This is a genomic window from Paenibacillus phyllosphaerae, from assembly GCF_014192105.1.
Classification (GTDB): domain Bacteria; phylum Bacillota; class Bacilli; order Paenibacillales; family Paenibacillaceae; genus Paenibacillus_Z; species Paenibacillus_Z phyllosphaerae.
Map to the genome: position 1 here is coordinate 115,344 of NZ_JACHXK010000009.1, position 115,343 is coordinate 230,686.

Genomic DNA, 115,343 nt, shown 5'->3' on the forward strand with positions numbered 1-115,343 from the left:
TCATTCGATGAAAAAGCGGCTTTTTATGCGGAAAAGCGAAAACATTACCTTGATAAAATTGTTGTTTTTTTACATTCCATTAACGTTTGGAAAACACCGCAGTAATCTTTGCCTACTACAATGAAGTTGTTCAAAAAAATAGTAGGGAATCAGGAAGGGGAACTTGAAGTTGAAAAAAAGTATGATCGTATTGATGACGCTGATTGTCGCTTTCACTCTCGCAGCTTGTGGTAGTAAGAATAATGAAGGTAACAACGCCACGACGAATAATTCGACTACAACTAATAATACAGCAACCGAGGATAACACGACCGGTGGCAGCGCAGATCTGACCGGCACGCTTCTGGCAACAGGCTCGACAGCGCTTCAACCGCTGGTAGACCAAGTTTCGAAGAAGTTCATGGAGCAAAACCCAGGCGTATCCATCCAAGTACAAGGCGGCGGCAGCGGCACAGGCCTGACGCAAGTATCCGAAGGCGTAGCGCAAATCGGTAACTCCGACGTGTTCGCGGAAGAGAAACTCGATGCCGACAAAGCGAAAGAGCTTGTTGACCATCAAGTAGCGGTTGTCGCTATGGCAACTGTCGTGAATCCGGCGGTTACGGTAGAAGACCTGACGCAGCAGCAGCTGGTTGATATCTTCACAGGCAAAGTAACGAACTGGAAAGACCTTGGCGGCGAAGACCAAGCGATCCAAATCGTTAACCGTCCAGCAAGCTCCGGTACGCGCGCAACATTCGAGAAGTATGCGCTTGGCACGAAAACGGAAGACCTCCAAGGCTCGATCCAAGAGGATTCCTCCGGTACGGTTAAGAAACTCGTTGCTGAAACTCCGGGCGCTATCGGCTACCTTGCCCTGTCCTACCTGGACGACACCGTTAAGACCGTTAAATATGCAGGCGTAGAAGCAAAAGAAGAAAACATCGTAACTGGCGACTATCCGGTATGGGCTTACGAGCACATGTACACGAAGGGCGAGCCTGACGCGGCTGGCAAAGCATTCCTCGAGTTCATGATGAGCGACGAAGTTCAAAACGGCGACGTAGTTGAACTTGGCTACATCCCGGCGAACAAAATGCAAGTCAAACGCGATGTTGACGGCAACATCACGAAATAATAGCAAAACGAAAAGAGAGGCGGCGATCGCCTCTCTTTTTTATTGGTGGAGGCAGTCGGATAACCGGCTGCCTTATTCGCGCACATCCCGCAACTAACTCACGATTACGCCCGTCGGTAACTATAATAAGGAAAAAGGAGGGATATCATGCGAAATTTGGTGATGCTGCTCGTGACGGCGTTCATTGGCGTAAGCACGCTTCTGTTCGGCCTCGACACCGCGCATGCCGATTGGGCCCACCGGTTTGTCGTGAACGAGGGCAAGAAGTATATCGTGACCGATGAGCCGGTCGCCGCGGGCCTCGTCGGGGACCAAGTTGGCAAGGTGACGAAATATTCCGATCGGGAAGGGACGTATTCGGGGAACTTCTCGAACCATTTTCCAAAAGGGACGTCGTATTACGCGATTCGGGATCTAGGGCAGAAGGAAGCGATCGCCGTGAAAGCCGCTGACGGGACGTTCGTGAAAGCGACCTATGACGGCTATTACGCAGGCGCCGGCATCTGGTACGACTGGGTGAAGCTGCTGCTGTATGTCTTCGGCGCCATACTGCTTGCGACCGCCATCGTCGCTCACGTGAAGCGAAGGTAGGCAGTCGGCCATGATATCCGGGTTGTTAGAATGAGGAAGCGCACGCCAGCCAATGCGTAATTGAGCGATGATTTTTCTGCTAATCGTATGGGTTTTAATCTCGCCTGTTTCCGGTACAATTTTGAATAACGCCAATAAGCGAGATTGGATAGGAGAGGTGTATACGCGCAATGAAATATAACAACCCGGTTATTAAGGGCTTTTACCCGGACCCTAGCGTCTGCAAAGTAGGCGATACCTATTATCTCGTCTGCAGTTCGATGCAATACTTCCCCGGCGTGCCGATCTTCGAGAGCAAGGATCTGATCAACTGGACGCCGATCGGCCACTGCTTGACCCGGAAGAGCCAGATCCAGCTGGAGCGGGTGAACAGTTCGGGCGGCGTATTCGCTCCGACCATCCGGCATCACAACGGACGGTTCTACATGACGACGACCAACGATACGACGCGGCAAAATTTCTTCGTATGGACGGACGATATTTACGGAGAATGGTCCGAGCCGGTCTATGTGGACCAGGGCGGCATTGATCCCGATCTGTATTTTGAAGGCGATGACGCGTACTTCATGAGCAACGGGACGGACGACGAGGGCGTCGGCGGCATCGTGCAGTGCCGCATCGATATCGAGACCGGGCGCAAGCTCACCGCAAGCCGCTCGATCTGGCAAGGGACGGGCGGACGTTACCTCGAAGCTCCGCATCTGTATCTCATCAACGGCTGGTACTATCTGCTCGCTGCCGAGGGCGGCACCGAGTTCGGCCATATGGCTACGTATGCCCGGAGCCAGTCGCCGTCCGGCCCGTTCGAAGCGTATCCGCTCAACCCCGTATTGACCAATCGGAATCTGGGCGGCTATGAAGTCCAGGCGGTCGGTCATGGCGATCTCATTCAGGACGAAGCCGGGCATTGGTGGATGCTGCACTTAGGATTCCGCCAGATCGGCCAATGGGTGGCCTACCATCACCTCGGCCGCGAAGTATTCTTGACGCCGGTGACGTTCGGCGAGGACGGCTGGTTCACGGCGGGGCATGAGGGCACCACGCTGACCAGCTTCGAGACCGATCGAATTCCGGGCGATGTGACGCAGAACGAGAAGAAGAGCTATACGTTCGCGAACACGGAGCTGGAGAAGGAATGGTGCTATCTTCGTCATCCGCACGAGGAGAACTATACGTTCGAGGACAACAAGTTCACGCTGCGAGGAACGGCCGTTTCGCTGGACCAAGCGGATTCGCCGACCTTCATCGGCCTTCGCCAGCAGGATTTTAACGCGGTCATTGGTTGCGATGTACGCCTTACCGAAGCCGAAGCGGGCATCACGTTCTATATGGACGAGCATCATCATTACGACTTCGCGATCCGTCAAGCCGGCGATGGGTATGAGGTCATCAAGCGATTGAATGTCGGCGACGTAAAGTCGGTCGTGCAGGCGGTGGAAGTAGGGGACAACCAAGCTTCCCTCGTGATTGAAGCGAGCAACGCGGCATACCGGTTCGTTCTTCGCGCAGACGGCAAGGACATCGATCTGGGCACCGCGCAGACCAAGTATCTCTCCTCCGAGGTTGCGGGAGGGTTCACCGGCGTCATCATCGGCCTGTATGCGTACGGCGAAGGTGCCGTCGCCGAATTCACGAATTTCAATTGCGAATATCGCTAAATCTAGCATGTAAGGGAGGCAACCGGCCGCGAGGCATTCGGTTGCCTTTTCGTTAGCGGTGCGTATGCAGGCGGCCATAATCGGGGATAGCTGTTGCTAAAAAAGGGGCGTGAGAGCATGTTCAATACGACTGCAGCCCGGCTAGCGTCCTTGTTCGGACTAGCGGCATTTGTACTCACATTCGTGGGGTACATCTTATTCCAGCGTGAGATGCGAAGCATGGGGGAAGAGTTCGATGATTTGACGCCTTTTCTGTTCCCGGCGGCCATCCTTTCCCTCAGTTTTGCGGCAAGCCGGATTCTCCTGCTCGGCGTCCTGGCTTTGCTCTTCAGTCTGCCCAGCTTGATCTTTCTCGCCGGCGGCTTTCCTATTGCGGGGCTAGTGCCGCTATGTAACCTCTTCGCGATCCTGATGGCAATCGCTCAGACTGATGACCATCAACCATCACACTAAAATGCATTGCATCCCGGCACGCCGCGAGTTACGATTCTAGTAAATACATGATTGTGCTAGGAGAGTCGCTCATGACGAATATCGTTGCTGCGCCGTGGAGAGAAGTTCTCGCTGGCGACACGAACCATACCATTACCGGCGATGTCCGGATTATCGAAGCATTCCCGATTCCGCAGCTGCAGATCGAGCGCAGGGTGTGGATTTATTTGCCGAGGAGCTATAACGAAGGGGATCGCCGCTACCCGGTTCTCTATATGCACGATGGACAAAATGTGTTCAATCAAGCGACGTCGTGGGGGAGCGAGTGGGGCGTCGATGAGACACTTGAGCAGTTGGCGCTGGAGGATCCCGCGCTCGAGACGATCGTGGTCGCCATTGATCATGGCGGCAAGGAGCGCAACAACGAATATAACTTTACGATAAACGCGGAATATGGCTTCGGGGGCAAAGGCGAAGGATATGTCGGGTTCCTCGCGGATACGCTCAAGCCTTTTATCGACAGCCACTATCGGACGCTCCCAGAGCCGGAGCTTACGATGATCGGCGGAAGCTCGTTCGGGGCCTACATCTCGCTGTACGCGGCCATTCGCTATCCGGAACATTTTGGCCGGGTGAGCGGGATTTCGTTCGTCATGTGGCACGATGGCGGAGCGATCATCGAATTGATCCGGCAGTCGTCGCTATCCCCAGCGCTGCGCTTTTACCTGAGTATCGGAGGACTGGAGACCGACAACCCCGACTTCAACCGGACCGCGCGCGAGCATGTCGAGCTGGCCCGCCAGACGCTGATCGCAGCTGGGGTGCCGGAGAGTCGTATTCAATTCAAAGTCGTTCCGGAAGGTACGCATCAGGAATCCACGTGGAGCGTGTTATTCCCCGAATCGCATCGTTGGCTGCTGCAGCCTTAGATTCCGTCACGCTGACAAGCAGGACGTAAGCGCACGCAACCTAGCCGTTGCCAGACCACGATACCGCCATACGCCAAAAGCCGCACATCCACTGGATCTGCGGCTTTTGTCTTTTTCCTTTATCGCCAAGCTGCCTATTAACGCAACCGATACACCCTCGCCTCATAGGGACGCAGCGACAGCTCCATGATCTCCCATTCCGGCTGTACCTCATAGTTGCTCACCATCACGTCCCGATGCTCATGGGCGAGATGCTCCGGCAGCGCCAGCCACGAATCGATCGCCGTCATATTCAGCAGAATGAGCCATCGCTCGCCGCTCGCCGCTTCTCTCGTATAGGCATAGATATGCTCGTGCCAGTCGGCAAACGCTTCGTATTTGCCATATACGAGCACCTCCGGGTGCTGCTTGCGGAGCGTGATGAGCCGCCGGTAATAGTGGTAGATCGAGTCCGAATCCCGAACCGCCTGCTCCGCATTAATGTCGACGTAGTTCGGATTGACGCCGATCCAAGGCTGACCGGTCGTGAAGCCCGCGTTCTCTTCCCGGTTCCATTGCATCGGCGTTCTTGCGTTATCCCGGCTTTTGCGCTGAATGGCTTCCAACATCCGCCCGGCATCGCCGCCGCCTCCATCGACGAATGCCCGGTAGGCGTTCAGCGACGCCACATCGCGGTAATCCGTAATCGCGGGGAACGCCACGTTCGTCATGCCGATTTCTTCCCCCTGGTAAATATAAGGGGTTCCCTTAAGCGTATGCAGCATCGTGGCGAGCATCGTCGCCGAAGCCCGGCGGTGCACCTGATCGTCGCCGAAGCGGGAGACGGCGCGCGGCTGGTCGTGATTGTTCAAGTAGAGGCTGTTCCAACCTTGATCGGCAAGCCCGAGCTGCCAACGGTGGAAGATCGCCTTCAACGCCTTTGGCGACCAGTCGGTGCGGAACCAGTCCGTGCCCCCGCCGTCGATATCGACATGCTCGAATTGGAACACCATGTTCATGCCGTAGCGCGGATCTCCCGTGTAGAGCCGGGCTTGCTCGACGGTTACGCCGGGCATCTCGCCTACGGTCAAGAGAGGCCCGCCATTGCCGCGCGCGAGCACCTCCGCATTCATTTCTTCCAGAAATTCAAGGAACCGCGGCCCGCTGACAAAATGCTGTCCGCCCCACACATAACGCGCTCCATCATATACCTCGCCATCCGGCATCGCCGCCGCCTTGGAGATATAGTTGATGACGTCCATCCGGAACCCGTCGATGCCCAGGGCAATCCACCACCGCATCATCTCGTAGAGCGATTGGCGGACCTTCCCGTTGCTCCAATTGAGGTCCGGCTGCTTGCGCGAGAACAGGTGCAGATAGTATTGCTGCGTCCCTTCGTCGTACTCCCAAGCCGAGCCGCCGAACACGGATACCCAGTTGTTCGGTTCCGATCCGTCCGGCTTGCCGTCCCGCCAGTAATAGAAGTCGCGGTACGGATTATCGCGCGAGGAACGGGATGCTTCGAACCAGGGATGCTCATCCGACGTGTGATTGATGACCAGATCCATCACCAGCTTCATTCCGCGGGCATGGAGGCCGTCGCGCAGCAAGCACCAATCCTCCATCGTGCCGAATTCGGCGGCGATCTCTTGATAATGGCTGATATCGTAACCGTTATCGTCGAAGGGAGAGCGGTAGATCGGGCTGAGCCAGATCACGTCTACGCCCAGCTGCTTGAGATAGTCCAGCTTACTGATGATGCCTTGCAGATCGCCGATTCCGTCGCCGTTCGAATCTTTGAAACTGCGGGGATAGATTTGATAGACGATGGCTTCTTGCCAAGAACTGGATCCCTCATTCATGTGCTCCATCTCACCTTCCGGGTACAATTAATGTTAGTTTACAGCGATTGTGGAGGAATTAACCTTCCTGGAATAAAAGAAAGCGGTAACGCTTGTCTTACCCGCTGTCAGTGTGGTTTTACGAAGACGGGGAAATTTTTGATAATCTCTTGATACATAATTACGCAATCGTCCGTCTTTCTTATAGCTGCAGCCGAAAGGAGGCTTTATGTGAATGGAATTTCCGGAATCCGAAGCATTTCGAACCGCATTTTTTGAGCATTATCCGATCGTTAGACGCAAGCTGGTTGCCCTCGTTCGCGACGAAGCCGCCGCCGATGACTTGGCCCAGGATGTATTCATAAAGCTGTACCGCAATCCGCCGGACGACCCGGCCGCGCTCGGCGCTTGGCTGCACCGCGTGCTGACGCGAGTAGGTTACGACTATTTGGACGCGATCGCCCGGCAAAGGAAGCTGCAGAGCAAGCAAGAGCAGCTGCATGAAGGCGCGTCCGCGCACGCTTCGGGCGAAGAAGAGCTGATGCGCCGCCTGGAGCAGGAGGAGGTGCGGGAGTGGCTGGACCAGCTCCCTGAGCGAGACCGGCAGGTACTGCTGCTGCGTTATTCAGGCTACAGCTATGCCGAGATCGCCGAGGAGTTGAATGTCCGTCCGCCGGTTGTCGGCACGCTGCTCAGCCGGGCTACCGAGCGGCTTCGGCAACGGGCCGCGCAGACCGTCACTCACGAGCCGGCAAGAAGCTAAGGATGAACCATAACCAGACAATCAGATAGAGACGAGAGCTTAACAGCTTACAGGAGTTATGAAGGAGGTTATTCGCCGATGTCGAGCAATCCCATCGATAACAAGGAAGAACAAGCACGGACAGCCGAAGCGTGGAAGAAGCTGCAGGCGAAACTGACGGCCGAGCCGATGAGCCCGAAGTGGGCGGACTGGCCGGCTGCGAAACAAGAGGAGGCTATTCCTATGCATGTGCAAAATAGAGAACATCGTCAGGCAACGCCTGAGACGAATATGAACGAGCGGTCTGAACCGGTTGCGAGCGCAGACGCGCCGCAGCGGCGTGCTCCACGCCGCAAGTGGAGCGGACGCCGCCGCTTCGGCGCCGTGGCTGCCGCCTGCGTCATCTTCGGCGTCGTGGCGTCGACGCCGCTTGGCGACAAGGCGCTTGCCGCGATTCTCGACCAGTTCCGGATGCAGGACGTAACGGTTGTGCAGGAGGAGGATCTGCGCAGCATGTACCAGGTGTTCACCGATGACCAAAGCTTGAGAGAAAGCATGAATAAATACGGAGAGTTCACCGTTGAGCGGGGCAAGACGGAGGGAGAGTATACGCCGGCTGAGGCAGCCAAGCAGCTGGGCTACGATCTGATTCATAAGGAGCTGCTGCCCGCGAATGCGAAGGTGTACGTCTCGCCTTCGGAGACGATGACCTTCAAGCTGAACGTGAGCGAGGTCAATCAGACGCTGAAGCGTCTAGGCGCGACTGCCCTGCTGCCGGAATCCGTCGACGGCAAGCCGATTACGCTCACCGTGCCGGAGCAGGTGCAATTCAATTTGAACGGGGCGGATTCGAACGAGTGGGCGTATCTGTCGCAGCTGAAGGTGCCTTTCGTCAAGGTCGATCCGTCCATTGACGTCGAAGAGGCTATCGAAGCGGTCATGAACTTCCCGCTGCTGCCGGATTATTTGAAGGAGAACCTGAAACGCAGCCGCATTCTCGCGGGCACGATCCCGATGCCTGTCATTACGGGAGATGCGAAATCGGAGAAGCTTACCGTCGGTGAGCATACGGTTGTCGTGGAAGAGTTTAATTATGGCGATAATAACACGCGCTACCGTGCCACATGGATTCAAGACGACCAGCTGATTTCCTTCGAGGGCGGCGAACGTTACATGGAGAAAGACGCGTTCCTGAGCAAGCTGAAGGAGCTGGCGGCATGACGGTAGCGGCTATCGAAGCCCGCGGGCTGACCAAGCAATACGATAATGGCCGGGGCTGCCGCGACGTTACGATTCAAGTCGGGAAAGGGGAAGCCTTCGGCTTCCTCGGCCCTAACGGCGCGGGCAAGAGCACGTTCGTCAAAATGCTCGTGGGCCTCATCACCCCGACAAGCGGCACCGCCAATCTGCTCGGAGAACCGATCGGCACGCTCGCCTCGAAGCGGTTAATCGGCTATCTGCCGGAGCTGTACCGGTATCAGGAATGGCTGAGCGGCGAAGAGGTCGTGCGGCTGCATGCGAAGCTGTGCGGCGTCGACCGCAGCGTGGCCCGTCATCGCATCCCGCAGCTGTTGGAGGAGGTCGGCATCGGACGGCGCGGCAGCGACCGCGTCAAGCATTATTCCAAAGGGATGCAGCAGCGGCTCGGCTTGGCATGCGCGCTCGTAGGCGACCCGCCGATCGTGTTCCTCGACGAGCCGTCCTCTGCGCTCGATCCGATCGGCAGACGCGAGGTACGCCGTATTCTGGAGCGGCTGAAGGCGCAAGGCAAAACGATATTTCTCAACTCCCATCTGCTCGAGGACGTCGAGGCGCTGTGCGACCGGATGGCCCTGCTCAATAACGGACAGATTCTCCGCCATGGCCAAGTGTCGGAGGTACTGCAGACGCGAACCCGCTGGCGTTTTAAAGTCGGCGGCTTCACGCCTTTTTTGCTTTCCTGGCTGAACGATACGACGGGGCTGGCCATTACGCTAGCGGAGGGCGCTGCCGCTTCAGCTGGCGCAGCCTCAGGTCTATCGGCTTGCTGGCTGGAGGCGGAATTGGAGGATGAGGAGCAGGTCGGCTGGATTAATTCGCTGATCGTGCAGCAGGGCATGACGCTCTATGAGGTGACGAGCGTGAGGGAGCGCCTCGAGGAATGGTTCATGAATGCGGTCTCGGGCCTCGAGCATAGGGGGGAACGCGGATGACGACGATTTTGGTGATGACCTGGAAGGAGCTGCTCCGCAAGCGGGTCATGCTGCTTACTTTGATGATGACCGCATTGTTCCTGCTCGCATTCTGGTTCGTGGCGGATACGCTAAGCCTGGATATTCCGGAGGACCCGATGAGCGGCGATTACTTGATCGAGCAATTCTCCAGAGGATCGTTCATCCTGATGCTCGGCTTCTTCTTCGGCTCTTTCGTCGTGGCGTTCTTGTCCATCTTCAGCAGTTTCTCCGTGATTGCCGGCGAAGCCGAGCAAGGCGTCATGCAGGCGCTGATGCCGCGTCCGATCCCGCGCTCCCAGTGGTATCTGGGCCGCTGGCTCGGCTATGTCTCGCTAGGCGTGCTCTATGCGCTGCTGTTGTTCAGCGCCATCCTGCTGGTGACCGACGTGCATTCCAACGTGCCGCGGGACTTCGGGGCGCTGATGAAGTCCTATCTGCTGTTCGCCTCGACGGTGCCGATGCTGATCTCGGTGGCGATGCTCGGCTCGGGCATATTCTCCGCGCTCGGCAACGGCGTCTTCATGACGATGCTGTACGGCGCAGGCTGGCTGGGCGGCATGATCGACAAAGTCAGCGGATCGCTCGGTCTGGATGAACTCGTCCTGAAGCCGCTTAATAATATTACCGGCATCATCTCGCTCATCATGCCGTCGGATTCCATCCAACGGCGCATGCTCTCGGAGCTGTTCAGCTACGACGAGATGGATGGCCTGGTCAACTTCTCTTCGTCCTTCAATCTGTTCTCGCTGGACCGAATTCCGTCCAACTCGTTCCTCGTCTATGCCGCGATCTACACGGTCGCCGCGTTCGTGCTGGGCATGCTGCGCTTCAGGCGCAAGGACTTGTAAAATGTATAGGAATATAGAATATCTGGCCATCCCCCTGTCATCGCAGATGATAGGGGGACGGTTTTTGTTTTGTTTGCGCAAAAAAACGTAAAGCGTGTCCACAAAGTGGACGTCAAGCGAGAGCCAGCATGCAGCCAACATAGGTGCTCCCACGTATCAGGTCTGCTCCCGAGGCAGCAAAGTCGCGAACGAAGCTCGAAAAAGAGCTTTGTCCATCCAACGGAATGGAGCATGTCCAAAGGACATGCTCCGGCAATCCGCAAAGGACAACGCGAGCCCCGCATGAAAGGACAGATCGAAGACGGCCGCGTATCTGTCACGCCAATTACGGGTGTCCAGAGGGCCGTGGCCCTTGGTTCCCCTCGGCGGAGGGGGAAGGGGCGAGGGGTAAAAGGTCTTAAAAAAAAATTAGCGGGTTACTGAGGGCGGACAGCCCTTACTCGCCCATGCGAATATTTTTCCTAGGACAAGGGTAAAAAGGAGGGAGTACAATATCGTCAGGAATTCCCTGACCGAAGGAGCGAACGGCCTGATATGGAATTATTTTTAACCGTGTTAGCCATGCTGGTGCTGATCGGCGTGTCGGACATCGTTCATCGTTTCTTGCCATTCATCCCGGTGCCGCTCATCCAGATCGTCATGGGGGCGCTCGGCTCCCTGCTTCCGGGAGGCATCCACATTGAACTGGAACCGGAAGTATTCTTCCTGCTGTTCATTGCGCCGCTCTTGTTCTACGACGGCAAAAGGACGCCCCGCGAGGACTTGTGGAACCTGCGCGCGCCGATATTGCTGCTCGCGTTGGGACTCGTATTCGTAACGGTGCTAGTGGCCGGCTATACGATCCACTGGCTGATCCCCGCTTTGTCGCTGCCGGCGTCATTCGCCCTGGCGGCAATCTTGTCGCCGACGGATGCGGTGGCCGTCAGCTCGATGGCCAAGAAGACGCCGTTGCCGAAGCGAATTCTGCGCTTGCTCGAAGGCGAGGCGCTGATGAATGACGCCTCGGGCCTCGTCGCCTTCAAATTCGCGATCGCGGCGGCGATCACCGGCCAATTCTCGCTGCCGCGCGCAGCGGGCAGCTTCCTGCTCATCGCGGCGGGAGGGCTGCTGATCGGCGCTATCGTGGGCTATCTGCTCATTCAGATCGGCGTCTTCATTCGCAAGCTCGGGATGGAAGACGTCACGACGCATATGCTGCTGCAGTTGTTAACGCCGTTTATTATTTTCCTCATTGCCGAACATTGGGGCCTCTCCGGCATTCTGGCGGTGGTGGCCGGCGGCGTCATTCATGCGATCGAACGCGACCGGACCGCCTCGCCGGATTTCAAACTGAAGGTCGTGTCGACGAGCACGTGGTCGGTCGTGATTTTCGTTTTGAACGGACTGGTATTCGTTATTCTGGGAGCGTTGATTCCCGAGGTCATGCACAAGATCTTCGAAAGCGAGGCATTCGATAACAAGGTTGTGCTTGGCTATGTGGCCATCATTACGGTCGTACTGATTACGATTCGTTTCTTGTGGCTGTACCTGATCTCGCGACGCCAATCGCCGGTCAAAGACTTGTTCGTCACGGCCATCTCCGGCGTGCGCGGCGCGGTTACGCTGGTCGGCGCCTTGTCGATTCCGCTTGTGATGTCCAGCGGGGAACCCTTTCCGCAGCGGGATTTGATGATTTTCCTCGCAGCCGGCGTCATCCTGTTCTCCTTGATCATCGCGAGCATCCTCCTGCCGATCCTTATGCGAGGAAGCGAGAAGGAGACGGCTGAGAGTCGGGAGACGACGCTTAAGGAAGCCATGATTCACGCCGCGCTCAAACGGTTGCGGATGATGAATGGCCCGGATGCGGACAAGTCCGAGGTGATCGGAAGCTTCCTCAATTGCGTGAAGGAGGTTAACAAGCAGAAGCAGTGGGCGGATAACGGGCTGCGCAAGCAGGAGGCCGAGATTCGCATGCTGGGCATGCGCGCGGAGCGGGAGGAATTGGAACGTCTCATGGAGAATGGAGAGATCAGCGAAGAGTTGGCGGCCAAGCTGACCGGGCTGCTCGACCGGATGGAGTCGCTGCTGGCCGGCAGGCTCGCGGCGCCGCTGCAGCAATCCTGGACGGAAGTAAGAAGGCTGCTCTCCCGCCTGTTCTCGGAATCCGGGATGACGGCCGAAGGCAAGAGCAGATCCGAGGTGCTGACGATGATGGATGCCCGGCTGCGTATGGCGGAGGCGGCGATCCAAGCCATCACGCCGCGTATCAACGACCGGAACGAACGGGCTGCCCAGGTCGTCATTGCCCACTATGAGCTGCTGATCGCAAGGCTTCGCCAAGCGAAACCGGGATCTCCAATGCTGGAGGAGGACGACCGACGCATCGACCAGCAGATGGAAGCCGTGGAAGAGCAGCGCAACTACGTCGAGGGTCTGGTCAGCCGCGGCGAGATCAACCGCAAGCTGGCCGTTCAGCTGCGCAGGTTCGTTAACGAGCTGGAGACCGCTATTTTAGAGGATTAACGGTTCATGCCGTTACAGAGAGGATAGGAGACAGAAGATGGGCAAAGAGATCGAACGCAAATATTTGCTTGACGCCTTCCCTGCGGAAGAGCTGCAGGGGGAAGGGATAACCGTACAGTCGACACAGACGATCTATCAGACGTATCTGGCCTATGCCGGCAAGGAAGAAATTCGCGTGCGGATGATCGAGAACGAGCAAGGGGAGCGCACGTATACCCACACGTTCAAGTCCGGGCATGGCATGGTGCGGGAGGAGATCGAATACGCGATTTCCGGCGAAATTTACGAGCAGTTGCTGCGCAATGCGAATTTGACGCCGCTGATGAAGGTGCGCACGACCGTCGATTACCAAGGCACGATCCTCGAGATCGACGATTACAAGCAGGTCGAGCTTACCGTGGTCGAAGTAGAGTTCCCGGACCTGGCAGCAGCCGATTACTTCATGGCGCCGGCTTGGTTCGGACGCGAGCTGGGCGCGGAGGACGAGTACCGCAACAAGACGTTGTGGCTGAAGATGCAGCACGGCAATAATTGATTGTGACCTAGTATCAAGACCGTACAGGGCCTAAGCCCGCGTACGGTCTTTTGTATTTAATTAATGACGTTAAGCCGGGTCCGCATAAGCGGACGCAAGCGAGGATCGGCACGTTGTTGCGCTTATGCTCTACGTAGAGGTCACCTCCCAAGGCACCAAAGCCGCGAACGAAGCTCGAACAAAAGCTTTGTCCTGCCAAGCGGCATACAGCATGTCCCACTGACATACTCAGGCAAGCCGCATGGACAACGCGAGCCCATCTCGAAAGGACAGATCAACACCGGCCGCATCACATATCCAGCCGCTTACGGGTGTTAAGAGGGCGGTTGCCCTCTTGTTCTCCTCCAATGGAGGGGGAAGGGGGAGGTGAAATTTAAGGTGTTCAGAGGGCTGAGGCCTCTCAGAGGAGAAGCGGGTTCCAAAGGGCGGAGCCCTTTTACAAAAATTAGCATTGACAATCGTTTGTCCGCCATGATAACTTACGAAGTGTCGATTTCAAAATTTGGAAGGAAAGGAGTGATCTTAGATGTTGAACATGATGAACCACTTTACTGCCGATACTGTCGTACGTACGCATGGCACGGGCTTCATCCAACTTCATACGGATCGTGACCTCCTTGGTGATTCCTTCTGCACGGATCGCAATATTCCGGCATAAGCTGAATTTACATATCTACCAAGGCGTATGTCACGAATTCTCGTGGCGTGCGCCTTTTCTATTTGCGGGCAAAAACACATCGCTGACGAGCGGTGTGTTTTTCTTTTTATATACATTCACTAGGGGCATTAACAAGGGAGAGTGGATTCAAGCATGTTTGCCGTTATTTATAAACTGGGCTGGTTTTTCAAGCTCGAACGAAAACGCTACATCATCTCGCTGATCTTGCTGTTCATCTGCGGCGTCATCGAAGTGCTGCCGCCGATGATGGTCGGCAATGCGATCGACAGCATTCAGCTGGGGACGATGTCCTGGAGCAGCCTGTTCACGACGCTCATTCAGCTGGGTATTCTCACGATCGTCACGTACACAATCAGTTATATATGGATCTCCCGGCTGTTCGGCGGCGCGAACGTCGTGGAGCGGATGATGCGCACGAAGCTGATGCGCCACTTCCTCAAGATGACGCCGAGCTTCTACGAGAAGAACCGCACAGGCGACCTGATGGCCCGGGCGACGAACGATCTGCAGGCGATCGGCGCTACCGCGGGCTTCGGCATACTGACCGTGATGGACTCCACGCTGTGGATGATCACGCTCTTGGTGACGATGACGGTGTTCGTCTCCTGGAAGCTGACGCTCATCTCGATTCTGCCGCTGCCGATCATGGCCATTCTCGTCGGTCTGTACGGCAAATGGATTCACAAGCGGTTCACGGACGCGCAGGATGCATTCGGCGACATGAACGACGGCGTTTTGGAAACGATTTCGGGAACCCGCGTCATCCGGGCGTATGTGCAGGAGCGGGCGGCGGAGAAAAGATTCGATGCGGTAACCGCAGATGTGCTGGAGAAAAATCTCGCCGTCGTCCGCATCGACGCGTTGTTCGAACCGACGGTCAAAATCTTCGTCGGCGCCAGTTACTTGATCGGTCTCGGCTACGGCGCTTACCTCGTGTACCATAATGAGCTGACGATCGGCGGCCTCGTATCGTTCAACGTCTACCTCGGCATGCTGATCTGGCCGATGTTCGCGATCGGCGAGATGATCAACGTCATGCAGCGCGGGAATGCGTCGCTGGACCGCGTCAACGAGACACTTGGCGTCCAGCCCGACGTACCGGACCCGGTCGACACGGTCAAGCTGGCTCAGCCGGGCGAGATCGAATTCAATAAGGTCACCTTCCGTTATCCGTCCTCAACGGTCGACAACTTGAGCAGCGTTTCCTTCAAGCTGCGCCAGGGCCAGACGCTCGGCATCGTCGGCAGAACGGGCAGCGGCAAGACGACGCTCATCAAGCAGCTGCTGCGGGAATATCCGATTGGCGGCGGGACGCTGACGATGAGCGGGGTATCGCTCGACCGGATCGATATGGATCAGCTGAAGTCGTGGTACGGCTATGTGCCGCAAGAGCAGTTCCTGTTCTCGCGGACGGTGCGCGAGAATATTCTGTTCGGCTCCGACGGTGCGGATCAGGAGAAGCTGGATCGAGCGATCGAAGCATCGGCGTTCAAGAAGGACCTTGCGTTCCTGCCGAGCGGGCTGAACACGCTCGTCGGCGAGAAGGGCGTGGCGCTCTCGGGCGGCCAGAAGCAGCGGGTATCGATTGCGCGCGCGCTGATCGCCGATCCGGAGATTCTGATGCTCGACGATGCGATGTCGGCGGTCGACGCACGGACGGAAGCCGAGATTATCGGCAACATTCGCCGCGAGCGCGCAGGCAAAACAACCCTGATCGCCACCCATCGCTTGTCCGGCGTGCAGCATTCCGACTGGATCGTCGTGCTCGATGACGGGCATGTCGTCGAGGAAGGCACGCATGAGCAGCTGATGGCCAAGGGCGGCTGGTATAAAGAGCAATACGAAACGCAACAATTGGAAAAAGCGAGCGAATAAGGCGGGTGAAACGCATATGAGCATGGAAACCAACGAGCATTACGATCTGGACATGGACCGGATGGCCGGCAGCAAAGGCGCCACCATCAAGCGTCTCGTGAAATACGCGATGAAAGGCCGCGTCCAGCTGATCATCGCGCTGCTCATGCTGGCGGTATCCGTCGGCACGGAGCTGGCGGGACCGCTCGTCGCCAAGCAGCTGATCGACGTGCATATTTCGGGCATCGAGAAGCCTTGGTACGAGACGCAAGACAGCGACAAATACACGGTGGCCTACGACGGCAAGACATTTAAGCGGGAAGACCACTTCGAAGTCGGAGAGGCGCGCGGCGCGGAAGTGCGCATCCTGCAGGCGGGCCGCAACTATTACTTCGTGCCGGGCGCGATAGCTTTCGACGGTACGCGGACAGCAAGTACGGACAATCAGATTACGATAGCTAAAGGCGAGCAAACGGCGTCCTACGCGGCGCAGGAGCTGACGACCAGCGAGCTATACACGTTCTTCAAGCCGGAGCTTAGCGGGCTCATCCGTCTGTGCTGGTATTATTTTGCCTTAATCCTGCTGTCGGCGGTGTTCGCTTACGGGCAGCGCTACTATCTGCAGGCATCCTCGAACCGGATCATCCGCACGATGCGCAAGGACGTCTTCGAGCACATCAACCGGCTGCCGGTGCGGTACTTCGATAATCTGCCAGCGGGCAAAATCGTCTCGCGGGTAACGAACGACACCGAATCGATCCGCGAGCTGTACGTCACGGTGTTGGCGAACTTCTTCACCGGTACGATCTACATGATCGGCATCTTCGGCGCGCTGTTCCTTCTGAACGCGCAGCTGGCGGCGATCTGTCTGTTCATCGTGCCGATCCTCGTCTTGTGGGTTATGTTCTACGGACGGATCGCACAGCGTTACAATCGGGTCATTCGTTCGACCTTGAGCGAGATTAACGGGCGAATCAATGAATCGATCCAAGGGATGGCCGTCATTCGCGCCTTCCGCAAAGAGAAGAAGATGGAGCAAGAATTCGAGACGTACAATGAGGAGAATTTGCTGTACAAAACCAAGCTGCTGAGCTTGAACTCCTGGACCGGTCACAACCTGGTCAACGTCATCCGGAACATCGCGTACGTCGCCCTCATCTGGTACTTCGGCGGCGGCTCGCTGACGACGCCGGGCGGCTTCGTCACTCTCGGCGTGCTGTATGCGTTCGTCGATTACTTGAACCGGCTATTCCAGCCGATCGTCAATATCGTCAACCAGCTGCCGAACCTCGAGACGGCGCTCGTATCCGCCGAGCGGGTATTCGTGCTCCTCGATGAGAAGGGCGTCGACGTGGCGGACGAAGAGATGCCGCGCTACAAGGGCAATGTCGCGTTCGACAACGTTACCTTCGCTTACAAGGAAGGCGAGAACGTGCTGAAGAACATCTCGTTCGAGGCTCAGCAGGGCCAGACGGTAGCATTGATCGGGCATACCGGCTCCGGCAAAAGCTCGATCATTAACCTGCTCTTCCGCTTCTACGATATCGAGCACGGTCGCATAACGATTGACGGCGTCGATACGTACACGATGCCAAAGCAGACGATGCGCCGCCATATGGGGATCGTGCTGCAGGATCCGTTCCTGTTCACCGGCACGATCGCCTCGAACGTCTCGATGGACGATCCGAAGGTGACGCGGGAGATGGTCGAGAAGGCGATCCGCGACGTCGGCGGGGATCAGGTGCTCAAGAATTTGCCGCAGGGCATCGACGAGCCGGTTATCGAGAAAGGCACGACGCTCTCGGCCGGCCAGCGCCAGATCATCTCGTTCGCCCGGGCGCTCGCGTTCGATCCGGCGATCCTCATCCTCGATGAGGCGACCTCGAACATCGATACGGAGACGGAAGCGCTCATTCAGAGCGCGCTGGAAGTCGTGAAGCAGGGCCGGACGACATTCGTTATCGCGCACCGGCTGTCGACGATCAAGAATGCCGACCAAATCCTCGTGCTGGACCGCGGCGAGATCGTCGAGCGGGGCAACCACGAGACGCTCATGCAGCGCGAGGGCAAATATTATCAGATGTACCAGATACAGCAGGGCGAGCAAGCAAGTTCCGCCAAGCCTGCGGCAACCGAAGGTGTCTACACGGCGTAACAGCCGCTTGCATGCAAGCGAATGAAACAACAAAGCCGGGCGACTGCTCAAATTAGCTTGAGCGATCGTCCGGCATTGTTCATGCCTGAGAAGCTTTGCGCGCGCGTTTGGTCACGTACATATTCTCGTCGGCAATCCGCAGCAGCTGGTCGAGATCCGCGCCGTCTGTCGGGAAGACGGCCGATCCGATGGAGACGCTGATCGGGAGCTTCATCCTGCCCGACAGCTCGGCAAGCTGGCCTTCGAGCCGATGAAGCATCGCCTCGAGACCTTTGCCGCCATCCTTGTAATGGCCGACGATGACGAACTCATCGCCGCCCCAGCGGGCAACCAGATCGCTATCCCGCGTCGACTTGATCAGCGTCTTGCCGATCGCGCTCAGCACCTGATCTCCTTTGGCATGGCCGTAGTGGTCATTAATGTACTTGAAATTGTCGCAATCGATGACGAGCAGGAACAGGTTGCCGTCCATCCGATTCGCGAACGCCTTAATCTTGTCGAACGCTTTGATCATGAAGCGGCGGTTGTAGAGGTCGGTCAGGGTGTCCATGTCCGAGTAGTAGACGGCTTTGTCATATTGAAGCCCTGCCCAATAAGAAAGAAAAGCTAAGAGCGGATAGGCAGCAAGATCCGCGATATCGACATGGCCGTCACGGAAGTAGTAGTACACCATATAGGCGGTGTGAATCGGTAGAATGATGCTTGAGGCAATAAGTCTTCCTCTGTATTTCATGGTAGGCACCTCATTAATGATAGCGCTGGTCGTTCCTAATAGAGATAGAATCGGTTCACTTTATCCGCCTCGCCGCTTTGGCAGCGTAAGCCTTTTCATATATACCCTTCATTATACTATAGTGAACGGAAATTCAGAGAGTAAAGGTTACGGCTTGTTCCGCTGTAAATATTTCCAGAGGCAAATTTAATACGAAATCTCAGCCTGAAGGATGATGCTACGATTAGGCGCGCACCTTATAATGGACACCGTGTGTATTTTTTGGCTTGAGTTAATGTATCACTGACAGCAAGAAAGAGAAAAAAGGAGAGAGTCGTACGATGAGTGAAAAAAGTGGCGCTATAGAGCAAGAAGTCACGCTTCGTCAACTGATCGGTCCCTTAGCAGCAGTTATTATCGGAATGATCATGGTTATTCTGGACAGTACGGTCGTCAATGTGGCCCTTCCGAAATTGGTGGAGGACTTTAATTCTTCCGTAACGACGCTGCAATGGTCGATCACCGGCTATACATTAGCCTTGTCCGCCGTTATCCCGTTGGCGGGATGGATGACCGACCGGTACGGGGCCAAACGGATCTTCCTTATTACCATTGTGTTATTCACGTTAGGTTCGGTGCTCTGTGCGCTTGCGCGGACGCCGGAGCAGTTAGTCATCTACCGCATCATTCAAGGACTTGGCGGCGGTATGGTCTCGCCGATCGGCTTCGCGATGGTATTCCGACTGGCACCCCCGGGCAAAATGGGTTCGATCATGGGCGTGCTCGGTGTGCCGATGCTGCTCGCGCCGGCTTTGGGACCGATTCTGGCCGGCTATCTCGTCGAGTATGTGAGCTGGCATTGGATCTTCCTGATCAATCTGCCGATCGGTATCATTGCCGTACTCGTCGGGATCAAATTCCTGCCGAATCTGGAACGCAAAACGGTACCGTCGCTCGATATCATGGGCATGATCCTCGCACCGATCGCGTTCGCGATGCTGGCCTTCGGCGTGAGCGAAGGCGGCACGGATTGGGGTTCGGCACGTACGCTGACAGGGCTGATCGTCGGCGGAGTCGCGCTTGTGCTCTTCATCTTCGTCGAGCTGCGCAAGAAGCAGCCGCTTCTGGAGCTGCGAGTGTTCGGCTCGTCCGATTTTACGCGGGGGATTATTATTGCCTGGGTGGCGCAAATTTCGTTGTTCGGCTCCATCCTGCTCATCCCGCTCTATCTGCAGCAGATCGAGCAGTACAGCGCGCTGAAGACAGGCGTAATTCTGCTGCCTCAAGCGCTGGCTTCCGCCGTGTTCATGCCGATCGGCGGCAAGCTGTACGATAAGATCGGCGCCCGCCCGCTTGTTATGACGGGACTCACCGTTATTACGGCGGCGCTCTTCATGCTCTCGCGTCTGTCTGCCGATACGAGCTTGACGTATATCATGACGGCGCTCGGCATGATCGGGGCAGGCATGGGGATGACGATGATGTCGATCAACACTCATGTGCTCGCCGCGGCGCCGCGACACCTCGTCAGCCGGGTAACGCCGCTTACGACAGCGGCGCAGCAGGTGATGGTCTCGTTCGCCGTCGCTGGATTGACCGGTTATCTGACGTCGGGCATTACGGACAATATGGCGAAGGGCCAGGATCAGATCACTGCCTCGATCGGCTCGTACGACGATACGTTCTTCCTCTCGGCCTGTATCGCGATCGTCGGCGCGCTGCTGGCGATCATTCTGCGCAAGCCGAAGGCGCAGCCGGACGATTCGGCCGGCAGCAAGGCCGAAGATCCGAATGCAGCCGCGATGATGGGGCATTAATAGAAGAAACAAATATGAAATGGCTCTGCTTTCCGATAAGGGAAGGCGGAGCTTTTTCTAATTCCCCGGCAGCCGTTACAATTTATTTGCCAAACGGACGGGAGCGTGCTATTCTAGCGAAGTGACTAAATGACCAAAAATGAAATTTGGTCAGTTTGTAAAAGGAAACGGACAACAAGGAGGGACATCATGGCTGCAATCGACCGCAGATCGTTGATCTTGAAGGCTGCCACGCAAGCCTTTGCCCAGTTCGGCTACAAGGCGACGACCATGGATCTCGTATCGAAGATCGCGAATGTTGGCAAAGGAACCATCTATACGTTTTTCAAAACAAAAGAAGAGCTGTTCGATGAAATCGTGCGCAAGGCGCTTCATGAGCTCCAGGTCGTGCTCGATGAAGGCATGCATGAAGGGGAACCTTTCTTCGACAATCTGTTCCGGGTCCTCTCGGCGCTGCTCGAATTCCGCTCGGATCATGAATTGTTCATCAAGCTGCAGCAAGAGGTTCAGCACATCGGCACGTCGCAGGCGCTCGAAGGGACGCATCGGTTGGAGGGCGTGGTGCTCGACTACTTGCGCGGCCATATCGTGAATGGTATCGAGAAGGGCGAGATCAAGCCGTGCGATCCGGATATCGTGGCTTATACCATTCTGAAGCTGTATATCGCGCTGACGAGCGACTGGAACAAGTTCCATAAGGAGCCGCTGACGAAGGAGCAGATTCAGCAGCATTTTATTTTGTTTTTCGCGGAAGGGCTGCGGTATTCCGGCTAGGCATCCGTTATGAAAGTTCAAAATCCTCATTGGTATGCGCCAAGATTCATCTTGCCATGGGCAAGCAGGTCATGCGGGGCTACTCCGGACTGATCGGGTCGGGAGAATTTTTTTATTATAAAATGACCGGAATTCGAATTTGGTCATTCGTTCATTAAGCGTAGGTAAAGGTGAGTGATCGATTGTGAAAGCATTAAGCGTGTTCGGGAAAGACATCATGGCGGTCGTCAAAAAGCCGCTCGTGCTGATCTCGTTCGTCGGCGTCGCGGTAATCCCGATGCTCTACAGCAGCTTCCTGATTAAAGGGTCCTGGGATCCGTACGGCAGCCTGGAGAAACTGCCAGTGGCCGTCGTCAATCTGGACCAGGGCGCGGTCTACGAGGAAGAGAAGATGGATGTCGGCTCCGAATTCGTCGAAGAGCTGAAGAAGAATAAGGAGTTCGACTGGCAGTTCGTGTCGGCTGATGAAGCGCAGGAAGGGATGGCCGACAACGAATATTATATTACGATCACCATTCCGGAAGATTTCTCGCAGAAGGCGACGACCGTGATGGACGATGACCCTCAGCAGGCGGAGATCATTTTCGAGCCGAACAGCCAGTACAACTATATCGCCGGCCAGATCGGCAACAGCGCCGTGAAGGAGCTTCGCGCGAAGCTGGGCGTGCAGATTACCGAAGCGTATACCCGCAGCATGCTCGAGCAGGTAGGCACCGTATCGGAAGGCCTGAACGAAGCGGGCGACGGCGCGCATAAGCTGGAAGACGGCGCGCAGAAGCTCGAGGACGGCCTGGCGAAGCTCAAGGACGGCGCGGTCAAATTGGCGGACGGAACGGCTGAGCTGAACAAGGGCATTAAGCCGCTCTATAACGGCGCAGTGAAGCTGCATAACGGCGCGACGGAACTCGCGGCAGGGACGAAGGATCTGTCGAGCGGACTTGGCCAGCTAGCGGATGCGCAAGGTCAGCTTGAAGCAGGCGCGGTCTCTGCGCAGGCCGGCGCAAGTCAGCTGGCGGATGGGCTTGCGGCTTCCTCCGAGGGAGCAAGCAAGCTGACGGCGGGGTTGACTACCTCGCTGGACGGCACGAATGAACTGTCGAGCGGCTTGACCTCTGCGGTGGATGCAAGCAAGCAGGTAGCCGGCGGCGCGCAGCAGGTGGCCGAAGGGCTCGCCAAGCTCATGGAATCGAGCCCGCAGCTAGCCGAGAACCCGCAGCTGCAGCAGCTGCTCGCTGCGAGTCAAGCCGTTGCTTCCGGCAGCGTAAGCTTAAGCACCGGCGAGGAACAGCTTGCCGCTGGCGCGCAAAAGCTGGCCGTAGGCACCGAACAGCTAGTTGCCGGCGCTCAGCAGCTCGAGAGCGGCCAGCAGCAATTGCTCGCTGGGGCGCAAAAGCTGGAGCAAGGACAAACGCAGCTGGCGAGCGGTCTTGCGACGTTCGGCGATAAGCTTGGCGAAGCGGCTGCGGGCAGCGGTAAACTGGCCAGCGGCGCAAGCGAGCTGAACAACGGCCTTGGTACGTTGCAGGACGGCCTTAGCAAGGTAGCCGGCGGCGTCGTGACGCTCGCGGACGGTACGAAGCAGCTCGGCAGCGGCACGGATGAATTGAAAGACGGCTCCGTACAGTTGAAGGATGGCTCCGGCGAGCTGGCCGATAAGCTGACGGAAGCGGCAGAGAAGACCGCTGAAGTGAAGAGTGGCGACGAGACGGTCTCGATGTTCTCCGACCCGGTGAAGATTACGGAGAATGCCGACCGGAAAGTCGAGAAGTACGGCATCGGCATCGCGCCTTACTTCCTGTCATTGGCATTGTTCATGGGCGGGCTCGTCTTCACGACCATTTTCTCCGTCCGCCAATCGGTGGTACCTAACGCCTCGCGCTTCGGCCTATTCACGAGCAAGACGTTAACCTTCGTCGGCATGAGCCTGGCGCAGTCGGCGATCGTCGCGACGGTCGTACTGACCGTGCTCGATATTCAGGTCCAGAGCGTGCCGCTGTTCTATCTGTTCGCCTTCGTAGCCAGCTTGGCGTTCTCGATGATCATCCAGTCGTTTGTGACGTGGCTCGACAACCCGGGCCGCTTCCTGGTCATCATCCTGATGATCTTCCAGCTCACCTCGAGCGCCGGTACGTTCCCGCTCGAGCTGCTGCCGGACTGGATGCAGTCGATTAACCCATGGCTGCCGATGACGCACAGCATTATCGGCCTGAAGGCGGTCATCGCAAGCGGCGACCTTAGCGTCATGTGGGAACAAATGGCGAACCTGGCGGTATATGCGGTTACGTTCATGCTGCTGACGCTGTTGTACTTCATGAAACAGAAACCGAAAGACGTTAAAAGCGAAACCGCATTAACGGCATAAATCATTAACGAGGCTGTCCCAGTGGGACAGCTTCGTTTGTTTTAGACACGCAGTGTCGAATTCGCTTCGCTCTGACCTTCCTGTCTTGTAAAAAGGTAAGCGTGTCCACAAAGTGGACGTCAAGCGAGGGTCAGCGCCTAGCCATCATTGGAGCGCTAACGCAGCAGGTCCCCTCCCCAAGGCAACAAAGTAACGAACGAAGCTCGAACAAGAGCTTTGTCCTAACGGCATGCCGTACGTTCAGTCAGCATGCTCAGGACAACGCGAGCCCCCATCGAAAGGACCCATCAACGACGGCCGCGTTCCGAGTCACGCCGATTACGGGTGTCCTCAGAGTTTTCCGGATGGAAAACTCACTTCGGAAGCATAAGCTGGGCGGTTGCCCTCTGGTTCCCCTCCGATGGAGGGGGAAGGGGGAGGCGAGCAAAAAGGAGGGGGAAGGGGCGAGGATAAACAAGGGGGTTCCAAAGGGCGCAGCCCTTCTCTATCTAGCGGGTTCGCAAAGGGCGGCAGCCCTAGCCCAGTATCCAGCAGGGGATCGCAAAGGGCGGCAGCCCTTAGCCTCACCGACGTGGGATGGGGGGGCTACCCGCATAGCTCCAGCTGGTCCCACACATACTAATGTGGCAAAAGCAGGAGAGGATGGGTGGCATGAACAGATCGTGGCTGGGCACGGAATGGGGAACCCTGATTCGCACGCCGAAGACGTTAATCTCATTAATCGGCATCATCTGTATTCCCGTGCTGTACAGCGGCATTTATTTGTGGGCGTTCTGGGATCCGTACGGCAATCTGGAACGATTGTCGGTGGCCGTCGTGAACGAGGATCAGCCGGCCGTCTATGAAGGGGAGACATTCAAGATCGGCGAGGATCTGGTGGCGGAATTTCAGAAGGACCGGTCGTTCGACTGGCAGTTCCTAACGCGGGAGGAAGCGGACCAGGGGCTGGCCGATCAGAAATACTACTTCAGCATTCTCATCCCCTCGGATTTCTCGAAACGGGCCACGACGCTCATGGAGCAGCAGCCGACACCGCTCGAAATAACGATCAAGTCCAATGAGGGACTTAACTACATCGTGGCGAAGATCGGACAGTCCGGCGTGGAGAAAATCCGCCAGCAGCTGTCGGAGAAGCTGACGCTGAACTACACGGAATCGATCTTTAAGAGTTTGGAAGAACTGAAAGACGGCATGCAGGAAGCGAGCACCGGCGCTGGCGATCTGCATACCGGAATCGGCACCTTGTTGAACGGCACGAAGAAGCTGGCCTCATCGGTGACGGGCAATCAATCTTCCATCGCGCAGCTGGACCAAGGAGCAGCTGACCTGAAGGCCGCCGCGGCGAAACTGGCTTCAGGGGCGGCTCAGCTGAATACCGGCTTCGGCAAGCTGGCCACGGGCACGAAGCAGATCGATGAAGGCATCGCCTCCGCAGTATCGGGCAGCAAGCAGCTCGCCGCGGGACTGACGCCGCTCGCGGAAGGAGCCGCGCAGGTCGATAAGCTGGTATCGGCTTATGCCGCGGGTCATCCGGATGCTTCGGCCGACGCGACCTTCCAGACGTTAACGGCAGCGAGCAAGCAAGTGTCCGCCGGACTTGCGCAGGTGAACACGTCCATGGGTACGTTCAACACCGGCTTGGGTCAGCTGACGACGAAGCATGCGGAGCTGCTGAAGGGCGTGAATACGTTCACGCCATCGCTCAAGCAGTTGGCTTCCGGCGCGGATCAGCTCTCGAGCGGCGCCGCCTCGCTCTACACCGGCGTGCACAAGCTGAGCACGGCTTGGACGGCGCTCGTGAACGGAATCGACGAGCTATCTACGGGCGAGCAGAAGCTGTATACCGGCAGCCGGGAGCTTGAGACAGCGCTGACCGACGGGGCGGAGAAGCTAGCGAACATTCATTCCTCCCAATCGCTGTTCGAGATGATGGCGAACCCGGTACGGGTGAAAGAAGACAAAATCAATACGCTGCCGAACTACGGAACCGGCATGGCGCCGTTCTTCGTCTCGATTAGCTTGTATGTCGGCGCACTGCTGCTGACGACCGTATTCCCGCTGCGAGAGACGTTAACGCCGGCGCCGTCAGGCTTCCTCTGGTTTTTATCCAAATACGCGGTGATGGCGACCGTGTCCCTCGGACAAGCATTGCTAGTCGCCTTCATCTTGACCGGTGTGGTCGGGCTCGAACCGATGGATCCCGTCTACTTCGGGCTCTATGCCTTCTATGTGAGCCTGATCTTCATGGCGATCATCCAGTTTCTCGTCACGCTGGGCGATAACGTCGGTCGGTTTATCGCGATCATCCTGCTCGTGCTGCAGCTGGCGGCAACCTCCGGCACCTTCCCGGTCGAGCTGGGACCGGAAGGCTTGCAGACGATCCATCGTTTCCTGCCGATTACGTATACGGTGGACGGCTTCCGCTCGATTCTCTCGACTGGCGACTATGCCCTGCTCCGGCAGGATGTCTGGCTGCTGCTCATCTACTGGGCGGTGGCGGTTGCGCTGACGATCGTGCTGCTGGCAACCGTCGTCCGCCGCAAAAAACGGAGAAACCAGCGTGAGCAAGCGCCGGCATAAAGCACACAAACTTGAAGAGACAGCAGATCCGTAGCGCCGGATTGCTGTCTTTTTGTCATGGGTTCGAGCCGGGGGGCGCAAAAGGACGGATTAAATGCGCACAAGAAAGCCCCGTCTTCGAAGGGTCTCGAAACGACGGGGCGTGAGCTGTGATAACTGGTGCGATGAGAGCTACAATTCGTATTAATTCGATCCTGCGTTGAGCGCATGCTCCCAGCTTGGGAAGTAAAACAACGCATTTTGCATGAGCTCGGGGTGCGTGGTCTTCAACTTCTTCTTGTTCAAGTTATGGCCGGCTGTTCTTAGCTGTTGAATTTGGGACAGGACATCCTGAGCACTCATCGAAGCGTCCATTTGACATACCTCCTAGTGGGAATGTCAATATTCTTTCCATCAGTCCCAAATTTAATCAAGTAAAGCGCTAAAAAGTTACGCCAGACGAACCGTTAACTGGCCCACAATCGACTCGCTGCCGCCGGATACGCCAAGCGTTAACGCGAGACGGTCGCCATCCGCTACCGGGCCGACGCCGGCGGGGGTTCCCGTATAGATGAGGTCGCCTTGGCCGAGGCCGAAGCGGTCCCCGATATAGTGAACAAGCTGTTCGAGCGGGAAAATCATGTCCGCCGGCGAACCGTGCTGAATCGTCTCGCCATTCTTAACGAAGCTAAAGGTTAATGCGCGAAATGCTTCGGCGCCTTCGAACGGCTGGAATTCGGTCAGCGTAGCCGAGCCCTTGAATCCTTTGGCCAGCAGCCACGGATGGCGCTTCTCTTTGAGCTGCGACTGAACGTCGCGGGCCGTCCAATCAATGCCGAGCGCAATGCCGTCGATCAGTTCGTCGAGCGGCTTGCCGGGCGCATATTCGGTGCCGATCCGCACGACAAGCTCGAGCTCGTGATGGATTTCGCCGATTGTCCCCGGCAGCGTCAGCTCGCCTTCGGCGGGCGCAAGCGCATGCGTCGGTTTGCCGAAGATCATCGGCTCCTCCGGGACGTCGTTGCCAAGCTCCTTGGCATGCAGCGCGTAGTTACGGCCTACGCAATAAATGTTGCGGATAGAAGAGAAATCTGACATCTCAGTAACACCTCTCGTTCATGGGAATGTGGGCAGCATATACCGCCGTTATGTAATCCGGGATGTAGCGCGCTTCGCCGCCGCGGACGCCGGCGGCCTTTCACCTTGCCTAGCCCTCATTATATACCGCATCGACCATCGTGCCAAAGCATGGGGATCGCCTGGATCCGGTTTCATATTGACAGCTTAGACATCGCATGATAGCTTAGCATAAGCTAATAATTGCTATAGCAATTATTTATCATTAACCGATTCAAGAAAGGACCATCATAATGGACTCCACATCAACGAAAGCAGCCACCGGCAAAAGCGTCAGCGGCACCAAACGGCTGTGGATGGCGATCATTCTCGGCAGCCTGAGCGCCTTCGGCCCTTTATCGCTCGATATGTATTTGCCTGCGCTGCCCGCCCTTGCCGATGACCTGGATACGAGCACGTCGCTGGCGCAGCTCAGCTTGACGGCTTGCATGCTCGGCCTGTCGCTGGGGCAACTGCTCGCCGGTCCGCTCAGCGATGTGCGCGGGCGCCGCATGCCGCTCCTGGTCGGACTCCTCGTCTATGCGGTGTCATCGGTATTGTGCGTCTGGACGACGAATATTTGGGCGTTCCTGGCGCTTCGCTTCATCCAAGGGCTTGCCGGCGCGGCGGGCATCGTCATCTCGCGGGCTATGGTTCGTGACGTGTATTCCGGCACGGAGCTGACGAAATTCTTCTCGCTGCTCATGCTCGTCAACGGCGCGGCGCCGATCCTGGCGCCGATCATCGGGGCGCAGATTCTGCGCTTCGGCGAATGGCCGACCGTCTTCATCGTATTGGCCGCGTATGGCTTGCTCATGCTGGTCGCCGTCGGCGGCGGGCTTGGCGAGACGCTGCCGCCGGAACGTCGGATGGCGGGGGGAGTCGGTGAGACGCTGCGTACCTTCAAGCGTCTGATTGCGGACCGTACGTTCATGGGTTACGCGCTGACGCAGGGCTTCATTATGGCCGGTATGTTCGCGTATATCTCCGGCTCGCCGTTCGTGCTGCAGGATATCTACGGCGTATCGCCGCAAACCTTCAGTCTGGTATTCGCGCTCAACGGACTTGGCATCATCCTGGCTACCCAGATTACCGGGCGCGTGGCCGGCAAGTTCGGCGAAGCGAAGCTGCTCGTCATCGGGATGGGGCTTGCCTTTATTGGAGGCTTCGTGCTGCTCGCAATGCTGGCCATCGAAGCGCCGCTGGCCGCCGTGCTGCCGCCGCTCTTCTTCGTGGTTGCGAGCGTCGGGGTCGTATCGACTTCGGGTTTCTCGCTCGCTTTGCAGAATCATGGGCAGAATGCAGGCAGCGCCTCGGCGCTGCTCGGTCTGCTGTCCTTCATTATCGGCGGTATCGCCGCGCCGTTCGTCGGCATTGCCGGCGAAGATACGGCGCTGCCGCTCGGCATCGTCATCGCGATCGCCGAGCTGAGCGCGGTCATCTGCTACCTGCTGCTCGTCAGAGGCGGACGCAAGCAGGTCTAATGCAACCCAAAGAGCTATCCGAATCCAAGCAGCCAGCAAGCTGCAACGTTCGGATAGCTCTTTTTGTTCAAGCTATGCTCTGTACTCCGCTTAACTGCGAAGTTTCTTAAAGTCTTCGATGATCACCTCAATGACTTGGCGGCCCCAATTCGCGGCTTCCGTGCCGGGGTCGTTCCAAGCGAAGGTAATGAGCGCCTTCCATAAGGCCCATCCGCGAGCGCGATGAACCGTGTCCTCATCGAAATTCATGCCAGCAAGGAAGCGTCGCCGGCTGTCGTCGTCGAAGAAGTTCCATGCCATCACGAGGTCGCTGGAAGGATCGCCCACGCCCATCGTTCCGAAATCGATCACCCCGCACAATCGTCCTTCCTTCACGAGCAGATTGCCTACCGCAACATCGCCGTGCAGCCATAACGGAGCGGATTGATATCGCGTTGCAAGGGACAGCTCCCAGATCTCCGTTAACAAGGCTTGGTCATAGACGCCCGAGAGCGTCTCTATAATGGATCGCGTATCTGGATCGTATACGGCGAGGTTGCCGCCGCGATGGAAGTTCTGGACACCGGCCGGAACGCCGCCCCTCGCATCGATCGATTCGAGCTCCTTCAGGAATGCCGCAAGGTCTTCGGCGAACTCGTTCGCATCGCGAATATTGGCACGCGTGACGGTATCGCCATCGATCCATCGGTTGATCGACCAGGGGAGGGGATAATCGTCCGTAGCTTCTCCTTTGGCGACGGGCACGGGAATCGGCAAGGATAGCTGCGGTCCCAATACCGGCAGCCAAGCCGATTCTTTCTCCACCGCGGCAGCATAACGTTCATGGCTTGGCAGCCGGACGGTCAGCTCGCTCCCGAGCCGATAGGTGCGATTATCGTGTCCGCTTTTGGGCACGGGCGTTAGGGTGAAATGGCTCCATTGGGGAAATTGGCGATCGATTAGCCGGCGTACGAGTTCGGTAGTCATTTCTACCATGTTCTCACCGCTTCCTGTCATTGTAGAGGATGGACTTGCTCAAATCCCTGCGTATTTGTCACCACTATAAGCGTTGGTAGAAGGGGATTTCAAGGCAGAGAACCGTTATAAGGATCGTTCTTCCGGTTCCGTGACCGGGGCAATCAGCCGCTTGCCGTAGCTGCATGCTAGTCATCAGAATGATGAGCCAGTCCGATGCGCTCGGGCAGTTCGGCGGCGGTCCGGCGGTCGGCTGGATCGGCTCGACGTATTCGATACGCGCCTCGCTGATGGCCGCAGCGATATTGATGGCACCGATCCTCTTGCTGGTTCGTGAGAATAGGCGCTAATAATCGAACGTTTCGTCCACGTCAAATAAAGCCGGCTAGAGCGGATATTATCCGCTTAGCCGGCTTTTTTAATGCGGTGGGTGAGAGGGAGGAGGCTGGCTGCCATCTCCTAATCGATTTTTGTGACCAGAAAAATATAAGCCTTCCGGCTATAAGCTTTGCCTTCTACATAAAAGTAGTGCTCGTTCCAATCCATAATCGCACCGTAGTTGAGCGGTTCGCCGCCTTGATCGTAAACGGAATAGACATATACCGGTAATCCAATCGACTGGAAACTCTGGATGAATTCATCGGTGACAAGCGGGAGCGCTTCGATCTTCGAGGTTAGCTGGGCCAATGTTTTCTGGCCGGCATCAATGTCGTGATGGAGCGCTCTAACCTTCTGTGCCGCCTTGTTGGCCCGCGCTTCCGCCTCTTGAATCTGCTTCTCGTACTCCAGTCTTCGGCGCAAAGGCAGCAGGATGCAGTCGATAAGCACCTCGCCGTCCTGCTCGTACAAGGCGGCATTGAGCAGGACGGGAAGCTTATCCTCCCCCTTCGTTTTCAAGAGGAGATACATCTCTTCGACCCGATGGTTGAGGCTAATGAGGGGCGGAAAATAAATTTGAAAGAACACTCTGCTCTGCGCAGTCAACAACCGATCCAATTTCTGCCCAAGCATGTCTTCGCGATCATGACCGGTTAAGCTTAGCAGCGTCTGGTTCATGGAGGTAATGATGTAGTCCGGGTTCAACGACATGTAACCGCACGGTAAATGGTTCAGCCGTTCGTCCATAAGCATCACGACTTCTTTCTATTCATCGTTAGGATAGAGGGGTCGACAAATACTTCTTTAGGCGGATAACCGTTTCTTCCGCATGGCTCAGGTGAGGGCAATGACCGGTTGCTCTCATATGAACAAGGGTGCTGTTAGCCAACTGCTCATGCATGTAATCGCCGACCTGAACAGGGGCGATCGCGTCCTCCGTGCATTGCAGGATCAGCGAAGGCACCGTTACTTTGGGAAGATCCTTCCGGTTGTCGGCAAGGAACGTAGCCCTGGCGAAGTTCCGGGCAATCGCGGGATCCATGGCGCAGAAGCTCTCGGCAAGTTCACCTGCCAGCTCCGGCCGATCCGGGTTCCCCATAATAACGGGTGCCAGCGTATTGGCCCACCCGAAGAAATTCTCTTCCATTAACGCCAGCAAGCCATCGATCCCTTCGCTGTCGAAACCGCCGAAGTAGGGAGGATCATTCAGGTAGCAGGGGGAAGGACCGATCATCATGATGCGGTCGAACAGCTCGGGTCTGGCGATGGATGCAAGGAGGCCAATCATGCCGGATACGGAATGGCCTACGAATAGGACGTTCTTGAGTTGAAGCGCGTCACAAACGTCTATAATATCCTGCGCATAACCGTCCAGGCTGGCATATTTCGTAGGGGAATACGCATTGAGATCCGAACGGCCCGCACCGACATAGTCGAACAAAATAACGCGGTAACGGTTCTCGAAAGCGGGTGCGACCTTTCTCCACATATGCTGGTCGCAGCCATAACCATGGGCGAATAGAATCGGCTGGGTTCCGTGGCCCTGAATATTGACATGGTTTCGCTTGATGATATCGTCGTTCAACATGAGTCCACTCCTTAATCGATACCTGCACTTTATACAGCATAAGCGATCAGGCTGAAACAACAAAGACGATGCATTGCTATGCTTCCTTGCATTCTAGCGCATAACCCAAATGTTGGCTAGGAAGTCATTCCCATATTATGCGGGACATTCAGAGGGGGCGGAGGGGAATCTCACCGAGCACCAAATAGCCGGCTAGAACGGGAATCGCGTTCGGGCCGGCTTGTAGACGTAGCTATTTTCGTTTATTGGAGGGAATCTTCATTAGTCCGAATACGCGACCGCATTCATGCTTTCGGGGCCAATTCGCGTACATTCTACCGAGGAATACACGATGAGGGAATACACAAGTTCGTCATTCGCTACCGGATAGGGGACTTCGTAATCGGTCACGGTGATGTTGAGCACTCTTACATTCGTATCGAACGATGAGACTGGGAAAAGCGCGTAACCGACGACCGGATCGGTGGTCGGCGAAGTTCCCCGCAGAACGCCAAGAGCAATTACCGTATCTGGCGGGACCTCCGCCGGGAGCGCAAGCGTAGCGATGCCGTTGAAGATGACGCGCAGGATACCGGAGGCGCCAGTTATATTCAGGCCGACCTGGCCGATGGCCGTTGGCGTATCCGCAAGCAGCGTGATGCTGATGGACTGTCCGTAGCTGGCGTTCTGCGAGGTGCGGGCATCTAGCGTTTTTACCAAATCTATCAGCTCCTTTACTATTTTTGATAGCATATGCATGCTGAAGTTGATAGGGAAGGGCGGCAGAACGCGGATGCGCTGGCGGGCCGACTGTTGCGCGCCGTCGAATGACGGGTAAGGATCAAGGACGTGCATAAGAAAGGATCGATACGGGCATCCAAATCATGACAATCCAAAAGGGGGTTATGATTTGTTTAGATTGAATCGAATGCTGCTGCTGTTCGTCGCTTTGTTACCGATAACGGGGCTAGGGCTTACTGGGGCTCATGCCGCGCAAGCCGAAGCCGTCTCGATCGGAGGGAAGCCAAAGCTCGTCGTGACGCAAACGGATCTCACGATCATGAAGGCGGAGAAGGTGTTGCGCTATGACTTTACCATCAAGAATATCGGACGGAAGACGCTTCAGCCCCAGTTCGATTATCCGGGACACCATTACTATCCGATTGAGGTAGCGGTACGGCCGGGCAAACAACTGAAGCGTTATATGGTGATGGACGAACATACGAAGTATCGCAAAATGGCGTTCAAGGGAAGCGGCTCGGGAGGATTGTTGGATCCGGGCAGAGAAGTTCATTTCTACGTGGAGTACCGAATCCAGGAAGACGCGGATCTTAGCAAGGTGCTGGAGAACGCGCGGGATGGGGTTCTCCTCGTGCTGGACGGGCCGAAGGTCGTGGCGGAATTCCCCCTGCAGGATGCCGAAGGGAAGAAGCAATGAGATAGTGCATGCCTGACGAGGTCGCCCGCAAGCTCGTGCCGTCCGTAACCCGCTTGCGGGTGATTCTTTGTGCGGCCTCTTCATAGACTGAGAGGGAGAGGTCGATGGGGCACACCAACTTCCATGCTGAAGGAGGCGAGGGCGATGATTCGCATCAACAACGGTTCGGATACGGCAGTTATCCTCATTCATGAAATCTATGGCGTCAATGCGCATATGCAGCAGGTGAGCGAAGCGTTTGCGCAGCAGCAATACGATGTGTACGGCCCGAATTTGCTCGCGGCCGAAGAGCCTTGCACGTACGACCAGGAAGCGGAAGCGTACGCGAACTATATGGCGCATGTCGGCTTCACGCGGGCGAGCGACCGGATTAAGGAACTCATCGCGGAATTGCGCGGAACTTACGCTCATCTTTATTTGGTCGGATTTAGCGTCGGGGCGACCGTCGCATGGCTGTGCAGCCAGGAGGAGGGGGTTACTGGCGTGGTCGGCTATTACGGCTCCCGCATTCGCAATTATCTCGACGTATTGCCGTCGTGCCGGACATTGCTCTTTTTCGCGGAGGAAGAGAAGTCGTTCGATGTGCCGGATGTGAGCGCCGTCCTCGATCAGAAGCCGAAGGTCGCAGCGGTCGTCTACCGCGGGCGGCACGGTTTCGCCGATCCGTATTCCCCGAATTACAACGAGGAATCGGCGAGGCTGGCGTTCCGGCAACTGCTCGCATTCATGAAGAGTTAGCGTTTGGGCATGTGACAAATACGATCTACACAAATAAGGACGCGGGTACGAACCGAATTCACGGCTTCGCACTTCGCGTCCTTGTGTTCTCCGGAATGAATCTAGCGCGGCCATTCAAGACGGCATCGGCCGTTTCACTTTCACTCTGCGGTCGATAGCGCGTCTTCGAGCAGCTTGCTGACCGTCACGAGCTGATAACCCGCTGCCGTCAACTCATGCGCCAGCGTGCGTACGGCTTCGATCGTCTGGGAGCGGTCGCCGTATCCGTCATGGAAGATCAGGATGCTGCCGTTCTTGGCATGCAGGCGGCTGACCTCTACGATATGCGAGGCGCCCGGCTGCTCCCAGTCCCGCGCGTCCCCGTTCAATGCGCCGATTGACCGATGGCCGTACGAGGCGACCAACTGCTCGAGCGTCGAATCCGTATTGAAGTACGGCGGACGGAACGTGGCCGGCGCGCGCCCGGTCAGCTGTTCGATGAGCGCGTTCGTGCGCTCGATCTCAAGCCGCTGCTCGCTTGTCGACCGTTCGGTCATTGGCGGGTGCGTGTAGGTGTGATTGCCGATCTCGTGCCCTTCGGCGAAGGCCGCCTTGACGATATCGGGGTGCTTCTCCATTTGTTCGCCGATCATATAGAAGGTGGCTTGGCCCGACACTTCGCGGAAAATCTCCAGCACCTGCGGCGTATAGACCGGATTCGGCCCATCATCGAACGTAAACGCGATTCTACGGTGAGGCGTCTCGACCTGGTGAACGACTTCTGCAGACATTATGGCAACAGTCCTTTCGGCTAGGGATGCAACTGATTTGATCATACACCTGAGCGGCCGAAGAATGCGATAACCTATTTGCTGGCGGCACATATTTTACCCGTAATTTATCCCGAATCGCTTACAGGGTATGGTAGAATTAGGGATTATAAGGTAAAGAAGCGTGTGCTTGTGAAAAAATGGATCATCAGAATCGCTTTGACGCTCCTGCTCGCCGCCTTGGGCACCTATGGCTTGCTGTGCATAGCCGAATTGCTCTTTGTTTCGTTGCTGTGGCTGGATGAGCTGACGTCCTGAGACAGGAATGAAAATAGGAAACTTTTAGAAGAATAGCTTCTCTTTATTTGAGTCCTCGGCTCCCGTTAAGATGGGCTTAACTCACATGCATGTCATTCATCAGTCAGTGGCCGGCCTTTTAATGCGATTTAAAGTTTCATGGGTCAATGCTTGCAGCTGTTAACAAAGAGCAGAAAGGTGGATTCCATTGGGCTCTCGAATCATGCATTACGCGATAACGACTTTGCTGGCGCAGCCGCTTGGCTTGACGGGCAGCCGCGAGTTTATGCTGGGCGGCATTGCGCCGGACATTCATCCTTTTATGCCGGGCGTGAAGCCCAAGGATCGGACCCATTTCGTCGACCGGAATGCCGCAGGCATAGGTCGGATCAATGTGGAACGTTACATCGCCAAGTACCGAGGGCGGCTGCAGGAGCCTTTCTACTTGGGCTATCTGTGCCATCTGCTCTCCGACGTCGTCTGGACGGAAATGTGGTATTCGGCGGTCGAGCATCTCCCTGAAGAGACGCGCAAGACTTGGCTTGCCGCGTGCTATCAGGACTTCTGGCGGCTGAACGCTCGTCTTGCGCGGCATTACGCCCTCGAACGGATGGAGCTGGGCCCCGCGATTCCTGCGATCGGGCTGGAGGAAGCGGACTATCCGCTGCGCCATGTGCCGCAGCTGCTGGAAGGGCTGGAACGCGATTTTACGCAGTCGCAGGATGCGGCAGGGGAAGCGCTCGAGCTGTTCGCGGACGATAACAGCCAAATCGTCGCCTATATCGAACGATGCGCGGATCGGTGCCTGACCGTGATTCATGAACGGGCTTTGGCATAAAAGCATTCGCCGGCCTCCATACGGCAAGGAACGGCAGCCCGTTGGTCATCTGACCTTCTGGCTGCTTTCGCTGCGGTACTGGCGGGCGCTCATGCGCGTGATGGACTTGAACATTTTGCCAAAATGCGAGAAGTTGCCGAAGCCCACCTGCCCCGCAATGTCGGTGACGGACAAGGAAGTCTCCCTGAGCAGCCGCTGCGCCTCCTTGATGCGGATCAGATTGACGTAATCGATGATCGTGAAGCCCGTCACCTCTTTGAAGACTCGGCTGAGATAGTACGGGCTCACGTAGAAGCGGGCGGCTAGCTCATGCAGGTGGACGGGCTGCTCGAAGCTGTCGTTCAAATAACGCGCGACCTCGGAAGCTTTGCGGTGGATGGGCGAGGTGAGGGACATGCTTGCCTCCGCCTCGGTTCTGCCACCGCTCTGGGCATGGCGCGCGCAGAGCAGCGCCAGATCGAGCACCGTCTGCCGGAGCACCAGCATGAACCCGGCGGGCTGCGAATGCAGCTCCTCCATCAACCGCCCGATATGCCCCTCGACATACCCTCTGGCCGCCAGCGGCAGCCGAATGACGGGCTGGCAATGCGCTAGCGCGTCGGTCATCCACTCATATTCGGGCTTGGGCAGCGATTGCAGCAGCTGTTCGTCGAAGTGCGCGATGACCCGCGTATGAGCGCCCTCTCCCGTCTGCATCGTCTTGTGCAGCTCATGCCTGCGAATGAGGACCAGATCGCCCGCCTCCACCGAATACGCCGTATCCCGGATGAAATACGTCCGCCTGCCCTCGATTAAATAGTAGATTTCGTAAAAAGGGTGCCAATGGTTGCTGTCCATGCTGTAAGGCCCGTCACGGCGCATATACTCGACGTAGACGGATTCGCCCGCAGGCACGCCGTATTCCATATGATGCGGATAGGTCATGGTGGCCTCCTCCAATCCAACACGCTAAGCACATTGTGATTGCACAATGTTGTACTCGCGACCGCGAGTCCAAAACAATGTGACTGCACAAATCTATGTTCAGAATACCGAACATAGATTTGTGCAAGATACGCGGCATTTACCTCAATCTTAGCACGAAACGAGGAGAAAACGGTTCGATTCTGCATTATGCTTGAAGAAAATACTTCATGCGAAGAGGATGGTAACCCATGAGCGCGAAAAAGAAATATGTACTCGTCGGCTCCGGCGGACGAGCGGAATTCTTCTACTCTGCGATTGCAACCACGTACAAGGAAACGAGCGAGCTGCTTGCTTTCTGTGACACGAACCAGACCCGCATGGATTATGCGAATGAGCTGCTCGTTCAGCGGTATGGGTACGAGCCGGTCCGCACGTACAAGTCGGATCAGTTCGATACGATGATCGAAGCCGAGAAACCGGATGCCGTCATCGTTACGAGCGTCGACCGCACGCATCACACGTATATTATCCGCGCGATGGAGCTGGGCTGCGACGTTATTACCGAGAAGCCGATGACCGTGGACGCGGACAAATGCCAGGAGATCCTCGACGCCGTCGAGCGTACCGGCCGCAACGTGCGCGTCACGTTCAACTACCGCTATGCGCCGCATCATACGAAGGCGCGGGAGCTCATCGAAGACGGCACGATCGGCCAAGTGACGAGCGTGCATTTCGAATGGCTGCTCAACACGCAGCACGGGGCGGACTACTTCCGCAGATGGCACCGGGACAAGCGCAACAGCGGCGGCCTGCTCGTGCACAAGTCGACGCACCATTTCGACCTGGTCAACTTCTGGATCGGCTCGGAGCCGGAGACGGTGTTCGCGTTCGGCGATCTGCTGTTCTACGGCAAAGAGAACGCCGAGCAGCGCGGCGTGACGCAGTTCTACGACCGTGCGACGGGCAATCCGAATGCGGAAGGCGACCCATTCGCGCTGCGTCTGGACAACAATGAGCACTTGAAGCGCTTGTATCTGGATGCTGAACCGGAAGACGGTTACCGCCGCGACCAGAGCGTATTCGGCGACGGCATCAACATCGAGGACACGATGGGCGTCATGGTCCGCTACAAGAACAAGGCGATTCTGACCTACTCGCTGAATGCCTACCTGCCATGGGAAGGCTACCGGATCGCGTTCAACGGCACCAAAGGCCGGATCGAGATGACGATCGTGGAAGCTTCCTACGTGAACTCGGGCGGCGACAAGGCGCAAGAAGGCGCGCTGAAAGGCAAGACGATTACCGTCTACCCGATGTTCGGAGCGCCATACGAAGCGGAAGTCGAAGAAGGCGAAGGCGGCCACGGCGGCGGCGATCCGGTCCTGCTGAACGATATTTTCGGCACGCCGGTCGAAGACCGATTCAAGCGCGCGGCCAACCATATCGACGGCGCCAAATCCATCCTTACGGGCATCGCGGCGAATCAAGCGATCCGCACAGGTCTGCCGGTTGCGGTGGGCTCGCTCGTCAAGTTTCATGAAACAAGGTAACGATTCTTCGACATGAAGGGGGCGCACCACCATTGAAACCGTTTCTTGATGATCAATTCCTGCTAACGAATCCCGTTGCGGAGCGGCTGTACCATGAACATGCCGCGCTGCAGCCGATTATCGACTATCACTGCCATCTCAGCCCGCAAGAGATTTACGAGAACAAACGCTTCGCGAATCTGACCGAGATCTGGCTGTACGGCGACCATTACAAATGGCGCGCGCTCCGCGCGAACGGCGTGCCGGAGGAGCTGATCACCGGCGGCGAAGGCGTCTCCGATTACGATCGTTTCCTCGTCTGGGCGAAAACGGTGCCGATGACGCTCGGTAATCCACTCTACCATTGGTCGCATCTGGAGCTGCAGCGGTACTTCGGTATCTCGGAATTGATCAACGAGCAGAATGCGCCGCTCATCTGGGAGAAGGCGAACGAGAAGCTGCAGTCGGAAGGTTTCGCGGTTCGCGACCTCATCACGGCCAATCAGGTGAAGGTGATCTGTACGACGGACGATCCGGCCGATTCGCTCGAGTATCATATCGGCATCGCGCAACTGGAGAGCTTCGATTGCAAGGTGCTGCCTTCCTTCCGTCCGGATAAGGCGCTCGAGCTGCGCCGCGAGACGTTCCTGCCTTGGATCGCCCGACTGGAAGCGGCGAGCGGCAGCAAGATCGCAACGTATGACGAGCTGCTGGATGCCTTGAAAGCGCGTGCACAGTTCTTCGACGACAACGGCTGCTGCGTCTCCGACCATGCGCTCGATTACGTGCCGTATGCGGAGACGACGCGCGAGGAAGCGGCGGCAATCTTCGCCCGCGCCTTGGCGGGAGAGATCGTCAGCCTCGAGGACGAGAAGAAGTACAAGACGTACACGATGCTGTTCCTCGGCAGGCTGTACGAAGAGCTCGGCTGGGCGATGCAGCTTCACATCCACGCCGCGCGCAACAGCAACAGCGCGATGTACCGCAAGCTCGGTCCGGATACCGGCTTCGATTACGTCGGCGAAGGCGAGCTTGCTTATCCGCTCGGCCGCTTGCTCGACCGTCTGGAATCGGAAGGCGGACTGCCGCGCACGATTCTGTACTCGCTGAACCCGAACGACTACGACGTGCTCGGCACGCTCATGGGCTCGTTCCAAGGCGGCGTTCCCGGCAAAATCCAGCTTGGGGCGGCATGGTGGTTCAACGACACGAAGGATGGCATGCTCGAGCAGATGAACAAGCTGGCGAATTACGGCCTGCTCAGCCGCTTCGTCGGCATGCTGACCGACTCCCGCAGCTTCCTGTCGTATACGCGGCACGAATATTTCCGCCGTATTCTGTGCAATATGCTCGGCGAGTGGGTCGTGCGCGGCGAAGCGCCTTACGACATGGAACTGCTCGGCGGCTTGGTGGAGCGTATCTCCTACGGCAATGCGCAATCGTACTTCGGCTTTGAGCAAGTGGGTGCAGAGGGCGGCAGCCCGGTAGCCTCGCATTAATCGATCAAAGTGAGCAGACCTTGTCTTGGGCAAGGTCTGCTTTGCGTTGTTTCGCCGCTGCGCCATTCAAGAGGGTATCAGCTGTTTTTCAACCGTACAGGGATGGCTTACAATGGGAGAAGAACAAGAACATGTGCGTAATCGGGAGGGAGAGCGATGGGCACAAGCGCGAATATATCGATTCGCTTGGCAACGGCACAGGAGTGTGAACTGGTGTTGCAATTGGTACTGAACGCTTTTCGCGAGTACGAAGGGATCCTCATTCCGCCGTCCGGCGCGCTTCGGGAGACGGCAGACAGTATCCGGGCCAAGATGGAGCAACAGGGAGGAGCGGTCATTGCCGAGGCGAAGGACAGCGGACTGCCGCTGGGGGCGGCGCTCTATCGCTTCGTCGACCAGCATCTGTATATCGGCCGCGTCTCCGTCATCCCGCAGGGGAGAGGACAGGGCGCAGGGGTGGCGATGATGCGGGCGCTCGAGCAGCTCGCCATTGATCACGGTATTGAGGAGACGAGAGTGTCCGTACGCTGCTCGCTGCCTGGTAACGTCGCCTTTTACGAAAGGCTGTCTTACGAAGTCTTCGAGCATCTGTTCTATCCCGAACGGACCGACAGCTGGTTCGAGATGAAGAAACGGCTTACTGCCAGAATGGAATCCGGAATAACGCCAAGAGAGCAATAACGGTAGCGAGAGAGAAGAGCAGCGCTTTGCCGGTATGGGTATGATGAATGCGGATGACGAAGAACATCAGGAAGTAGAACGTGACCGACCAGAGCAAATTCCATCCATGATCATATTGAATATTGCCGATTCCGTACCAGACGGTTTCAAGCGCGGTGAAAAATGCGATCCAAGCGAGATAATAGATAGCCTGGTTCTTCTTGCCGGACGGATAGTATTGCAAATAGAGCAGCACCGTGCAGGGCAGTAGCAACAACGTATTGGCCAGATCGCCGCCGCGATGCGTCAAGAGAATATCCGGTTTGAATGCCCAGGGCAGCTTCTTCAAGCAAAGGAAATTATACAGCAGGTTCACGCCGGAGACGAAGAGAATCGTGGCGTAGAATTGACGCCAGCTTCGATACGAGCGGGTCCAGACGGTTGCAATCAGCAAGATGAGATTCGAGGCAAGAATCATAGAGCAGCATGTACCCCCCCAGGTGCGAGATGGATACAGTTTTTCCCACATGCGATGGAATTATGTTGCAGACATGCCTTAATTCAAGGCATGCACGAATGCGATGATCAACCAGATCGTAAGCACAAGGAGCCCGAATACCGAGGCGCTGCGGATATAGATGATACCGGCCTCCGACGGTTCGGGCCGCTCCTTATACATCCAAGCTTTTCCCCACGACATGCTGCCTTCCGGATTGAAGAACGACCAGATGAGCAATCCGTAGAGGGGCAGCAGAACAATAAACATGACAATGAAAAATGCCAACTTTCATCCCCTCCTACGTTAGGTAAGTTAAGATTCGGCTTACTCCTTCCCGCAAATCCCATAGAAGAACACATGCGCGAGCTCCTCCGCAAAATGCGCCTCATTGCCCTGCAAGCGGGCGAGCTCCAACAGTTGGGCCGTCTGGGACATAAACATGCGGAAATACGCCAGGACGAGCGGGGCCGTTACCTTCTCGGACACCTCGCCGGCTGCTTTGCCGCGTTCGATCCATTCCGCCATGAGCGGAATGACGACCTCATTGTACCGCCGATCCACGTATTCCGCGATTTCCCGGTCTTCCACGAGCAGCTCGCGCAGCAAGTCGAGCGTGAAGAAGCGATTCGACTTTTTCTCATTGAACATGATGTAGTGAATCGTCTCCTTAAAAGTATGCCGCTCCTCCATATGTACTTGAAACTCGGTCAGCGAGCTGTCGATGAACGCCTTGAACGTCTCGCGCAGGAGCATCTCTTTGCTGCCGAAATAGTTATAGATGGTCACCTGCGACACATTCGCCTCCTTGGCGATATCGGCGATTCGGATACGCTTGGGCTCCCAGGTCTTCAGCATCGTCAATGTCGTGTCCATAATTTTGTCTTTGATCATGGACGCTCTTTTCTCGAATCCGTTCATGTTCCCTCCTGGTTTAGGCTAGATAATGAAATTATAGCATATCAATATTTCATAACTCCATTGACGCCGTTTTCACCGAGCAGTAATATAATTTATGTAATATTATAGTTCATATATTTCATAATTAAGGCGCTGCGGAGGTGCGGCTATGTTAACGGTTGAGCGGTTGACGAAACGTTTTGCGGGCGGTAAGGGAATCGAGGACGTCTCCTTCCAGGTGGAGAAAGGGGAGGTCTTCGGATTTTTGGGGCCGAACGGAGCAGGTAAATCGACGACCATCCGCCATATCTTAGGGTTCATGAAGCCGGATGCCGGGCGGGTAACCGTTCAAGGCATGGACAGTTGGCAGCATCAAGGGCAGTTACAGCGGGTTCTCGGTTATTTGCCGGGGGAGATCGCGTTCCCGGAAGGGATGAACGGAAAGGCGTTCCTTGACTTTATGGCTGAGCTGCAAGGATGCGGCAATATGGCTAGACGCGGGGAGCTGATTGACCGGTTGCAGTTCGATGCCCGTACGCCTATACGCAAAATGTCCAAAGGCATGAAGCAGAAGGTCGGCATCGTGGCCGCCTTCATGCACGCGCCGCCGCTCATCATTCTCGACGAGCCCACCTCGGGACTGGATCCGCTCATGCAGAAGGTGTTCATCGACCTCGTGCTGGAGGAGAAGGCGCGGGGGACGACCTTCCTGATGTCCTCGCACAGCTTCGCGGAGATCGAACGGACTTGCGACCGGGCGGCGATCATCAAGCAGGGGCGGATCGTCGCGGTCAAGGATATCCACGAACTGCAGTCCATGCAGCGCAAAATATTCGAGGTGACGTTCGTGAACGAAGCGGACGCGCACGCTTTCGCAGCGGCTAGGGGCGATGAGGCCGAGATTCGCAAAGGCCATACCGTCCGGGTCGCCGTTCAGGGGGATTACAATGCTTTTCTGGCAAGCATCCTGCCGTATCCGGTCCGCAATATCGATGTATTCGCGCAGAATCTCGAGGATATCTTCATGAACTACTACGATCAGTCGGAGGTGCTCGCATGAGTCTGGCGCTCTATCGGCGGATGCTGTCCCTCCATCTCAAAACGATGATGAACTACGCGGTCGGCTCGGCTTTCTACATGGTGCTGATGCTGGGGATTTATCCGAGCATCGCGAGCAATTCGCAGGCCATCGACGAGCTTGTCGCGGCGATGCCTGAAGGCATCGGGCGCGCTTTTAATCTGACGAGCGGATTCGGTACGGCGCAGTCGTTCATCTCCGGGGAGTATTACGGCTTGATTCTCGTGCTGATTCTATCGGTGTTCTCCGTTCTGCTGGCGACGCAGCTGATAGCCAAACTCGTCGATCAAGGCGCGATGGCGTATCTGCTGGCCGCGCCGCTCACGCGAGGCAAGGTTGCCTTCACGCAGGCATCGGTGCTGGTCACCGGGCTTGCGCTCATCATGGGCATGACGACGATTGCCGGATTCGCGGGAGCCGCGATCTTCCTCGAGGATGGCGCGCTGGATTCCGGACGGTTCCTGGCGTTGAACGGGATGGCCTTCCTGCTGTTCTTCGCGGTCGGGGGAATCGCATTCCTCGTCTCGGCGGTCTCCAACGACGAGAAGCGGGCGCTCGGTATCTCCGGCGCCATTACCTTCGGCTTCTTCACTCTCGATCTGCTCGGACGGTTGAGCGGCCAGCTGGATTGGCTTCGCGCGGTTTCGTTGTTCGCGCTCTATCGGCCCGGCGAGATCGTGGAAGGGAGCGGCCCTGCACCATTATTCGGCGCTGCATTGCTTACGATTGGCGCTGCCGCATTCGCGATCGGAATCGTCCGGTTCAGACGGCGGGATCTCCCGTTATAGAGGGTTAGGAGGGAAGAGGCAGGGGCTTGAAAGCGCCTGTCTCTTTTGTATGCGAAGAATCGCAGGAATCATTTTCCGCAGGGCTTGGGCCATATGCGTTTGTTAAAAGCGCCGATTTATGGTATAATTTCATTAAAATCAGCCAAAAGGACGGTGAGAAGCTATGAAATCGACGAATATCTCTTTCCTGCGTATGATTTCGAGTATTCTCATCGTTATCTTCATGATTTTTTCTACACCAATCCCCGTAGCGGAGTCCGGCATCAATGAGCCGTTCGCGCGCTTGATCCATTCTACGTCTGTGGAGACGGCCGCTAAGCCGTCCGTCCGCAAGGATCAACCGATGCTCGCGAAGCTGAAGCTGGCTGCCTTCATGGCGGTCCTGCTCTTCCATGCCGCCGCACAGCGCAAGCTGCCGCTCCCTCTGCCTGCTGCACACGTGTTCCGGCCGTTCATTGCACGCCGGTTAATACTGATGAAGCTAACCCCTGTGAAGTGTACCTCTCTCTTTGTGTAAGATTCGAACCTTCCGCGTATTTCCGCATGTTCACAATGACACCACATTGCTAGAAAAATCCAAATTTTCTGGTTCTATTTCGTGTACCCATTTTCTAACCGCAATGAAGGCTTAAGCCTTAAGGCTGGTGTTATTTGAAATACAGAATTTATAAGTTTCACATTTATAAATCATCCTGTATTTCTCCGGTATGAAACGCGCTACGCCGCCAGAGGAAGGCGTCAGCCGTTTCACCTTGACCTGCGCTGTATGCGGAAGGACCTCCACACAAGCGAGAGCAAAATGAACAGGAGGTTATCCTTATGAATTTCCGCGAAAGTGATCTGCCAGGCATCGGCAAAAAGTTTCAGCTCCTCACAAGAGGAGGCGACAAACTAGTCATCATCGTCCATGACGATGGCAGACGTGAACTATATCATTACAACTATGACGATCTCGACGAGAGCATCTCCCAGGTGACGCTCGATGATGACGAGGCGAGACTGATCGCTTCGGTCGTCGGCGGCATGGCGTATACGCCCAAGCAGCTGGATTCCATTGAAGTGGGGCTCCATAAGCTCGTCATTGAATGGTACCGGCTCGAACCGGGCATGGGCTGCATCGGCCGCAGCATCGGCGATTTGCAAGTGCGGCAGCAGACAGGCGCGACGATCATCGCCGTCATTGCCAAGAATCAGGAAAGCCAGATCAATCCCGGTCCGGAGGTCGTGCTTCGTCCGGAAACTACGCTCGTCGTCGCCGGCGAGCGGCGCCAACAGAAGCATTTCCGCGACACATTCCTTAGCGGAGGTGGCGGCGGATGAATCATATGGTCTTTGAGATCGGCCTGGCCATCGGCCTGATCGCCCTGGCGGGCATGATATCGACGAAGCTGCGTTTCTCCGTCATCCCGTTCTACATTCTGATCGGGATGGCCGTAGGGCCGCATGCGATCAAGATCTGGCATTTCGACTTCCGCTTTATCGAGAGCGCCCCGCTGATCGAATTTATGGGCCGAATCGGCGTCTTGTTCCTGCTGTTTTATTTGGGGCTCGAATTCTCGGTCGGACGCCTGATCAAATCAGGAAAGTCCATCGCCGTCGGCGGATCGATCTATATTCTGATCAACTTTACGCTAGGTCTCTTATTCGGCTGGCTCCTCGGGCTGCCGATGGCCGAGATCTTGATCGTCGCAGGCATAACGACGATATCCTCCAGCGCGATCGTGGCCAAGGTGCTGGTCGATTTGAGGAGGACCGGCAATGCCGAGACGGAGATGATCCTTGGCATCATTATGTTCGAGGATGTGTTCCTGGCGGTCTACATCTCCATCGTTTCAGGGTTGGTCCTCAGCAGCTCGTCCACGATCGGCGGCGTAGCGCTCTCGGCGCTCATCGCCCTGGGCTTCATGCTCATGGTGCTGGTCGTAGGCCGCAAGCTTGTGCCGTTCTTGAATAAAGCGCTGCGCGTCCGCTCGAACGAACTGTTCATGCTCATTATTTTCGCCGGGCTGTTCATCGTCGCCGGCTTCTCGGAGACGCTGCACGTTGCCGAAGCGATCGGCGCGCTGCTCGTCGGCCTCGTGCTCGCCGAGACCGAGCATATGAAGCGGATCGAACATTTGATCTTGCCGTTCCGGGATTTCTTCGGCGCGATCTTCTTCTTCAGCTTCGGCCTCACGATCGATCCGCTGGCGCTTGGAGGCGCGGTATGGATGTCGCTCGGAGCGGTCGTCCTGACGCTGATCGGCAACGTTGCGGCAGGCATGTGGGCAGGGCGCAGCGCGGGTCTGTCGCCCAAAGCTTCGCTTAATATCGGCCTGACCATCATGGCTCGCGGCGAGTTCTCGATCATTATGGCCAATTTGGCCAAAGCCGGCGGCCTGCTGGCGATCATTCAGCCTTTTGCCGCGCTGTACGTCCTTATTCTTGCTATTCTCGGTCCGCTCCTCACGAAGGAGAACAAGTTCATTTATCGCCTTCTCGATAAGGTGTTCAAATTCTCGGCCAGTCCCCGTGCCAAGCAACAGGAGTTGTCGTCTTCTTCGGAATCCTGATCGCCAATAAGGCTGAAGGAGGGGAGGCCGATGAGAGGCGATAACCACCGGATGGATACGGGCAATTCCAATCTGCCAGCCACCGCTGGATACCGGCTGGCGGCAGTCGTGTTCGGCGCGCTGCTTGCCGCGGTCGGGGTAGAGCTGTTCTTGGCGCCGAGCGGATTGATCGTGGCGGGTATGACGGGGGTATCGATGCTTGCTGCCCCGCATGCCGGCACGGGAATCGGGTTGCTGTTGTTCGCGTTTAATCTTCCTTTTCTATTGCGGCAGGGACGCCTGCTGCCAAGCGAGCAGCGAATGCTTGCCGCCCAAGGGCTGGTGGCCTTCGGTGTGTTCGCGTCCTTGCTCCACGCCGTGCAGGGACTGACGGACGAACTCTTGCCCGCTGCCATCGTAGGCGGCGCCGTGCTGGGACTCGGCTTCCGGGTAGCGCTGCGTTACGGAGGATTCTTGGATGTCGGCGCAAGCGCGGTCCCCCGTACGTCGCGAGGCATGGCAGGCTATGCGGGTCGTATGCTATTAAGTGTGACGGTTATGGCAACGGGCGCCTTGCTGCTGGAATGGCATCTATGGCTGCACTCGGTTATCGCGGTGATTGTCGCCTTCCTGGCCGCCGCAAGATGGAATAGAGCGACTTCCCTCTCGCTCGTCCTAACGATCACGACGATACAAGCGGATACCGTGGTAACAGCCGTGAAGCAGGCGGCGGGAAGCCACGGAGAGCTTCAAGGCCTGAGCACCGATGCGGAACGTCAGACGTTCACGATTGAGGTGCGGGTTGCCAGACTTGCGGCATACGCCTTGCGTGAAGCGGTGCTGCGCGCAGATCCGGAAGCGATCATCCGGGTGACAAGAGATGAGCATCCGAAGAATTAAGTGCCGCTAGTTATTTAGGCGCATTCAATTAGGTTTACCGATAGCCGGTCAGAATTTCTGATCGGCTTTTTGGCATGGATCTTTACATTTATATCGGATTTCGGTTGAATGTTCGGGAATTCTGTAGAAATTTGTCTGGAAGAGTAGGTCGAAAGATGTATAATGTTATAAATGCTTACATAACGAACAGCTAGGCATAAGCGAATCAGGGGGGAATCACTCATGTTTGATTGGCTGGGATGGAGAGACGGATTGCCGCTGTGGTGGTCCTATCGGCTTAATCGGGAACTGAAGCAGGACGTCGAAGAGATATTCGAAGGCATTGCCGAGACGCGGAAGCAGATTCTGGAGTCGTGGGCCACGGACAGCTGGCGACATCTGGAACGATTGCATGATCAATTGGCGGATACGGGACAAGAGGGCGAGCTTACGGCAGATCCTTCCGCAGCGCATGCGCGCTTGTTCCGGACCGTGTATGACCGGGCATCCGATTTTACCGAGCTGTTCTTGCTCGACCGCGAAGGCCGGGTGATCTATTCCACCCATGCCGGTCATCAAGGGGATGTCTATGACAGCCGCTCGATTCTTGCGACGGGGCTTCAATACGCAGGCGGGGGACGGGATATTCGCAGCTGCTTGTTCGGTCCATTCGTCGATCCGATGACGGTCAGAATCGGACCTCGATCCTCGACGTTTCATGACGCGATGACGCTTTTGTTCATTAAACCGTTCATGCACAAGGGAAGTCATCAGGGCTACCTGTGTGGCAGAGTGCCAAACGATGTACTGGGGGATTTAATTCAGCGGGAATCGGGCCATGTGTATCCGGACTCGGGCGACAATTATTTGTTCATGGCGAAGCCAGTGTTGAACCGCCACATTGCGCCGGGGACGGCGTTGTCCCGTAGCCGGTTCGAAGACCGGACCTTCACGCATGGCGAGAACCTGAAGGATGGCGTAACGACCAGCTGGGGCACGGTATCGGTTCAAGACCATACGGAGCTGGAGCTGATCTTCACGGATCCGGCCACGGGCGAACTCCACCCGGGCGTAGCCAATACGATCCGGGGCGGCAGCAATCTGTTCGTCGAATTCCCGGGTTATTCCGACTACCGGCACATTCCCGTCATCGGCAAAGGCATCACGTTCCAGCTTCCGCATTGCCCGGACGGCTGGGGCATGATGTGCGAAGGCGATCTGGAAGAGGTGTACCGGGTACGAAGCCTCCGTTGGTCTTATATGAAGCACGGCCTCGGCTGGCTTCCGATTCTCGGCATTCTTGTAGCTGCGGCGATGTTCCTGCTGCAGCAGCTTGACTTAAGCCCGTGGCTGACGTCGATTGCGACAGGCGTTGTAAGTGTGCTTGTCATGGGCGTGTTCCTGCGGCGGCAGGATAGGAAGATCGGCATGCCAATCGTTCACGATCTGCGCCGGCTCCATGCGTTCATCCGGATGAATGCGGAGGGCAAGGGCGATCTGATGCAGCGTCTTGCGCCGGATTCATTCCTGAACAATGAGATTCGGGATTTGGCCAAATGGGTCAACAACATGAACGATTCGCTCGAAGGCATCATGCTGCGGATCAAACAAGCTTCATTGGACGTGACGAGCAGTCAGCGGATGCTCGGGGATACCGCCGATGCGACCGCGGGGACGACGGAGCGGGTGAACGGCCAGATCCAGGATATGATCCAGGCCTTGCGCAGCCAGCTGAAGGATATCGACGTCGCGAAGGACGTCGCCGACGAGATGCGCCAGACGCTGCGGACGCTCGAGTCGAAGGCGGCCGAGCAGATTGAGCTGACCCAGGGCGAGCTGATCCGCATTACCGATAAAATGAGCCAGATCACGCTGCGCGTATCCGACACGAATACGACGATGCAGGCGTTCATGGCAACGACAGAAGAGATCCGCGAGGTGCTGTCCGTCATCGAGGAGATCTCGGCTCAGACGCATCTGCTCGCATTGAATGCTTCCATTGAAGCGGCGCGCGTGGGCGAGCAGGGCCGCGGCTTCGCGGTCGTCGCCGCGGAGATCCGCAAGCTGGCGGATCTGACGCGAACCTCGACCGATCAGGTGAACCAGATCGTCGAGCAAATTTTCATAGGCGCTCACCAGGCGACCGTCTCGATGAAGGAAGGCACGAAGGTGGTCGAGGAAGGGACGGCGCTCGTTGCGGCGGCGTCCGAGACGCTCCGCGCAGCCAAGTCCGACGATTCCCTCAAGACGCGCATCGTCGACGAGGTCGTCGAGCTGATGGAGAAGATCGCGCAGGTTAGCATGGAGAACCGCTACATCTCCACGGAGGTCGAGCGCAACGTGCAGGAGCTGGTGAAGGAGATTCACAATGTTCGGGATACGGCGGACAACGTAGAGATCATCACCGCCTCGATGCAGCAGCTCGTCGGCCAATTCCAGCTGACGGAATCCCGCAGAAAATAGGAAAGCGAACCGCCGGCGATCCGTTTGTCCGGCGGTTTTGTTTGTCCCAAGGAGTAGGAACTTTACATAAGCGGCTGGAAGCTGAGGTTCAGCTGGCGACCAAACCTCATGCGTCTTCTGGCAGCTCTTGCATGGATTGGAAGCCGCGCGCGCAAGCTAACGAAAGAAGCGTTGGCGTGCTTGCCGGATGTAAGAGAGGGGCAGTAACGGGAGGCTCTTCTTCCATTCTTCCGTCAAATTGATGGAAGGGAAAATACCGTGAGAATGAATCTCAGTCCAAAAACGGTTCATTCCAGGGCGAACATCGGCAAAATGTTCGTGTTTTCTGACAATTTAAGTCGAAAATCTGCCGCGCTGTGACGCAAAAGCGAACTTTAGTAAAAGTGGATTGAATAAATGTTCGTATTTGGATTGACAGCTTAAAGGGGCATTCGGTACACTAGGGGAGACGAAACGGTCGAACGCGCAATAGCCGTTTCACCTAGAAATATAAGAAAGTATACGTTTCACCTTATACTCAAGCCTTATATTTCACCGGAATGAAACTCGCTTACGCCATAGAAGATGGCTTAGTCGTTTCACCTAGCAATCTCGTATAAGTCCGGGAATATGGCCCGGAAGTTTCTACCCGAGAACCTCAAATTTTCGGACTACGAGCCTAAACACGTAAGAACAGGTTGTCCTAAGCAGTACGGGTCAACTTTCGCCATTCATTCTCTTTCATCATGTGGAACACATCTATTGTACATGCAGAAGATGGGGGAGAGGGAGCTGCCGCATCACGACCTTGATCAGCGGGCGGCTTCGGGAACGGCGTTATGTTCTTCGCCTTTACGTTCTTAGTCCCGAAGCGGCGGCTCCCTATGGAGAGAGGCTGCTGCCGGGATTTTTCTGTTTTTAATACCATTCATATAGAGAAAGTGGGTTTGATGCATGTCAGCGAAAGTGGGCGTCATCATGGGCAGCAAGTCAGACTGGGAAACAATGAAATTGGCCTGCGACGTTCTGGATGAACTGAATATTCCGTACGAGAAGAAGGTCGTATCGGCGCACAGAACGCCTGACCTGATGTTCGAATACGCAGAAACGGCCGTATCCCGCGGTCTCAAAGTCATCATTGCGGGAGCTGGCGGCGCTGCACATCTGCCCGGCATGGTCGCTGCGAAGACGATTCTGCCGGTTATTGGCGTTCCGGTGAAATCCTCGACGCTGAACGGCCTGGATTCGCTGTTGTCGATCGTTCAGATGCCAGGCGGCATTCCGGTAGCGACGGTGGCGATCGGCAGCGCGGGCGGCACGAACGCAGGGCTGCTGGCAGCTCAAATCCTCGGCGCTTTCGACCCGGAAGTGCAAGCTCGTACGCAAGCCCGCCGCGATCGCGTGCAGCAGCAAGTGCTGGAAAGCAGTGATACGCTATGATCGAAGCGTCAGCGAAAGTCATTCTGCCCGGAGCGACCATCGGCATTCTCGGCGGCGGTCAGCTCGGGCGGATGCTGGCGAATGCGGGCAGCGCGATGGGCTACCGCTTCGTAGCGCTCGACCCGACGCCTGACGCGCCGTGCGGACAGGTGGCCGACCAGATCGTGGCCGCCTACGACGACCGCGAAGCGGCGAGGGAACTTGCCCGGCGCTCGGACGTAATTACGTATGAATTCGAGAACGTCGACGCCGGCGTGGCGGCGATGCTGATGGATGAATCGTACGTGCCGCAAGGCAGCGAGCTGCTCTACACGACGCAGCATCGTCTGCGGGAGAAACGCGCGATCGAAGCGGCCGGCGTGAAAGTCGCGCCTTACAGCGAGATCCGCAGCGTGGACGAGCTTCGCGAAGCGGTAGGACGATTCGGACTGCCATGCGTGCTGAAGACGGCGACCGGCGGCTATGACGGCAAGGGCCAATGGGTCATCAAGACCGAAGCGGAGATCGAAGAAGCTTACGAGACATTGAGCCGCGCGAAGACGGAACTCGTGCTCGAGCAATTCATCCGTTTCGATAAGGAATTGTCCGTGATCGCGGCACGCAGCCCGCAAGGCGAAATCCGAACATTCCCGGCGGCGGAGAATATTCACGTCGAGAACATCTTGCACTTGTCGATCGTGCCTGCACGGGCGAGTGAAGACGTGCAACAGGAAGCGGAGCGCCTGGCGGCGCGCATCGCCGAAGGGCTCGGCGTCGTCGGCCTGATCGCGGTGGAGCTGTTCTTAACCGCAGACGGCGAATTGTTCGTGAACGAACTGGCGCCGCGTCCGCATAACAGCGGCCACTACACGATGGAAGCGTGCCGGACCTCGCAGTTCGAGCAGCATGTGCGCGCCGTATGCGGCTTGCCGCTGGGCGACACGACGCTGCTTACGCCGGTCGTGATGGTGAACGTGCTAGGCGAGCATATCGAACCGCTATTGCAGCATGTTGCGGCAGCAGATACGGCGGCAGCGAAGTACGACGTGGCACCGAAGGTGCATTTGTACGGCAAACATGAAGCCAAACATAAACGGAAGATGGGCCATATTAACGTGCTGGCGGCGAACGTAGACGACGCACTGGCCTGGATCGCCGAAACGAATATTTGGAGGGTTTAATCGATGTTAGAACGTTACTCTAGACCAGAGATGAGAGCGATTTGGACGGAAGAGAACAAATTCAAGGCTTGGCTCGAAGTGGAACTATGCGCATGCGAAGCTTGGGTAGAACTTGGCGTTATCCCGCGCGAAGACGTTGTCGAACTGCGCAAGAACGCATCGTTCGATATTGACCGGATCTACGAAATCGAGTTGGAAACGCGCCATGACGTTATTGCCTTCACGCGCGCCGTATCCGAGACGGTCGGACCTGAGCGCAAATGGGTGCACTACGGCCTGACATCCACCGACGTTGTCGATACGGCAACTGGATACTTGCTTCGCCAAGCGAACGAAATCCTCGACAAAGACATCGTGAACTTCATCGAGATTCTGCGCGGCCAAGCGGTAACGTACAAAGACACGGCGATGATGGGACGGACGCACGGCGTGCATGCCGAGCCTACGACATTCGGCCTGAAGCTGGCGCTGTGGTATGAAGAGATGAAGCGTAACCTGGAGCGGTTCCGCCATGCGGCGAACGGCGTTCAGTTCGGCAAAATCTCCGGCGCGGTCGGTACCTACGCGAACATCGATCCGTTCGTTGAAGAATTCACTTGTAAGAAGCTCGGCATCACGCCTGCTCCGATCTCGACGCAGACGCTGCAGCGTGACCGCCATGCGGAATATATGGCTACGCTGGCCTTGATCGCAACATCGCTCGACAAGTTCGCGACCGAGATTCGCGCCCTGCAGAAGAGCGAGTTCCGTGAAGTGGAAGAGCCGTTCGCGAAAGGTCAAAAAGGTTCCTCCGCAATGCCGCACAAACGCAACCCGATCGGCTGCGAGAACATCTCCGGCCTTGCCCGCGTGATCCGCGGCCATATGATCTCGGCGTACGAGAACGTTCCGCTCTGGCATGAGCGCGACATCAGCCACTCGTCCGTAGAGCGCGTCATCCTGCCGGATGCGACGATGCTGCTGAACTACATGCTGAACCGTCTGGGCAACATCCTGAAGAACCTGCAAGTGTTCCCGGAGAACATGAAGCGCAACATGCAGCGCACGTTCGGCGTTCCGTTCTCGGGCCGCGTCATGACGAAGCTGATCGACAAAGGCTTCAGCCGCGAGCAAGCGTACGACACTGTACAGCCGCGCGCGATGCAAGCGTGGGAAGAGCAGCGCCAATTCCGCGACATTATCGAATCGACGCCTGCGATCACCGAGGTGCTGTCGGCGGAAGAGATCGACGATTGCTTCAACCCGGCATGGCATCTGAAGCATGTCGACACGATCTTCAAACGGCTTGAACTGATCTAATCGAATTCACCGCCCGCGGCGAGCGGCGGTTGGTATAGAGGGAGAAACCTTGCGGGGGATGGAGGCGGCGCGCCTGTCACCGAGCGTGTCAGAGCAGAGGCTGTCTGCCATACCTCGCAAGGAACAAGGAGCGGATATTCATGACGGTACAAGCGTTGTCCACGGCTGCGGATTATATCAAAGCGCCACTGCTGTACAAAGGCAAGGTGCGCGAGCTTTACGATCTCGGCGAGCATTACCTGATTGTCGTTACCGACCGCATCAGCGCGTTCGACTACGTGCTGGACCCGGCGGTTCCCCAGAAGGGCAATGTGCTCAACCGGCTGTCGGCGTTCTGGTTCGAACAGACGGCGGACATTCAGCCGAACCACGTCGTCCATACGGACGTCGACCTGCTCGGCGACCTGATTACGGAGCCGGAACTGCTGCGTAACCGGATCATGGTGACGAAGAAAGCGGAGCGGATCGATATCGAGTGCGTCGTGCGCGGTTACATTACCGGCAACGGCTGGAGACAATACGCGAAGACGTCCGCGATCAACGGCATCGAGCTGCCGGCTGGCTTGCGCAAGAACGAGCGCTTCCCGGAGCCGCTCTTCACGCCTGCGGCGAAGAACGATGTCGGCCATGACGAGGACATCCCGTTCGAGCGGATGCAGGAGCTCATCGGCGCGGAACTGGCGGAAGAATTGCGCGACCGCAGCATCAAACTGTACGAGTTCGCTCGCGGCTACTGCGAGGAACGCGGCATCATCCTGGCGGATTGCAAATTCGAATTCGGACTTATCGATGGCAAAGTCATTCTGATCGACGAAATCTTCACGCCGGATGCTTCCCGTTTCTGGGCGAAGGAGAATTACGCGTACGACATCGAGATCGACAGCATGGACAAAGAACCGGTCCGCACGTACTTGCTCGGCTCCGATTGGGACCAGAACAGCAAGCCTGCTCCGCTCCCGGTCGAAGTCGTCGACGAGACAACGCGCCGTTATTTGAACATCTACGAGTGCTTGACGGGCAAGTCGTTATAAAAAGGTTTTTAAAGGTTTAGCTCGCCCCAAGCGAGCGTCAACTAACCAACCAACACGCGGGGCAAGCAAATATGCCCCGCACCATATATAAATCACCGCGCGCCGGGAACGACCGGCAAGCGAGCATTCTCTACACCCAGAGCAGCATGAAAATTTTTTCAATTCGGAAAATGGCGCAGCAATAAGCGGACTGTTCAGCTGGAGAGCAACGCGATCGCCTTTGTAATTGGGAAACTACCGCTATCACATTCGATCCTGGTTTCCCAATTACAACAGCGACGGAAGCGAACAGTGCCGCGTTTGCATAGCCCTCCATTTTCCCATTCTCGAAAATTATCAGGAGGCGACCCCCCAATGAAAGCAACGGTTTACGTGACAATTAAGCAAAACGTTCTTGACCCGCAAGGCAGTGCCGTACAAGGCGCGCTGCACTCCATGGGCTTCGACGAAGTAGGCAAAGTTCGCATCGGCAAATACCTCGAACTCGAACTGGACACGAACGACCGCGCGGAAGCGGAATCCCGCCTGAAAGCGATGTGCGAGAAGCTGCTGGCGAACACGGTTGTCGAAGACTACCGTTTTGAACTGGAGGGTTAATTCGATGAAATTCGCGGTACTCGTATTCCCCGGCTCCAACTGCGACATCGACTGCTATAAAGCGGTGGAAGAGATCGGCGAGCAAGTTGATTATGTATGGCATACAGCGACGGATCTGAGCGCTTATGACGCGATCCTCGTACCAGGCGGCTTCTCGTACGGCGACTACCTGCGCTGCGGCGCGATCGCTCGTTTTGCCCCGGTTATGAACGAAGTGAAGAAAGCAGCCGAGCAAGGCAAGTACATCCTCGGCATCTGCAACGGTTTCCAAATCCTGACGGAAGCAGGCCTGCTCCCAGGCGCGCTGCTCCGCAACAAAGATCTTAAATTCCGCTGTCATAGCACGCTGCTTCAAGTGGCGAACAACAAGACGGCGTTCACGAACCAATATAGCGAAGGCGAGATCATCGACATTCCGATCGCGCACGGCGAAGGCAACTACTACTGTGACGATGAGACACTCGCGAAGCTTCAAGCGAACAACCAGATCGTATTCCGCTACAAAGCGGGCGCGAACCCGAACGGTTCGGTCGACGATATCGCAGGGGTCAGCAACGAACGCGGCAACGTGGTCGGCATGATGCCTCACCCGGAGCGCGCGATCAGCCAGATTCTCGGCTCGGAAGACGGCAAACGGATGTTTACATCGATTTTGAATGCATGGAGGGAACAACATGGCGCAGCAGTTAACGGCTAAGGAACCGACGGCGGAACAGATTGCCGACCAGAAGATTTATCAGCAATTCGGCGTAACCGACCACGAATATGACCTCATCTGCGGATTTATGGGTCGTAAGCCGAACTACACGGAGATCGGCGTATTCTCCGTCATGTGGTCGGAGCACTGCTCGTACAAGAACTCCAAGAAGATTCTGAAGAAGTTCCCGATCACCGGCCCGAAAGTCTTGATGGGTCCGGGCGAAGGCGCGGGCATCGTCGACATCGGCGACAACCAAGCGGTCGTGTTCAAGATCGAATCGCATAACCATCCGTCCGCGGTCGAGCCTTACCAAGGCGCGGCAACAGGCGTAGGCGGCATTATCCGCGACATTTTCTCCATGGGTGCCCGTCCGGTCGCGCTGCTGAACAGCCTCCGTTTCGGCAACCTCGAGAATGCGCGCGTGAAATACTTGTTCGAGAACGTCGTCAGCGGCATCGCGGGCTACGGCAACTGTATCGGCATTCCGACGGTTGCGGGCGAAGTTATGTTTGACGAGAGCTACGAAGGCAATCCGCTCGTTAACGCTATGTGCGTAGGCCTCATCGACCATGACAAGATCCAACGCGGCGTAGCCAAAGGCGTAGGCAACCCGGTCTTCTACGTCGGTCCTGCAACAGGCCGCGACGGGATCCACGGCGCGACATTCGCATCCGTCGAGCTGTCCGAGGAATCCGAAGAGAAGCGTACGGCGGTGCAAGTCGGCGATCCGTTCATGGAGAAGCTGGTTATGGAAGCAACGCTTGAGCTGATCAACTCCGGGATCGTCCTGGGTATCCAAGACATGGGCGCGGCAGGTCTGACTTGTTCGAGCGCCGAGATGGCGTCCAAAGCCGGCAATGGCCTGGAGCTGTACCTCGACGAAGTACCGCAGCGCGAAGAAGGCATGACGCCTTACGAAATGATGCTGTCCGAGTCCCAAGAGCGCATGCTCTTCGTCGTGACGCCGGAGAACGAAGCGCAAGCTAGAGAGATTTTCGACCGTTGGGGCGTAATCTGCGCGAAGGTCGGCAAAGTAACGGACGACGGCCGTCTGCGTCTGTTCCACAAAGGCGAAGAAGTCGGCAATATGCCGGTTACCGCTCTCGTCGACGAGTGCCCGGTATACGACAAGCCATCTTCCGAACCGGCTTACTTCGGAGAGAACGGCGCGCTTGACACTTCGTACGAAGAAGTAACGGATCTTACAGGCGCACTGAAACAAATTCTGGCTTCGCCAACCGTGGCGAGCAAAGAATGGGTTTACAACCAGTACGACTACATGGTTCGCACGAGCACGGCAGTTCAACCAGGCTCCGACGCAGCTGTCGTTACGATTGACGGCACGCGCAAGGCGCTTGCGATGACGACGGACTGTAACGGCCGTTACGTGTACCTCGATCCAGAAGTCGGCGGCGCGATCGCGGTTGCTGAGGCAGCGCGCAACATCGTCTGCTCCGGCGCTGAGCCGCTGGCGATCACGGACAACCTGAACTTCGGCAACCCGGAGAAACCGGAAGTGTTCTGGCAGCTGGAGAAAGCGGCTGACGGCATGTCCGAAGCTTGCCGCGTGCTGGAGACGCCGGTTATCGGCGGTAACGTATCCCTGTACAACGAGAATGCCAAGGGCGCGATCTACCCGACGCCGGTTATCGGCATGGTAGGCCTGGTCCACGACATTGACCATATTACGACGCAGAAGTTCAAGTCCGAAGGCGACGTCATTATCCTCCTGGGCGAGACGAAGCACGAATTCGGCGGCAGCGAACTGCAGCACGTCCTGATCGGCAAGAACGAAGGCCGTCCGCCGGCGCTTGATCTGGCTGTGGAGAAAAAGCTTCTTTCCGCCGTTCGCGGCGCGATCACGCAAGGCCTCGTCGCTTCGGCGCATGACCTGTCCGAGGGCGGACTTGCGGCGGCATTGGCCGAGTCCTGCATCAGCGGACGCCTCGGTGCGGACGTGAACGTGGCGACAAGCCTGCGCGCGGACGCAGCGCTGTTCAGCGAATCGCAATCGCGTATCTTGCTGTCGGCGAAGCCTGAGAACGCAGCGGCACTGACGGCATATCTGACGGAGCAAGGCGTAACGAATGCCGAGATCGGCGTCGTACGCGGTGACGCATTGACCATCAACATCAACGGCAGACCGGGCATCGCAGCACCGGTCGAGCAACTGGAGCAGGTCTGGAAGGATGCGATTCCATGTCTGATGAAGTGAAGCAGCCTCACAAGCTGTGGACAGGCTCTCATTACAACGAGGGCATAGGGCGGGATGATATTTTCGATAAACTGCGTGAAGAGTGCGGCGTGTACGGGGTGTGGAACATCCCGCACGCAGCTTCGCTCTCGTACTACGGGCTGCATGCTTTGCAGCACCGGGGCGAAGAGAGCGCGGGGATTTGCACGGCTGATCCGGAGGCGAACGGAAAGTTCAACTACCACCGCGGCATGGGCTTGGTGAAAGAGGTATTCACGCAGGACGTGCTCGACACGCTTGCGGGGAATATGTCGATCGGCCATGTTCGTTACTCCACGGCGGGCGAGAGCAAGCTGGCGAACGCGCAGCCGCTCATTTTCAAATACCGCAAAGGCGACTTGGCTGTAGCGACGAACGGCAACATCGTGAATGCGCCTGAGATTCGCGAAGAGCTCGAGAACCTCGGTTCGATCTTCCAGACGAGCAGCGATACGGAAGTCATTGCCCACTTGATCGCCCGTTCGAGCAAGGATTTCGTGAACGCGGCCAAGGATGCGCTGCAACGGATCATCGGCGGCTTCGCGTTCCTCATCATGACGAACGACAAGCTGCTGGTCGCTTCCGATCCGCACGGTCTTCGTCCGCTCGTCATGGGCCGTCTCGGCGACGGGTACGTGTTCGCTTCGGAATCTTGCGCCCTTGAGACTGTGGGTGCGGAGTACGAGCGTGACGTGCAGCCGGGCGAGCTGCTCGTGTTCGACGAGAGCGGCATGACGGTCGATCGTTTCGCGCCGCTGGAGCGCCGGGCGACTTGCGCGATGGAATATATCTATTTTGCGCGTCCGGACAGCGATATTAACGGCATTAACCTTCACTCGTCCCGTAAGCGGATGGGTCAGCGGTTGGCGCTCGAAGCGTTCGTCGATGCCGATATCGTCACCGGCGTGCCGGATTCCAGTATCTCGGCCGCGATCGGCTATGCCGAGCAGACGGGTATTCCTTACGAGCTGGGTCTCATTAAAAATAAATACACCGGCCGTACCTTCATCCAGCCTTCGCAGGAGCTTCGCGAGAAGGGCGTGAAGATGAAGCTGTCGGCGGTGCGCAAAGTCGTCGAAGGCAAGCGCGTCGTCATGATCGATGACTCGATCGTTCGCGGCACGACGTCGCTTCGCATCGTGAACATGCTGCGCGAAGCAGGGGCGCTCGAGGTGCATGTGCGGATTACGTCGCCGCCTTTTGCCAACCCGTGCTACTACGGCATCGATACGCCTGACCGCAAAGAGCTGATCGCGTCCTCCAAGACGGTCGAGGAGATCCGCCAAGCGATCAACGCGGACTCGCTGTATTTCCTCAGCCACGAAGGGTTGATCGACGCGGTAGGCGGCAATGACGGCGCGAAGAATCGCGGCATGTGTCTGGCGTGCTTCGACAACGATTACCCGACGCCGGTCGACTTCAGCTCCGATAAGAGCTGCAGCTGCTAGGTTACAGAGTTCAAAAAGTCGACCATTCAGCACCGAGAAGGTTGTCGTAAAGGTGAAGAAGGAGGAGCTTAAGTTTAGGCAAACCTAAATGAGCACCGGACTTCAAGCCTGCACGCAAGATTCGATGCCGGGGTACTCCCTGGTTGGCTTCGTGATCAATGGATGACTCTTATAGAGATAAGCAAGGCAACAAGGGGAACATGGAAAGGGGCTTAAGCAGGCGCGAGACGGCCGGCTTAGGCTGCCTTTTAACGGCCGAAATGATGAATGATGCGAACAATTTAAGGAGTGAATGTTGTGGCAGAAGCGTATAAACAAGCCGGTGTCGATATCGCGGCAGGCAACGAAGCAGTCGAACGGATGAAGAAGCACGTGAAGAAGACGTTCCGCCCGGAAGTGCTGACGGATCTTGGCGGCTTCGGCGGATTGTTCAGCCTGAACAAAGACAAGTACGATGAGCCGGTTCTTGTTTCCGGCACGGACGGTGTCGGCACGAAGCTGAAAATCGCGTTTGCCATGGACAAACACGACACCATCGGCATCGACGCGGTTGCGATGTGCGTGAACGATATCGTCGTGCAAGGCGCGGAACCGCTGTTCTTCCTCGACTATCTGGCGTGCGGCAAAGTCGTGCCTGAGAAGATCGAAGCGATCGTCAAAGGCATCGCGGACGGCTGCGTGCAGTCCGGCTGTGCCTTGATCGGCGGCGAGACGGCGGAGATGCCGGGCATGTACGAGGAAGACGAGTACGATATCGGCGGATTCACGGTCGGCATCGTCGACAAGAAGAACATCATCGATGGCAAAACGATCGCCCCGGGCGACGCGGTCATCGGCCTCGCATCGAGCGGCATTCACAGCAATGGCTACTCGCTCGTTCGCCGTCTGCTTCTGGAGCAAAGCGGCTACACGCTCGAGCAAGCGCTGCCCGAGCTTGGCGGCAAGACGTTGGGCGAAGTCGTGATCGAACCAACCCGCATCTACGTGAAATCGTGTCTTGAGCTGATCCAGAAGGTGAAGGTTAAAGGCATGGCGCACATTACGGGCGGCGGCTTCATCGAAAACATCCCGCGCGTGCTTCCTGAAGGCGTGAACGTGAATATCGAATACGGCTCGTGGCCGATTCTTCCGATCTTCAAGCTGATGCAGGAGAAGGGCAACATCACGAACCGCGACATGTTCACGACGTTCAACATGGGCGTCGGCATGGTCGTCGTCGTGCCTGCGGATCAAGCGGAAGAAGCGGTACGCGTGGCGCGCGAGCTCGGCGAAGACGCCTACCGGATCGGTACTGTTACGGAAGGAAGCCGCATCGTTACGTTCACGGGAGCGGACGTATAATGGCGAAGCTGCGTGTCGCCGTGTTTGCCTCCGGCAACGGAACGAACTTCCAGGCACTCGTGGACGCGGCGCAACAAGACCGGCTCGATGGCGCAAGCCTCGAGCTTCTTGTTTGTGATAAGGCGCACGCGCCGGTCGTCGAACGAGCGAAGAAAGCAGGCGTGGATACGTTCGTGTTCGCGCCCAAAGAGTATGACTCGCGTGAAGCGTACGAACGAGAGATTCTCGCGGAGCTTCAGCGCCGGGAGATTGAGCTGGTCGTATTGGCCGGCTATATGCGGATTCTAACGCCCGTGATGGTCGACGCGTACGAGGGACGGATGATCAACATTCACCCGTCGCTCCTGCCGGCTTTCCCGGGGATTAACGCTATCAGACAAGCGTTGGATTACGGGGTCAAAGTAACCGGCGTAACGGTGCACTACGTCGACGGCGGCCTCGACAGCGGCCCGATCATCGCCCAGCGCCTCGTCGAGGTGCTCGACGGCGAGACGGAGTCGACGCTCGCGACGCGCATCCATGCGGTGGAGCAAGAGGTACTGCCGTGGGTCGTTGGCCGCATCGCGGCAGGCAGCGTCAGCCTGGACGGCCGCCACGTGACCGTGACGACGTTGTAGATTGTAGGTCGGACGGGCCCAAGCAGCTGTGGGAGAGCTGCTTGGCCCGGTTGCGAGGCCGGAACGATCGGAAGAGCGGGAACTTGGCGAGCAACGGATAACAGCGAATCATCGTACATTTGCGACTGCAGAGTCGTGCAGCACCGGATAGATAACACTAGGATCGATTTGGGAGGGTATTGTTTTGGCAATTCGTAGAGCATTGATTAGTGTGTCGGATAAGACGGGGATTGTGGAGTTTTCGCGTGCGCTGGCAGGACTGGGCGTGCAAATCATTTCGACGGGCGGTACATCCGCGCTGCTCGAGAAGGAAGGCGTACCGGTTATCGGCATCTCCGACGTAACGGGCTTCCCGGAGATTCTCGACGGCCGCGTTAAGACGCTTCACCCGGCAGTACACAGCGGCCTCTTGGCTGTTCGCGATGACGAAGAGCATCAGAAGGCGATGCAAGAGCTCGGCCTGGACTACATCGACCTCGTGGTCGTCAACCTGTATCCATTCGCCGCGACGATCGCGAAGCCGGACGTGACGTACGAAGACGCGATCGAGAACATCGATATCGGCGGCCCGACGATGCTTCGCTCGGCTGCGAAGAACCATGCGTTCGTAACCGTCGTCGTTGATGCGGCTGACTACGCGAACGTGCTCGAAGAAGTGAAGGCGCAAGGCGACACGACGCTCGAGATGCGCAAACGTCTGGCGGCCAAAGTCTTCCGTCACACCGGCTCGTACGATGCGCTGATCTCGGACTACCTGTCCAAGCTGCAAGGCGATCCGCTGCCTGAGCGCTACACGGTCACTTACGAGAAAGTGCAAGACCTGCGCTACGGCGAGAACCCGCACCAGAAGGCGGCGTTCTACCGCAAACCGATCCCGACGAGCGGCAACATCACGACCGCGGAGCAGCTGCACGGCAAAGAGCTCTCCTACAATAACATCAACGACGCGAACGCGGCGCTTGCGATCGTTAAGGAATTCAACGAGCCGGCAGTCGTTGCGGTTAAGCACATGAACCCTTGCGGCGTAGGCATCGGCGCGAACATCCATGAAGCGTATCAAAAAGCATACGCGGCCGACCCGACGTCCATCTTCGGCGGCATCGTAGCGGCTAACGGTACGATCGACGCGGACACGGCGAAGCTGCTCGGCGAGATCTTCCTCGAGATCATCATCGCGCCTGACTTCACGCCGGAAGCGCTCGAGATTCTGACGAAGAAGAAGAACATCCGCCTGCTGAAGCTCGGCGAGTTCCAATCGGGCGCAGAGCGCAAGCAAGACTGGATCGTAACAAGCGTCGAAGGTGGCATGGTCGTGCAAGAGTCCGACGTGCACAGCCTGTCCGAGGACAATCTGCAGGTCGTCACCGACCGCAAGCCAACCGAAGACGAGCTGAAGCAGCTGCTGTTCGGATGGAAAGTCGTGAAACACGTGAAGTCGAACGCGATTCTGCTTGCGGCAGACAACATGACCGTCGGCGTTGGCGCTGGCCAAATGAACCGCGTCGGCGCGGCGCGCATCGCGCTTGAGCAAGCCGGTGAGAAATCCAAAGGCGCAGTGCTTGCATCCGACGCGTTCTTCCCGATGGGCGACACCGTTGAGTTGGCGGCGAAGTACGGCATCACGGCAATCATTCAGCCAGGCGGCTCGGTGAAAGACCAAGAGTCGATCGACGCGGCGAATGCGGCGGGTATCGCGATGGTATTCACGGGCGTTCGTCACTTCAAACACTAGTTAACGGGCAGACAACAACAATCTAAGAAGGCAGCAAGAAAGCGCATGAGCGGCATCCACCCCTCATGCGCCGAACGCTTCCTTCTTCTTTTTCAATCAGGGGAGGGTTTCCACGTGCGGGTTATGGTCATTGGCGGCGGCGGACGCGAGCATGCGATCGTCTGGGCGCTGAGCAAGAGCGAGAAGGTTCAACAATTGTACTGTGCGCCGGGCAACGCGGGTATCGCGGAGCTGGCGGAGTGCGTGCCGATTCCGGTTAACCGGTTCGCGGATTTGATTCAATATGCGAAGGATCAGGCGATCGATCTGGTCGTCATCGGTCCGGACGATCCGCTCGCGGACGGCATCGTTGATGCGTTCGAAGAACACAACATTCCGGTATACGGTCCGCGCAAGAATGCGGCGGAGATCGAGGGCAGCAAGATTTTCATGAAAAATCTGCTCAAGAAGTACAACGTCCCGACCGCGAAGTACGAGACGTTCACGGATTATGAGACGGCACTGGCTTATCTGCGCGAGCAATCCGCGCCGATCGTCGTGAAGGCCGACGGCCTGGCGGCAGGCAAAGGTGTTACCGTAGCGGCGACGATCGAAGAAGCCGAGAAAGCGCTCAGCGACATGATGGTCGGCAAAGTATTCGGCGCATCCGGCGGCAGCGTCGTGATCGAAGAGTTCATGCAAGGCCAAGAGATGTCGATCCTAGCTTTCGTCGATGGCGAGACGGTACGCGCGATGGTGCCGGCGCAAGACCACAAGCCGGTGTTCGACGGCGACAAAGGCCCGAATACGGGCGGCATGGGCACGTACTCCCCGCTGCCTCACATCGATCCGGCGCTGATCGAGGAAGCGATCGAGAACATCATCAAGCCGACCGCGAAGGCGATGGTCAGCGAAGGACGTCCGTTCCGCGGCGTGCTGTTCGCAGGCCTCATCATCACGAGCGAAGGCGTCAAGACGATCGAGTTCAACGCGCGCATGGGCGATCCGGAGACGCAGGTCGTGCTGCCGCGTCTGAAGACGGATCTGCTCGACGTTATTCTCGCGTCGCTCAGCGGCCGCTTGAATGAGCTCGAGCTCGAATGGAGCGACGAATCGGCGGTCTGCGTCATCGCAGCTTCCGAAGGTTACCCGGCTTCGTATCCGAAGGGACGCGTCATTACCGGCCTCGATGCTGCCAAGGCGCAAGGCGCTTTGGTCTTCCACGCCGGAACGTCGCTGAAGGACGGCGAGTTCGTGACCAACGGTGGCCGCGTGCTCGGCATCGTCGGCCGCGGGCAAGATATCGCGGAAGCGCGCGCGCGTGCGTATGAAGCGGTATCGGCAATTCATTTTGAAGGGATGCATGTTCGGACGGATATTGCAGCCAAAGCATTGGTGTAAGTTACAAGCCGTAGTCGTAGGGGGATGACCCGTATGGCTGCGGTTTTTTTTGTGCGAGAAGGAGTCGTCGGCGTAGTTCCGTGTGTGCAACTTTACTGGGATAGGCCTCGTCAGTATGGTTGGTAAAATACGGAAAATACGAGGTGGTCGTCATACGTACAAAATGGATGTTCATCCTGCTCGCAGCCGTCATGATCGGAGGTGCGGTCCCATTAACGGTCGGCAAGGCCGCTGCGTCTGCTCCCGTGCCAGACCAGCCGTCTACAGTTGCTACGAACCCGGGCAAACAGCTGATTCCGCTGCTCATGAACAATTATTTTGTACTTTTTCCGGGGGAGAAGGCGCCGTTCATCAAGAGCAATCGGCTGATGGTTCCGCTTCAGACGTTCGCGAAAGCGATCGGGGCTTTCGTAGACGAGAGGGACGGGAGCAAAGGGACGTATTACATGATTTGGCCGAGCGGGATGGCAGGGTTGGAGACTTCCGTGACAGGCTTGAGGGCGGGCTTCGATTGGGCCGTTTACGGCGGTGACATGGGCTTTGGTATTGGTGCGTTGCCGGAATACCGAGCGGGGGAGCTTTTCATCCCGGTGACTCCCGTTCTCGATGGGTTAGATCCGTACAGCTACGAGATGCGCAGAATCCGGCACTACAATTACCTGGCCATCATGGACCCAGCCGACGCCTTGCTGCTGGATGAAGTGAAAGATGACGATATCCCGCATATCGACTACCCGCCGATGATGTCCGAGGCCCCTTACCCGCTGATCCCGACGGCGCTTGCCCAGAAGGTGATCCAGAGCGGCAGCGGTAAGCAGATCTATCGGATGACGATGGAGATGGAACGGGCCGATGGGATCGGCGAGCGAATGGAGGCAATTGAGCTGCAGATCATCGCCGTGGACCAGCAAGGGAAGGCGACGAAGCTAACGCAGCAGCGGCCTCCGGCAGACGGCACGGTCCATACGGTCGTCTTCGATATGCCGCGCGAGCCCGCTTATGTCCTCGTGCAATCGACGCCAATCTATAAGGAGGAGCCGGCCTACAAGACGGGCTACGAGCTTCAAGCCGCTATGGCGTCCGCGATGGCGAAGGTGTACAACCGCCGATCGTTGTTTGAGGATCTGAGGCTTTACCCCGTCGCATACACCGTCGATCCGTATGAAACCCGGCTATCCGTTACGAAGCCGGCTTGGGACCGCACCCCGATTACGGCGCAGGAAATCGACACTCTCCGGCATGCCGTCTTTGAGATCGCCGGCCGCTCCTTCCCGCTAGATATCGAGCCAGTGAAAAGGCGGGCCGAACCAGATTTGGCGGGGACGATTACGATGATCGAGGCGTCGGGGCGGATCTGGATCTCCTCAACCCCTTCGACCGCTGATTCTGCGGATGGCGAATCTTCGACGAGACGGTGGCAGGGAACGCCGGAGCCGTATCTGTTCATCCATCGCAACAATTCGGAGGAGGGGATGAGCCCGAACGAATTGACGATCGGCATGAAAGTGGAGGCATGGATTAACGGACCGCCGAAGCGTGAAGGAACGGTGGAACAGGTGCGCTTATTCGAGCTTGTCGTGCAGGAGTAGATTTTGGCCATGCGGGTTGCTCCGTATGGCTTTTTCGGCGTGGCATCGTGCTTGGTTTCAGGCAGGGACGGCGAAGAGCGGATGTGATATAGTCACACTAGCTATGGTTATTCATGGGGTTAAAGGTTAATCGTCTGAAAGAAGGGGAAACGTGTGCAAGTGGAAGAGAGACAGCGAGCATCGATTGGAAGAAGAATAGGGGCTTTCCTCGTCGATCATGTGACGATAACCGCGGTAGCAGGCGGGATGATGATGGTTGTAGTAGGGATGGAAACATGGCTCCGTATGCTAACATCGGGTATGGGCTTTGTAATCCTGACCGGCTACATCCTTTATCTTTGCAAAGATGTGATCGGGGGGCGAAGCATCGGCAAGCGGCTGTTCGGCCTGATTGTGCGGAATGAGCAAGGTGAGACGCCAACGGTCGTGAGGCGGATCATCCGTAATGCATTCGTTTTTATATGGCCCATTGAATTCATCCTCATTGTAGGGTCCAAGCGCAGACTAAAGATTGGTGACCGGATCGCGCATACCGATGTGTATGTGATGTCTGGTCGAAGGAACGTCGTCGGCATTGTGGTTGCCGCCGTGATCGCGACGGCGATAGGCATTACGCTCTTGGTGGGCGGCGTACTATATCTCATCAAGAACGATGCCTCCTATGAAACGGCGACCGCATACATCGAGAATAGTGCGGACATTCGCGAGGCCGCCGGGGAGGAGATCGAATTCGGGTTTCTCCCGTCAGGCAGCGTTCGGATCACGAACGGAGCGGGAGAAGCGGATTACGCGATCAAAGTGAAGGGGAGCAAGCGGGAAATAACGGTGTTCCTGACGATGTCCAAAAAGCCCGGCGATACGTGGATCGTGGAGAAGATGAGCTACCGATGAATGATTCAATTTATGACGAGGAGAGGAACAACATGGAGAAGCAATCACCGTTATACGGTGCCCTGCCATACCTGAAATCTGCTCTAGCGGAAGAGAGCGAGCAAGGCGGCATAGAGGCTCTGTCCGAAGACGATCAGATCGTGGAGATTCGGTTCAACGAGACGCTGACGATAGCCTTCCTGTACGACGACCGCGAGATGGATGTGCTGCGTTACGTGCAGCAGGGGGATTTGCAGACGCTTGGGGTGACGCCAGACGCGCTGCTGAGATTGGCGGTCGACAATCTATATGAGCGGACGGATACGCATGAACTGCAGCTACAGTCGTTCGACGACGCCAGGTATGAGATGCTGCTGATGGACGGCCATTTCGAGGCGAGCCTGCTGCTGCTCGACGACTTGTGGGAGGCTACGCTTAAAGGTCAGGTGGAGTCCGGTTTCGTTGCGGCCATTCCTTCGAGCGATGTGCTCATGTTCTGCGATCGGCAAGACGAGCAGGGTATTGCGGAGATGAAGGCGGTGGTCGACCAGATCGAGGAGGTCGGCGGGCAGGTTCTGTGTCGGCAGCTATTGAGCAGAATTGGGGATAAGTGGGTCAGTATCTGATGGGACCGAACGTATAGGGGAGTGTTCGCGGTTGTTCGGATGGTTGAAGAGAAACAATACCAAATCAGTGCGCAGTAGAACGATAACGCTGGAGGAACAGCTCCAGGCATTGCGCGATATCGGGATTGCGCTGAATCCTGGCGTAACGGTTGACACCTTGCTACAACATACGGGACGGGAAAAGTATGAGGCTGACCCCTACGATTGGCTGCTCTTGGAGATGGGCTGCGAACTCGAACGTGATGGCGTATTCGAGAACATATCGGATCATGTCTGGTATATCGATACCGAAGTAGTGGAGGATCATGGCGTCTACGTGGATGTTTTTCAGCGGCTTCAGCTGATGTCGGGGATTGAGATCGGGGAGATCGAAGATTACGTCGATATCATGGAGGAAGTGGTTTGGGTATCCTTCACTTTCAAAGGGGAGCGCCTTAAGTGGGAGATCGAAGTCGATGACGACTGGATGGACTTGAACGTGCTGGCCAAATTAAGCGGGCTGATTGAACGCGAACTAGGCAAGCGTCTCGTCTTCACGGATAGTCATGGGCAATCTATTCTGATTCTCTGTCTGGACGATGGCCAGCTGCGAGCGCTTAATCGTCTTGTGAAATATCCATTTTACTCCTTTGGATGAAGGATCGCCCGTCCCGCCTAGATCGAATCATTTTTCAGCCAAATCCTTTCCTTCCCTGCCATGAAATATATGGTATAGTAGTCAACAAAATATAAGCCAGAGGGAAGTGCAGGTACACGATGAGTACAAGAAGTGCAGCAGCGCCGAACGTGAACACGTCGGCGACCGTATTCCCGATTTTGTTCGCGATCAGCATCGTTCATCTGCTCAATGACACGATGCAATCGACCGTATCCGCTTTATTCCCGATTCTGAAAACCGAGTATGCGCTCAGCTACCTCCAGATCGGCCTGATCTCGCTCGCCATGAACGTGACGGCGGCGGTCCTGCAGCCGCTCGTCGGCTATAGCGCGGACTTGAAGCCGAGGCCGTACATATTGCCGATCGGGGTGTGCTTCACGCTCGCAGGCGTGGTGGGGCTCGCAGTTTCACCGTACTATGTGCTGGTGCTGTTATCGGTGACCGCTATCGGGATCGGCTCGGCGGTGTTCCATCCGGAGTCGTCGCGGGTCGCGTACTTGGCCGCAGGACAGCGGCGGGGATTGGCGCAGTCGATCTTCCAGGTCGGGGGCAACATCGGCAGCTCGCTCGGACCGATCATGACGGCGGCGATTTTCGTTCACGTGGGTCAATTCGGGGTCATCTGGTTTGCTTTTGCCGCGATTACCGCGATCATCATTCAGACGTTCGTGGCACGCTGGTACAACGGGCAGCTGCTGGCGCCGAGACAGCCTGCCGCGAGAAGGGCACGGTCAGGGGAGAGCCGCGGCTCTTCGCTCACCAAGCAGCAGATTACGTGGGCGATCGTCATTCTCGTGTTCCTGGTCGTTACAAAACAAGTCTATATGGCGAGCATCTCCAGCTATTATACGTTCTATCTCATCGACAGTTATGGCGTATCGGTAGGCGAGTCGCAGTTGTTCCTGTTCGCGTTCTTGTTTGCGGCGGCGGCGGGGACCTTCCTGGGCGGGCCGATGGCTGACCGGTTCGGGCGGCGCAACGTGATCTGGTTCTCGATCCTGGGCACGGCGCCATTCTCCATTCTGCTGCCGTATGGTGATCTGTTCTGGTCGGGCGTGCTTGCGGTACTGGCGGGCTTCATTCTCTCGTCCGCCTTCTCGATCATCGTCGTCTATGCGCAGGAGCTGCTGCCCGGCAATGTGGGTCTCGTCTCCGGCCTGTTCTTCGGGCTTGCGTTCGGCATGGGCGGGCTTGGTTCGGCGCTGCTCGGCAAAGTGGCGGATCTCCAGGGGATCTCGTTCGTCATGGAGCTGTGCGCCTATCTGCCGCTGCTCGGCGTGCTGGCCATTCTGCTTCCGAAGGACGCGCGCGTCCGCGGGCAAGGCTAACGGCGACGGCTTGAATCTACTTGTACTTATAGTAAGGCTGCATGCAGATCGAAGGATGTGCGTGCAGCTTTTTTACTATTCTATCGTTCGTCAAAATGAGCATATAGTCGAGCAGGGACGAGCCGTGCGTCGTTCGAATGACATATTTCGCCTCCATGTTACTGGTTTGTAACAACTTGCCTGCCCAATCCCGTTACGATGAATCTATCAGGGGATATGGGGAGAGAGGCAATGATGATGGACATCGTGAAGCAGCGGCGGCTGATGGTCGCGCTGCTTGCAGGCGCGCTGGCGGTGATGGTGGCAGGATGCGGAACGGAAGCGGGACTGCCGCTGATGACAGGAGGATATGGAAGCGGTGCGGGACACGTCTCCGCTGCTTCGGGGAGTAAGGATACCGGGAAGCCGGAGCAGGCCGATGGTGCAGGAAGCGGCGTGCAGCCGGGAGACGCGGCCGTGACGGACGCCAGCTTGGGAAGCGGTGGCAGCGGATCAAGTGAAGAGGTTGCTGCAGGCGGCCAGGCAGACGGAACGGATAGCAATACCGCTCAGACGGACAAGGAAGATCAAGAGGCTGGCCAAGGAGCGGGAGTTGCTGGCGCGGGAGCAAACAGCGGCCAGGCCGAACAGGCGCCTGCCGGCCAGACGACAACTGGCGGACAGTCCGCTGTACGGTTGGATCCGCCGACAGAAGCGAACGTCGCTTTTGTCCCGCAGCAAGGCCAGAAGCTGGTCGCGCTCACGTTCGACGATGGGCCGGATCATCGTTATACCCCTGACATTCTGAAGGTTCTGAAGGAACAGAAGGTGAAGGCGACCTTTTTCATGGTCGGCACGCAGGTGAAGAAATACCCTGATATGGTGAAGGAAATCGTCGAAGACGGACACGCAATCGGCAATCATACGCAGCATCATGCTAATTTATCCAAACTTGACGATAATGATATTAAGCAGGAAATCAAATCCGCCGATGAATGGTTTAAGGAGACCATCGGGTTCGTTCCCCATCTGGTCCGCGCGCCGTACGGTGCCGTATCCGACATCGTGAAGGACGTCATCCAGGAGAACGACCGCGAGCTAATTGGCTGGACGGTCGATACGAGAGACTGGGACGGCGCTTCCGTCGAGGCGATGCGCAAGAACGTGAACAAGAACACGCACCCCGGCGGAATCGTGCTCATGCACTCGTTCGGGAGCAAGCATCTGGGCAACACGGTGAAGGTGCTGCCGCTGATCATCCAAGATCTGACGGATAAAGGCTACACCTTCGTCACCGTCGACGAGCTGCTCGCGGCCAAGGAACTGAATGCCAAGGCCAAGGAAGCCGCGGCACAAGCAAGCGCGAAGACGAATCAGGCCAAGACCGCGAAATCCTAGTGACCGGTATATGACACAAGAAGGCGTACTGCGCTCGGGACTACCATCCGAATCAGATAAGCCATAGAGAAGGGAGAGATGATCGGACGCGATGAAAGGCAGATTATGGCGTACCTATACGCTGCGACTGGCTGCGGCTTGGGCCGGGCTATTGGTCTTGGCAGGCTGTCAATATACCGCAACCCCGGCGGATCTGCTGCTCGCCCCGCAGGCAACGGCGGAGAATGCCGCGATCGCGGCGGCTGTCCAGGATGCGCTCCCTCCCCGGGCGAAGCTGACGGTGACCGACCAGGGGAAGACGACCTCGGCGATCCGCAAGGAGGACGTGGACGGCGACGGACGCAAGGAAGTCATCGTGACGTACGTGAATGAACGCGAGGAAGAGAAGGTTATGGTGCTGACCAGCGGCAGCGGAAGCGGCGAGCAATCGGCAAGCGGCTGGCATCATTGGTTCACCTTCACGGAATCGTCCGGCTATGGCGTCGATTGGATCGAAGTGAGCGACCTCGATGACAATGGGCAGCCGGAGTTGTTCATCGCTTGGAACAGCTACGGCGATCCTTATCATCAGGTGAACGTCTATACGGTGCAAGGGGGCGAAGAATTGCGCCAGTACCCGCCTGCGCCGCTCGCGGAGCTGCCCTATGAGATGGCGCGACTCGGCGATGTCGACGGCGACGGGCAAGAAGAGCTGGTGCTGATCACGCACGACCGCGACAACTTAAGGGCCGCGCTCCACTTGTACCGGCTGTCGGGGAAAGAGATGCTCGATGAATTGTCGACCCCGATCGACGGTTCGGTCAGCGGCTATTACAATTTGGCGATCGGCCAGATTGCCAAGGGCCGTTATGGGCTCGTGATGGATGCAGGCATCGGCGCCCACTCCTCGATGACGCATATGTTCGCTTGGGAGGACGGCCAGCTGAAGCGAGTCTATCCGCCGTTGTCCGAGGGCGACGAGGAGCATGTCAACGACTCCTCTACCTTCGGCGGCGACGGCAATCATGACGGCGTGCTCGATATTGAGCTGCTGACCCCCGCGCCAGGGCAAGCGGAGGATGTGCCCTACAGCGAAATGCTGTGGATCGAGAAGCGGAAGCAGTGGGACGGCGAAGGAAATTTCATCACCGTCCAGGAGCGTTACGTCGATTACGAGCAAGGCTATGCGATCCGGTTCAAGTCCGAATGGTATAACAAAGTGACGGTGAGCCATTCGAACTCGAGCGCCGATGCCGAGAATCCGATTGACGAGGCCGCAGCGCTGCTCGAGGCCGTACCGGAAGGCATCGTGTTCGAACAGTACAGCGAGGAGACCGGGCAGCGTGCGCCGCTCTTCGCGATCTATATGGTTCCGCTCGACAACTGGGGCGCTTTCGAGCAGAATTGGAAGGACAACGGCGTCCGGTATAACCAGGTACTGAAAGCCGCCGGCATGATCTATGCCGTGGAATGGAAGGATGCGCCGGCCGATTGGAGCGAGCGGGATCAGGAACGGTTCGTTTCCTTGCAGCCGGATGTGGAAGAGCTGAAGCGGGAATTCGAGCTTCTGCCGGAATATTAGGCAAGCTTTACGAGTAGGAGGACAAGATGCGGATATTGCTGCTGGAGGATGAAGAGGCGATACGCGGCTTCGTGAGAATCAACTTGAAACGCAACGGCATGGACGTCACGGAAGCGGAAGACGGCGAGACCGCGCTGCAGCTGGCGGAGGAAGCGGACCCGCCCTTCGATGCGGCGCTTCTGGACGTGATGCTGCCGACGATCAGCGGGTTCGAAGTGTGCGAGGCGCTGCGCCGGAGATTCCCGCGAATGGGCATCATTATGCTGACGGCCAAGTCGCAGGAAGAGGACAAGATTCGCGGGTTGGAGCTCGGGGCGGACGATTATGTGCAAAAGCCGTTCAGCCCCGGCGAGCTTATCGCCAGGCTGAGCGCGCTTCACCGGCGCATGATGCCGGGCGGCCTGTCGTCGCATGACGTTCAGCCGCAGCGGCCGACGGAATCGGGGCAGTTCAGCAGCGATGGCACTGCTGCGCTTGCTTCCAATACCCATGAGGGCGTGGATAGGCAGGAGGCGCTCGGAACGCACGCGCCTAGCGAGCCCGCCACCGCGGACGCAGGCCGTAGCGGCATGCCAAGCCATGCGTCGGCAGACACAGGCGAGCTGTCGCGAAGCCTGGCAACTGACGGCGGTGCATGGGGCAATGGCAATGGCTATGCCGCGCACGCAAGTCCGCATCAGGCAGAGAAGCGTCCAAGTGAAGCGAGCCGTTCGGCCGACGAGCAGCATGTCGGCCCGTTCCGGCTGTCGACCGCGAAGCGCAGGCTGTGGAAGAGCGGCGAGGAAGTGATTCTGACGCCGACCGAATGGACGCTGATGAAGCTGCTTATGGATCGCGAAGGCGAAGGACTCAGCCGCGATGAGATTCTGAACGCGGTATGGGGACGGCATTTCATCGGCGACCTCAAGATCGTGGACGTGAACATCCGTCGCATTCGCCAGAAGATCGAGGCTACGCCCTCCCATCCGGTCTACATCGAGACGCTGTGGGGCTACGGCTATCGCTTCAACCGAGGGGATGAAGGATGACGAGCCTCCGGACGCGCATGGTATGGAGCTTCGGCATGCTGATCGTGCTCGTCGTCGTCATGCTGGGCTCGTTGTTCGTCACGCTGGTGTGGAATTATTATTACGGCAGCGCGGTCAGCTCGCTTATGCAGCGGGCGCAGACGGAGGCGGCGCTGCATAACCGGAACCTGTCGGCGCAGCCGATGCGTACCATTGCGCGGTATATGCTGCAGAACATGACGGCCGGGACGGCGCATCTGCAACTGCTCGATCATGCCGGCAATCTGATCGTCGACAGCAACGGGATGCCCGGCGACGGGCGCGTCCTCGCGACGCCGGACGTGGCCTCTGCCTTGAACGGGCAGCAGGGATCGTGGCGCGGCAAAGACCCGGTGACGGGCGAGCGGATCGCGGCGGTGACGCTGCCGGTCAAGCGGGATCAGCGCGTCGTCGCTCTATTCCGCTATACGGCGTCCTTACAGGGGATCGACGCGATCGTCCGCAATATGATATTCGTCGCGCTGCTCGGGGCCATTATCGTGGTGCTGCTGTTCTTCGGGATGAGCGTGCTGATGGCGAACCGGATCGCCAGGCCGATTCGGAACTTAACGAAGGTCGCGGAGCAGATGGCGGAAGGAAATTGGACCCGGCGCGCCGAAATTGGGGAGCAGGACGAGATCGGCCGTCTGGCGGATACGCTGAACACGATGGCGGCCGAGATTACAAGGCGGGAGAAGCTGAAGAACGACTTCATCTCCTCGATTTCGCATGAGCTGCGCACGCCGCTGACGTCCATCAAGGGCTGGAGCGAGACGCTCGCCTCCGGCGATCCGACGGATGTGGAAGAGGTAAGAATGGGGCTGGCAGTGATCGACCGGGAGACGGATCGACTGGCCGGTCTCGTCGAGGACCTGCTCGATTTCTCCAAACTATATGCGAAGAACATCGTGCTCCATCCCGAGCCGCTCGACTTCCTCGCGCCAATCAAGGAGACGGTCCGGCAGTTCGAGGCAAGGGCGCACCGCGAAGGCATACGTCTGGCGGCAGGGCTAGCCGACAACGGGCCGCTGCTCGTCGAAGCGGACGCCAACCGGCTGAAGCAGGTACTCATTAACGTGCTCGACAATGCGTTCAAATTCACCCCCAAAGGGGGGCAGGTTATGCTGACCGCAGAGCGTATCGGCGACGATGTCCAGGTGCGCATCGCCGATTCGGGAATCGGCATAGACCCCGCGGACCTGCCGCATGTAACCGATAAATTCTACAAGGGCAACAGCCAGCGCGCCGGCAGCGGCCTCGGACTTGCCATATGCAAGGAGATCGTGGAACTGCACGGCGGGACGCTGGAACTGGCCAGCATCGTCGAAGAAGGAACGACGGTTACGGTCAGGCTGCCCTTAATGAAGCTGCCTCAGGAGGCAATCGTTTCGATAGAGGAAGGAACGGCGGAATCATGAGGCAATATCAGGCGCGGTCAATCTGACGATATCCGAACGCTACTCTTTATAAAGGAGCGATTTGCGCTTGGTCGTGACGTACGTGATGGCGAGCGCGGTGAGAATGACGATAACGATCGGAAGCCAGTGGTCCGCGATGAATTGCATCCAGAGCGGCATAACGGCTGCACATCCTTTCATGGCTGTTTTCTACTAGTATGGCATGCTGCTCGCGGGCCAATCCCGGTAACGTTTAGGGGAGCTGCCAGTCAGACCACAACGAAAAGGGGCTCAATGCGCAATGCGAGATGAACGTAAAGCCGGCAAGCGCTCGGCTTACGCGCTGGCGGTGCTGCTGCTATTCCTTGCGGTGATCAATGGGTGCAGTAGCGGCAACAAGCTGGACGAACTCCCGCCTCAGCAGCTGACGGAGGAGGAGACGCCGGTAGAACCGATTCCGCCGGCTGAAGAAGAAGAGGCCGAGACGGCCGGCTACCTCGCGCCGCTGACCGGCCTTGCGGTGGACCATGAGGTCACGGCGCGGCCGATTGCCGTGATGGTCAATAACATGGGGAAGGCGCGTCCGCAATCCGGGCTGCCGCACGCCGATGTGGTGTGGGAAGTGCTCGCGGAGGGCGGGATTACGCGGTTGGTCGCTATTTTTCAAAGTGAAGAGTTCACCGATGCGATCGGGCCGATCCGCAGCATTCGCCCTTACCTGATCGAGCTCGGCGAGTCGTACGGCGGCGTGCTTGTCCATGCCGGCGGCAGCCCGGACGCCTATTCGATTCTGCAGCATCAAGGCAAGGAGCATCTGGACGAGATTACGAATGCGGGCAGCTACTTCTGGCGCGAATCGTTCCGCAAAGCGCCGCATAATCTGTATTCCAACCTCGAGAAACTGCGGGCGGGGATCGATAAGAAGAAGTATGATCAGTCTGTCATGGCGCCGCTACTTACCTTCTCGGAGCTTGGTGCAACCGGAGCGGGGACGGCTGCCAATCATGTCGACATCTCCTTCATGCTGAAGAACTACAAAGTATCTTACGCGTACGATCCGCAGACGAAGTTATATATGCGCTCCATTAACGATCAGCCGCATACCGATCTGACGACGAAGGCGCAGCTGAGCGCTACGAACCTCGTCGTGCTAGGAACGGCGCATAAGGTGCTCGATGACGTCGGGCGGCTCGAGGTGGATCTTGACTCCGGCGGACCGGCGAAGCTCATTCAGCTTGGCCGAGTGATCGACTGCCAATGGGAGCGCGGCGTGGATGGCGTGATCCGGATCTTGCAGGACGGAAACGAGCTTCCGCTGGCGCCGGGCAAAACGTATTATCACGTCGTGCCGAATACGCCAACCTTCGAGGGGCATGTAACGATCAGTTGAACTAAGTTCGAATTTCATAGCGAACAACATCGAACCTTTGGCCGAATGCGGGTTGAAGGTTTTTTTGTTTTGTCTGATGCAACGAGCGGCCGGAGTAGATTCAAACCTGCTGCGGTCATGACGGTTAAAATCGTAAGGGACGGAAAACACTAGGAGGGCCGCCCGTACTTACCGCCGCCAATTGTAAAGGAAATGTGAATGTTCAAGAAATAAATTTAAATTTTTCATGACGTGTTTACAATCCCTTAACAATTAAGATGTAAACTGTGATAAGATATTGTCGGCTTTAAGGCTACTTGCAATGTCAAACTGCAACCATGCGAAGGGGATATCGATGTTTAAGAAAAAGGACGTATTTTTTACAACGCTTGAAGCGATGGCTGATGTACTGCTTGAGGCAGTTGAGTATTTCGCGAAGCATGTCTCGAACATCAAGGACGTTACTCATTTTGCGAAATCGATGAAAGAATTCGAAAGCCAATGCGACCGCCATGTACATACGATTCTGACGGAGCTGAATAAGACGTTCATTACGCCGATCGAACGTGAGGATATTATGGCGCTGACGACATCGCTCGACGATGTGCTCGACGGCATCGAGGCTTGCGCTTCGCGCTTCGAGATGTACCATATTACCGAGCATGACGAGTACATCACGCTGTTCGCCGATAACCTTGTTCGCAGCGCGCAACAGATCAAGAAGGCGATCTACCTCCTGACGGAGAAGAAATTGCTGGCGATCCGCGAGCCGTCCATTGCGATCAATGAACTCGAGAACCAAGCGGACGACCTGCTTCGCGTTAGCGTGAAGAGCCTGTTCGCGAACGTGAAGGATCCGATCGAGCTGATCAAGCGCAAAGAGATTTACGAGCGTCTGGAGCAAACGACCGACTATTGTGAAGACGTGGCCAACACACTCGAAACAATCATTATGCGCAACAGCTAAGGACAGGTGGACTTTCGGTCATGGATATTTATATTTTAGTAGGTATAGTCATTTTCTTGGCGCTCGCCTTCGACTTCATTAACGGCTTCCATGATACGGCCAATGCGATCGCGACAACGGTATCGACCCGCGCGTTGTCGCCGCGCGCCGCCATTATTATGGCGTCCGTGATGAACTTTGTCGGCGCAATGCTGTTCACCGGCGTAGCCAAGAAGATCGGGAGCGGCATCGCCGATCCGTATACGTTGGAGAATGGGGTCCAGGTCTTGATCGCAACCTTGATCGGCGCCATCATCTGGAACTTGGTCACATGGTGGTTCGGCATTCCGTCCTCGTCGTCTCACGCGCTGATCGGCGCCTTGACAGGCTCGGTTATCGCGGCGCAAGGTTTCGATGGCATTAACGCCAGCGGATTCAGGGAGATCGTTATTGCACTGATCGGTTCACCGCTTATTGCCTTTACCATCGGCTTTATTGTCATGTGGATCCTGAAGATCATCTTCGCCAAGTCGAGTCCGCACAAGATCAACAAAGGCTTCCGTACTCTGCAGATCTTCACGGCTGCATTCCAGGCGTTCACGCATGGCACGAACGACGCGCAGAAGGCAATGGGCATCATGACGTTCGCGCTGGTCACGGCCGGGATCCAAGATACGATGGACGTTCCGTTCTGGGTCAAGTTGTCGGCGGCGACGGCGATGGCGCTCGGTACATCGATCGGCGGCTGGAAGATCATCAAGACGATGGGCACCAAGATCTTCAAGATCGAGCCGATTAACGGGTTCGCGGCGGATGTCACGTCGGCTTCCGTTATCTTCACGGCGACATTGACGCATCTGCCGGTCTCGACGACGCACACGATTACGTCGGCCATTCTCGGTGTCGGCAGCGCGAAGCGATTCTCGGCGGTCAAATGGTCGCTCGCCGGCAAGATCATCGTCTCGTGGATCATTACCATTCCGATTTCCGCGATTCTGGCAGCCCTGATCTACAAAGTGATGGCGCTGTTTATGTAAGAGCAATAGACGCTGGCTGCGTATCGCGGCCGGCTTTTTTTATGTTCGGATGGGAGTACTAGCGGTGTGATAAGCGTCTCCTTCGTTTAATCACGGGATCATTCGGCGATAATGGATGACAATTACATCTTCATGTAAAGGAGCTCATTCATCTTATGTGGAATCAGCTGATCATGTGGACCCTCTTGATCGTGCCTTGGTTCAGCGTCCTGTTGATGCGGGGGGACATGCTGCGGCGGTATACGCCCGTGGCGCTGTTGACGACCGTTGCGCTCATGTTCGTATCGGAGCATGCCTATGCGAAGCATTGGTGGGTGATGACCGAACGGATTACGCCTGGCGGAATTATCACGAATACGGCGCTAGCATTCGGGACGTTCTTCATCGGCACGATCTGGATTTTCCGCTTCGTCTACCGCAGCTTCTGGCTTTATTTTGGACTTAATGCAGCGATCGACGCGCTGCAGATATTCGTCTTCAGCCCGTTCCTCTTCGAAGGACGCTTGTACACGCTTGATCGCATCAGCCACTTGCAGGTCTATTTCCTCATGCTGGTGATTGCCGTTATGATCTACGTCTATCAGAGATGGCAGGAGCGGATCTTCAAACCGCAGCCGACTTATGTGCCCGGCCGTTCGCTCGAGTTCGACACCCGTTCCATCTTCCGCAAGAAGGCCCGATAGGCAGCGAAATCCATTTATATCTTGCTTAGGGCGGACAATGCGAGGATAATAGAGACAAAAGATAACCGGAGCCGCTGTCGTGCCGACAGGATGTGCTCCGGTTTTCGTCGTGTAGTCCTTCATGCCCGCGAATGATGCGGATCATGGGGTTAATAGAGCCGCCAGCCGTGATAAGCGGCTGGCGTTGGTAAGTGTGGAACAGCAGACGGCGGCCTAACGTCTGCGCGGTCTGCGGCGCTGTCCGCCGGCAAGCGGACGGGAGCCGGATTTTTTGCGCGATTTTCTGCGCTTGGGCGGCGCTTCGAGGAGTTCGTCCTCGTCGAGCGTCGAGGCGACGGCCGCGCTGCCTTTTTTGCCGAACGAGCCGGCCAGTACTTTAATGAGCGGGGTCATCTGCTGCACGCTGCTGACGACCTTCTGCACTTTTTGTACCGTGCTCAGGATGCCGTCGAGGCCCCCCATACGCTCGACTATGCCTTGGATATCCTTAATATTGCCGCCGAGATTGTTCAGCGAGAAGCCGCTCGCTTTATTGGCTGCCGTGCCTTCTTCTTTGGCCGGATCAGGCAGTTTCTCGGCTGCCGGGGTCACGACGATCGGAGCGATGTTCGTGTCGAGCGATGGGCTGAACGGGACAGGGGTCACGGTATTCATTCCGCCGCCTTGCGCGAACGGGTCAGATATGCCTGGATATTGGCTTTGACCTCCGAGCGGTTGCTGGAAGCCGCTGACGGAAGGGTCGTTGCGGTATTTCACGCGGATCACAACCTTTTTCACGTTTTGTTCCTAGTTTATGGGATAAGTGACTAGTTGGTTTGGACGAATGCCCACTCGCGGGGCAATTATTTCCGCACTTGTTCTTATGATATGATTCTTCTACTCTGTAAAGCGTGAATACGGTGACGCTTGAAAAGTTAGCGCAAAGCCGATACAATCAGACTATAGTTCTCATAGGGATGTGACTTTATGCAGCTGAAGAAGCTGAATGATAAAACGATTGACCAATTGTTCGAAGCGATCCTGACTCTCAAGTCCGTGGAAGAGTGCTATATTTTCTTCGACGATCTGTGCACGGTGAACGAGATCCAATCGCTCTCGCAACGTCTTGAAGTCGCGCGTATGCTAGGCAAGGGCTGCACGTATAACCAGATCGAGGCGGAGACGGGCGCGAGCACGGCGACGATCTCGCGGGTGAAGCGCTGCCTGAACTACGGCAACGACGGCTACAAGATGGCGCTGGAGCGCGCGGGGCGCTAAGCGATGCAGAAGCCGGGTATTCTCGTCATTAGCCATGGCTCGCGCGACGAGGGCTGGGTAGCGCTCGTCGACGACGCTGTGGCGCAAGTGTCGGCTTCCCTGAATGCCGAGGTCCAGGTGGTCTCGGCATTCCTTGAAATCGTAGAAGGCCGTCTCATCCAAGACGGCATCGACCAGCTAGAAGCGGAAGGCGTAACGGAGTTATTCGTCCTTCCGCTATTTGTGTCGTCCGGCAGCACGCATGTCGACGACATTGCGCAAGGGTTCGGCCTGCCGCGCGTGAGAGAAGACCGCGAAGGCGAGCTTGGCGTGTTCCGCGTGGGCCGACAGGTGAACGTGACCTTCGGCAGCCCGATCGACGACCACGAGGATATCGCGCAGGTGCTGCTCGATAACATCCGCGAGCTGTCAGAGTCGCCGGAGCGGGAGTCGCTGCTGCTTATCGCGCACGGCTCGAACGAAGAGGTATTCCACGAGCGATATCGCGATGGGATGCAGCTGCTGGCTGAACGGCTGCGCCGCCTTGGCGGTTTCGCCGGCGCAGATTACGCGATGCTGCTGCCGGATCAAGCGGCGGCGAAGCTGAGGGCGTTGCAGGAAGAACGGCCGGAGCAGGCATGGATCGTCGTGCCGCTGTTCCTGAGCCAGGGGTATTTTACCCAGAAGATGATTCCGTCGCGCCTCACTGGGCTGACCTATCGCTACAATGGTCAGGCGATGCTGCCGCATCCGCGACTGCTGGCGTGGATGGAGCATCAGATGGCGGCTTTTGTGCAGCAGCGGGACGAAGGTTAATTTTGTTGGATTGGATCGTATAGGAAGCATCCATAAGGACATAAACTGTAGGGATTGCGGGTAATAGATGGCAGTCCCTTGTTACGGTTAAGTGACCGTGGCGGACCTGCCTGGGGACTCGCTTGAGACGGACGCGGAATAAGCGTAATATAGATAGCATTGATTGTTACATATGCTAAGGGCAAGGGTACCGGAGGTGCCAGATATGGATATTAAACGTGCACGATTGATTTATAACCCTACCTCAGGGCGGGAAGAGATGAAGCGGCGTCTGCCGGACATCCTGCAGAAGCTCGAGCGCGGCGGGATCGAGACGAGCTGCCATGCGACCGAGAGCGAAGGCGATGCGACGATCGCTGCTGCTGAGGCTGCGGATCGCGGCTTCGACCTGATCATCGCGGCCGGCGGCGATGGCACGCTCTATGAAGTCATTAACGGCCTCGCGGAGAAAGACGTGCGTCCGCCGCTTGGCATCCTGCCGCTCGGGACGACGAATGATTTTGCCAGAGCGCTCGGGATTCCGAAGCACTGGGAGTATGCGTGCGATCTGATCACCCAGCAGTTCACGCGGCCGATCGATGTCGGCAAGGCCAACAACCGCTACTTCATCAACATTGCCGGCGGCGGCTCGATGACCGAGCTGACGTATGAAGTGCCGAGCAAGCTCAAGACGATGATCGGGCAGCTAGCTTACTATATGAAGGGTCTGGAGAAAATGACCCGCCTGCGCCCGACCGAGCTGAAGCTGGTGGCCGACGAGATCGGCGAGATTCACGAAGAGATTATGATGTTCCTCATCTGTAACAGCAACTCGGTCGGCGGCTTCGAGAAGCTCGCCCAAGAGGCGATTCTGGATGACGGATTGTTCGACGTTGTTGTATTGCGCAAGTGCAACCTGCCGGAGTTCATCAGGATCGTATCGCTGGCGCTGCGCGGCGAACATTTCAACGACCCGCACCTGATCCACTTCCGCACGAAACAGCTGACGGTCACGACGCCGGATTACGTGCAGTTGAACCTCGACGGCGAGTATGGCGGCACGCTGCCATGCACGTTCACGAACCTGCCGCAGCATCTGAACATCTTCGTGGACGAAGCGGGCGAATCGACTTACAAGCTGCGTTAGTAGGGAGCAGAACGGCATGAACGGACTTATTTAAGGAAAGCGAGACAACTAGCGAATGACAGTACCGGTTACTAAGAATGACGTCGTCACCGTCGATATCGTCGGCTTGACGCATGAAGGCGAAGGGGTAGGCCGCGCGGACGGATTTACCCTTTTTATACAAGGGGCATTGCCCGGCGAGCGCGTCCGCGCCAAGGTGCTGAAGGTCAAGAAGCAGTACGGCTACGCCAAGATGCAGGAGCTCATGACCGCAAGCCCGGATCGTACGGACGCCCCGTGCCCGATCTTCAAGCAGTGCGGCGGCTGCCAGCTGCAGCATATGAGCTACGCGGCACAACTGCGCTGGAAACGGCAGCATGTCGTCGATAATCTGGTGCGGATCGGGAAGCTGGACGTGGCTGGGGAAGGTGCTGGCGGAGCGGCTGAGGTGGATGCGGGTGAGGCGAAGGAGCGCCTAGGCGGCGTTGTGGTTCATCCGACGATCGGCATGGACGAGCCTTGGCGGTACCGCAACAAGGCGTCCGTCCCGATGGGAATGGGGCCAGTCGCCGCCGAGACGATCGGCGCAGCAGGCGCTTCCCAGCTGATCGGCGGCTTCTACGCGAGTAACAGCCATCGCATCATCGACATGGATCAGTGCATGATCCAGCACGAACACAACGATGACGTCGTACGTGTGGTCAAGCAGATCGGACGCGAGCTCGGCATCACCGTCTACAACGAAGAGACGAACCGCGGCCTGCTGCGCCACGTCATGACGCGCGTTGGCTTCGTTACCGGTGAAGTGATGGTCGTCCTCATCACGAACGGCTACCGCATCCCGCAGCTCGACACCTGGATCGCCCGCATCCGCGAGGCGCTGCCGCAGGTGAAGAGCATCGTGCAGAATATCAACATGCGGACGACCAACGTGATTTTCGGCGACGAGACCAAGACCCTCTGGGGCAGCGACGTCATCTATGACGAGCTCGACGGCATCCGCTTCGCGATCTCCGCGCGCTCGTTCTACCAGGTCAACCCGTCGCAGACGATCGCGCTCTACGGCAAGACCGTCGAATACGCGCAGCTGACCGGCACCGAGAACGTCATCGACGCCTACTGCGGCATCGGGACGATCTCGCTGTTCCTCGCCCGCCGGGCGGGGCATGTGTACGGCGTTGAGATCGTGCCGGAAGCGATCGAGGACGCGAAGCGCAATGCTCAGTTGAACGAGATCGGGAATGCGGACTTCGAGGCCGGAGCGGCCGAAGTCGTCATCCCGCGCTGGTGCAAGGAAGGCATCGTCCCCGACGTCATCGTCGTCGACCCGCCGCGCAAAGGCTGCGACCCCGCGCTGCTTGAGACGATCCTCGCGATGAAGCCGCAGCGCGTGGTGTACGTGAGCTGTAATCCGTCGACGCTGGCGAGAGACTTGCGCGTGCTCGAGGATGGCGGGTTTAAGACGGTGGAAGTGCAGCCGGTGGATATGTTCCCGCATACGAGTCATGTGGAGTGCGTTGCTTCCTTGATTTATAAGGGACTTGAGTAAGTAGTTAGACTTGTTGGGGACGAAATGGAGACATGAATAATCACGTCTCCATTTGATTAATTATTGATTCAAACTTTTCTGCAGCGGCACGATCTGCAGTTCTAAGTGCAAAGCCATAGGTGTTCATAGTGACTTGAATTGATCCGTGACCAAGTCTTTCAGCGATTATTTTAGCGTGTACTCCTTGGTTAATCAAAAGTGTGGCACTGGTATGTCGAAGAGTGTGAAACTTTATATACCTTAAGTTGTTTTTCTTTAGAAAGTTACGAAACCACAAGTACGGTCTTTCCTGGTGGAATGCTCTTCCATCGGGATGACAAAAGATAAAGTTATAATTGCCACCTTTCCACTTATCTCCGATCATTCTTCTTTCATCGGATTTAACCTCATAGTAATACCTAAGCTGTTCTAACATTGATGTTGGTAGCGAAACTTTTCGTTTCGAATTTCTTGTCTTGGGTTCTTTTACGTGGGCAATCCCTGCTGGTGCCAGTGAGACACTTTGTAAAACGTCCAGTGTGCCATCATCCCAATTGATATGATGCCACTCTAAGCCCAGTAATTCTCCTCTCCTGAGACCAGAAGTTAAAGCTAGGGTAACAATAACCCTCCAATGAATAGGTTCTTTTTGAAGGGCTTGTAGAAGTTCCTGGATTTCCTGGTTGTCGTAAGGAATAATCTGTTTATAACGGACGGTTGGTTTTTTTACTCCTGATAGTGGATTCTCTTTTATGAGTTTCCATTCTACTGCACGAGAAAAGATGTTTTTGAGAACACGATGAACGATTTCAATTGAACCAGAAGATAACCTTCCTTCTCTGAAACCAAGACGAGAATTATCTTTATCAAGTGAATCCAAAAACCTAATTATGTGCAAAGGCTTTATTTGGTCAATTCTCATGTGACCAAAGGTAGGAATTATACGTGTTTTTAAGTTAGATTCATAAGTGTAAAGTGTCCTTTCTGCCAAATGCTTAAGTGCATAATTAGTTCTCCACTCGTTTACAAATGCGGAGAATGTCATTTTTTCTGGAGCTATATATTCACCAGCTTCGACTTCGATCTTAAATTTAACTAATTCTTCTTGCAAGTATTCTTTTAGACGCTTAGTTGTCCTTAGAAGCGAAGGGTCTTCAACTCTGATTGTCTTGTACCTCTTTAATCGTTTACCATGGGCATCATATCCTGCCTCAACTATAAGTCTCCAAGAGTTACTTTCACCACGTCTTTCAATACTAGCCATGCTTATATCCTCCTAAATTTAAGCTGTTCATTTCTTGCTGGGCATAGAAGGAGACCAGTGTATCTCTTCTAAACAGTATTTTGTTTCCTATCCGAAAGTGAGGGATTCGTCCAGCGCGAACCTCACTGTATAATTTATCCTTTGAAATCCTACGTTCAAAGAAAGATTCCCAAGCTTCTGAAAATGTGAGCACGTTTTGGTTACTAGAGATTTCGAAAGAGTAGTTCATGACTGTTATCCTCCTGCAGTTTAAAGTATTTTCATTGCTATAATTTAAGCTTCCGGGTTACTCTATCCCGTTTTATTTAAAAAACAAGGAGATTTGCTATGTAATTATTACCAGAACAAAAAAGACATCTATAAGGTAAATAACCACGAGGGAAGTTATATTATTTTTAGTAAATGTACTACGGACCGGAGTTCAAATCCCCTCGCCTCCACAATGTAAAACCACAACCGCAAGAGTTGTGGTTTTTGCTATTTCTTAAGAATCATAAAGTGTATCTTCAGAAATAGTTCTCATACTCTTTTTCAACGATCATTTTTACTTTGTGAATCACGGGTATTTACAGTGGCATTTGCATCACCGAGCACATTTATATGGATTCAAGGTAGTTGACGGAGTGGTATCCCTCAATGAATGTTTGTTGTTGACTATTCGAGAATCTGCTGTTAAAACTTAGGTATCCGTAGTCTATCAATATCTTTCATCACATGGGATACTCCGTTGGTGACATGCTTAAGCAGTTCCTGATGTGAATAGCTCAGCTGTAGACCCTTCGAGCAACGTTTGTCCATCCCTTCTGCAAAAATGGCGTTGCTTAAATTACTACCAACATATCCAAACTCCCTCCCAAACCCTGAAATACAGTTTAAGAGAAGAAAATACGCCGACATGATCAGGAGTGAATATTAATGCCGTTATTACATTATGCTAAAGTTAATATCAATTCGAATATTTTTGATGTATATGATAATAAAGTTACTATTCAGGGTATTATGAGAGAGTTATTCTCAACTATTGATGTCAATGAGGAATATCATAAAGTTGAAGTGCGAACATTCAAAGATGATGAAGGTGAAGAAAAAAGTGTGGAGTATCGTGAAGTATATAACTTCTCAGAGTTAGCGAAGGAAGAGGATGTTAACAAACTACAAGTAAGCGGTAAAGTAGTAAGGCGGTACCCAATTGTAACAGAAGAGTTTGATGAAACAACAAGGACGTCCCGTAGAACAGTTCTTGAGAACAATTCTAGTAGCATTCTGTTTTACTTTGATCTGGAAACGGAAATAGTAGTATTTAGTGAACGTCAGAAGTTTGGGACAAGGCAGTTTATAGAAGCATTTCAAGAATTGCTGAATATTTTTCACAAAAGTGTAGGATTTGAGATATATCTTCTACAGGATCCATTTTCTATGAAAGAACGTCTTGAAAATGCTTATAAAATAAGGAAAATTAAATCCACGATCATACCACCTAATGTAAATGAGGAGGCACTTAGGGACCTGTATGATAAAGAAGTGGAAGAAATGAAAGAAGCACATATTACTAAGAAAACTAATGTATTTGAGATTAATGAAAAAAGTACCCAGGGTATCAATCTAAAATCAAAGATGGTAGAACAAGTGCTAGAAACTAACGAGGCATACGAAAAATTTGCAAGGGGATATGGAAAATTAGAAGTTGAAGGTGAGAATCGGGACGGAACGCTATTCAAATTTGATTCGGAGAAGGACTCACTGTATCAGACGCAGATTCCTGAAAGAGAAAAAAAATCTCTAGAAACATTTATTGAGTATTGTAAGAAAGGTATTGCAATCTTCTCGGCGAAAAAGACGATAGACAAGTATACCGATAGGTAGTGATGAGAATGCCATTTAAGTTGTATACACCTAAAGAACTCTATAAGCAGTCCTTTAGTAAAAATCCACTATTTGATTTCGTAAAGTTCGAAGGCTACATGTCATTGATTTTTACAGTAATTATAACAATTATCATTTATACCCTGGTAGATAGTAACTCAGATAATGTGGGGTTTATTGTCTCTGACACTAAAAATATTATACTCTACGCATCATTCGGTTTGCTTGGAATGCTAGGATTTATTATTAGCGGTCTGGCTATTATTTCTGGAACGATGAGTAACAAAGTTACAAAAAATATCATTAAAGAGAACAAGTTTAAATCAGTACTAGCGATCTTGTATAGTTTTAATTATTTAGGATATCTTATTGGTTTTTTCTTTGTATTTTACATTTTCGGTTATTTCATACTTTCTATTAATGGCATCTTTAAACCATATGTCTTTATCGTCTATTGCTCCATAGCAGCTTACGGATTATTTTTTATAGTCTTTTACGCCGTTTCGCTGTTGAAAACTTGTCTAGATATTTTTGTGATTAATTATATGTACTCTGGTGAAGAGAAGGAAACAAATATATCTAAAGAAATGAGTCTAACGGATATAAGAATTGATGCTTTAACTAAAGTCTTGCTTGATAATAAAATGCTGAATAGAGAAACATTTATTAGTCAATTGAATGTGATTATTGATATGAATGTAGCTGATGAACTCCAAAAGAAAAGACTTTTGAAAGAGATTGCTGAGTATTATTCAACAGAATAGATATTGTATTTAACTCAATAACGGTTTTGGGCAGGACATGGTTACGCTAGTAATGTTGAAGGATATCTAGTTCGGTATGACGGCGATTCCTTGAATCCAGGTCAGACAATGATAAAAATGAGCAATATCCAGTCTGCTTACGATAGGGATGGCCATGGTACCTTCACAGCTTATTTAATCGAAGGGTTAACTGGGGAGGGCAGAAGATCCTAGTGGTGATATTGATGTAAAAAGATTGTATTCCTACAGGAGGCATCTCCCTAGTGTTTTATGCAAAACAGCTCATTGGGGTAACGCCAACGGGCTGTTTTGCATTCATTCGTACCCCTTATAAATTCCTCATGCAAGTTAGATTGTAATTTTCCGACCCTTAACTGCCTGCTTCTTCGGATGCCAGTCCCCTTCAGGGGTCATTACCCCGATATGCCTTCCGCGTTTATCGTATACCTCCACCTCTCCGTGTAGAGCATCTTTGTGATAAAAGCGCTCAGCATCACGATAAATGCGCTCCTTTTTCCAAAAGTAGCTCGTAGGCTCCAATGGCATTAGAACGGGATACTGCCCTGCTGGGATTAACCGCCAATCCTTTTTCATAACCCTTCGCTCCTTTGTGCCTAAAGCACAAAAGGCGCTGGAATCATCCAGCGCCGTAACCCGGAAAGTTTGCGGGAAACAAAAAAGGCCCAAGTGGGCGCCGAATAGGGTCGGCAGCCACTTGGGCTATGAAGTGAAGGTTAGAGGTAGTTAAAGGAATATACCCCATGAGTGAAGCGGTAGTGCCTGAGGCCGGAGGGAACTTAAAGAAAGCAAAAAAGCCCCTACATAGTCCTGGACTATAAATAGAGGCGTTTAGATTGATATTCGATTTTACCCAAATACATTTTTCCCTTAAAGGGTAAATTGGCACGACAGGTACAAGATATATTAATGGAACAGTATAAAGACAATCCAATTATAGCATTCAATTATATTAACCCTTATATTCTATTAGTCAGATTAGCCTGACAGAGTTAGGTTCCCCAAGGACTATTGTGAAAAATAGACGTTTTCCTAATTTATAAAGATTTTTTTGCTCCATTTTTTAATATGTTTGCTTCTCCGCGCGATTTATTAATGTGTATTGTAGCCTGAGACAAACTGAGTCGGCGCGCGGCTTCACCTTCAGTCAATTCATCAGGTCCATAAATCAGTTCTAAAGCTGCGATTTGTTGCTCAGACCGTAACAGGTCATGATGTAAACCAAGACGAACAATCCAGGAGTAGAAGGCTCTGCGTTGTGGCAACGACATATCTGGTTTCTCCGTATAGATCCGTTTGCAGGCCAGCATGGCCTCGTTCTTTTCTTGTTCTCGTGAGTATAGTTCTATTGAAACACTTATACCTCGAGCATATTCATCAAGAATCTCGTACTTTGCTTTTGCGCTCGCCTTCTCGGCATTCACATACTTTTCACGCTTCCAGTTTCGTTTGATTCTACTTCTCAGTTTCATCTTTAAATATCCAAATAGCCTACCACGCTCTGGATTGTACTTCGGAAGAAACTCATTGATAATGTCGGCGTACAGTTCTTCCTCGAGCTCTTCCTTCGTAAGGATCGTAACGTCGTTCCAATAGTCCTGTAAAAGGGGGGTTATCATTGGCTTAAAGGCATTCCGGAATAAACGATATTCATCGGAGTCCACTTCACCATTTTCACGAAGAGCATTAGTAATGCGCAAGATATCCTCCACAGCTAAGAGCTGAGGAATCCCCTTCAGTGATTCTTCTTCGGGAAGCTCTCCCCCATCCGCGAGTTTTGAGACAGTATAGATATCGTACGGGTTCTTAAGCTTGCCGTACTTTTTTTGGATTAGACCAAGGGCATGTTTGGCCGATTTCGCTTTTGAGGTCTCGTTGACCTGAACCCCAGTAAATGTGGTACCGCGAATATGATAATCACGTTCAATCAATCCGATCACCTCCAATGCCGGTAAGCATTTGCTGACTATTACGTAGGAATTGCTGAAGTAGGATTATCTAAAGTCTATAATGAACCAGCCTTTTGTTAAAGACTAGCTCTTTTCATTGTCGTAACTGGTAGATTCTGCTAGACTACAAGAAAGGAAATCTGAGAAAAAGGCTGGCCGAAACGGTAACATATTAGCTAAAGAAACCGAGGGATGATATGCCGGGAGAGTATAGCGAACTTACCGAGATGGAGAAGAGAAATTTGGTGGGCTTCTTGGAACGTTCACAAACTGCTCATCTAGATAAAATGAAGAAAAGATACAAGGTTGGATCAGCGAGGTCTCTAGATTTATCAAGACAAAATGTTTTGGACTGTGTAATGATGGGGGCAATTCCCCTTGGCGAATATATAGATTGGCTGAGTCACGTGGAACTAGAGGGAAATAACTCGTTATTTATATATGAGCCTAAAGTATATGAAACTTTTGAATATGGAATCGATCAAGTAGTTGAGCGGGTAAAAGGACGAGTTTATCCTTTATATAGTATTAATGCGGAAAATTTGAATGAGATCAGATTAGTTAATGTGCAAAAAGGAGATACTCAAATTATCTTCACGTTCTCTGCTCCAGCTACTGTGCAGGAGAAGGATCAAGAAACTGGCACGTTTCTCTTAAAAAAACACGTGTATCTCGCATATGTTATCATGGATTTCGAGTTGAAACACTATGTTCTTTCAATGCATCCTACTGTGAGCCTTACCTCTATAGCTGGAGAAACAAAGAAGAAAGAATGGGATGAGCTCACTTGGGTTCTTATAAATGAGTTTCGTCAAGTAGTCGGCCATTTTGAATTCGCTGATCCGACCTGGTTGACAGATTCATTATACAAAATTACAGAAGAATTCTTTTATCATAATAACCCAACTATAGAAGCAAAACTTACTTCTTTCAGAACTGAACATCTAAAAGATCTCACGGAGAGAATTATTGAGAGTGAAAGGTCATTCTCCAGAGCAGATTATAGGCTTAGGGTGGAGAAATCACTTCTAAAGCTTTACGAAAGTGAATTGATGAACTCCTACAAGCATATCAGTAAATCAACGCCGTTCGAAGTGTTTCTTCAGCAATCCGACAAAGGGATAACAGAGTTTAAGGCGAATTCAAGGGGGAAAGCCCTAAGTTACTCCGAAGCAGGAGAAATTATAAAGTTGATGTGGGAGAATGGAGATATAGTGAGCTTAGGGATAATACACTATACCGAGGGTGAAATAAAGAGAAAGCATCCCTATATCATTTCGAAATCAAATTACTACTACGCACTTAAAAAATATACTACTTCTCAGACTGAAAAGGAGGCTATGAACGATGTTTTACGAAAGCTTAACAAGTATAAACAAGAAGTTCGGCCTTCCCTTGGACGTACTGAGGAAACTGGACTATGAATTAACGATTCTAAGGCCGAGTGATATTGTATCGGCAAGTTTTATATCCCGAAAAACACAGCTAAACAGCGAATTAGTGGAGCCCATTTTAATGGAACTGGCCTACACGTTAATCCTAGACACAAAATATTTTATTTTTTGTATAAACGATGATAAAGAGTTAGTACATGGGTTTGAGTTCGATACCAAGAGGGAATTAAAAGAGTTCATTGTCAATCATGGGTCACATTGTCCGGATTGTGATTCAAAATTAAATATTAGAGACATCAGGGTGGCTTTCGTAAAGAAAGATACCATTGTACTGTAGGAGATGTTTATGGACAATACATTTTCTTATAATAAGTATATAAATAATGCTCCCGATGATGAAATTTGGAAACCTTTTAGTGAGAGTGAAAAAGTCCATTTTCAATCTTTGGTTATGTCTGTCCGTGTAGCACTTGAAGAGGGGGACCGGCATCAAAAAGGACTGGCTTTAGAATCATTAATGACTTACGTTTATCAGCGATTCGATGAGATAGCTGTTATACATTACAATTTAACATCGGGTGATAATCAAATTGACCATATGATTGAATTTGTAGATGGCTTAACTCCCACATTCATTCATAAAAATATTGGGTTAAGAATTATCGGGGAATCAAAGAATCATAAGAAGGCAATCGGTGTCAGAGAGGTTGCTGACTTGAAAGAATTGTTACGTTCAAAGAACTCGCAAATGGGTATTTTTTCGTCATATTACTCTTTTAGTAAGAAACAAAACAACCTATGGCATTATGCCGAGGGCAAGCGTCGAAAACTTGCCCTGGCAGATAAAGTTTTTATTATTGGATTTACCCTAGAGGAACTAAGTCAATTAATCGATAAGAACTTTTACACTTTAATAAAACAAAAATATAATTGCTTGATTGATGAAACTGAAGATATAATGACCGAATTTCTTTCGGAAGATCAAGCTGTAACCTATTCCGATCGATTGTTCTGCGCTCTAAAACAACTTTTTACTAATGAAATAATAAATCAAGATAGTTTTGAGGTTGGCGTGAGACAGATTAATGAAAAATATGGTCAAATCACTTACGAATACTAAAAGTAAGAGCTAAGAGCTCAACACGAAAAAGACTCACAATCACGCTTTTTACCAAAGGGTAAAGCGTAATTATGAGTCTCTTTTTTCTTCATCGATTAGCTCGATAATTTCACGAATATCAACAATATCAAATGTATCAGCTAACCGCTCAATATGACTGAAGTTAATGTTTTGTCTCTTGCCATTATTTAACTGGCTTAGCGCGGCGTGTCTTATATCAGTAAGACGAGAAAGTTCCCTTAAAGAAATGTTATGTTTTGTAAGTAGTTCGGGTATTTTGATAACCACTTTCTTCCCCATAATTCTCCCCTATACCCACTTCTCGTTATTTGACTATACGCAAAAACGTACCATATAATATTTCTTAAGGTGGTACGCAAATGCGTATCATAGATAGAGGGGGAAGTAACTGTTCTCTGTGGATAATCTGTGTACAACTTGTTAATAAGTTCTATTGAACAACAACAAAGGAGAACACTCATGGATAAAGACATGTTGCAATTTATGATGAACCTCGAGGCTAACCTCGACAGATTGTATAAAGAACACGGAGCAAGGCAGTGTACTATGTGTGACGAGATAAAGATTAATTGTTTTCCTTTCTTTATCACCGGAATTCCCTATTGTGCAGACTGTGAGGATCTTACTCCAGAAGGCGGGGTTAATTAGATGGGTAATAAGAGTTTTGACGTAGCTGAAAATGTTCAGTGTAAGTCATGCGGACATTTTGGTCCAACTCGAAAACAGGGGGAGATCTCCTGGAGATGTAGTAATGAAGAGTGCGGGCAGTTAGGCGGAATATTAATTGAGCCAATAAAGTTTGTGTACCGGATACCAAAGATGGACAAGCTTCGTTAATTGATTATGGGCGAGGTGTGAGTTTTGAAATTACTCGATCCTAAAGTTGATCTCGTATTTAACTGGATATTTGGAAGTGAACGAAGCAAGAAGTTGTTAATCAGTTTTATTAACAGTTTAAGATCAGAGACGATTAGGAGAGTAAAGGATATCTCTTATACTGGTCCATGGATTCCCTTTCACGAAATTGATAAAGGTGTTTACGACATACGCGCCGAGGCAATAGACGAAGGGGGAGAGAGGACAAGTATTGTAATCAAATTAGTCTACGCGTTTGATTGGAAGGCTCATGCCTTTATCAAATCCGGCATCGGATTGTCCTTTAACAAGGACGGTGTTATTAGAACAAGTGAAAGCAAGAACCTTATAGTTATAATCCTTATCGGAAATCAAATACGGGATCAAAATTATCATACGGTCTTCCCCTACATTCAGGATACAGGTAATGAGTTTGAGGTACATGTGATTAGGCCTGAAGACGCCGTTTCGGATCGGATCAGCTATCCCTCAAGTGATCCCCTTGTTGAATGGCTTCTTTTCCTGCTTGATTATGAGAATATGGGCTACATTGAACGTTATAAGGCTCATTGTTCGATACCGGAACCAACCAACACTTTTGAATACATGGACCGGAGTAGGGAGATAAGTCAGATCCGACTTAGGGAGGAAAAGGCCGAGCGTGATTATATGTGGTTAATGGGGAATACACGGAAGGAGGCTAGGTCAGATGGAAGGTGAGGTGAGGATTCATTGGACTTTGTTAAGCTAATGATTGAGCTTGAAGAGCGTAAAGCAGATTTCTTTCGCCAACTGCAAAACAAGAACGGATTCTCTTTTACTGACTATATGGATGGTATAAGGAATACCTTCCTAAATGGACTGACAATCGACGAGATCATAATTAGATCGAGAAAAAGCCGAATAGCGAAACGTTATTTGGCAATGTACATACTGACCAATATCGAGGACTTTTGTAGTGATCGTTATGTGAGTCAAATATTAAATCTATATGGTGCCGTAGTAAATGCATTGTTTACTGAGAGGTATAAGTCTGATCAAGTTAAGGCTTTTTGTGATTCGATTATTCAGAAATTCCAAACACCTGTGACTGGAACAACCTCAAAAGTATCTGAAACAGAGGTTAAATGTATCATCAGGGACTGGGAAACCTTTATTTATTTTACTTCAATCTCCTCTGGTCTCTTGCCTACGAATGATTCTGAATTGGTTATAGCGTGGGGAATTGACGAAGTAAGTGATATAGATGAGGCTACCCACTGGATGCCTGTGACACAAGGGGATTTATCCGTTATTGAATCAATAGTAACAGTTAATAAGGCGTACAGGTTGTTATATTGCCCTTATGAAGATGAAGATGTCATTGTTGATGATAGAGGAAAGGTATCGATGGCTTATCTGGCACACAGGGGGAAATATATTGTCTTGAGCAATTGACACTGATCGAAGTCTAGGTATGAAAAAAATGCGGGGGGAATTTTATGAACTGGAATCATTCCGCAAACTTAAACTACTTTTATAGAAGAACCTGCCCAATTTGTGAGAGTCCAATAGCTGGTATAGACGAATACGGTTCCTGGGAGCGACAACTCTATTGCCCGAAGGATCAGAAACATTATTTTTCTTATTTAAGCTTAAACGATAGTAGCATAACCATTCTTAATCGGAATTTTGGAAAGAATCAGGTTGCGGAAATTGAAATGTTCTTGAATGAGCTTTATCAGGACAAGCCTGAGATTTTCGAAGAGAGGGAATAACTATGCATTTTGAAAACAAAATTAGTGACATAAGTGAGGTTGTTCAGGAACAGGATGATACTTTGATTGATTTTGATTGTGATGGTTTTTATGAAAAGGAAGAAAGGTGGTTAGATGATACTCTCAGGGAGCATAGCAAGACAAGCTATATACATCACTGGGTTGAAATTTGGGAAAGTAGAAGATTCTTACGAAAGGTGTGGTTACCAAGGGAGGCATTTTTACTTACTCAACTATCTGGATATATTGGTCAGTTTGTTGAAAAAGAGAAAATCGGAAAAGTGTATGGACCAAAACACGCGATTTGCTTAAAAGGTGGAAAAGACAGGCTTATTCCTTCTATCACTTTTGTGGAGGAGAACAATCCTGCTGAACTATATTCAGAGTTCTTTCTTCAAGGAGCAGGTTTGCTCGTTGGGATACCTAATCTAGTTGTAGAAATCATGCCTGCAGGTAAACGTAATTATAGATGGGCACAGCAGAAGGTTGGTATCTATAAGAGATATGGTATTCAGGAGATATGGGTAATCTGTCCTTATGACCAGGATATAGAAATCTACTCTAAGAAGGAAAATGGATATGAAATGATTGAACTATCCAGGGTGCTCAGAACGAAAATTTGTAACTTTGTAGTGCCGGACGATATTTTTAAAAAAGGTAATATACTTGAGGGTCAGTGAGGTGTGGAGATGAGATGGAATCACTCTGAGGACAAACTCGTTTTTGGAAGAAGGACCTGCCCGATTTGTGAGGGGAAGATTGATGGGGATTGGGGGCGTCAATCAATGGAAATCAGCGTTTGTTGTCAAGGAAATGAGGAACACTACTCTGTATTTGTTAATTTCTTTGCTAGTAGCGTGACTATATTAGGTAAAGACTTTGATGATGAGCAGGTGTTAGAAATTGAGTCGTACTTAGATCAGTTACTTCGGGAACATCCTGAATTTTTTATAGGAGCAGATGGATCTAGAGAAAGTAAAGAGTAAAGGCGGTAATGTTTTTAGGCTTCCGGGGGAGAGCTTGTGGCTCAGTGGGATGACGGTCAGTCTGACGGTATATTATTATTACATTTTATATAATGATAAAATAGAAAAACGAATAAATTTATATAAAATATTATCGGATTATAGAAAGAGTTTATTTATTATATTTTGAGAACTGATTTGAGGAATAAAACGATAGAAAACGTGAGAACCTGATAAAGACAAGCGTTGAGGGGGCCTTAAATCTTGGATCTCAGGCAATATGGACAGTGCCGTTGAAATCAGAAACGATATAATATTTGTACTTAATAAGTACTAATATTACATGAAACATACTATTAGTACTTATTAAGTATACGGAGTATATAAAGATGTATTTTTATTATATTTGAGAACTTGGATGGAGGACTAAAACGATGAAAATACGTGAGAATTCGATAAAGACAAGCGTTGAGGGGGCCTTAAATCTGTGATTTTAGGCAAAATGAACAGTGCCGTTGAAATCAGAAACCATATAATATTTGTACTTAATAAGTACTAATAATCCATGAAACATACTATTAGTACTTATTAAGTACACGGAGTATATAATGTGTATTTTAATATATTTGAGAATGTGGATTGGGAACTAAAATGATGGAGAACGTGAGAATCCGATAAAGATAAGCGTGAAGGGGCCAGAAATCTTTTGATTTTAGGCAAAATGAACAGTGTCGTTGAAATCAGAAACCATATAATATTAGTACTTTTTATATACTAATATTACATGAAACATACTATTTGTACATAATAAGTACACGGAGTACATAGTAAGTAAACGGATTACATAAAGTGTTTTTTATTATATTTGAGAAATGAATTGAGGACTTAAATGAGGGGAATAAAAAAGCCAGTGGCCAGCGATTTCGGTAATTCAAATTGTGGTTGAGGCTAAAAGAAACCGTGCTTGCTGGTAAATCAGAGCGCGTTCACCCCATGGTACGGGAATCCCTTTTTTTTAAGGATGGCATCGAACGATCATTTAGTTGATATATTAACTGAGGAGGCAATGTAGGGGGGATACTGGCTCTTACTATTAATCCGGGTAAGGTTGGGGACAATCCAGCTTTCAATAGATACTGTACAGCGCCCGATTGACCTCTTATCAATTATGTTTGATTTAATGAATTAAAATGGGTATACCAAAAACTGAATATATGGGTCTTCCCCCGGCTGTTTACCTCGTACCAAAGTCTAAGTGAAATTGAGATATATTGCTTCTAAAATAAATAAGGTTTTTCCTGGCTTGAAAAATAAGAACTAAGATGTTTGTTGTTCTATAATATAGATGACTTAATCAGTGAGTAAATAATCGTACAAGGTAAGGCGTAAAAGGGGAAGGGATAGCACCTTTCCCTTTTTGTCCTTGTCTTTCCTTTTCTCTAATGAAAACTAATGTTGATCTTCAAAACTAAATTGATTTCCCCAGTACAAATTCGGAAGGTACTGAGAAGACAGTAACAATATTTGTAAGGCTAAAGACTGTCGTAGGAGTTCATTAATCCCCAAATATATCCAGGGTATTTACATAACAAAATTTCAATACTCAGTATTCCATATATATTGTAAACTTAGGCGCAATTATCTGATGTAATCGATAAATTACATTCACCGTTGATCAATAAGAAAGGGGTGTTTTTAGAAACATCGGATGGATGTTTTTAGCCAGTAGCAACGATCTGGTTGAGTGTGGAGTTCGATATATTTATGTAGTAGGAGAGGTTATCAACCCCGCCGCGCGGCAACGGAAGACTGGAGAGGGTGACAACGTGAGAATCAACGGACCTTCAAGGGTCTTATGTTGAGTTCAAGGTTCAGTCTCGCACGGATCTCTCAATCGAAAAGTATCAGTGATAGGCTCGTCGTTCTGCCTGCTAAGCCCCCTCTCGGGCGTCTCAATCTGAGACCACAATGAGATTGTGAGCAACGAAGGAATCGGCATGGCACGTTATTCGGCCGCCTAGAGCCCCACTGCGGCGTCTCCTCATGGACTGCGCGCGTCCTTAGCGGAAGGGCAGAGACGAGAACGTCGTCAAGAATCTGACCAACGACGGTTCCTGAGCCAAACTCTACAAACTTGATGGCGACCGGAACGCTTCGAACCTCATCGGTGTCCAAGCAATCGCGCTCTACTACGGAGCCTCCGCCGACCAACGCGTGTTCTACTCACCCTGGCATGTGGAAGTGAGGGTGCTATACCCCGCAGCCCCCGAACCACGCGCACGCCGGTTGAAGTCCAATGAAGGCGCGGGCGAGAACCCGCAGACCGCAGCAAGCGAGGTTACAGGGCGAGTGGCGATACGCCTCGAGCGTCAAGTCCGCCTCCTCAATTGCTCAGCACCGCCCAGCTGAAGATCGTGTTCAACGAAGGTACGCGGCGGCGCGAAGTCGGCGGCCCAGCGGTGAAGGCCAAATAGATCGAGCGACTGCGCAAGGCCATATAACGGCCTAACATAGCATTGGTTGAGGAGGGCAAGAGATCAAGTTGGTTAGTTTAATTGTTCTCCCCCTGTTTAGTTTGATGGATAATTATGGGTAATAGCTTGATGACTCAGCTAAATGTCTTGAATGGACACCTGAAAAGTTTAATAGCAGTTTGAACGAAAGGAAGATTTACTTGTTCGAGGTTACATACGATCCGAAATCGTTTAACGAATATATATCTGAACTACATTCACATTTGTTTAATGACCTTGATTTTGACACTATAGTTAAAACAAGAATGAATAACCACCGTAAAGAAAGATTCATTTCGATGTATCTTTTGAAAGACAAGAGTACATTTAACATGTATCGTTTAAGATCTGACTTAATGTTAGATAACGACTACCAACGTTTAATTTTTGCACTCGGCCAACTAAGGGAAAAAAATAAGGCTGTATTGGGGCTTGTAGCAGTATTGGGGATAATGCATTTTGAAGTTGATATGGAGTTTTCGAACTATGAAGTGAATGTGATTAATAAGGATATCAATGCTTATTTGTCTTGGAAATTGAAGAGAATGTTGAAAACGCTGAAGAGATAAAATCCTTCGAATTTCGCGGAACTGTCTGACATAAACAATTAGTCGATAAAATACAAAAAAGTAGTCCACCCAACTGCCCTAAACAAGCGATTGGTGTGGACTATTTTTGTTTACCACAGTAAAGATGTTTATTTTGTAAAGTTCACAATTTAATAAATCAGTAATATCGATTATTTCTAATGACACCTGAGATTATAAAATTTGTTGTTTGAAAAAAGCTGAGATAAGCTAACCAGTAATCTTATAGATGCAAACAAGGACTCATGTATTTGAAGCAAACATTATTAAAACTCGAAGAGGATGAGAAAGTTGAAGTTATTGTTTTAAGCAACTGTTTCTATTGAAATTCAATTCGGGAAGTAAGAGGTTTATTCAGAATAAAAGGAGAAATGAAGAATGGCAGACAGACGAATGCTAAGTAGAAGTATTAGCATCTCCGAGAAAGTGAACTTATTACCAGATGTATTCGATATGTTGCTATTTACATGGATGATCCCCCACACTGATGACTTCGGGAGGTTACATGGATCTCCAGCTAAGGTGAGGGCATTAATAATTCCGATGCTTGAAAAATCTAATAAGGATGTCGAACGATCACTTACAACACTTCATAATGAGAAGCTTATACAGTGGTACGAAGTTGATGGAGACCAGTATATCCAAGTTGTGAATTTTGAGAAACACCAAACTGGATTACACAAGAGGACAAAAAGTAAAATCCCGGAGAATCCCCAAACTTCCGGGAAGTTCCCGGAAAGTCCTGCCCAAGGGAAAGGAATTGGAATTAAGGGAAGCGAACAGAACGGAATAGAAGAGAATGTGAATGTAAGGGAAGGGAATTGGGGAAGAATCGCATTGAATTCAAATAGTTATGAGGATCGAATATTGAACCTTATTAAAGAATGTCAGATAAAAAGCTACAATCAAAAAGATCTCGACTTGCTATTTAGTTATATTGGTGAAAATGATATTGAAGTAATAGAAGTAGCTGTAAAGAAGGCGTCAGGGAAGGAACATTTGAGCTATGCGATAAAGACGTTGCAAGGAATGATTAAGGACGGAAAGACAAAGAAAGAGCATGTAATGCAAGTGCCAAGAAATGTTACGCAAATTACTAGTAAAACACGAACTGGGAAGTTTGTAGGATGGATTCCAGAGCAACTAAAAGGCCCGGAAGTATCTGTCGAAGAGCATGAGGAACTCGTTAATATAGCTAAGAAACTTGATGAGAAGGCAGACGTATCTTGAACACCTATGCTAATACAATTGGTATGAAATATGGGAAGTGAAGCCTCTTGGCGGAGACAGTCCTGAAAAGTAAATGTTAAAATATCAAGGAACTAAATCCATTCCTATTGAAGATCGCGATTATTATGACGAGGAAATGGACGAGTACTTACCTGATTTGTACATGAAAGTCGAGTGTAAGAATCCTAGTAAGGTATACTATTCTTTTTATTATTATACTTCCAGATAGACTCCAAATATCTTAAGTGGGCAGTTATCTCACAGAATGAGGATGCAGAGCTGTTCTAATTGTTGTTTTGGAATTAATATATTAATTCAAATTCTAGCGGAAACACCGCAGATCAGTCCATTGGTCTCAGTCTGCGGTGTTTTTCAATTAGACGTATCTATTTTTGCTTAAATTGCAACAATTTTGTTAAATCATCCAAGATGTGAAATTAATTAGCTCTGTTCTGTTTGTCATTTGAAATTACGAGAGTTTGCAGACATAGCGTATTTTTGTTTTGAAAGCGATGCTAAGATACATGCAAGCAAAAATAACTATTGTGGGCACTTTCAAATTATATACAGTAGTGATTGCTTCGAACTATTGTGAAAGACGGGTGGGATTCTTCAAGATCTTTTTTAGTGATAATAGCTCTAATATCTGTTTCAAAGTCAATGCGTAATAGACACTGAGGCTTATACAATTCTTGAAAACTCTTAGAGGATATTGTGATTTTTGAACCATTAAGAAACCTAAAGTCCTGGATTTTAATTTTCGCGGACAGTTTTATTTATTTGTAATATCAACCCTATACATATCATGTTAATTATCAATGAACTACCTCCATAACTCACAAACGGAAGTGTTATTCCAGTTAGTGGCATCAGTCCGATGAGCATTCCTATATTTTCGAAGATCTGAAATAAGAACATACCACAGATCCCAACAATAATAACGGCATTGTATATATCTTTTGAACATTCCTGACCAATAAGAATAATTCTATAGATAAGATAAAGATATAACAGGAGTAGTAAAGAAGAGCCTACAAAACCGAATTCTTCTCCTAAAACAGCAAATATTGAATCTGAGTAAGTATAAGGAACACGCCCTGTTTGTGTGGTATCTCCTTTAAGAAAACCATCACCAAACAGTGCTCCACTTCCTATTGCTATGGTCGACATTTTTACTTGGTATTTTGCATCATCACTTGCATCGTTTGGATTGATAAAAGTATTGATTCTACTGTACCAATGACTTAAATGATAATCTGATAAGGTAGTCTTGATTTCATCATTATATTTGTTGAAAACAAAGGGGAACAAGGTAACGAAGATAATTATTATGGAAAGAATAAATGAAAAAACTTTGTACTTCAGATTACCTACCCAAAGCACTACTAAAAGTATTACCATGTAAACTACAGCATTACCTAAGTCGGGCTGTAATATAACTAGTATTGTCGGTGGGAAAAATATGCAAAGAATGTAAAAGACATTAGTTGTCGTTAAGTTAACGCTGTTTGCTAATGAGGTTTCGATTTGCTTTGCCAGTGCCATTATTAGAAATATCTTCATTAGCTCAGCCGGCTGAAAACTAAAGTTAATTATCGGTATATTGAACCAACTTTTTGCTCCATTCACCTCATCGCCAAAAATACTGACTAAGATTAATGAGGATATCCCACCTATATATAACCAGTAAGAATATTTCTTCAAGAATGAATTACTTATAAAGAACAAAGTGAATAAAAATATAAAGCCAATAAAATAATTAATTAAGTTTTTTATATAAAAATTATTATAACTAGGATTCTGATGAGTCGAGCTGTAAATCAGTAGAGTACTAATGCCCATAAAAATGATAATCATGAGGATTATACCAACGTCAAGATTTCTAAATGGGTTTCTGTTCAAGTTTACTGTTCACTCCATATACATAGATGATTTTTTATCATTCAATCCTAATGATTAGACGATTCATTAGCAGATAAAGCTCTGAAAAATGCCCATCTTTTAGAGTATTTATATTAATATTGGCTTTAGTGGACACTTCTGTGATATTAGACTAATAGTCAATTAATTGCAAGTTAGGGGGGCAGTGATCAAAAAAACTATTGATTATTCTTGCAAGAAGCTATTAAAATGTGAATTAACATTTGGGGAGAGATGGAAAAAAAGGAGTGAGATAGGTTGATAAGTGCTAGATGTACTATTTATTTAGGGCCAAACATTTACTTAGATTTGGCTCGAGAGGGAGTTAGTATCGATGGAAGTTTGATTCTATTATCCCGCGTACATTACAAAATTCTATACTTACTATCATCTAATCCATCATGTCCATTTTCGGTAGAAAAGATTATCGATTATGTATGGGGACAGGGTGCAGGGATAACGAAATCTGATTTGTCTGTATATATAACTAGACTAAGAAAGATTCTTTCTCGAAGTAAAAGTAATCAATCACAGCATAATTATATTATTTCTTTAAGAAACGTTGGTTATATTTTCTGTTTATCAACTAGGAATGAGAATGTCACTGCTACACAATAGCTGAAACAAATATTGTCTAATGTTCGCACAATTACCTCAAATGATCACCTAATTTTTCTTAGGTGATCATTTTTTATTTAAGTGAAACATTTTCATTATGTTGGCATGTAAGTTAGATATTTGTAATGTATTGTCGAAAATGTTGAAAAAATGAAAGAAATCTGTCAGTGAAAATCGAAAGATTGTAATGTATATTTGGTAAAGATTAAGCCTGTAGCTGGATCATAAAAATAACTAACCTTAACAGGAGTAAAAGAATGAGATACATAATCCCAGAACCAGTGCAATATGTGAAAGATGAGAGTGAAGTCGTCATAATCAATATGGACAACGGGTTGTTTTATACTCTTGACAAAGTTGGTACTGAGATATGGGACTTTATTTTAGTGGGCAAGACCATTGAAGTTATTATTGAAAGCATATCAAAGGAATACAAAGTAAATAAAGGTGTTGTTGAATCCGATGTGTTCGATTTAATTAAAAAACTATTGAAGTATGGACTGGTGAAAGAAATATGAAAAGAATCATTCTGCAGATATACAAGTATTGTATAACCGCAATATATCTTGTGTCATTCGACATTAATCTAAAACGTCTAGGATTTAATGATGTATTCACAATTTATAAAAAGAAATATGCTGATATGAATATTAAGAAAGTACCTTTCGAGGATCTTTACCAGCAATCAAGTGAGTATCTCAAGATAATTGACAGAGTTTGTGCAGTATACCCTTTCGAGGCAAAGTGCATGCATAGATCATTTTTAGCCTACAGGATTCTAAGAAAAAAATTTTCTATCCCAGTAAGCATTGTTATTGGAGTTAAAAAATTTCCATTCTACTCTCATGCGTGGGTTATGTTGGGTGATAAAAACATTAATGAGAGTGAAGAGTTCACAAAACAATTTAAGGTCATCCTTAGAGGATGACGGGTGGGGTAAGCATGAGGTGGATTCGAGGGGTTTTAGATTTAGAGAGTAAATCTATTAATAATACAGACGTAAAGATTGACAAAAGTAACTTGAACATAATAGACAGCAATGCCTTGAAAACAGATGTGTATCTAGGTAAATATCTCTCGGTTTCTACTGTAACCACTGAAAAAAACACGAAATCTGTTTTCACTAAAAATCAGATATCAATATGCGGAGATATAACTATTTTTAACCAGGAGGAATTATATTCTTTATTAAACAACCACTTTGATAACAGCAACACAGAAAATCTAGTCTATGAACTATACAATAAGTTTGGGCCTAAATTTGCTGAGTATATTAATGGGGAATTTGCAATAATTATTTGGGATGAGAGCTTAAATAAGCTCTTCCTAATAAGAGATCAGATTGGTATAAAAACATTATTTTGGTGTTACAAAAACAATGAGATCTGGTTCTCTTCGGATATTGAATTACTACTTCCTAATTTTTCGATGCAATTACTAAACAATGACTACTTTTTAGAGTTTTATCAGTCAAATGGTTGTGTAAACTCTTCAATAACTCCTTATAAAGAAGTTAATAGATTGAGAAGCGGTACGTTTGTAGAAATTTCAAATCATAGAGTAGTCGAGAGAGAATATTGGTCCCTAAGTAGTTTGCCTGAGAATCCATTTGGGATAATGAAAAATAAGGATTATAAAGATTGTTTTCTCGAACTATTTGAGTCAGCGGTCGAGAAGCGTACATCTAAAAAGGAAATTAATGGAGTGCTGTTAAGTGGTGGACTGGATTCTACCTCTATTTATGCTATGGCGGTAAATTACTTATCAAAAGCCGGCAGGGTCAATGAAATTAAGGCTGTAAGCGCCGTTTTTGATGAATATAAGCGCTCTGATGAAAGGGAATACATTCGGTTGCTTACTGAAATGTATGGAGGTTCTACTGCTTTCAAAGTTTGTGATAGTGAATATTTTTTTAAAGGATTTCCGAATCACTGTGCATGGTCCTTTGAACCTGCTGTGAATTCAGCATCTTTTAAATTTACAGATTCATTAATTAAACTTAGCAGTGAACTTGGTGTGAAAAATTTACTCACTGGTTATGCGGGAGATCATGTTTTATCTGGATCTAGTTTTCAATTTGCAGACAGTTTAAAGCGAGGAAGGTTATTAAAATTAGTCTCAGATGTTTACAGTTACTCAAAAGTTTGTAGACTATCGTTTCCACAAGTATTAGTTAGAGATGCGATAAATCCCTTGTTTGGGTTGAGTTCATTACATTCTAAAATCAGTGCTCTACCAACTATGACCAAGGATGCCATAAATAAAAATAAAACACTCTCGAAGAAAGAATTTTGTTATCAGTTAAATGGAACGGTCGCGAGAATATATACCGACAGAGTTATTGCATCTCGGTATGGGATTAATTGTTCTCATCCATTTCTAGACAAAAAACTAATTGAATTCTTATACAGTGTACCTCCCAACTGGAAGTGGAATAGTGGTGTAACTAAGGTTATATTACGCAAAGGTATGAAAAACAAACTACCTCAAGAAATTCTGGATAGAAAAAATAAAACTGATCATTACCCACTTATCTATAGCGGTTTACGAAACGAATGGCCAAAGTTATTCGAGACTATTCGAGAAGCAAGAATCTCAGAGTTTGGATTAGTATCGAAATCAGAATGGAAAACTGCTTTGATTAACTGGAGAAATGGAGTGGAAACAAGAGAAGATATCTGGCCATTAATAAACTTAGAAATATGGCTTCATAATCTCGATAATTATAAAAGTTCGATTTAACGGGATGTGCGTATCCATGAGTGTTCAACTTTAGGAGGATAAAAATGAAATTATATAATAGTCCACAAGTTGTACAACTCGGTAATTCTAGCGAACTAATTAAAGGTGCATGTGACTGGGGCACCGAGGGAATCTTCTTGGATAAAGCAGGTGCTCAATGGTGGAACAGCAGTGAATGTGACTCCTATTATAAAGCTGATCTCTATCATTACTATTGCAATGAAACTGGACACTGTGTATCTGTAGCCGGTGCTCCTTATAGAGAATGTGAGACTTACTCAGACTGTCCAGTCTAAGTTTGAGCAATAGCTATTAATTAAAAATTAAAAGTGAACCTATGGATACGCACCCCAAATTATTGAAAGGTAATAGCTAGTATGACTACTACAGTTATAGTGATCTTAACACTTATATTTTCTGTTTTTCTATATATTCAAAGCCTGCTGAGTATAAGGAAGGGAAAAGACTATTCAAAAAGAATTTACTCAACTTCAATGTTAAAGTCAGAAATTGAAGCAGGTTTCGAAGGTTTTTTAATTACAGTCATGAATGTCAGGTACCCAACTACCGAAGTTGACGTTGCCAGAATAAATAACATAATTAAGAAGTATAACAGAAAAGTTATAGTTTTTAGTGGTGAAGATCCATCTGTCGAAACGGAACAGCTTATAAATAAACTAGATATAAGATACTGGCCATCAATGGTTTATGTCAGAGAAGGTAGGCGTGTAGGGGGAGTATTTTGTATAGAACATAAAAATGCTAAGCTTGAAGAACCAATTACAGAATATATTGAAAAAAAACTAGGACTGAGAGTTTATGGATAAAGTGTTGGTCTGTATTGAGTGGGTATTCGTTATTATATTAGTTGTAATTTATTATAAAAGTAGTGTGCAAAAAATAAATAACTCTTATGGTTTCGTCCAGGTATTAGATCAATATAATATGCTACCAAAGAGTTTAACGCCATATATTGCACCTGTTGTAGCGATATTAGAATTAGTGTCTGCGCTCTGGTTGTTATTCCCAAGCTTGCGTTTGGAAGGTGCGATAATCGGTGGAGCAATGCAAACTTTATTCCTTTTAATTGCACTAATCAATTTTAATAAGCCTTTAAAGTATGGTTGTGGTTGCTTTGAAATAAGCTTACCGAAGGTTGTTACCATAAAGCATATAATATTTAATCTTAGTTTACTTGCAATATTTTTAACAATAATAATAGTTACATTCGAGGGATGATCAATTGGAACTATTAAATTACGAAATGTTGTTAGCTTTAGCTATAACTTTTGGTTTCTCTGGATTTACCAAATTAACGAACCTACAGACATCGGTTCGAATCGCAGTATCACTAGAGATTTTGCCTAAAAAACTATCTACTCTATATGGTATTCTATTACCATTTAGTGAGCTAGCATTAGCAATTCTTATATTGCTTAAATTTAAGCTTGAAATAGTATTGGTATTAGCAATATTATTACTGGCCTCTTTTGTGATAGGTAACTTAAAAGCAATTATATCAAAAAAAGACCTAGCATGTAATTGCTTTGGTTCAATTTTCAATGAAAAATTAGGTTGGGGTGGTATTCTACATAGTCTATTTTTAATTGTACTTTCATGTATTGCTTTATTGAGCCATAGTTCTATTGGTGTTACTAATCTATTTGATACTTTGGGCACTGTAGAAGTAATAACCGTATTTTTTGGAGCGGTCATGTTCTTTTTTATGGGGATATTGTTTAAACTAACTGATTTTTCGCAATGAGGTGATAGTATGGATACTTTTAATATTTATTCATTATGGTTAATTATCGCTCTTCAGTTAATATTAATTTTCGTTATTTTAATAAGTGTAAAATCTAAATATTTTGCCCAGGGAACCCCACCTGGATTAAACATTCCTTCAACTATCGTAAAAGATTCAAACAATGAAAGTCAACCATTATATCAGATTCTTTCTAAAAGTAAAGTGAATTTGGTTTGTTTCGTAGCTAACGGGTGTAGATTTTGTGAGAAGATTATCCCAGAGATTGAAAAATTAAAAGAGCGTAACCCAGATATCCAGGTAACGCTATTGCTTCATAAAGATGAGAGAAATAGCGAAAACTTAATTAATAGAACTAAAACTATCTTACCATCATATAACCTTACCGGAAATGAAGGGAAAAAACTATTTAAGATAAATATCTATCCTTTTGGAGTGCTCACTAATGAGAGAGGGGTAATCCTAAAAAGAGGTATTATGACAAACCACAACCTATTATCATGGACTATAGATATGCCTGAAGCGATAGGCTATTTAAAGGAACAAGAACGGGTGTTGGGTTAAAGTGAAGATAAACTATATTCGGACCTTAAAAGAATTATTGAAAGTGAGCTGGAACAAAAAGCCTGTACTTTTAATTTTATGGATGATGATAGCCCTTTTGGTATCCTTTATTCCGATGCTTCAAATATATGGGCAAAAATATTTAATAGATTCTATTCAAAACTTACTAAGTGACGAAGCTGCTATCTCAAGGGTTAGCCTCATAATTTCTTTAATGATGTCTCTTAATATAGTGTCTGCGACATTGTCTGTTTACCAACAGTATATCTACACTAACATTAACCAAGAAATTGGGTATTTCTTCAGATTACTATTTGCTAAAAAATCAACATCGTTACCAATGGTATGCTTTGAAGATCCTGAGTACTATAATTCCTATCAACTAGCTAAAGGTTCAATTAATAGTAGTCTTCTAGATCCCCTGAGTACAACACTTGAATTGTGTAAAACTTTGATAACTATTACAAGTATTTTGTCGTTGATTACTATAATTAATTGGTATCTTCCGATTATTCTTATCCTATCATCATTACCTGGAATCTGGTTTCTTTTCATTGCTAAAAATCAAAGATTGAAATATTTAGTGAATAACCGTGAAGAGTCAAGAATGCTTGAATATTTTCATATGCTGATAAGTTCTAAAGAGTCCGCTAAAGAGATAAGGTTGTTCGGCTTAGGTAATTACTTAATTAACATGTGGTCATCTCTCTTTGTTAAAAATAAAAAAGTATTGATGAAAAATCAAATTTTTGAATCCAGAGGAGCTATCTTTGGAGTTATATCAACCAGTTTATCCTATGCCATTATTTCTATTTTTCTTGCATTTGGTATTTTGAAGGATGAACTCACACTCGGCGATTTCGTTGCAATCACAACAGCATCAGTGAGCCTGCAAGCGCAGGTAGGTGTAATAGGTGCGGGACTTTCGAACATGTGGGAGTCGTTTTTCAAGATTGACCAGTTATTTAATTTTATTGAAAACAAAAAATACTCTGATGTTGAAACGAGTAAAACACTTTCTAACAATAATATGGATATTGAAGAGATAGATTTAGTGAATCTTTCTTTTAGTTATCCAGGCGCCAATGTTGATACACTTAAAAACATTAATCTGAAAATAAAAAAAGGTGAGAAAATCGCTATTTTAGGAGGAAACGGATCTGGTAAAAGTACTTTAGTCAATTGTTTACTGGGCTTATACCATCCAACAAAAGGTTCTATCTATATTAATGGAGAACTGCTTACTTCCGAAAATCTCCCTAGCTACAGAACAGCTATCTCTGCTGTCTTTCAGGATTATTATAGATATAAGCTCTCTATTCGTCAGAACGTCGCTGTTGGCGATCTATCTAAAGAAAATAATGAGGATTTAATTGAATTGTTATTAAGTGGCGTAGGGCTTTTTGAGGAAGTGAAAAAAATGAAAAAAGGAATTAACAGTTTGTTGGGAAAAGAGTTCACTAATGGTTTTGAATTATCCGGTGGTCAATGGCAAAGGCTAGCTATTGCTAGAGGTTTAATCAATGATTCAAAATTGCTCATTATTGATGAACCTACTTCAGCATTAGATCCACTGGCTGAAATGGAAATTATGACACGATTTTTTGAATTAAATGAGGACAAAACAACAGTTTTAATAACTCATCGATTGGGACCTGTTAAATACGCTGATAGAATCATTGTTTTAGATAGTGGAGTTATTGTTGAAGAAGGAAACCATGAACAATTATTAATGCTAAACGGGCTTTATTCAGCCATGTACTTAGCACAATCTCAATGGTACAAGGAACATGATAGTCTACAAAGTGCAATTAACTTCTAATATACAAAACAGCATCAAATTGAGATACATAATAAAAGCCAACCCAACAAGCTGGTGTTGGTTGAAAATCGTGACTAGCTTGTTGGGTGGGTTTTCTGTTTTAGACGATTGTAATAAAATAACCTTCATTTAGAAGGTTTTCTTCAAGTTGCTCAAATGTAATTTCGATTCTGGCATCAAAGGATTAATATATCTCCTAGTAGCAATAAAGGTACAAGGTATTTTTATACGACAAAGATGGCTTAATGGCTTAGTTTGTGATCGCTTTAAAAGAATAAGTCAGTGTGGTCCATCTCTATTCCTAAGCTGAGAGGAGCGGGCTTGCTGGTGGGTTCAAACTTTATAAATTGTTTCAAAAAATTTCTTTAAATATTTCAAAATGTATTTACAAAAAAAAGTATAAATGATAGTGTCGTGAAATATTGTGAGAGGTGGGATAATTTTGAAATTAAAACGCGTAACTATTTTAACTGGTATTTTGGCACTGGCTTTGCCAGTAGCAGCACATGCATCCACATCAATATTTGTGGCTGGATACGGCACCTATTCTACTAGTCCTACACAGATTGTCCAAGGGGCAAAAGCAACAATAACAACCCCAAGCTCTTTTCCTTCACTTACGACTGCTCAAGCAACTTCAGCATGGGTAGCTGTGGCCAACACTAATACAGGCGCTATTGCACAGGTTGGGTTTGCTAGCGAGCCAGCTGTAAGTTCAGTCAATCCACATTATTTTTATGGTAGTATACCAACTGGAGGCAATTATTCTGAAATTCGCGCGGCTACTGGTCCTGCTACCTCAACTAGCTTGTCCTATGTAATACAAAAAGAAAATGGGTATTGGAAGGGATATGCAAACGGAAACTTGATTGCATCCACCAATACTAATGTTGCTCCCAATTCACCACAGTACGCGAACGAAACCTATGATGATTCTCCTGTATGGTACGGAACCTCTACGAGTAAACTGAAGTTTTCGTCTGTGCAGTTTTGGAACGGTAGTGCAAGTTCCACTGACACTTCAAAATGGGTATGGAGTAAGCCGTCCTTAACATTCGGTAACTATACAGGAACAGAGATGGACACAAGTAACTGGGCATCAGGCTCGTATTGGACATCGTGGAAAAAATAAAAACTGGAGGGTGGAAAATAAATATGACTAATATTAACAAGAAGGTATTTATCCCTTTAGCGATCGCCGCAGCAGTTGGGATATCTGTTGTATCTGTTGTATCAGCTTCAGCAGACACTGATGAATTGAACAAGGACGCTGTAGTTCAATCCGAAGTAGATACTTTGGTTTCTGCAGATGATGAAAAATCGAACAATAATGCGGAAGTTCAAACAGAGTTAGATCGACAATTTCTAAACGACCATCGGATGTTTTTGAAAAAACCGACAAATTCAGCGAGTATTTCTGAGGAAGACGCAATTAAGCTAGCATCTTCTTATGCTGATGTGATTGCCTCACAAGCAAAAACCATTAAAGCCGAGTATCAATTATTAACTAATACTGATTTTACGGTGTTTTCAGAAAATGCTAAAAAGAAGAATCAGCAATTAGCAAAAGATGGACATCTTAATGAAACGCCAGTTTATATTGTGACATTTAAGGGAGTAGACCTTAGATCATCTGGTGGCGTATCCCGTGGAGGAAAGACAGAACATGTAATCTTCCATGAAAACAATGTAGTTGTAGATGCAACATCGGGTGAGATTCTGTTTTCATACAGCAACAAATAGTGTTTGAGAATTAAAAGAGGTGACCTTGTATATAAAGGGGTCATCTTTTTTAATTCAACTCTTTTATTGGAGAATCTAGAAACCATCTGGCTGAAGTCTAAATAGCACGGCTTGTCTAGATGAATATCGATACTTTGTAGCGACCCCGGAATGTTCCACCTCAAATCCATTCTGATCGTTGAGAGGCTTTATTTTAACCCTAAGGGTACAGAGCAGATCGTTTAACTAGTTTAATTACAACCTTTATAAGAATTAATAAGCATTCAGCGAAGGGTAAGGGCAGTTGGGGCAGAAGGAGAATTATTATTAGGTAATATAGTCGGTGTAATATAGTCGGTGGTGGTCGTGGAAATGTTTATTTTTCAACTAGTACTGGCCCTAGATAAGTTGATGTTTTAAATGACGGGGTCGCTTATGAAGCAAAGGTTGGATTTAAAACGGGATATAAATCAACTTTAGAGTATAAGCAGATGATAAAGGATGCAGAGTTACTTGAAAAAAGTGATGAGATTAATAAAGTTGTTTGGTATTTCTTCAAGAATAAAAAAGGATCGGTGCGGGTCCAGAATTTCTGAAACAGTTAACTGATAATGGCAATGAATATATAATTTGTGAATAGTGGTGATAATGTGTACTTAAGTTTAGAGGTGCCATCTGAGATGGCTGATTCCTTTTGAAATAATGATCAAAAGAGAAGCAAATAGATACTTTTTAAATGGTTCATATCTATCGCTCCAGAAAGAATTGATAATTTAGCCTCCTACTATCTAATGACATCTGGTGATAACGATAAGGAGTTAGATAGATCTATATGTTTATTAAGCAAATCGAAATGGTACCAAAAACAAAGGAGGAAGTTCAAGAAGTAATTGACTCTGTGCCTGAATGGTTAAAGGATGAGGTGTCAAATAATTCCTATGGATTCGCCGAAAAGACATCTACATTAATAATTGAAATAGCTCATTCTTAACACAGCGGCGGCTGGCCATTCAATAGGCCGCCGTTTATTGTTGAACGCGTGCCCAGAGGCACGCATCTTCTAGCCGGTGAAAGTCCGGCCATGGGAGGGGCCAAACCTCAAAGTAGCTAGGATACCTGCGTACGGTGAGAGCTTTGCGCAGAAGCGCATCGACAAAAGCTCTGTCGGAGACAGGGCGAGCAACATATCAGGCGGTAACATGAAGTGAATCCTGCCGCGTCGTCAAAGACGCCTCGCAAGAGGGATAAGAGGAAGCCGAACCTCGGTTCAATGGGTGAAAGTCACGGAAACTGCTACGAACTTGGAGCGGCAATGAAGAATCCTCCGGACTAAGGGGATCGGCATGATATGAAAGAAGGTGCAGTGAACTGGGGAGACCCTCCCCTGCACGGATTTTTTTTTGAAACCGTAACGAAGTGATCTATAAGTCCAAAAGATGAAATGATCGACTTGTAGGAAGGGAGTCCGAGGGGTTCATAGTACTGTGGAACGGCAGGACAACACAACCTGCCGGAGGGAAGGAGCCCTGCTATGTTCATGTTTCTTAAGGAGGTACGAGTTAGTGAATGCCGAAGGGCTAACAACACCAAAAGAAAACGTTCAACAACTCCAAGAGAAGCTAGGTCATGCGGCCAAGGAAACAAGAAGCCATGCTTTGTATGACAAGGTCTCACAAGGGATATTTTGTGGGAAGCATGGAGGCGAGTGCGCGCGAACAAAGGCGCAGCAGGTATGGATGAACAGACCCTTGCGGACATTGAGAGGCAAGGTGAATTTCAGTTCATAGAAAAGTGTCACCGACTGCTGAAAGAAGGAGACTACCACCCTTCTCCAGTTCAACGAAAGTACATCCCCAAAAAGGATGGAAAGCAGAGGCCTCTGGGCATTCCGACCATTCGTGACCGGTTCATGCAAATGGCAACGAAGCTTGTCATCGAACCTATATTTGAAGCAGATTTCAAAGAAAACTCGTTAGGCTTCCGCCCGAAAGGAGGTGCCAAACAAGCGCTGGAACGAATCCGTAAAGCATGCAACTGCAAGGGAAATTGGGTGGTCGACGTCGACATCCAAGGCTACTTCGACAACATCAACCAAGAGAAGCTAATGAAGTTGATCGCCATGTGAATCAGTGATCGGCGCATCTTGAAATTGGTGAGAAAGTGGCTTGGTGCGTGAGTCATGGAAGAAGGAGCGTCCGACGGTCGGATTTAGGCACGCCACAAGGCGGAGTGATTTCTCCGTTACTAGCAAACATCTATCTTAACTACTTCGATCTGCTGTGGGAACGCCATGGAAAACAATGTGGAGAATTAACGCGATATACAGATGACTTTGTGGTCGTATGCAAAACTAGAAAAGACGCTATGCGTGCTTATGAACTCATCCAGAGAATCATGGAACGGTTGGAGCTAACTCTACATCCGGCCAAAACACGTATTGTTGGCTTATGGACAGGCGAAGAAGGTTTTGACTTTCTAGGTATGCATCACAACAGAACAAGAGCAGAAACGTCCAAAGCACGCGTGTATTACTCAACACAACAATGGTTAACTTCAAAAGCGGAAGCGCGGATTCGCGAAGTGGTGAAGGAGCGCTTAGCACCACCAAGTATGCGAAAGTATGCTTTTCAAGAACACGATGCGTGGCTGAACCCCAAAATCCCAGGGTGGCGAAATTATTACCACACGGTATACGGTAAACGGAAATTAGCCAAATTAGACTGGTATATTCTACAGCGACTCACAAGATGGTATGCGAAGAAACGGCAACGAACGAGATGGATGGGGGCCTTTCGAGAGGTAAGCCATTTGGTAAAACTGCATGGATTGAAAAAGCTCTTGTAATCTGCATCCTCATGAAGACGAACTTCGGAAAGCCGTATGAGGGAAAACCTCACGTACGGTTTGATGAGGAGGAGCTGGGAAGACCAGCCCTCTACTCTAGTAATTGGCAGGCAGTTTACGTCAATAAACCATCCTTGAAAGCAGACTATGCAATAGAAGCGACAAAGGAATTTATTAGTGTTCCATGCTTTCTTTTGTTGAAAGCAGTAAAAATTCACTGATAATACCCAATTCATCTTCACTAAATAGGTCAATTGTGATTTCAAATTGTAATAACATAGATTGTATGAAATGAGATGCCACCATATATAATTGCAAATTGATGGCATCAAAATCATATTCATCTAAATGCCTATAATAATAATCAACATTATTAAGAGCAGCGAAAGTATTATGGACATGCCATGACATTTTTCCATATTCATCTTTGCCCATCAAAGTACTGAATTTCGTCCCAGCAACAATTTGATTCCATGAGGGCTTCCAGCTATCAAACAGTAGGTCACTGCGTTTCTTTTCAGGTAATGTGGAAAAACAACTCATGTTTAAGATTGAGGTTTTCAAGTCATTACAAACCTCGCTATATTCCTTGTACTGTTCAGACTTTTTATCAATCATTCTCCGAGCATCTTTATACCCATGATACTGGTATAGTAGTAATCTCAACTTTTTCTCATGAGCAGAAGATGGTTGAGTGTAGATGTACTCAAAAATCAGAAATGTTTCAAAGCAGGAACGAATAATGCTATTAATTGACGCAATATCTAAATATTCATATTGATTATTTGGATTGCGTGTCATTTTATATGTCAGTTGCATAACTGAATAAAATTGTATCTTAAATTTTTGAAACATAGCGTTTGCCCAATACAATGAATCGTCATTATGAAAATGAAACCCATTTATCCTATTAGTTAATTTTTGAAATATTGAATCGTAATAATATTGAATCTCATGGTTTTCAATTTTATCACCGTTATATATCATCATTTGACCTCCTTAATGCTAGCTGTCTTTTTGTATTCTTTATCTCTATATTAGCTCGCTATGAATACTGATTCTTACTTAAAATAAAGTAGAGTCGCAGAGGTGCTTCCCCCATGCGACTCGCTAATAATATACAAGGTTCTTCCCTATTTGTAAATGCCATGGACCCGCCTTTTGAGGACAACTTTTGCTTCAAAGATTGATTAGAGCTACATTACACAGACTTAACTATTCATAAAAGGCGCTAGTGTCGGCCTTAACTTTCTTTGCATTTATTACCTTTTATTTTGCATCCAAGATTAAATGAAATTCACAAGGGAAATATCACTGTACCTTCATTATC

109 protein-coding genes, 1 pseudogene and 1 riboswitch are annotated in these 115,343 nt (G+C 51.6%); of the genes and pseudogenes, 88 read left to right on the plus strand and 22 right to left on the minus strand.

Annotated elements, in window-relative coordinates:
- Nucleotides 1-181 precede the first annotated feature (181 nt).
- From FHS18_RS19335 to FHS18_RS19355, 5 genes are all read left to right on the plus strand, one after another.
- On the plus strand, nt 182-1,117 hold the full coding sequence (locus FHS18_RS19335) for a phosphate ABC transporter substrate-binding protein (RefSeq protein WP_183601851.1): 936 nt from the start codon (nt 182-184) through the stop codon (nt 1,115-1,117).
- Nucleotides 1,118-1,264: 147 nt separating this feature from the next.
- A complete protein-coding gene (locus FHS18_RS19340) occupies nt 1,265-1,708 on the plus strand; it encodes a hypothetical protein (protein ID WP_246427774.1) in 444 nt (147 codons plus the stop codon).
- A gap of 170 nt (nt 1,709-1,878) precedes the next feature.
- Nucleotides 1,879-3,366, plus strand: a complete 1,488-nt coding sequence (locus tag FHS18_RS19345; protein WP_183601731.1) for a glycoside hydrolase family 43 protein — start codon at nt 1,879-1,881, stop codon at nt 3,364-3,366.
- A 117-nt stretch (nt 3,367-3,483) separates the two neighbouring features.
- Entirely contained in the window at nt 3,484-3,819 is a 336-nt protein-coding gene (locus FHS18_RS19350; protein WP_183601732.1) for a hypothetical protein, read from the plus strand.
- 71 nt (nt 3,820-3,890) lie between these two features.
- A complete protein-coding gene (locus FHS18_RS19355) occupies nt 3,891-4,727 on the plus strand; it encodes an alpha/beta hydrolase (RefSeq protein ID WP_183601733.1) in 837 nt (278 codons plus the stop codon).
- A gap of 137 nt (nt 4,728-4,864) precedes the next feature.
- Here FHS18_RS19355 and FHS18_RS19360 read toward each other — a convergent pair whose 3' ends face one another.
- Nucleotides 4,865-6,568 carry an alpha-glucosidase gene (locus tag FHS18_RS19360; RefSeq protein ID WP_183601734.1) on the minus strand — a complete coding sequence of 568 codons (1,704 nt, stop codon included), beginning with the start codon at nt 6,566-6,568 and terminating at the stop codon, nt 4,865-4,867.
- Nucleotides 6,569-6,782: 214 nt separating this feature from the next.
- Between FHS18_RS19360 and FHS18_RS19365 the strand changes: the two genes are divergently transcribed.
- The 9 genes from FHS18_RS19365 (at nt 6,783) to FHS18_RS19400 (ending at nt 18,075) form a co-directional block, all read left to right on the plus strand.
- Nucleotides 6,783-7,310 carry a sigma-70 family RNA polymerase sigma factor gene (locus FHS18_RS19365; protein ID WP_183601735.1) on the plus strand — a complete coding sequence of 176 codons (528 nt, stop codon included), beginning with the start codon at nt 6,783-6,785 and terminating at the stop codon, nt 7,308-7,310.
- A 78-nt stretch (nt 7,311-7,388) separates the two neighbouring features.
- Nucleotides 7,389-8,510, plus strand: a complete 1,122-nt coding sequence (locus tag FHS18_RS19370; protein ID WP_183601736.1) for a hypothetical protein — start codon at nt 7,389-7,391, stop codon at nt 8,508-8,510.
- Nucleotides 8,507-9,481 carry an ABC transporter ATP-binding protein gene (locus FHS18_RS19375; protein WP_183601737.1) on the plus strand — a complete coding sequence of 325 codons (975 nt, stop codon included), beginning with the start codon at nt 8,507-8,509 and terminating at the stop codon, nt 9,479-9,481. Before FHS18_RS19370 ends, FHS18_RS19375 begins: the two co-directional genes overlap by 4 nt.
- Complete coding sequence (locus FHS18_RS19380) at nt 9,478-10,350, plus strand: ABC transporter permease (RefSeq protein ID WP_183601738.1); 873 nt, start codon at nt 9,478-9,480, stop codon at nt 10,348-10,350. Before FHS18_RS19375 ends, FHS18_RS19380 begins: the two co-directional genes overlap by 4 nt.
- Before the next feature lie 534 nt (nt 10,351-10,884).
- Nucleotides 10,885-12,852: a Na+/H+ antiporter gene (locus FHS18_RS19385; protein ID WP_183601739.1), complete on the plus strand. Its 1,968-nt coding sequence runs from the start codon at nt 10,885-10,887 to the stop codon at nt 12,850-12,852.
- A 37-nt stretch (nt 12,853-12,889) separates the two neighbouring features.
- Nucleotides 12,890-13,387 (plus strand): CYTH domain-containing protein, encoded by a 498-nt coding sequence (locus FHS18_RS19390; protein WP_183601740.1) that lies wholly within the window; start codon nt 12,890-12,892, stop codon nt 13,385-13,387.
- 526 nt (nt 13,388-13,913) lie between these two features.
- A complete protein-coding gene (locus FHS18_RS34055; RefSeq protein ID WP_221401391.1) occupies nt 13,914-14,045 on the plus strand; it encodes a CCDC174 family protein in 132 nt (43 codons plus the stop codon).
- Between the two features lie 153 nt (nt 14,046-14,198).
- The gene (locus FHS18_RS19395; protein ID WP_183601741.1) at nt 14,199-15,941 is read left to right on the plus strand and encodes an ABC transporter ATP-binding protein; all 1,743 of its coding nucleotides are present in this window, start codon (nt 14,199-14,201) and stop codon (nt 15,939-15,941) included.
- A 61-nt stretch (nt 15,942-16,002) separates the two neighbouring features.
- The gene (locus FHS18_RS19400; RefSeq protein ID WP_246427785.1) at nt 16,003-18,075 is read left to right on the plus strand and encodes an ABC transporter ATP-binding protein; all 2,073 of its coding nucleotides are present in this window, start codon (nt 16,003-16,005) and stop codon (nt 18,073-18,075) included.
- A gap of 79 nt (nt 18,076-18,154) precedes the next feature.
- Here the strand turns inward: FHS18_RS19400 and FHS18_RS19405 are convergent, their stop codons facing one another.
- Nucleotides 18,155-18,808: a GGDEF domain-containing protein gene (locus tag FHS18_RS19405; protein ID WP_183601742.1), complete on the minus strand. Its 654-nt coding sequence runs from the start codon at nt 18,806-18,808 to the stop codon at nt 18,155-18,157.
- Between the two features lie 320 nt (nt 18,809-19,128).
- Between FHS18_RS19405 and FHS18_RS19410 the strand changes: the two genes are divergently transcribed.
- From FHS18_RS19410 to FHS18_RS19425, 4 genes are all read left to right on the plus strand, one after another.
- The gene (locus FHS18_RS19410) at nt 19,129-20,604 is read left to right on the plus strand and encodes an MDR family MFS transporter (protein WP_183601743.1); all 1,476 of its coding nucleotides are present in this window, start codon (nt 19,129-19,131) and stop codon (nt 20,602-20,604) included.
- Between the two features lie 189 nt (nt 20,605-20,793).
- Nucleotides 20,794-21,378, plus strand: coding sequence for a TetR/AcrR family transcriptional regulator (locus FHS18_RS19415; protein ID WP_183601744.1), 585 nt, complete (start codon nt 20,794-20,796; stop codon nt 21,376-21,378).
- A 184-nt stretch (nt 21,379-21,562) separates the two neighbouring features.
- Complete coding sequence (locus tag FHS18_RS19420; RefSeq protein ID WP_183601745.1) at nt 21,563-23,740, plus strand: YhgE/Pip family protein; 2,178 nt, start codon at nt 21,563-21,565, stop codon at nt 23,738-23,740.
- Nucleotides 23,741-24,391: 651 nt separating this feature from the next.
- Nucleotides 24,392-26,320: a YhgE/Pip domain-containing protein gene (locus tag FHS18_RS19425; RefSeq protein ID WP_183601746.1), complete on the plus strand. Its 1,929-nt coding sequence runs from the start codon at nt 24,392-24,394 to the stop codon at nt 26,318-26,320.
- A 183-nt stretch (nt 26,321-26,503) separates the two neighbouring features.
- On the opposite strand, the gene FHS18_RS19430 is transcribed toward FHS18_RS19425, so the two are convergent.
- The gene (locus FHS18_RS19430) at nt 26,504-26,674 is read right to left on the minus strand and encodes a hypothetical protein (RefSeq protein ID WP_183601747.1); all 171 of its coding nucleotides are present in this window, start codon (nt 26,672-26,674) and stop codon (nt 26,504-26,506) included.
- A 75-nt stretch (nt 26,675-26,749) separates the two neighbouring features.
- Nucleotides 26,750-27,397 carry a fumarylacetoacetate hydrolase family protein gene (locus FHS18_RS19435; protein WP_183601748.1) on the minus strand — a complete coding sequence of 216 codons (648 nt, stop codon included), beginning with the start codon at nt 27,395-27,397 and terminating at the stop codon, nt 26,750-26,752.
- 272 nt (nt 27,398-27,669) lie between these two features.
- On the opposite strand from FHS18_RS19435, the gene FHS18_RS19440 reads away from it, so the two are divergent.
- Complete coding sequence (locus FHS18_RS19440; RefSeq protein WP_183601749.1) at nt 27,670-28,899, plus strand: multidrug effflux MFS transporter; 1,230 nt, start codon at nt 27,670-27,672, stop codon at nt 28,897-28,899.
- A gap of 90 nt (nt 28,900-28,989) precedes the next feature.
- On the opposite strand, the gene FHS18_RS19445 is transcribed toward FHS18_RS19440, so the two are convergent.
- Nucleotides 28,990-29,874: an aminoglycoside phosphotransferase family protein gene (locus FHS18_RS19445; RefSeq protein ID WP_183601750.1), complete on the minus strand. Its 885-nt coding sequence runs from the start codon at nt 29,872-29,874 to the stop codon at nt 28,990-28,992.
- Between the two features lie 164 nt (nt 29,875-30,038).
- Between FHS18_RS19445 and FHS18_RS19450 the strand changes: the two genes are divergently transcribed.
- The gene (locus FHS18_RS19450) at nt 30,039-30,203 is read left to right on the plus strand and encodes a hypothetical protein (RefSeq protein ID WP_183601869.1); all 165 of its coding nucleotides are present in this window, start codon (nt 30,039-30,041) and stop codon (nt 30,201-30,203) included.
- Between the two features lie 109 nt (nt 30,204-30,312).
- On the opposite strand, the gene FHS18_RS19455 is transcribed toward FHS18_RS19450, so the two are convergent.
- The 3 genes from FHS18_RS19455 to FHS18_RS19465 form a co-directional block, all read right to left on the minus strand.
- A complete protein-coding gene (locus FHS18_RS19455) occupies nt 30,313-30,978 on the minus strand; it encodes a PAS domain-containing protein (protein ID WP_183601751.1) in 666 nt (221 codons plus the stop codon).
- 28 nt (nt 30,979-31,006) lie between these two features.
- Nucleotides 31,007-31,816: an alpha/beta fold hydrolase gene (locus tag FHS18_RS19460; protein WP_183601857.1), complete on the minus strand. Its 810-nt coding sequence runs from the start codon at nt 31,814-31,816 to the stop codon at nt 31,007-31,009.
- Nucleotides 31,817-32,080: 264 nt separating this feature from the next.
- Nucleotides 32,081-32,518, minus strand: a complete 438-nt coding sequence (locus FHS18_RS19465; protein ID WP_183601752.1) for a hypothetical protein — start codon at nt 32,516-32,518, stop codon at nt 32,081-32,083.
- 190 nt (nt 32,519-32,708) lie between these two features.
- Here FHS18_RS19465 and FHS18_RS19470 point away from each other — a divergent pair, with 190 nt between their 5' ends.
- A complete protein-coding gene (locus FHS18_RS19470; protein WP_183601753.1) occupies nt 32,709-33,236 on the plus strand; it encodes a hypothetical protein in 528 nt (175 codons plus the stop codon).
- Nucleotides 33,237-33,380: 144 nt separating this feature from the next.
- Nucleotides 33,381-33,974, plus strand: a complete 594-nt coding sequence (locus FHS18_RS19475; protein WP_183601754.1) for a dienelactone hydrolase family protein — start codon at nt 33,381-33,383, stop codon at nt 33,972-33,974.
- A gap of 140 nt (nt 33,975-34,114) precedes the next feature.
- Here the strand turns inward: FHS18_RS19475 and FHS18_RS19480 are convergent, their stop codons facing one another.
- Nucleotides 34,115-34,744: a polysaccharide deacetylase family protein gene (locus FHS18_RS19480; protein WP_183601755.1), complete on the minus strand. Its 630-nt coding sequence runs from the start codon at nt 34,742-34,744 to the stop codon at nt 34,115-34,117.
- Nucleotides 34,745-34,915: 171 nt separating this feature from the next.
- Here FHS18_RS19480 and FHS18_RS34970 point away from each other — a divergent pair, with 171 nt between their 5' ends.
- Nucleotides 34,916-35,041 carry a hypothetical protein gene (locus FHS18_RS34970; protein ID WP_281378802.1) on the plus strand — a complete coding sequence of 42 codons (126 nt, stop codon included), beginning with the start codon at nt 34,916-34,918 and terminating at the stop codon, nt 35,039-35,041.
- Between the two features lie 187 nt (nt 35,042-35,228).
- Nucleotides 35,229-35,858 carry a zinc dependent phospholipase C family protein gene (locus tag FHS18_RS19485; protein ID WP_183601756.1) on the plus strand — a complete coding sequence of 210 codons (630 nt, stop codon included), beginning with the start codon at nt 35,229-35,231 and terminating at the stop codon, nt 35,856-35,858.
- A 45-nt stretch (nt 35,859-35,903) separates the two neighbouring features.
- Here FHS18_RS19485 and FHS18_RS19490 read toward each other — a convergent pair whose 3' ends face one another.
- Nucleotides 35,904-36,782, minus strand: coding sequence for a helix-turn-helix transcriptional regulator (locus FHS18_RS19490; RefSeq protein ID WP_183601757.1), 879 nt, complete (start codon nt 36,780-36,782; stop codon nt 35,904-35,906).
- 230 nt (nt 36,783-37,012) lie between these two features.
- On the opposite strand from FHS18_RS19490, the gene FHS18_RS19495 reads away from it, so the two are divergent.
- The 3 genes from FHS18_RS19495 (at nt 37,013) to FHS18_RS19505 (ending at nt 40,473) form a co-directional block, all read left to right on the plus strand.
- Nucleotides 37,013-38,314, plus strand: a complete 1,302-nt coding sequence (locus tag FHS18_RS19495; RefSeq protein WP_183601758.1) for a Gfo/Idh/MocA family protein — start codon at nt 37,013-37,015, stop codon at nt 38,312-38,314.
- 32 nt (nt 38,315-38,346) lie between these two features.
- Nucleotides 38,347-39,792, plus strand: a complete 1,446-nt coding sequence (uxaC, locus tag FHS18_RS19500; protein ID WP_183601759.1) for a glucuronate isomerase — start codon at nt 38,347-38,349, stop codon at nt 39,790-39,792.
- A gap of 156 nt (nt 39,793-39,948) precedes the next feature.
- A complete protein-coding gene (locus tag FHS18_RS19505) occupies nt 39,949-40,473 on the plus strand; it encodes a GNAT family N-acetyltransferase (RefSeq protein ID WP_183601760.1) in 525 nt (174 codons plus the stop codon).
- Here FHS18_RS19505 and FHS18_RS19510 read toward each other — a convergent pair.
- The 3 genes from FHS18_RS19510 to FHS18_RS19520 all read right to left on the minus strand — a co-directional run bounded on the left by FHS18_RS19510 (nt 40,430) and on the right by FHS18_RS19520 (nt 41,869).
- The gene (locus FHS18_RS19510; protein WP_183601761.1) at nt 40,430-40,930 is read right to left on the minus strand and encodes a CBO0543 family protein; all 501 of its coding nucleotides are present in this window, start codon (nt 40,928-40,930) and stop codon (nt 40,430-40,432) included. The two genes, FHS18_RS19505 and FHS18_RS19510, sit on opposite strands and share 44 nt — an antisense overlap.
- A gap of 78 nt (nt 40,931-41,008) precedes the next feature.
- Entirely contained in the window at nt 41,009-41,236 is a 228-nt protein-coding gene (locus tag FHS18_RS19515) for a DUF6199 family natural product biosynthesis protein (RefSeq protein ID WP_246427775.1), read from the minus strand.
- Between the two features lie 39 nt (nt 41,237-41,275).
- Entirely contained in the window at nt 41,276-41,869 is a 594-nt protein-coding gene (locus FHS18_RS19520; RefSeq protein WP_183601762.1) for a TetR/AcrR family transcriptional regulator, read from the minus strand.
- A 148-nt stretch (nt 41,870-42,017) separates the two neighbouring features.
- Between FHS18_RS19520 and FHS18_RS19525 the strand changes: the two genes are divergently transcribed.
- The 29 genes and pseudogenes from FHS18_RS19525 to FHS18_RS19665 all read left to right on the plus strand — a co-directional run bounded on the left by FHS18_RS19525 (nt 42,018) and on the right by FHS18_RS19665 (nt 75,017).
- Nucleotides 42,018-42,908: an ABC transporter ATP-binding protein gene (locus FHS18_RS19525; protein ID WP_183601763.1), complete on the plus strand. Its 891-nt coding sequence runs from the start codon at nt 42,018-42,020 to the stop codon at nt 42,906-42,908.
- Nucleotides 42,905-43,714: an ABC transporter permease subunit gene (locus FHS18_RS19530; protein ID WP_183601764.1), complete on the plus strand. Its 810-nt coding sequence runs from the start codon at nt 42,905-42,907 to the stop codon at nt 43,712-43,714. Before FHS18_RS19525 ends, FHS18_RS19530 begins: the two co-directional genes overlap by 4 nt.
- A gap of 163 nt (nt 43,715-43,877) precedes the next feature.
- Nucleotides 43,878-44,231 (plus strand): hypothetical protein, encoded by a 354-nt coding sequence (locus FHS18_RS19535; RefSeq protein WP_183601765.1) that lies wholly within the window; start codon nt 43,878-43,880, stop codon nt 44,229-44,231.
- A 302-nt stretch (nt 44,232-44,533) separates the two neighbouring features.
- Nucleotides 44,534-45,034: a cation:proton antiporter regulatory subunit gene (locus FHS18_RS19540; protein WP_183601766.1), complete on the plus strand. Its 501-nt coding sequence runs from the start codon at nt 44,534-44,536 to the stop codon at nt 45,032-45,034.
- Nucleotides 45,031-46,266, plus strand: coding sequence for a cation:proton antiporter (locus FHS18_RS19545; RefSeq protein ID WP_183601767.1), 1,236 nt, complete (start codon nt 45,031-45,033; stop codon nt 46,264-46,266). Before FHS18_RS19540 ends, FHS18_RS19545 begins: the two co-directional genes overlap by 4 nt.
- A gap of 30 nt (nt 46,267-46,296) precedes the next feature.
- On the plus strand, nt 46,297-47,145 hold the full coding sequence (locus FHS18_RS19550) for a YitT family protein (protein WP_183601768.1): 849 nt from the start codon (nt 46,297-46,299) through the stop codon (nt 47,143-47,145).
- 222 nt (nt 47,146-47,367) lie between these two features.
- Nucleotides 47,368-49,587 (plus strand): methyl-accepting chemotaxis protein, encoded by a 2,220-nt coding sequence (locus FHS18_RS19555; RefSeq protein ID WP_183601769.1) that lies wholly within the window; start codon nt 47,368-47,370, stop codon nt 49,585-49,587.
- 571 nt (nt 49,588-50,158) lie between these two features.
- Nucleotides 50,159-50,260, plus strand: a riboswitch (purine riboswitch).
- 260 nt (nt 50,261-50,520) lie between these two features.
- Nucleotides 50,521-51,006, plus strand: a complete 486-nt coding sequence (gene purE, locus FHS18_RS19560) for a 5-(carboxyamino)imidazole ribonucleotide mutase (protein WP_183601770.1) — start codon at nt 50,521-50,523, stop codon at nt 51,004-51,006.
- On the plus strand, nt 51,003-52,166 hold the full coding sequence (gene purK / locus FHS18_RS19565) for a 5-(carboxyamino)imidazole ribonucleotide synthase (protein WP_183601771.1): 1,164 nt from the start codon (nt 51,003-51,005) through the stop codon (nt 52,164-52,166). Before purE ends, purK begins: the two co-directional genes overlap by 4 nt.
- Nucleotides 52,167-52,169: 3 nt before the next feature.
- Nucleotides 52,170-53,465, plus strand: a complete 1,296-nt coding sequence (purB, locus tag FHS18_RS19570; RefSeq protein ID WP_183601772.1) for an adenylosuccinate lyase — start codon at nt 52,170-52,172, stop codon at nt 53,463-53,465.
- Nucleotides 53,466-53,605: 140 nt separating this feature from the next.
- Nucleotides 53,606-54,496, plus strand: coding sequence for a phosphoribosylaminoimidazolesuccinocarboxamide synthase (locus FHS18_RS19575; protein ID WP_183601773.1), 891 nt, complete (start codon nt 53,606-53,608; stop codon nt 54,494-54,496).
- Between the two features lie 354 nt (nt 54,497-54,850).
- Nucleotides 54,851-55,093 carry a phosphoribosylformylglycinamidine synthase subunit PurS gene (purS, locus tag FHS18_RS19580; RefSeq protein ID WP_183601774.1) on the plus strand — a complete coding sequence of 81 codons (243 nt, stop codon included), beginning with the start codon at nt 54,851-54,853 and terminating at the stop codon, nt 55,091-55,093.
- 4 nt (nt 55,094-55,097) lie between these two features.
- Nucleotides 55,098-55,790, plus strand: a complete 693-nt coding sequence (gene purQ, locus FHS18_RS19585; protein WP_183601775.1) for a phosphoribosylformylglycinamidine synthase subunit PurQ — start codon at nt 55,098-55,100, stop codon at nt 55,788-55,790.
- Nucleotides 55,768-58,008 carry a phosphoribosylformylglycinamidine synthase subunit PurL gene (gene purL / locus FHS18_RS19590; protein WP_183601776.1) on the plus strand — a complete coding sequence of 747 codons (2,241 nt, stop codon included), beginning with the start codon at nt 55,768-55,770 and terminating at the stop codon, nt 58,006-58,008. Before purQ ends, purL begins: the two co-directional genes overlap by 23 nt.
- On the plus strand, nt 57,993-59,474 hold the full coding sequence (gene purF, locus FHS18_RS19595) for an amidophosphoribosyltransferase (RefSeq protein WP_183601777.1): 1,482 nt from the start codon (nt 57,993-57,995) through the stop codon (nt 59,472-59,474). The genes purL and purF overlap by 16 nt, the downstream gene beginning before the upstream one ends.
- A gap of 297 nt (nt 59,475-59,771) precedes the next feature.
- Nucleotides 59,772-60,815 carry a phosphoribosylformylglycinamidine cyclo-ligase gene (gene purM, locus FHS18_RS19600; protein ID WP_183601778.1) on the plus strand — a complete coding sequence of 348 codons (1,044 nt, stop codon included), beginning with the start codon at nt 59,772-59,774 and terminating at the stop codon, nt 60,813-60,815.
- Nucleotides 60,815-61,432 (plus strand): phosphoribosylglycinamide formyltransferase, encoded by a 618-nt coding sequence (purN, locus tag FHS18_RS19605; protein ID WP_183601779.1) that lies wholly within the window; start codon nt 60,815-60,817, stop codon nt 61,430-61,432. The genes purM and purN overlap by 1 nt, the downstream gene beginning before the upstream one ends.
- A 184-nt stretch (nt 61,433-61,616) precedes the next feature.
- Nucleotides 61,617-63,164 carry a bifunctional phosphoribosylaminoimidazolecarboxamide formyltransferase/IMP cyclohydrolase gene (gene purH / locus FHS18_RS19610; RefSeq protein ID WP_183601780.1) on the plus strand — a complete coding sequence of 516 codons (1,548 nt, stop codon included), beginning with the start codon at nt 61,617-61,619 and terminating at the stop codon, nt 63,162-63,164.
- A gap of 114 nt (nt 63,165-63,278) precedes the next feature.
- On the plus strand, nt 63,279-64,544 hold the full coding sequence (gene purD, locus FHS18_RS19615) for a phosphoribosylamine--glycine ligase (protein WP_183601781.1): 1,266 nt from the start codon (nt 63,279-63,281) through the stop codon (nt 64,542-64,544).
- 143 nt (nt 64,545-64,687) lie between these two features.
- Complete coding sequence (locus FHS18_RS19620; RefSeq protein WP_183601782.1) at nt 64,688-66,133, plus strand: hypothetical protein; 1,446 nt, start codon at nt 64,688-64,690, stop codon at nt 66,131-66,133.
- 159 nt (nt 66,134-66,292) lie between these two features.
- The gene (locus tag FHS18_RS35215; RefSeq protein ID WP_183601783.1) at nt 66,293-67,024 is read left to right on the plus strand and encodes a cytochrome c oxidase assembly factor Coa1 family protein; all 732 of its coding nucleotides are present in this window, start codon (nt 66,293-66,295) and stop codon (nt 67,022-67,024) included.
- A gap of 32 nt (nt 67,025-67,056) precedes the next feature.
- Nucleotides 67,057-67,629, plus strand: a complete 573-nt coding sequence (locus FHS18_RS19630) for a DUF1444 domain-containing protein (RefSeq protein WP_183601784.1) — start codon at nt 67,057-67,059, stop codon at nt 67,627-67,629.
- A 31-nt stretch (nt 67,630-67,660) separates the two neighbouring features.
- A complete protein-coding gene (locus tag FHS18_RS19635; protein WP_183601785.1) occupies nt 67,661-68,266 on the plus strand; it encodes a hypothetical protein in 606 nt (201 codons plus the stop codon).
- A 119-nt stretch (nt 68,267-68,385) separates the two neighbouring features.
- Nucleotides 68,386-69,615, plus strand: coding sequence for an MFS transporter (locus FHS18_RS19640; protein WP_183601786.1), 1,230 nt, complete (start codon nt 68,386-68,388; stop codon nt 69,613-69,615).
- Nucleotides 69,616-69,846: 231 nt separating this feature from the next.
- Nucleotides 69,847-70,992 carry a polysaccharide deacetylase family protein gene (locus FHS18_RS19645; RefSeq protein ID WP_246427776.1) on the plus strand — a complete coding sequence of 382 codons (1,146 nt, stop codon included), beginning with the start codon at nt 69,847-69,849 and terminating at the stop codon, nt 70,990-70,992.
- A gap of 91 nt (nt 70,993-71,083) precedes the next feature.
- Entirely contained in the window at nt 71,084-72,553 is a 1,470-nt protein-coding gene (locus FHS18_RS19650; RefSeq protein WP_183601787.1) for a hypothetical protein, read from the plus strand.
- 26 nt (nt 72,554-72,579) lie between these two features.
- A pseudogene (locus FHS18_RS19655) lies at nt 72,580-72,942 on the plus strand (response regulator transcription factor); the annotation flags it as partial.
- Nucleotides 72,943-73,122: 180 nt separating this feature from the next.
- On the plus strand, nt 73,123-73,581 hold the full coding sequence (locus FHS18_RS34975; protein WP_281378808.1) for a winged helix-turn-helix domain-containing protein: 459 nt from the start codon (nt 73,123-73,125) through the stop codon (nt 73,579-73,581).
- Nucleotides 73,578-75,017: a sensor histidine kinase gene (locus FHS18_RS19665; RefSeq protein WP_183601788.1), complete on the plus strand. Its 1,440-nt coding sequence runs from the start codon at nt 73,578-73,580 to the stop codon at nt 75,015-75,017. The genes FHS18_RS34975 and FHS18_RS19665 overlap by 4 nt, the downstream gene beginning before the upstream one ends.
- Nucleotides 75,018-75,056: 39 nt before the next feature.
- Here FHS18_RS19665 and FHS18_RS19670 read toward each other — a convergent pair whose 3' ends face one another.
- A complete protein-coding gene (locus FHS18_RS19670; RefSeq protein ID WP_183601789.1) occupies nt 75,057-75,197 on the minus strand; it encodes a hypothetical protein in 141 nt (46 codons plus the stop codon).
- A 100-nt stretch (nt 75,198-75,297) separates the two neighbouring features.
- On the opposite strand from FHS18_RS19670, the gene FHS18_RS19675 reads away from it, so the two are divergent.
- The 4 genes from FHS18_RS19675 to FHS18_RS19690 all read left to right on the plus strand — a co-directional run bounded on the left by FHS18_RS19675 (nt 75,298) and on the right by FHS18_RS19690 (nt 79,031).
- A complete protein-coding gene (locus FHS18_RS19675) occupies nt 75,298-76,386 on the plus strand; it encodes a DUF3048 domain-containing protein (protein WP_183601790.1) in 1,089 nt (362 codons plus the stop codon).
- Nucleotides 76,387-76,720: 334 nt separating this feature from the next.
- A complete protein-coding gene (locus FHS18_RS19680) occupies nt 76,721-77,332 on the plus strand; it encodes a DUF47 domain-containing protein (protein ID WP_183601791.1) in 612 nt (203 codons plus the stop codon).
- A gap of 20 nt (nt 77,333-77,352) precedes the next feature.
- Nucleotides 77,353-78,348: an inorganic phosphate transporter gene (locus tag FHS18_RS19685; RefSeq protein WP_183601792.1), complete on the plus strand. Its 996-nt coding sequence runs from the start codon at nt 77,353-77,355 to the stop codon at nt 78,346-78,348.
- A 155-nt stretch (nt 78,349-78,503) separates the two neighbouring features.
- Complete coding sequence (locus FHS18_RS19690) at nt 78,504-79,031, plus strand: hypothetical protein (protein ID WP_183601793.1); 528 nt, start codon at nt 78,504-78,506, stop codon at nt 79,029-79,031.
- 213 nt (nt 79,032-79,244) lie between these two features.
- Here FHS18_RS19690 and FHS18_RS19695 read toward each other — a convergent pair whose 3' ends face one another.
- Nucleotides 79,245-79,808 (minus strand): tyrosine protein kinase, encoded by a 564-nt coding sequence (locus FHS18_RS19695; RefSeq protein ID WP_183601794.1) that lies wholly within the window; start codon nt 79,806-79,808, stop codon nt 79,245-79,247.
- Between the two features lie 189 nt (nt 79,809-79,997).
- On the opposite strand from FHS18_RS19695, the gene FHS18_RS19700 reads away from it, so the two are divergent.
- The 4 genes from FHS18_RS19700 (at nt 79,998) to rlmD (ending at nt 83,737) form a co-directional block, all read left to right on the plus strand.
- A complete protein-coding gene (locus tag FHS18_RS19700) occupies nt 79,998-80,288 on the plus strand; it encodes a YerC/YecD family TrpR-related protein (RefSeq protein WP_183601795.1) in 291 nt (96 codons plus the stop codon).
- A gap of 3 nt (nt 80,289-80,291) precedes the next feature.
- On the plus strand, nt 80,292-81,083 hold the full coding sequence (locus FHS18_RS19705) for a sirohydrochlorin chelatase (protein WP_183601796.1): 792 nt from the start codon (nt 80,292-80,294) through the stop codon (nt 81,081-81,083).
- A 205-nt stretch (nt 81,084-81,288) separates the two neighbouring features.
- The gene (locus tag FHS18_RS19710) at nt 81,289-82,209 is read left to right on the plus strand and encodes a diacylglycerol kinase (protein ID WP_183601797.1); all 921 of its coding nucleotides are present in this window, start codon (nt 81,289-81,291) and stop codon (nt 82,207-82,209) included.
- A 55-nt stretch (nt 82,210-82,264) separates the two neighbouring features.
- Nucleotides 82,265-83,737, plus strand: a complete 1,473-nt coding sequence (gene rlmD, locus FHS18_RS19715) for a 23S rRNA (uracil(1939)-C(5))-methyltransferase RlmD (protein WP_183601798.1) — start codon at nt 82,265-82,267, stop codon at nt 83,735-83,737.
- 40 nt (nt 83,738-83,777) lie between these two features.
- Here the strand turns inward: rlmD and FHS18_RS19720 are convergent, their stop codons facing one another.
- Nucleotides 83,778-84,980, minus strand: coding sequence for a site-specific integrase (locus FHS18_RS19720; protein ID WP_183601799.1), 1,203 nt, complete (start codon nt 84,978-84,980; stop codon nt 83,778-83,780).
- On the minus strand, nt 84,973-85,209 hold the full coding sequence (locus tag FHS18_RS34060; RefSeq protein ID WP_221401392.1) for a helix-turn-helix domain-containing protein: 237 nt from the start codon (nt 85,207-85,209) through the stop codon (nt 84,973-84,975). The genes FHS18_RS19720 and FHS18_RS34060 overlap by 8 nt, the downstream gene beginning before the upstream one ends.
- A gap of 686 nt (nt 85,210-85,895) precedes the next feature.
- On the opposite strand from FHS18_RS34060, the gene FHS18_RS19725 reads away from it, so the two are divergent.
- Together FHS18_RS19725 and FHS18_RS19730 are read left to right on the plus strand one after the other, a co-directional pair.
- Nucleotides 85,896-86,843, plus strand: coding sequence for a DUF4747 family protein (locus FHS18_RS19725; protein ID WP_183601800.1), 948 nt, complete (start codon nt 85,896-85,898; stop codon nt 86,841-86,843).
- Between the two features lie 8 nt (nt 86,844-86,851).
- Nucleotides 86,852-87,607, plus strand: coding sequence for a hypothetical protein (locus tag FHS18_RS19730; protein WP_183601801.1), 756 nt, complete (start codon nt 86,852-86,854; stop codon nt 87,605-87,607).
- 348 nt (nt 87,608-87,955) lie between these two features.
- On the opposite strand, the gene FHS18_RS19735 is transcribed toward FHS18_RS19730, so the two are convergent.
- Nucleotides 87,956-88,201: a colicin E3/pyocin S6 family cytotoxin gene (locus tag FHS18_RS19735; protein ID WP_183601802.1), complete on the minus strand. Its 246-nt coding sequence runs from the start codon at nt 88,199-88,201 to the stop codon at nt 87,956-87,958.
- A gap of 461 nt (nt 88,202-88,662) precedes the next feature.
- The gene (locus FHS18_RS19740; RefSeq protein WP_183601803.1) at nt 88,663-89,556 is read right to left on the minus strand and encodes a hypothetical protein; all 894 of its coding nucleotides are present in this window, start codon (nt 89,554-89,556) and stop codon (nt 88,663-88,665) included.
- Nucleotides 89,557-89,771: 215 nt separating this feature from the next.
- Here FHS18_RS19740 and FHS18_RS19745 point away from each other — a divergent pair, with 215 nt between their 5' ends.
- On the plus strand, nt 89,772-90,998 hold the full coding sequence (locus FHS18_RS19745; RefSeq protein WP_183601804.1) for a hypothetical protein: 1,227 nt from the start codon (nt 89,772-89,774) through the stop codon (nt 90,996-90,998).
- 316 nt (nt 90,999-91,314) lie between these two features.
- Entirely contained in the window at nt 91,315-92,088 is a 774-nt protein-coding gene (locus FHS18_RS19750; protein ID WP_183601805.1) for a hypothetical protein, read from the plus strand.
- A 69-nt stretch (nt 92,089-92,157) separates the two neighbouring features.
- Here the strand turns inward: FHS18_RS19750 and FHS18_RS19755 are convergent, their stop codons facing one another.
- On the minus strand, nt 92,158-92,388 hold the full coding sequence (locus tag FHS18_RS19755) for a helix-turn-helix domain-containing protein (protein ID WP_183601806.1): 231 nt from the start codon (nt 92,386-92,388) through the stop codon (nt 92,158-92,160).
- A 582-nt stretch (nt 92,389-92,970) separates the two neighbouring features.
- Here FHS18_RS19755 and FHS18_RS19760 point away from each other — a divergent pair.
- From FHS18_RS19760 to FHS18_RS19790, 7 genes are all read left to right on the plus strand, one after another.
- Nucleotides 92,971-93,684, plus strand: coding sequence for a PD-(D/E)XK nuclease family transposase (locus FHS18_RS19760; RefSeq protein WP_183601807.1), 714 nt, complete (start codon nt 92,971-92,973; stop codon nt 93,682-93,684).
- A 12-nt stretch (nt 93,685-93,696) separates the two neighbouring features.
- Nucleotides 93,697-94,401: a hypothetical protein gene (locus tag FHS18_RS19765; RefSeq protein ID WP_183601808.1), complete on the plus strand. Its 705-nt coding sequence runs from the start codon at nt 93,697-93,699 to the stop codon at nt 94,399-94,401.
- Nucleotides 94,402-94,445: 44 nt separating this feature from the next.
- Nucleotides 94,446-94,721 (plus strand): hypothetical protein, encoded by a 276-nt coding sequence (locus FHS18_RS19770; RefSeq protein ID WP_183601809.1) that lies wholly within the window; start codon nt 94,446-94,448, stop codon nt 94,719-94,721.
- A 2-nt stretch (nt 94,722-94,723) separates the two neighbouring features.
- Nucleotides 94,724-95,401 carry a Uma2 family endonuclease gene (locus FHS18_RS19775; RefSeq protein WP_183601810.1) on the plus strand — a complete coding sequence of 226 codons (678 nt, stop codon included), beginning with the start codon at nt 94,724-94,726 and terminating at the stop codon, nt 95,399-95,401.
- Nucleotides 95,402-95,410: 9 nt separating this feature from the next.
- Complete coding sequence (locus FHS18_RS19780; RefSeq protein WP_183601811.1) at nt 95,411-95,707, plus strand: hypothetical protein; 297 nt, start codon at nt 95,411-95,413, stop codon at nt 95,705-95,707.
- 2,824 nt (nt 95,708-98,531) lie between these two features.
- Nucleotides 98,532-98,768, plus strand: a complete 237-nt coding sequence (locus FHS18_RS19785; protein WP_183601812.1) for a hypothetical protein — start codon at nt 98,532-98,534, stop codon at nt 98,766-98,768.
- A gap of 396 nt (nt 98,769-99,164) precedes the next feature.
- Nucleotides 99,165-100,016, plus strand: coding sequence for a DNA replication protein DnaD (locus FHS18_RS19790; protein WP_183601813.1), 852 nt, complete (start codon nt 99,165-99,167; stop codon nt 100,014-100,016).
- A gap of 753 nt (nt 100,017-100,769) precedes the next feature.
- Here the strand turns inward: FHS18_RS19790 and FHS18_RS19795 are convergent.
- Complete coding sequence (locus FHS18_RS19795; RefSeq protein ID WP_246427777.1) at nt 100,770-101,918, minus strand: FtsW/RodA/SpoVE family cell cycle protein; 1,149 nt, start codon at nt 101,916-101,918, stop codon at nt 100,770-100,772.
- Nucleotides 101,919-102,278: 360 nt separating this feature from the next.
- Between FHS18_RS19795 and FHS18_RS35435 the strand changes: the two genes are divergently transcribed.
- The 13 genes from FHS18_RS35435 to FHS18_RS35230 all read left to right on the plus strand — a co-directional run bounded on the left by FHS18_RS35435 (nt 102,279) and on the right by FHS18_RS35230 (nt 114,013).
- Nucleotides 102,279-102,554, plus strand: a complete 276-nt coding sequence (locus FHS18_RS35435; RefSeq protein ID WP_354471292.1) for a helix-turn-helix domain-containing protein — start codon at nt 102,279-102,281, stop codon at nt 102,552-102,554.
- Between the two features lie 257 nt (nt 102,555-102,811).
- The gene (locus tag FHS18_RS19805; RefSeq protein WP_183601815.1) at nt 102,812-103,072 is read left to right on the plus strand and encodes a PqqD family protein; all 261 of its coding nucleotides are present in this window, start codon (nt 102,812-102,814) and stop codon (nt 103,070-103,072) included.
- A complete protein-coding gene (locus tag FHS18_RS19810; protein WP_183601816.1) occupies nt 103,069-103,482 on the plus strand; it encodes a lasso peptide biosynthesis B2 protein in 414 nt (137 codons plus the stop codon). The genes FHS18_RS19805 and FHS18_RS19810 overlap by 4 nt, the downstream gene beginning before the upstream one ends.
- Before the next feature lie 14 nt (nt 103,483-103,496).
- Nucleotides 103,497-105,296, plus strand: a complete 1,800-nt coding sequence (locus tag FHS18_RS19815) for an asparagine synthetase B family protein (protein ID WP_183601817.1) — start codon at nt 103,497-103,499, stop codon at nt 105,294-105,296.
- A 377-nt stretch (nt 105,297-105,673) separates the two neighbouring features.
- On the plus strand, nt 105,674-106,123 hold the full coding sequence (locus FHS18_RS19820) for a hypothetical protein (protein WP_183601818.1): 450 nt from the start codon (nt 105,674-105,676) through the stop codon (nt 106,121-106,123).
- Nucleotides 106,116-106,535, plus strand: coding sequence for a MauE/DoxX family redox-associated membrane protein (locus FHS18_RS19825; RefSeq protein WP_183601819.1), 420 nt, complete (start codon nt 106,116-106,118; stop codon nt 106,533-106,535). The genes FHS18_RS19820 and FHS18_RS19825 overlap by 8 nt, the downstream gene beginning before the upstream one ends.
- Nucleotides 106,536-106,539: 4 nt before the next feature.
- The gene (locus FHS18_RS19830) at nt 106,540-107,061 is read left to right on the plus strand and encodes a MauE/DoxX family redox-associated membrane protein (protein ID WP_183601820.1); all 522 of its coding nucleotides are present in this window, start codon (nt 106,540-106,542) and stop codon (nt 107,059-107,061) included.
- Nucleotides 107,062-107,070: 9 nt separating this feature from the next.
- Nucleotides 107,071-107,625 carry a thioredoxin family protein gene (locus FHS18_RS19835; protein WP_183601821.1) on the plus strand — a complete coding sequence of 185 codons (555 nt, stop codon included), beginning with the start codon at nt 107,071-107,073 and terminating at the stop codon, nt 107,623-107,625.
- A gap of 1 nt (nt 107,626) precedes the next feature.
- On the plus strand, nt 107,627-109,447 hold the full coding sequence (locus tag FHS18_RS35220) for an ATP-binding cassette domain-containing protein (protein ID WP_183601822.1): 1,821 nt from the start codon (nt 107,627-107,629) through the stop codon (nt 109,445-109,447).
- A gap of 442 nt (nt 109,448-109,889) precedes the next feature.
- Nucleotides 109,890-110,579 carry a hypothetical protein gene (locus tag FHS18_RS19845; RefSeq protein WP_183601823.1) on the plus strand — a complete coding sequence of 230 codons (690 nt, stop codon included), beginning with the start codon at nt 109,890-109,892 and terminating at the stop codon, nt 110,577-110,579.
- Between the two features lie 23 nt (nt 110,580-110,602).
- Nucleotides 110,603-111,190, plus strand: coding sequence for a hypothetical protein (locus FHS18_RS19850; RefSeq protein ID WP_183601824.1), 588 nt, complete (start codon nt 110,603-110,605; stop codon nt 111,188-111,190).
- A gap of 1,684 nt (nt 111,191-112,874) precedes the next feature.
- Nucleotides 112,875-113,294 (plus strand): reverse transcriptase domain-containing protein, encoded by a 420-nt coding sequence (locus FHS18_RS35225; protein ID WP_343060585.1) that lies wholly within the window; start codon nt 112,875-112,877, stop codon nt 113,292-113,294.
- A gap of 47 nt (nt 113,295-113,341) precedes the next feature.
- Entirely contained in the window at nt 113,342-114,013 is a 672-nt protein-coding gene (locus FHS18_RS35230) for a reverse transcriptase domain-containing protein (RefSeq protein ID WP_343060586.1), read from the plus strand.
- 174 nt (nt 114,014-114,187) lie between these two features.
- Here FHS18_RS35230 and FHS18_RS19860 read toward each other — a convergent pair whose 3' ends face one another.
- A complete protein-coding gene (locus FHS18_RS19860) occupies nt 114,188-115,003 on the minus strand; it encodes a hypothetical protein (protein ID WP_183601825.1) in 816 nt (271 codons plus the stop codon).
- Nucleotides 115,004-115,343: the final 340 nt, after the last annotated feature.

Coding starts and splice junctions, on each gene's coding strand:
- FHS18_RS34055 (WP_221401391.1), top strand. CDS start 13,914: ATGTTGAACATGATGAACCACTTTACTGCCGATACTGTCGTACGTACG.
- FHS18_RS19425 (WP_183601746.1), top strand. CDS start 24,392: ATGAACAGATCGTGGCTGGGCACGGAATGGGGAACCCTGATTCGCACG.
- FHS18_RS34060 (WP_221401392.1), bottom strand. CDS start 85,209: ATGAACTACTCTTTCGAAATCTCTAGTAACCAAAACGTGCTCACATTT.
- FHS18_RS19480 (WP_183601755.1), bottom strand. CDS start 34,744: ATGTCTGCAGAAGTCGTTCACCAGGTCGAGACGCCTCACCGTAGAATC.
- FHS18_RS19380 (WP_183601738.1), top strand. CDS start 9,478: ATGACGACGATTTTGGTGATGACCTGGAAGGAGCTGCTCCGCAAGCGG.
- FHS18_RS19815 (WP_183601817.1), top strand. CDS start 103,497: ATGAGGTGGATTCGAGGGGTTTTAGATTTAGAGAGTAAATCTATTAAT.
- FHS18_RS19525 (WP_183601763.1), top strand. CDS start 42,018: ATGTTAACGGTTGAGCGGTTGACGAAACGTTTTGCGGGCGGTAAGGGA.
- FHS18_RS19630 (WP_183601784.1), top strand. CDS start 67,057: ATGGAGAAGCAATCACCGTTATACGGTGCCCTGCCATACCTGAAATCT.
- purB (WP_183601772.1), top strand. CDS start 52,170: ATGTTAGAACGTTACTCTAGACCAGAGATGAGAGCGATTTGGACGGAA.
- FHS18_RS19370 (WP_183601736.1), top strand. CDS start 7,389: ATGTCGAGCAATCCCATCGATAACAAGGAAGAACAAGCACGGACAGCC.
- rlmD (WP_183601798.1), top strand. CDS start 82,265: ATGACAGTACCGGTTACTAAGAATGACGTCGTCACCGTCGATATCGTC.
- purK (WP_183601771.1), top strand. CDS start 51,003: ATGATCGAAGCGTCAGCGAAAGTCATTCTGCCCGGAGCGACCATCGGC.
- FHS18_RS19350 (WP_183601732.1), top strand. CDS start 3,484: ATGTTCAATACGACTGCAGCCCGGCTAGCGTCCTTGTTCGGACTAGCG.
- FHS18_RS19415 (WP_183601744.1), top strand. CDS start 20,794: ATGGCTGCAATCGACCGCAGATCGTTGATCTTGAAGGCTGCCACGCAA.
- FHS18_RS19545 (WP_183601767.1), top strand. CDS start 45,031: ATGAATCATATGGTCTTTGAGATCGGCCTGGCCATCGGCCTGATCGCC.
- FHS18_RS19785 (WP_183601812.1), top strand. CDS start 98,532: ATGTATCGTTTAAGATCTGACTTAATGTTAGATAACGACTACCAACGT.
- purL (WP_183601776.1), top strand. CDS start 55,768: ATGGCGCAGCAGTTAACGGCTAAGGAACCGACGGCGGAACAGATTGCC.
- FHS18_RS19575 (WP_183601773.1), top strand. CDS start 53,606: ATGACGGTACAAGCGTTGTCCACGGCTGCGGATTATATCAAAGCGCCA.
- FHS18_RS19690 (WP_183601793.1), top strand. CDS start 78,504: ATGTGGAATCAGCTGATCATGTGGACCCTCTTGATCGTGCCTTGGTTC.
- FHS18_RS19475 (WP_183601754.1), top strand. CDS start 33,381: ATGATTCGCATCAACAACGGTTCGGATACGGCAGTTATCCTCATTCAT.
- FHS18_RS19735 (WP_183601802.1), bottom strand. CDS start 88,201: ATGAAAAAGGATTGGCGGTTAATCCCAGCAGGGCAGTATCCCGTTCTA.
- purN (WP_183601779.1), top strand. CDS start 60,815: ATGGCGAAGCTGCGTGTCGCCGTGTTTGCCTCCGGCAACGGAACGAAC.
- FHS18_RS19825 (WP_183601819.1), top strand. CDS start 106,116: ATGGATAAAGTGTTGGTCTGTATTGAGTGGGTATTCGTTATTATATTA.
- FHS18_RS19670 (WP_183601789.1), bottom strand. CDS start 75,197: ATGAAAGGATGTGCAGCCGTTATGCCGCTCTGGATGCAATTCATCGCG.
- FHS18_RS19435 (WP_183601748.1), bottom strand. CDS start 27,397: ATGTCAGATTTCTCTTCTATCCGCAACATTTATTGCGTAGGCCGTAAC.
- FHS18_RS19335 (WP_183601851.1), top strand. CDS start 182: ATGATCGTATTGATGACGCTGATTGTCGCTTTCACTCTCGCAGCTTGT.
- FHS18_RS19510 (WP_183601761.1), bottom strand. CDS start 40,930: ATGATTCTTGCCTCGAATCTCATCTTGCTGATTGCAACCGTCTGGACC.
- FHS18_RS19780 (WP_183601811.1), top strand. CDS start 95,411: ATGAGATGGAATCACTCTGAGGACAAACTCGTTTTTGGAAGAAGGACC.
- FHS18_RS19445 (WP_183601750.1), bottom strand. CDS start 29,874: ATGGTAGAAATGACTACCGAACTCGTACGCCGGCTAATCGATCGCCAA.
- FHS18_RS19540 (WP_183601766.1), top strand. CDS start 44,534: ATGAATTTCCGCGAAAGTGATCTGCCAGGCATCGGCAAAAAGTTTCAG.
- purF (WP_183601777.1), top strand. CDS start 57,993: ATGTCTGATGAAGTGAAGCAGCCTCACAAGCTGTGGACAGGCTCTCAT.
- FHS18_RS19675 (WP_183601790.1), top strand. CDS start 75,298: ATGCGAGATGAACGTAAAGCCGGCAAGCGCTCGGCTTACGCGCTGGCG.
- FHS18_RS19725 (WP_183601800.1), top strand. CDS start 85,896: ATGCCGTTATTACATTATGCTAAAGTTAATATCAATTCGAATATTTTT.
- FHS18_RS19410 (WP_183601743.1), top strand. CDS start 19,129: ATGAGTGAAAAAAGTGGCGCTATAGAGCAAGAAGTCACGCTTCGTCAA.
- FHS18_RS19385 (WP_183601739.1), top strand. CDS start 10,885: ATGGAATTATTTTTAACCGTGTTAGCCATGCTGGTGCTGATCGGCGTG.
- FHS18_RS19520 (WP_183601762.1), bottom strand. CDS start 41,869: ATGAACGGATTCGAGAAAAGAGCGTCCATGATCAAAGACAAAATTATG.
- FHS18_RS19860 (WP_183601825.1), bottom strand. CDS start 115,003: ATGATGATATATAACGGTGATAAAATTGAAAACCATGAGATTCAATAT.
- FHS18_RS19645 (WP_246427776.1), top strand. CDS start 69,847: ATGATGATGGACATCGTGAAGCAGCGGCGGCTGATGGTCGCGCTGCTT.
- FHS18_RS19680 (WP_183601791.1), top strand. CDS start 76,721: ATGTTTAAGAAAAAGGACGTATTTTTTACAACGCTTGAAGCGATGGCT.
- FHS18_RS19495 (WP_183601758.1), top strand. CDS start 37,013: ATGAGCGCGAAAAAGAAATATGTACTCGTCGGCTCCGGCGGACGAGCG.
- FHS18_RS19430 (WP_183601747.1), bottom strand. CDS start 26,674: ATGGACGCTTCGATGAGTGCTCAGGATGTCCTGTCCCAAATTCAACAG.
- FHS18_RS34975 (WP_281378808.1), top strand. CDS start 73,123: ATGCCAAGCCATGCGTCGGCAGACACAGGCGAGCTGTCGCGAAGCCTG.
- FHS18_RS19650 (WP_183601787.1), top strand. CDS start 71,084: ATGAAAGGCAGATTATGGCGTACCTATACGCTGCGACTGGCTGCGGCT.
- FHS18_RS19450 (WP_183601869.1), top strand. CDS start 30,039: ATGCTAGTCATCAGAATGATGAGCCAGTCCGATGCGCTCGGGCAGTTC.
- FHS18_RS19705 (WP_183601796.1), top strand. CDS start 80,292: ATGCAGAAGCCGGGTATTCTCGTCATTAGCCATGGCTCGCGCGACGAG.
- FHS18_RS19775 (WP_183601810.1), top strand. CDS start 94,724: ATGCATTTTGAAAACAAAATTAGTGACATAAGTGAGGTTGTTCAGGAA.
- FHS18_RS19505 (WP_183601760.1), top strand. CDS start 39,949: ATGGGCACAAGCGCGAATATATCGATTCGCTTGGCAACGGCACAGGAG.
- FHS18_RS19405 (WP_183601742.1), bottom strand. CDS start 18,808: ATGAAATACAGAGGAAGACTTATTGCCTCAAGCATCATTCTACCGATT.
- FHS18_RS19750 (WP_183601805.1), top strand. CDS start 91,315: ATGGACAATACATTTTCTTATAATAAGTATATAAATAATGCTCCCGAT.
- FHS18_RS19850 (WP_183601824.1), top strand. CDS start 110,603: ATGACTAATATTAACAAGAAGGTATTTATCCCTTTAGCGATCGCCGCA.
- FHS18_RS19810 (WP_183601816.1), top strand. CDS start 103,069: ATGAAAAGAATCATTCTGCAGATATACAAGTATTGTATAACCGCAATA.
- FHS18_RS19770 (WP_183601809.1), top strand. CDS start 94,446: ATGAACTGGAATCATTCCGCAAACTTAAACTACTTTTATAGAAGAACC.
- purE (WP_183601770.1), top strand. CDS start 50,521: ATGTCAGCGAAAGTGGGCGTCATCATGGGCAGCAAGTCAGACTGGGAA.
- FHS18_RS19720 (WP_183601799.1), bottom strand. CDS start 84,980: ATGGCTAGTATTGAAAGACGTGGTGAAAGTAACTCTTGGAGACTTATA.
- FHS18_RS19640 (WP_183601786.1), top strand. CDS start 68,386: ATGAGTACAAGAAGTGCAGCAGCGCCGAACGTGAACACGTCGGCGACC.
- purS (WP_183601774.1), top strand. CDS start 54,851: ATGAAAGCAACGGTTTACGTGACAATTAAGCAAAACGTTCTTGACCCG.
- FHS18_RS19550 (WP_183601768.1), top strand. CDS start 46,297: ATGAGAGGCGATAACCACCGGATGGATACGGGCAATTCCAATCTGCCA.
- FHS18_RS19455 (WP_183601751.1), bottom strand. CDS start 30,978: ATGGACGAACGGCTGAACCATTTACCGTGCGGTTACATGTCGTTGAAC.
- FHS18_RS19665 (WP_183601788.1), top strand. CDS start 73,578: ATGACGAGCCTCCGGACGCGCATGGTATGGAGCTTCGGCATGCTGATC.
- FHS18_RS19440 (WP_183601749.1), top strand. CDS start 27,670: ATGGACTCCACATCAACGAAAGCAGCCACCGGCAAAAGCGTCAGCGGC.
- FHS18_RS19400 (WP_246427785.1), top strand. CDS start 16,003: ATGGCCGGCAGCAAAGGCGCCACCATCAAGCGTCTCGTGAAATACGCG.
- FHS18_RS19535 (WP_183601765.1), top strand. CDS start 43,878: ATGAAATCGACGAATATCTCTTTCCTGCGTATGATTTCGAGTATTCTC.
- FHS18_RS19685 (WP_183601792.1), top strand. CDS start 77,353: ATGGATATTTATATTTTAGTAGGTATAGTCATTTTCTTGGCGCTCGCC.
- FHS18_RS19745 (WP_183601804.1), top strand. CDS start 89,772: ATGCCGGGAGAGTATAGCGAACTTACCGAGATGGAGAAGAGAAATTTG.
- FHS18_RS19805 (WP_183601815.1), top strand. CDS start 102,812: ATGAGATACATAATCCCAGAACCAGTGCAATATGTGAAAGATGAGAGT.
- FHS18_RS19355 (WP_183601733.1), top strand. CDS start 3,891: ATGACGAATATCGTTGCTGCGCCGTGGAGAGAAGTTCTCGCTGGCGAC.
- FHS18_RS19365 (WP_183601735.1), top strand. CDS start 6,783: ATGGAATTTCCGGAATCCGAAGCATTTCGAACCGCATTTTTTGAGCAT.
- FHS18_RS19490 (WP_183601757.1), bottom strand. CDS start 36,782: ATGACCTATCCGCATCATATGGAATACGGCGTGCCTGCGGGCGAATCC.
- FHS18_RS19835 (WP_183601821.1), top strand. CDS start 107,071: ATGGATACTTTTAATATTTATTCATTATGGTTAATTATCGCTCTTCAG.
- FHS18_RS19390 (WP_183601740.1), top strand. CDS start 12,890: ATGGGCAAAGAGATCGAACGCAAATATTTGCTTGACGCCTTCCCTGCG.
- FHS18_RS19730 (WP_183601801.1), top strand. CDS start 86,852: ATGCCATTTAAGTTGTATACACCTAAAGAACTCTATAAGCAGTCCTTT.
- FHS18_RS19340 (WP_246427774.1), top strand. CDS start 1,265: ATGCGAAATTTGGTGATGCTGCTCGTGACGGCGTTCATTGGCGTAAGC.
- FHS18_RS19345 (WP_183601731.1), top strand. CDS start 1,879: ATGAAATATAACAACCCGGTTATTAAGGGCTTTTACCCGGACCCTAGC.
- FHS18_RS19700 (WP_183601795.1), top strand. CDS start 79,998: ATGCAGCTGAAGAAGCTGAATGATAAAACGATTGACCAATTGTTCGAA.
- FHS18_RS19375 (WP_183601737.1), top strand. CDS start 8,507: ATGACGGTAGCGGCTATCGAAGCCCGCGGGCTGACCAAGCAATACGAT.
- FHS18_RS19530 (WP_183601764.1), top strand. CDS start 42,905: ATGAGTCTGGCGCTCTATCGGCGGATGCTGTCCCTCCATCTCAAAACG.
- purQ (WP_183601775.1), top strand. CDS start 55,098: ATGAAATTCGCGGTACTCGTATTCCCCGGCTCCAACTGCGACATCGAC.
- FHS18_RS19755 (WP_183601806.1), bottom strand. CDS start 92,388: ATGGGGAAGAAAGTGGTTATCAAAATACCCGAACTACTTACAAAACAT.
- FHS18_RS19710 (WP_183601797.1), top strand. CDS start 81,289: ATGGATATTAAACGTGCACGATTGATTTATAACCCTACCTCAGGGCGG.
- FHS18_RS19360 (WP_183601734.1), bottom strand. CDS start 6,568: ATGAATGAGGGATCCAGTTCTTGGCAAGAAGCCATCGTCTATCAAATC.
- FHS18_RS19790 (WP_183601813.1), top strand. CDS start 99,165: ATGGCAGACAGACGAATGCTAAGTAGAAGTATTAGCATCTCCGAGAAA.
- FHS18_RS19395 (WP_183601741.1), top strand. CDS start 14,199: ATGTTTGCCGTTATTTATAAACTGGGCTGGTTTTTCAAGCTCGAACGA.
- FHS18_RS19555 (WP_183601769.1), top strand. CDS start 47,368: ATGTTTGATTGGCTGGGATGGAGAGACGGATTGCCGCTGTGGTGGTCC.
- FHS18_RS19820 (WP_183601818.1), top strand. CDS start 105,674: ATGACTACTACAGTTATAGTGATCTTAACACTTATATTTTCTGTTTTT.